This window comes from Paenibacillus sp. ACRSA, assembly GCF_022346845.1.
Classification (GTDB): domain Bacteria; phylum Bacillota; class Bacilli; order Paenibacillales; family Paenibacillaceae; genus Paenibacillus.
Map to the genome: position 1 here is coordinate 57672 of NZ_JAKRNP010000008.1, position 115343 is coordinate 173014.

Annotated in this window: 89 protein-coding genes and 1 riboswitch (1 of these 90 only partly in view); of the genes, 87 read left to right on the plus strand and 2 right to left on the minus strand. The window is 44.4% G+C overall.

Going from position 1 to position 115343, the window contains the following annotated elements; translation table 11 throughout:
* Positions 1-35: 35 nt before the first annotated feature.
* Positions 36-1553 carry a phospholipase D family protein gene (locus tag MH215_RS21035; protein ID WP_481857466.1) on the minus strand — a complete coding sequence of 506 codons (1518 nt, stop codon included), beginning with the start codon at positions 1551-1553 and terminating at the stop codon, positions 36-38.
* Positions 1554-1824: 271 nt separating this feature from the next.
* Between MH215_RS21035 and MH215_RS21040 the strand changes: the two genes are divergently transcribed.
* The 9 genes from MH215_RS21040 (at position 1825) to fni (ending at position 12662) form a co-directional block, all read left to right on the plus strand.
* Positions 1825-2757 carry a MerR family transcriptional regulator gene (locus MH215_RS21040; protein ID WP_239293166.1) on the plus strand — a complete coding sequence of 311 codons (933 nt, stop codon included), beginning with the start codon at positions 1825-1827 and terminating at the stop codon, positions 2755-2757.
* Between the two features lie 337 nt (positions 2758-3094).
* Positions 3095-4645 carry a phytoene desaturase family protein gene (locus MH215_RS21045; RefSeq protein ID WP_239293167.1) on the plus strand — a complete coding sequence of 517 codons (1551 nt, stop codon included), beginning with the start codon at positions 3095-3097 and terminating at the stop codon, positions 4643-4645.
* The gene (locus MH215_RS21050; RefSeq protein WP_239293168.1) at positions 4642-6105 is read left to right on the plus strand and encodes a phytoene desaturase family protein; all 1464 of its coding nucleotides are present in this window, start codon (positions 4642-4644) and stop codon (positions 6103-6105) included. Before MH215_RS21045 ends, MH215_RS21050 begins: the two co-directional genes overlap by 4 nt.
* Positions 6102-6974 (plus strand): phytoene/squalene synthase family protein, encoded by an 873-nt coding sequence (locus tag MH215_RS21055; RefSeq protein WP_239293169.1) that lies wholly within the window; start codon positions 6102-6104, stop codon positions 6972-6974. The genes MH215_RS21050 and MH215_RS21055 overlap by 4 nt, the downstream gene beginning before the upstream one ends.
* Positions 6974-7741, plus strand: coding sequence for a carotenoid biosynthesis protein (locus MH215_RS21060; protein WP_239293170.1), 768 nt, complete (start codon positions 6974-6976; stop codon positions 7739-7741). Before MH215_RS21055 ends, MH215_RS21060 begins: the two co-directional genes overlap by 1 nt.
* On the plus strand, positions 7710-8477 hold the full coding sequence (locus MH215_RS21065) for a lysophospholipid acyltransferase family protein (RefSeq protein WP_239293171.1): 768 nt from the start codon (positions 7710-7712) through the stop codon (positions 8475-8477). The genes MH215_RS21060 and MH215_RS21065 overlap by 32 nt, the downstream gene beginning before the upstream one ends.
* On the plus strand, positions 8474-9634 hold the full coding sequence (locus MH215_RS21070; RefSeq protein WP_239293172.1) for a glycosyltransferase family 2 protein: 1161 nt from the start codon (positions 8474-8476) through the stop codon (positions 9632-9634). The genes MH215_RS21065 and MH215_RS21070 overlap by 4 nt, the downstream gene beginning before the upstream one ends.
* Entirely contained in the window at positions 9631-11115 is a 1485-nt protein-coding gene (locus tag MH215_RS21075; RefSeq protein WP_239293173.1) for a phytoene desaturase family protein, read from the plus strand. Before MH215_RS21070 ends, MH215_RS21075 begins: the two co-directional genes overlap by 4 nt.
* Before the next feature lie 479 nt (positions 11116-11594).
* On the plus strand, positions 11595-12662 hold the full coding sequence (gene fni, locus MH215_RS21080; RefSeq protein WP_239293174.1) for a type 2 isopentenyl-diphosphate Delta-isomerase: 1068 nt from the start codon (positions 11595-11597) through the stop codon (positions 12660-12662).
* Between the two features lie 426 nt (positions 12663-13088).
* Here fni and MH215_RS21085 read toward each other — a convergent pair whose 3' ends face one another.
* Positions 13089-14471 (minus strand): transcriptional regulator, encoded by a 1383-nt coding sequence (locus MH215_RS21085; RefSeq protein WP_239293175.1) that lies wholly within the window; start codon positions 14469-14471, stop codon positions 13089-13091.
* Positions 14472-14837: 366 nt separating this feature from the next.
* Between MH215_RS21085 and MH215_RS21090 the strand changes: the two genes are divergently transcribed.
* The 78 genes from MH215_RS21090 to fliD form a co-directional block, all read left to right on the plus strand.
* Positions 14838-15053, plus strand: a complete 216-nt coding sequence (locus MH215_RS21090) for a hypothetical protein (RefSeq protein ID WP_239293176.1) — start codon at positions 14838-14840, stop codon at positions 15051-15053.
* A 383-nt stretch (positions 15054-15436) separates the two neighbouring features.
* Positions 15437-16780 (plus strand): transcriptional regulator, encoded by a 1344-nt coding sequence (locus MH215_RS21095; RefSeq protein ID WP_239293177.1) that lies wholly within the window; start codon positions 15437-15439, stop codon positions 16778-16780.
* Between the two features lie 384 nt (positions 16781-17164).
* Positions 17165-18529 (plus strand): transcriptional regulator, encoded by a 1365-nt coding sequence (locus MH215_RS21100; protein ID WP_239293178.1) that lies wholly within the window; start codon positions 17165-17167, stop codon positions 18527-18529.
* Between the two features lie 237 nt (positions 18530-18766).
* Complete coding sequence (locus MH215_RS21105; protein ID WP_082560566.1) at positions 18767-18937, plus strand: aspartyl-phosphate phosphatase Spo0E family protein; 171 nt, start codon at positions 18767-18769, stop codon at positions 18935-18937.
* A 364-nt stretch (positions 18938-19301) separates the two neighbouring features.
* On the plus strand, positions 19302-19772 hold the full coding sequence (locus MH215_RS21110) for a GNAT family N-acetyltransferase (RefSeq protein ID WP_239293179.1): 471 nt from the start codon (positions 19302-19304) through the stop codon (positions 19770-19772).
* Between the two features lie 223 nt (positions 19773-19995).
* On the plus strand, positions 19996-21096 hold the full coding sequence (ychF, locus tag MH215_RS21115) for a redox-regulated ATPase YchF (RefSeq protein ID WP_056702168.1): 1101 nt from the start codon (positions 19996-19998) through the stop codon (positions 21094-21096).
* Between the two features lie 184 nt (positions 21097-21280).
* Positions 21281-21880, plus strand: coding sequence for an SUKH-4 family immunity protein (locus MH215_RS21120; RefSeq protein WP_239293180.1), 600 nt, complete (start codon positions 21281-21283; stop codon positions 21878-21880).
* Between the two features lie 218 nt (positions 21881-22098).
* Positions 22099-22506 carry a hypothetical protein gene (locus tag MH215_RS21125; RefSeq protein WP_239293181.1) on the plus strand — a complete coding sequence of 136 codons (408 nt, stop codon included), beginning with the start codon at positions 22099-22101 and terminating at the stop codon, positions 22504-22506.
* A gap of 74 nt (positions 22507-22580) precedes the next feature.
* The gene (locus MH215_RS21130; protein WP_239293182.1) at positions 22581-22985 is read left to right on the plus strand and encodes a VOC family protein; all 405 of its coding nucleotides are present in this window, start codon (positions 22581-22583) and stop codon (positions 22983-22985) included.
* A gap of 472 nt (positions 22986-23457) precedes the next feature.
* Positions 23458-24525 carry a peptide chain release factor 1 gene (prfA, locus tag MH215_RS21135; RefSeq protein ID WP_056702174.1) on the plus strand — a complete coding sequence of 356 codons (1068 nt, stop codon included), beginning with the start codon at positions 23458-23460 and terminating at the stop codon, positions 24523-24525.
* 24 nt (positions 24526-24549) lie between these two features.
* Positions 24550-25431: a peptide chain release factor N(5)-glutamine methyltransferase gene (gene prmC / locus MH215_RS21140; protein WP_239293278.1), complete on the plus strand. Its 882-nt coding sequence runs from the start codon at positions 24550-24552 to the stop codon at positions 25429-25431.
* A gap of 91 nt (positions 25432-25522) precedes the next feature.
* Positions 25523-26746 (plus strand): FtsW/RodA/SpoVE family cell cycle protein, encoded by a 1224-nt coding sequence (locus tag MH215_RS21145; protein ID WP_239293183.1) that lies wholly within the window; start codon positions 25523-25525, stop codon positions 26744-26746.
* Positions 26747-26907: 161 nt separating this feature from the next.
* Positions 26908-28176 (plus strand): FtsW/RodA/SpoVE family cell cycle protein, encoded by a 1269-nt coding sequence (locus MH215_RS21150; RefSeq protein ID WP_239293184.1) that lies wholly within the window; start codon positions 26908-26910, stop codon positions 28174-28176.
* Positions 28177-29058: 882 nt separating this feature from the next.
* Positions 29059-29715: a stage II sporulation protein R gene (gene spoIIR, locus MH215_RS21155; protein WP_239293185.1), complete on the plus strand. Its 657-nt coding sequence runs from the start codon at positions 29059-29061 to the stop codon at positions 29713-29715.
* A gap of 558 nt (positions 29716-30273) precedes the next feature.
* Positions 30274-31545, plus strand: coding sequence for an L-threonylcarbamoyladenylate synthase (locus MH215_RS21160; RefSeq protein ID WP_481857469.1), 1272 nt, complete (start codon positions 30274-30276; stop codon positions 31543-31545).
* A 219-nt stretch (positions 31546-31764) separates the two neighbouring features.
* On the plus strand, positions 31765-32325 hold the full coding sequence (locus MH215_RS21165) for a manganese efflux pump MntP (protein WP_056693881.1): 561 nt from the start codon (positions 31765-31767) through the stop codon (positions 32323-32325).
* A 354-nt stretch (positions 32326-32679) separates the two neighbouring features.
* Positions 32680-33252 (plus strand): low molecular weight protein arginine phosphatase, encoded by a 573-nt coding sequence (locus MH215_RS21170; protein ID WP_056693878.1) that lies wholly within the window; start codon positions 32680-32682, stop codon positions 33250-33252.
* A 239-nt stretch (positions 33253-33491) separates the two neighbouring features.
* Positions 33492-33573, plus strand: a riboswitch (ZMP/ZTP riboswitch).
* Between the two features lie 139 nt (positions 33574-33712).
* Positions 33713-34306 carry a TIGR01440 family protein gene (locus MH215_RS21175; RefSeq protein ID WP_239293186.1) on the plus strand — a complete coding sequence of 198 codons (594 nt, stop codon included), beginning with the start codon at positions 33713-33715 and terminating at the stop codon, positions 34304-34306.
* A gap of 214 nt (positions 34307-34520) precedes the next feature.
* On the plus strand, positions 34521-35771 hold the full coding sequence (locus tag MH215_RS21180) for a serine hydroxymethyltransferase (RefSeq protein WP_310138220.1): 1251 nt from the start codon (positions 34521-34523) through the stop codon (positions 35769-35771).
* A gap of 431 nt (positions 35772-36202) precedes the next feature.
* Entirely contained in the window at positions 36203-36832 is a 630-nt protein-coding gene (upp, locus tag MH215_RS21185; RefSeq protein WP_239293188.1) for a uracil phosphoribosyltransferase, read from the plus strand.
* A gap of 54 nt (positions 36833-36886) precedes the next feature.
* A complete protein-coding gene (gene wecB, locus MH215_RS21190) occupies positions 36887-38044 on the plus strand; it encodes a non-hydrolyzing UDP-N-acetylglucosamine 2-epimerase (protein WP_056693870.1) in 1158 nt (385 codons plus the stop codon).
* Between the two features lie 187 nt (positions 38045-38231).
* Positions 38232-38486: an AtpZ/AtpI family protein gene (locus MH215_RS21195; protein WP_056693868.1), complete on the plus strand. Its 255-nt coding sequence runs from the start codon at positions 38232-38234 to the stop codon at positions 38484-38486.
* Positions 38479-38856: an ATP synthase subunit I gene (locus MH215_RS21200; RefSeq protein ID WP_056693864.1), complete on the plus strand. Its 378-nt coding sequence runs from the start codon at positions 38479-38481 to the stop codon at positions 38854-38856. The genes MH215_RS21195 and MH215_RS21200 overlap by 8 nt, the downstream gene beginning before the upstream one ends.
* Positions 38857-38903: 47 nt before the next feature.
* Positions 38904-39722, plus strand: a complete 819-nt coding sequence (gene atpB, locus MH215_RS21205) for a F0F1 ATP synthase subunit A (RefSeq protein ID WP_056693861.1) — start codon at positions 38904-38906, stop codon at positions 39720-39722.
* Positions 39723-39799: 77 nt separating this feature from the next.
* Positions 39800-40024 carry a F0F1 ATP synthase subunit C gene (gene atpE, locus MH215_RS21210; protein ID WP_056693857.1) on the plus strand — a complete coding sequence of 75 codons (225 nt, stop codon included), beginning with the start codon at positions 39800-39802 and terminating at the stop codon, positions 40022-40024.
* Positions 40025-40144: 120 nt separating this feature from the next.
* Positions 40145-40633, plus strand: a complete 489-nt coding sequence (gene atpF / locus MH215_RS21215; RefSeq protein ID WP_239293189.1) for a F0F1 ATP synthase subunit B — start codon at positions 40145-40147, stop codon at positions 40631-40633.
* On the plus strand, positions 40630-41178 hold the full coding sequence (locus MH215_RS21220) for a F0F1 ATP synthase subunit delta (protein WP_239293190.1): 549 nt from the start codon (positions 40630-40632) through the stop codon (positions 41176-41178). Before atpF ends, MH215_RS21220 begins: the two co-directional genes overlap by 4 nt.
* Positions 41179-41194: 16 nt before the next feature.
* Positions 41195-42709, plus strand: a complete 1515-nt coding sequence (atpA, locus tag MH215_RS21225; RefSeq protein ID WP_239293191.1) for a F0F1 ATP synthase subunit alpha — start codon at positions 41195-41197, stop codon at positions 42707-42709.
* Between the two features lie 285 nt (positions 42710-42994).
* Positions 42995-43867, plus strand: a complete 873-nt coding sequence (gene atpG / locus MH215_RS21230) for an ATP synthase F1 subunit gamma (RefSeq protein ID WP_239293192.1) — start codon at positions 42995-42997, stop codon at positions 43865-43867.
* Positions 43868-44018: 151 nt separating this feature from the next.
* On the plus strand, positions 44019-45422 hold the full coding sequence (gene atpD, locus MH215_RS21235) for a F0F1 ATP synthase subunit beta (protein ID WP_239293193.1): 1404 nt from the start codon (positions 44019-44021) through the stop codon (positions 45420-45422).
* Positions 45423-45486: 64 nt separating this feature from the next.
* Positions 45487-45891, plus strand: a complete 405-nt coding sequence (locus MH215_RS21240; RefSeq protein WP_239293194.1) for a F0F1 ATP synthase subunit epsilon — start codon at positions 45487-45489, stop codon at positions 45889-45891.
* A gap of 630 nt (positions 45892-46521) precedes the next feature.
* On the plus strand, positions 46522-46779 hold the full coding sequence (locus MH215_RS21245; protein WP_056693844.1) for a DUF1146 family protein: 258 nt from the start codon (positions 46522-46524) through the stop codon (positions 46777-46779).
* A gap of 521 nt (positions 46780-47300) precedes the next feature.
* Positions 47301-48647, plus strand: coding sequence for a UDP-N-acetylglucosamine 1-carboxyvinyltransferase (murA, locus tag MH215_RS21250; protein WP_239293280.1), 1347 nt, complete (start codon positions 47301-47303; stop codon positions 48645-48647).
* Between the two features lie 447 nt (positions 48648-49094).
* Positions 49095-50450 (plus strand): stage II sporulation protein D, encoded by a 1356-nt coding sequence (gene spoIID / locus MH215_RS21255; RefSeq protein WP_239293195.1) that lies wholly within the window; start codon positions 49095-49097, stop codon positions 50448-50450.
* A gap of 939 nt (positions 50451-51389) precedes the next feature.
* Entirely contained in the window at positions 51390-52127 is a 738-nt protein-coding gene (gene spoIIQ / locus MH215_RS21260; RefSeq protein WP_239293196.1) for a stage II sporulation protein SpoIIQ, read from the plus strand.
* A gap of 171 nt (positions 52128-52298) precedes the next feature.
* Complete coding sequence (gene spoIIID / locus MH215_RS21265) at positions 52299-52586, plus strand: sporulation transcriptional regulator SpoIIID (RefSeq protein WP_024632710.1); 288 nt, start codon at positions 52299-52301, stop codon at positions 52584-52586.
* Positions 52587-52805: 219 nt separating this feature from the next.
* On the plus strand, positions 52806-53804 hold the full coding sequence (gene mreB, locus MH215_RS21270; protein ID WP_056693831.1) for a rod shape-determining protein: 999 nt from the start codon (positions 52806-52808) through the stop codon (positions 53802-53804).
* A gap of 102 nt (positions 53805-53906) precedes the next feature.
* Positions 53907-54791: a flagellar hook-basal body protein gene (locus MH215_RS21275; protein ID WP_239293197.1), complete on the plus strand. Its 885-nt coding sequence runs from the start codon at positions 53907-53909 to the stop codon at positions 54789-54791.
* Between the two features lie 44 nt (positions 54792-54835).
* A complete protein-coding gene (locus MH215_RS21280) occupies positions 54836-55675 on the plus strand; it encodes a flagellar hook-basal body protein (RefSeq protein ID WP_239293198.1) in 840 nt (279 codons plus the stop codon).
* Positions 55676-55687: 12 nt separating this feature from the next.
* Positions 55688-55912 carry a DNA-directed RNA polymerase subunit beta gene (locus tag MH215_RS21285; protein WP_239293199.1) on the plus strand — a complete coding sequence of 75 codons (225 nt, stop codon included), beginning with the start codon at positions 55688-55690 and terminating at the stop codon, positions 55910-55912.
* A 487-nt stretch (positions 55913-56399) separates the two neighbouring features.
* Positions 56400-56831: a 3-hydroxyacyl-ACP dehydratase FabZ gene (fabZ, locus tag MH215_RS21290; protein ID WP_128103780.1), complete on the plus strand. Its 432-nt coding sequence runs from the start codon at positions 56400-56402 to the stop codon at positions 56829-56831.
* Between the two features lie 146 nt (positions 56832-56977).
* Entirely contained in the window at positions 56978-58696 is a 1719-nt protein-coding gene (locus tag MH215_RS21295) for a phospho-sugar mutase (RefSeq protein ID WP_239293200.1), read from the plus strand.
* A gap of 369 nt (positions 58697-59065) precedes the next feature.
* Positions 59066-61087: a DUF5693 family protein gene (locus MH215_RS21300; protein ID WP_239293201.1), complete on the plus strand. Its 2022-nt coding sequence runs from the start codon at positions 59066-59068 to the stop codon at positions 61085-61087.
* Positions 61063-62253, plus strand: a complete 1191-nt coding sequence (gene csaB, locus MH215_RS21305) for a polysaccharide pyruvyl transferase CsaB (RefSeq protein WP_239293202.1) — start codon at positions 61063-61065, stop codon at positions 62251-62253. Before MH215_RS21300 ends, csaB begins: the two co-directional genes overlap by 25 nt.
* 7 nt (positions 62254-62260) lie before the next feature.
* Entirely contained in the window at positions 62261-63019 is a 759-nt protein-coding gene (locus tag MH215_RS21310; protein ID WP_239293203.1) for a WecB/TagA/CpsF family glycosyltransferase, read from the plus strand.
* Between the two features lie 395 nt (positions 63020-63414).
* Positions 63415-64542, plus strand: a complete 1128-nt coding sequence (locus MH215_RS21315) for a glycosyltransferase family 4 protein (protein WP_145051510.1) — start codon at positions 63415-63417, stop codon at positions 64540-64542.
* A gap of 166 nt (positions 64543-64708) precedes the next feature.
* The gene (locus tag MH215_RS21320; protein WP_239293204.1) at positions 64709-68671 is read left to right on the plus strand and encodes an S-layer homology domain-containing protein; all 3963 of its coding nucleotides are present in this window, start codon (positions 64709-64711) and stop codon (positions 68669-68671) included.
* Between the two features lie 204 nt (positions 68672-68875).
* A complete protein-coding gene (locus MH215_RS21325) occupies positions 68876-69217 on the plus strand; it encodes a hypothetical protein (RefSeq protein ID WP_239293205.1) in 342 nt (113 codons plus the stop codon).
* Between the two features lie 516 nt (positions 69218-69733).
* Positions 69734-73546, plus strand: a complete 3813-nt coding sequence (locus MH215_RS21330) for an S-layer homology domain-containing protein (protein WP_239293206.1) — start codon at positions 69734-69736, stop codon at positions 73544-73546.
* A gap of 331 nt (positions 73547-73877) precedes the next feature.
* Positions 73878-76493, plus strand: a complete 2616-nt coding sequence (locus MH215_RS21335; protein WP_239293207.1) for a hypothetical protein — start codon at positions 73878-73880, stop codon at positions 76491-76493.
* A gap of 168 nt (positions 76494-76661) precedes the next feature.
* Positions 76662-77258 carry a hypothetical protein gene (locus tag MH215_RS21340; RefSeq protein ID WP_239293208.1) on the plus strand — a complete coding sequence of 199 codons (597 nt, stop codon included), beginning with the start codon at positions 76662-76664 and terminating at the stop codon, positions 77256-77258.
* A gap of 148 nt (positions 77259-77406) precedes the next feature.
* Positions 77407-77682 (plus strand): alpha/beta-type small acid-soluble spore protein, encoded by a 276-nt coding sequence (locus MH215_RS21345; RefSeq protein ID WP_239293209.1) that lies wholly within the window; start codon positions 77407-77409, stop codon positions 77680-77682.
* 257 nt (positions 77683-77939) lie between these two features.
* Positions 77940-79142: a methionine adenosyltransferase gene (metK, locus tag MH215_RS21350; RefSeq protein WP_239293210.1), complete on the plus strand. Its 1203-nt coding sequence runs from the start codon at positions 77940-77942 to the stop codon at positions 79140-79142.
* A 204-nt stretch (positions 79143-79346) separates the two neighbouring features.
* Positions 79347-83147 carry an Ig-like domain-containing protein gene (locus MH215_RS21355; protein WP_239293211.1) on the plus strand — a complete coding sequence of 1267 codons (3801 nt, stop codon included), beginning with the start codon at positions 79347-79349 and terminating at the stop codon, positions 83145-83147.
* Between the two features lie 357 nt (positions 83148-83504).
* The gene (locus tag MH215_RS21360; RefSeq protein WP_239293212.1) at positions 83505-86864 is read left to right on the plus strand and encodes an RHS repeat domain-containing protein; all 3360 of its coding nucleotides are present in this window, start codon (positions 83505-83507) and stop codon (positions 86862-86864) included.
* Between the two features lie 32 nt (positions 86865-86896).
* Entirely contained in the window at positions 86897-91663 is a 4767-nt protein-coding gene (locus MH215_RS21365) for an RHS repeat-associated core domain-containing protein (protein WP_239293213.1), read from the plus strand.
* A 36-nt stretch (positions 91664-91699) separates the two neighbouring features.
* Entirely contained in the window at positions 91700-92461 is a 762-nt protein-coding gene (locus MH215_RS21370; RefSeq protein ID WP_239293214.1) for a DUF4163 domain-containing protein, read from the plus strand.
* Positions 92462-92654: 193 nt separating this feature from the next.
* Positions 92655-92900: a DUF7674 family protein gene (locus MH215_RS29350; protein WP_481857470.1), complete on the plus strand. Its 246-nt coding sequence runs from the start codon at positions 92655-92657 to the stop codon at positions 92898-92900.
* A 285-nt stretch (positions 92901-93185) separates the two neighbouring features.
* Entirely contained in the window at positions 93186-93647 is a 462-nt protein-coding gene (locus MH215_RS21375) for a hypothetical protein (RefSeq protein ID WP_239293215.1), read from the plus strand.
* Positions 93648-94116: 469 nt separating this feature from the next.
* A complete protein-coding gene (locus MH215_RS21380) occupies positions 94117-96840 on the plus strand; it encodes a stalk domain-containing protein (protein ID WP_239293216.1) in 2724 nt (907 codons plus the stop codon).
* A gap of 47 nt (positions 96841-96887) precedes the next feature.
* Positions 96888-98048: a sensor histidine kinase gene (locus MH215_RS21385; protein ID WP_239293217.1), complete on the plus strand. Its 1161-nt coding sequence runs from the start codon at positions 96888-96890 to the stop codon at positions 98046-98048.
* 4 nt (positions 98049-98052) lie between these two features.
* Positions 98053-98775 carry a response regulator transcription factor gene (locus tag MH215_RS21390; RefSeq protein WP_056693769.1) on the plus strand — a complete coding sequence of 241 codons (723 nt, stop codon included), beginning with the start codon at positions 98053-98055 and terminating at the stop codon, positions 98773-98775.
* Positions 98776-99152: 377 nt separating this feature from the next.
* The gene (locus tag MH215_RS21395; RefSeq protein ID WP_239293218.1) at positions 99153-99533 is read left to right on the plus strand and encodes a hypothetical protein; all 381 of its coding nucleotides are present in this window, start codon (positions 99153-99155) and stop codon (positions 99531-99533) included.
* Between the two features lie 570 nt (positions 99534-100103).
* The gene (locus MH215_RS21400; RefSeq protein WP_239293219.1) at positions 100104-100445 is read left to right on the plus strand and encodes a hypothetical protein; all 342 of its coding nucleotides are present in this window, start codon (positions 100104-100106) and stop codon (positions 100443-100445) included.
* Positions 100446-100653: 208 nt separating this feature from the next.
* Positions 100654-102054, plus strand: coding sequence for a helix-turn-helix domain-containing protein (locus MH215_RS21405; RefSeq protein WP_239293220.1), 1401 nt, complete (start codon positions 100654-100656; stop codon positions 102052-102054).
* Positions 102055-102311: 257 nt separating this feature from the next.
* Positions 102312-104219: a helicase-related protein gene (locus tag MH215_RS21410; protein ID WP_239293221.1), complete on the plus strand. Its 1908-nt coding sequence runs from the start codon at positions 102312-102314 to the stop codon at positions 104217-104219.
* A gap of 278 nt (positions 104220-104497) precedes the next feature.
* Positions 104498-105391: a ComF family protein gene (locus MH215_RS21415; RefSeq protein ID WP_239293222.1), complete on the plus strand. Its 894-nt coding sequence runs from the start codon at positions 104498-104500 to the stop codon at positions 105389-105391.
* Between the two features lie 261 nt (positions 105392-105652).
* Positions 105653-106060: a TIGR03826 family flagellar region protein gene (locus MH215_RS21420; RefSeq protein ID WP_239293223.1), complete on the plus strand. Its 408-nt coding sequence runs from the start codon at positions 105653-105655 to the stop codon at positions 106058-106060.
* Between the two features lie 264 nt (positions 106061-106324).
* Positions 106325-106609, plus strand: coding sequence for a flagellar biosynthesis anti-sigma factor FlgM (gene flgM, locus MH215_RS21425; RefSeq protein ID WP_128103754.1), 285 nt, complete (start codon positions 106325-106327; stop codon positions 106607-106609).
* An 11-nt stretch (positions 106610-106620) separates the two neighbouring features.
* Positions 106621-107124, plus strand: a complete 504-nt coding sequence (locus tag MH215_RS21430) for a flagellar protein FlgN (protein ID WP_128103753.1) — start codon at positions 106621-106623, stop codon at positions 107122-107124.
* An 18-nt stretch (positions 107125-107142) separates the two neighbouring features.
* A complete protein-coding gene (flgK, locus tag MH215_RS21435) occupies positions 107143-108681 on the plus strand; it encodes a flagellar hook-associated protein FlgK (protein WP_239293224.1) in 1539 nt (512 codons plus the stop codon).
* A 25-nt stretch (positions 108682-108706) separates the two neighbouring features.
* Positions 108707-109627, plus strand: coding sequence for a flagellar hook-associated protein FlgL (gene flgL / locus MH215_RS21440; protein WP_239293225.1), 921 nt, complete (start codon positions 108707-108709; stop codon positions 109625-109627).
* Positions 109628-109643: 16 nt separating this feature from the next.
* Positions 109644-110213, plus strand: a complete 570-nt coding sequence (locus MH215_RS21445; RefSeq protein WP_239293226.1) for a DUF6470 family protein — start codon at positions 109644-109646, stop codon at positions 110211-110213.
* A gap of 51 nt (positions 110214-110264) precedes the next feature.
* Positions 110265-110744, plus strand: coding sequence for a flagellar assembly protein FliW (gene fliW / locus MH215_RS21450; RefSeq protein ID WP_239293227.1), 480 nt, complete (start codon positions 110265-110267; stop codon positions 110742-110744).
* 1 nt (position 110745) lies between these two features.
* On the plus strand, positions 110746-110991 hold the full coding sequence (csrA, locus tag MH215_RS21455) for a carbon storage regulator CsrA (protein WP_239293228.1): 246 nt from the start codon (positions 110746-110748) through the stop codon (positions 110989-110991).
* A 144-nt stretch (positions 110992-111135) separates the two neighbouring features.
* Entirely contained in the window at positions 111136-112884 is a 1749-nt protein-coding gene (locus MH215_RS21460; RefSeq protein WP_239293229.1) for a flagellin N-terminal helical domain-containing protein, read from the plus strand.
* 135 nt (positions 112885-113019) lie between these two features.
* On the plus strand, positions 113020-113406 hold the full coding sequence (locus MH215_RS21465; RefSeq protein ID WP_239293230.1) for a flagellar protein FlaG: 387 nt from the start codon (positions 113020-113022) through the stop codon (positions 113404-113406).
* 17 nt (positions 113407-113423) lie between these two features.
* Positions 113424-115343, plus strand: the 5' portion of a protein-coding gene (fliD, locus tag MH215_RS21470) for a flagellar filament capping protein FliD (protein ID WP_239293231.1). Its footprint extends 36 nt past the window's final position; the window shows 1920 of its 1956 coding nt (coding positions 1-1920); it begins with the start codon at positions 113424-113426; its stop codon lies beyond the right edge, outside the window.

The following is a 115343-nucleotide window of genomic DNA, read 5'->3' on the forward strand; positions in this document are numbered from 1 at the left end:
ATTAGATTAAACTCACTATCCCTCTGGGAAAGGAATCAAAAGGTCGTAAAGCCCAAGATGAGTTGAAGCTTATACAAAATTCCTTTCAAGAACGTTGTTTTCTCCTGAAATTCATCGAGATTCAATGTAAACTCAGCATCATCATTATTCCAAATACGATCAAAATAATTCGCAACATTTTGAGTGAATTCATTATCTGGAGGGGCAGCAACCCAGAGGTCGTTTTCCAAATTGTAATCATTCAAGTTTCGCGGTGTGAAATTGGTCGACCCGCCAATAACGATGTGATCACCGCTTGCTTTGGCGATGTACATCATCTTGGTATGGTATTGTTCCTTGGTTGTGTTATACCAACGAATCTGGATTTTGCCGTCTGACTTGCCATGTAGCTCAGCAGCTACTGGCCGATTCGGAATGCCGATCTTCTCCTGACCAAACGCATTCTCGTTTGGATCGAGTATAAGCCGAATCTCTGTTCCGCGCTCTGCCGCTGCGAGAAGTGCATCCAGCACTTTAGGTGAGGCAATGTAGAACATGCCCATCCATAACACGTCACCCTTTTCGGCTGCGTTAATCTCATGCAAGGTTGCATCATTTACTTTGCCTTCGGTCAAATAGCGGATACGCAGGTCACCCTCGTTCGAGTTAGTGCTCGAATCCACGGACGAATCGTTGGCAGTGGGAGAATATACGGGCACAGTTCCACCCCCAGAAATGTCTAATACCGCCTGTTCTGAGCGAAGGATATCCTCAATGATGGGGCCAGAGACTTCAAAGGCAATGTTGGAGTGATAGGCGCTCGCGTCATGGATATTGCCCGAAGATACAATCGCTATCTTCTCACTGACGACGACTTTGCGATGATTGGCTTTTACATTTAATAGTTTTAGGTAAGACCGCAAGGTAACATCCGGGCCGTCGCTTGCCATTAGGTTAGGAATCCATCCTTTGCCGGACTGTCCGAACCATTGGAAGAAGGTACGCCACACTGCCGAGTATACCGGCGTAGAGTCGCGGAGTGGATCGACATTGGTGATGACCACGTGAATTCCCGCTTGTTTCATTTGTTGAAATAGCGGGTTCGGCGCTGAATTATAGTTCGTATTTACTTCGTCAGTAATAAACCAGATGTCTATATCTGGATGTTGGTTCTTTTTGGCTATCATCGCATCTGTGAATTCTGCACTGATCGGTGGGAATCGTTGCCCTTCGTGCTGATAATCATTAAATAAGAACATATCCACGAGAACGAATTGTTCAGCATCTTCAACGACCTGCAGCATACGTTGGTAAATCTGCTGTTCATGTTCCATAAGTCCATCTTCGGATGGGTACGTCAGATCATGAAGAAACTGTACTTGATCCGTACGATACTCCGGACTTTCATAGGAGATGCCTGATGGCAGCGGTTTATAAGTCTGATAGAGCATGACTGCGATGAGCCATAGAATAAGCAGACCTAGAGCTGCGCGTATGTATGGGAAGCGGCGTCCGGATGCCTTGGATTTGGTTGATGTGTGGCGAGAAGAAAACAAGCAATGACCCCCTTTCATAAGTTAGCTGACTACTATTACCACGCTGCAATGAATGTTGACGCACAGGACTGGGTATAGGAGAGAAATTGGACAAGCCAGGTGCTACTAAATTGTCTTGATGAATCGACAGGGGTGTAGCTGTTGTGTATAATGAGTGTATTATTTTTGTAGAATGTTTTAAATTTCATATAATCTCGAAATGTGAACCTGGCGGAGACGGAAAAGGCCACGGCAAGCATTTCAGAGCGTGTTTTATTTGGATATTTTAAGAAAGAGAGTGGGGACTAAAGTGTATTCCATCAAACAGGTCGCTGCCATGCTGGACATTCCAACGGTAACGCTCCGAGCTTGGGAAAATCGTTACAGCGCGGTCACTCCTGAACGAACGGAATCGGGTTATCGGTTATATACAGATGAAAATGTTGAAGATCTGCGCTGGTTGAAACAGCAGGTTGAGCAACATCAGACCAATATTTCAGAAGCAGTGCGGATGTTGAAGGCGAACAAAGCCAAGCCAGCGGAACCATTCATTCCCACCCCGAGTACGACTCCTGTTCCCACCATGGAAGAATCGTACCAACGGATTGCGGATCAAATTTACGACTCCCTATATCAATTCCAGGGTGAACGAGCCAACGGTCTGATTGATTTTGGCTTTACGATGTATGGTTACGACTCGATGTTCTATCATGTACTTGTGCCCATTCTAGTTCGGGTTGGTGATGCTTGGGAGCAGGGAAGAGCCTCTGTAGCGCAAGAGCATTTCATGACCCAACTGATTTCACAACGGTTTTATCAGTTTTTCCATCTGTTCCCGATCTATCCGCACTTACCCAAAGTCCTAGCATTGTGTCCAGAAGGGGAGCATCATCAGGTGGGGTTGCTGCTATTCTCCCTGTTTATGCGTAAAAATGGAGCTGAGGTGCTGTACCTTGGAGCCAACACGCCGGAAGAGGGCATCTTTCCAATTATTCGTGAGCAGAAGATCAAGCTGGTCTGTCTCTCCATTACGAGCCCAGGATTGATGGAGCGTTGTGATCAGTTGGTGAGTCGGATTAAAGATGAATTCCCGCACATGCGCTTTGTCCTTGGAGGAAAAGGATATGAGCGTGCCGAACAAGCAACCTATCCAGATTGGATTATGCCGGAGCATTCGTCAGAATGGCAAGGTTGGTTAGAGCGGGAGTACTTGGTTGATATGCCACCAGGATTACAGTATTAACTTAGTAGAGCGACATGTTGTAATGGACAGGTTTAATGTATGGCTCAAACGATCAAGTTATGTGAATTTGCGTCATATGTATCGATATTCCATAAATAAGCTTGATCATAAGCATCCTTGAACGCAGCTGCGGTAAGGGTGTTTTTTTGCATTCAATGCGATGTTATGTGCATTAAACAGGAAGTGTAGAATGTACAGTTTACAAGGTCGTATAATATTTGTATTATATTTGTATAATGTTTGGTGTTTTATCCGCTTAGAATGTTGTTGAATGGTTTAATAGTAGGTTAGAAGCTATAAGAATAGAGTAGCGAGATGAAGAAAGGTGAGTGGCTTAATGCCCAATCAGCAACGTAAACGTGCCGCTGTCATTGGCGCAGGCCCAGGGGGGCTTGCAGCAGCCATGTTGTTATCCGGTCAAGGATACGAAGTGGATGTTTATGAGAAACAACCCGTAATTGGTGGACGTTCTTCCAGACTCGAACTCGGCGAATATAAGTTTGACCGAGGTGCAACGTTTCTGATGATGCCTCAATTGCTTGAAGAAATGTTCGATGTCGTTGGACGCAAGCTATCCGATTATGTAGACATGAAGGAACTGACACCGCTATATGCACTAAACTTTGGTGATAAGGTATTCACGCCTTCTCGGGATCGCGAGCAAACAGCCGCGCAGATTAAGGAACTTTTTCCCGGTAATGAAGATAATTATCATCGGTTCATGCAAGATGAAGAAGTGAAATTCGGTAAAGTGATGCCATTACTTCGTAGACCCTTTGGTAAGTTGACGGACTATCTGCGCAAGGATGCGATAACAGCTCTTCCTAAGCTGGATATCAACAATACCGTGTACGGGATTTTATCACGTTACTTTACAGATGAGCGACTGCGTTGGGCATTTACTTTTCAATCCAAATACTTGGGTATGTCTGCCTGGGATTGTCCTGGCACATTCACCATTTTATCGTTTATAGAGCATCAGTATGGACTGTATCATCCAATTGGTGGTGTGAACCGTGTGTTCCATGCAATGGCTGATGTGATCACAGAGTTCGGCGGAAGAATACATACATCCTGCCCCGTAGATCAGGTCATTGTCCGCAATGGTCGTGCAGAAGGTGTATTGCTTGAGAACGGTGAACGCATTGAAGCAGATCATGTTGTTGTGAATGCAGACTTCGCACATGCTGTAACGAATCTGTTCGAGCCAGGGGTCCTTAAGAAATATACACCTGAGAAGATGAAACAGAAAAAGTACTCCTGTTCCACAGCTATGCTGTATCTCGGTGTAGATGGCGACATCGATCTGCCGCATCATTCCGTGTACTTCCCTGACGATTACCGAGTTAACGTAGACGAGATTACGAAGCACAAAGTGTTGTCCGCTGATCCATCTCTATATATTCATAACCCCTCCAAGCTCGATTCGACGCTAGCTCCTGCAGGAAAATCTGCAATTTATGTTCTTATGCCCACTCCGAACCTTACAGGAGACATTGATTGGGAGAAGGAACGGGAGAACGTTCGCGAAGCGATGATGAAGCGGATGGAGGCGATTCCTCAGCTGGCAGACATTCGTAGTCGCATTGAAGAATCGTTGATGTTTACGCCGCTTGATTGGGCAAATGAACTGGATGTATACAACGGAGCAACGTTTAATATGGCTCACAATCTGGGTCAAATGATGTATCTGCGACCACATAATCAATTCGAAGAGCTGAAGCAAGTGTGGCTCGTCGGTGGTGGAACGCATCCGGGTAGCGGATTGCCTACGATTTTTGAATCCGCACGAATTAGCGTGAGACTTATTCAAGAAGAAGATGCACGCAGACAGTCCCGCCCAACCCCTTATGTACAACAGTCGGCAGAAGCTGGAGGTCATTCATGAAGCGAGCGGCGATTATAGGTGCAGGCATTGGAGGATTAACGTCAGCGTTATTGCTGAATCGCCAAGGTTGGGATGTTACGGTTTATGAGCGCGGTTCACGCGTTGGTGGACGTATAGGATTTGAACAAGAGGGAGAATATCGGATTGATCAAGGGCCAACCATTGTACTTCTACCAGAGATGTTATTAGGCATTTTGGAAGAAGCGGGTGTAGATCGTTCCAAGATAGAGTTATTACGCTGTGACCCCCTGTACAGGGTTCATTACAGCAGTGGTCGAGTCATGACCAAAATGACCAGCCGTTCACTTCAGGCAGAAGAGATTGAGCGTCTGTTCCCTGGTGAGAGTAAAGGGTTTAACCGATTCATGACGGATATGGATACACTCTTTCCGGCAGGACGTGCAGCATTTCTAGAGCGAGCTTTTCCTCGAAAAAGAGATTTCTTCACTCCGTCCCTCATGTCGTTGATGGGCAGACTGCGTGCACACAAAAGTGTGCGGAAGGCTGTAGGCGATTATTTTGAACACGAGGAACTACTTGACGCGTATTCGCTACAAAGCCTATACATTGGTGGGTCACCGTTCGGGACACCTGGCATCTATTCGTTGTTACCTTATGCGGAGCACGAATATGGAATATGGATGGTCAAAGGCGGTTATGCCGCACTGCCAGGTATATTGGAAAAGGAACTGATTGCGCGCGGTGGACGCATTGTATTGAACACCGAAGTGACCGGACTCCAGATTAACCAAGGAAAATGTGAAGGAATTGAAACTGCAGACGGCTTCGAGCCTATGGACGCTGTGATCTACAATGGTGACTTTCCTCACTTATCCAGATTACTTGGAGAGATTCCTGAAGCACCACGCAAACGCAAGTCATATCGTCCTTCTTCTGGATGTGTGTTAATCTATCTAGGAGTAGACAAAAAATGGGAGGATGCTACGACACATCAATTCTTCTTACCTCCAAGCCTTGATGGGAGTTTACGTGAAGTGTTCGAGCGACGCCGAATTCCAGATAAGTCCTCATTCTACGTGTTTAACCCGGCTGCATTAGATGAGACAGCTGCACCTCCAGGTCAGAGCGTATTATATTTCCTCATTCCAGTACCGGATGCGGAAGGCGTGGATTGGTCACAGGAAGGTGAACTACTCGTAGAGCGTGTGCTTGAAGAAGCAGAACAACGTGGGTTCCCGGGACTGCGTGCTGCCATCCAATGGAAAAAAGTAAGAACGCCAGCAGATGCAGAGCGCGATGGACTATATGGCGGTGGAAGCTTCGGTATTGCGCCGGTTCTGTTCCAATCCGGGGTATATCGACCACAACCTAAGCCGTTTCCTGCAATTAAGGGGCTATATGCTGCGGGAGCATCAGTACATCCAGGTGGCGGAGTGCCGATCGTGATGCAGGGTGCGCGTATGGCTGTAAATCAACTCATGAAGGAGATGGGAACATGAACGAAGCAATTTTGAGCAGGTGCGAAGAGTTGATGAAGAAAGGTTCGACTTCTTTTTATCAAGCCTTTAAAGGCCTTCCCAGTCCGCGTCGTGAAGCAGTGTATGTCATTTATGCGTTCTGTCGCATGATTGATGATAGCGTGGATGAGCCGGAACAATCGGCATATACCATCCATGAGATTCATGATTTGTTTACACAACTGGATGAAGCGGAAGGACATTTCATATGGCCAGCGCTGAGATGGTTATTTGCAAGCTTTCCACATCTGGATAAAGGACCGTTTTTCCGTCAAATGGAAGGACAGCTCACGGATCTGGAAGTTACGCATTACACAACCATGAAGGAATTGGAGCATTATTGTTATCTTGTTGCCGGAACGGTAGGCGAGATGTTGCTGCCTGTACTACGTGATGATAATGGTGCAGAAGTGGCTGTCAACGGAATTGCTCTGGGCAAAGGCATGCAGATCGTCAATATTATTCGGGATGTGGGCGAAGATCGGGCAAGAGCACGACGTTATGTTCCGCTCGAAGTGATGGAGAAGCATGGATATACGGAGCTTGATTGGCAAAATGGTGTGATTGACGAACGCTGGATCGCGATCGTTCATGAATTGAAGGTCGCAGCACTGGACTGGTTCCGCGTAGGGATGGATCGTCTTGATACGTATCCGGTAGATAGTGCATTTGCGATTGAACTGGCTGCTGCATTTTATTCAACGATCTTACATGCGGTGGAGCGTAATGACTATGATGTATATTCAAAACGTGCTTATGTTACCGATGAACTGAAACTGGAGATGCTGGGTGCGATTGTGAAGCGATATCCAATGCTGGCATTTCAAGCTTCCCGAACGGCGGTTTCCTAATGATTCAAGGTTTATATTGGGTGTGGTATGCGATCGGCGCTGTACTGATGCTTACGATTGGTGTGCCTGATGTTCTATCCTTTTCGAATGGATTATTCTTAATCTTCTATGCGCTATATGTGCTAGATCTAATCTACAAGGGACGGTACCGAACTGGAATGTCCGACCGGTCAGTCATTTGGAAAGAACCAAGTCTCTGGCTGGCCTCATTCATCATTTGGCTTGGAGGAATGGGCATTGAATGGCTGGGCGTTCACACCGAGTGGCCATTTGGAGCGTATTCTTACTCTGACTTTTTTGGTATTCATTTATTTAGCGTACCTGTTACACTCGGTTTTGCGTGGATTGCTGTCGTCGGCAACTCGGCGTTGCTGAGTGGAGGTGGTTCAACTTGGAGAAGCAAGTGGGTGCGTGCAATTAAAACGGGCTTTTGGGCCGTATTAATGGACTTTGTGCTAGATCCTGTTGCTCATGCTCGTGGCTTCTGGCATTGGGAGGCACCCGGTGGTCTCTATGGGGTTCCGTGGACGAATTTTGTCAGTTGGTTTATCATGGGCGCATTTCTTTCTCTATTTCTTCCGGCTATGCCTAGCGACCGAAGCTCACTGCTACGTGCCAAGTGGTTATATCAATTGTTCATCCTTCTGTTCGGTGTGCTCGCACTGAAAGAAGGTATTACAGGTAGCTTCGTGATTGCACTTGCTGGCGTGCTTCTGGCAGAAGGGAGCTGGCTGTATGATTCGCGCCGCAAAGTCCAAATCGTTTAACCACGTGTTCTCACGGTATAACCACTATTATTTACTGCGACGGCGTTTTCGTTCGTTTACACTCTCAGGCTCGCTTGAACCGCACCGGGTTCCCGGCTATGAGATGAAGATCGAGCCGAAGAGACCCGTGATCTATTTTATGAATCACAGTTCCTGGTGGGATGGTCTGCTGCTCTATCATGCAACGCAGCAGACCTCGGTAGGCGATCACTACGTTATGATGGAAGAACAGCAATTACAGCGGTTTGCTTTTTTTCGGAAGCTAGGTGCTTATTCCATCAACAGGGAGAGTGCATCGGCGATCCGTGAGTCTATGCAATACACGTCAGAACTTCTGAACGCAGGCAAAAGAGTATGGATCTTTCCGCAAGGTGAGATTCTGCATCAAGACATAAGACCGATCCAATTCCGTCCGGGAATTGGGTTGCTGCTTCGGCGCTCGCCAGAGGCCATTGCTGTACCCGTGACTCTGTGTCATGGCATGGTTCAGCATGATTTACCGGAAATCTCTATGCGTGCAGGTCTGCCAATCTTTGAAAACTGGCATGCTTGGAAAAGTGAAGAGATTGCTGCCAAACTTCGATCGGTGTTAGAACAGCAGTTAGATGATCACAAAACAGAACTGATGAACAGCGCCCTAGGTCAATTGCAGGAAGCGATTCCGCTGATTCGTCATCGTTCTTCCACGAGTGAAAAATACGATGCCGCACGGAAGCAGGTGAGCCGTAAGCGATGACTGCATCTGAAATAGGTTGGATTGTTCTCAATGGGGTATTAGGCGTGCAATTGCTGTTTGCGATATGGAATCTATCCTGCCTGCCTAAGGTTCGTTCATTGGATGCCCAGCGTATCCTGCGTTCCGCCCCAGACAATGAACTTCTCGTCTCTGTGCTGATTCCAGCACGTAATGAAACACTGCATATTCAAGGCTGTCTGGAAAGTGTGCTTGCGAGTGATACGTCTGGCTTCCGCATGGAAGTGTTGGTTCTAGATGACCGCTCTGAAGATGATACGGCTGAGATCATTCAGCGGATAGCAAGTCAAGATTCACGTGTGCGTCTATTACAGGGCGTTGATCTGCCTCCAGGTTGGATGGGGAAATCTCATGCTTGTCACCGGCTGGTTCAAGAGGCGGCGGGGCAGTGGTATATGTTTGTCGATGCGGATGTACGACTGAAGCCTACTGCCATTCGGCAGACACTTGCCGCAGGAGTAGAGCAAGATGGAGGTTTAGTGACAGGTTTCCCTTACCAGGTCACTCAGACATGGATGGAGAAGCTTGTCGTACCAATGATGGTGTTCACCATTGTTAGTCATCTGCCTATTTTTATGATACGCAGGTCTTCCAGCCCGCTCTTCGTTGCTGCTACAGGAGCCTTCCTGCTGATCCATCGTTCCAGCTATGAGGCATCCGGAGGACATGCTGCCATTCAAGCGCATCTGGTAGATGATATGAGCCTCGCTAAGGCGGTAAAACGTGCAGGTCATCCGGTTACACTGGCTGATGTGCATGAGTTGACCACAACCCGAATGTATCAGAATGGCTCAGAAGTGTGGAATGGGTATAAGAAAAATATGTATGAAGGCTTAGGGCGCAAGGATGCACTCCTACTGGGTACGTTGTTGATGTATACGCTCATGTATCTGTTACCGCCGCTCGGAGTAATCTTTGGTGTGTTCACTGGCGATATGACCACTCTTATGTATGGGCTCACAGGAATTCTGCTGGGCATGGCGGTAAAAAGAGTTGCGGACTATGCCGGGGGACAGCCTTGGTGGCTTGCACTCCTGCAACCGATTAGCATGGCCTGCGTTATAGCAATTGGCGTTGCTTCGTGGCGGGCAGGGCGCTCCGGCAAAGGGTATGTATGGAAAGGCAGGCGGTATAATTGAAGAGAAGCATCATCATTATTGGCGCAGGGTTCGGTGGCTTATCCTGTGCTATTCGACTGGCTTCCCAAGGCGTGCAGGTGACCATTCTGGAACGCCAACAGCAGGCCGGAGGGAAGCTGCAGCAGATTGAGAAGGACGGATACCATTTTGACCGCGGCCCAAGTACGATTACGATGCCATCTTCATTTCGCTCGGTCTTTGAGCATGCAGGTGTTGAGATGGAGAATTATGTGCGACTGTATGAGTTAGAGCCGCGTACACGTAATGTTTTTGCAGATGGTACGGTGGTGGATCTGTCTCGGGATCGGCAGTGGATGAAGGAGCAGATTGCGGTATATAGTCCAGAAGATGCACTCCGGTATGATGCTTTTATGAATGAGTCGGCTGCACTCTATGCGGAAGCGAATCAACATTTTCTCGGTAAACTGCTCATCTCGCCCAAAGAGAAATATAACTTGCAGATGCTGCGCAGTCTGCTAAGGGTACGTCCAACGGTTAAGCTGGATACGCTGCTTCGAACCTACTTCAAGCATCCACATACGTTAGCGATGATTGGTCGTTACGCGACCTATGTTGGATCATCACCTTATCAAGCACCCTCAATCTTTGCGATGATGGGTCATGTCGAAGCAGATGTGGGGATCTACGGCGTCGAAGGTGGAACCTATCAATTAATTGCAGGTATGGTGAAGCTGGCACAGGAAAAAGGCGTTCAGATCGTTACCGGGACTCAGGTTCGGCAGATTGTTGTTCGGAATGGACAGGTGGTCGGGGTAGATACGGATCAAGGCTTCCGGGAAGCAGATCAGGTGGTTGCTAATGGAGATGTGCTAAGCGTTAATCGGTTACTGGTCGAACCTAAATATCGTAAACAAATGACGGATGCCCGTATTGCAAAATATGAGCCTTCCATTTCCGGTTTTGTTACACTGGCAGGTGTACGCAGGCAGTATGATGCATTACTGCATCATACGGTATTTTTCCCAGAGCAGTATGAACCGGAGTTTAAGGACATTTTCCATAATCGCCAAATGCCAACCGATCCAACGATTTATATCTGTTATTCCGGTTATTCGGAAGCGAGCAGAGCACCTGTAGGTGCAAGCAATCTGTTCATTCTCGTGAATGCTCCCTATTTATCGGATGCGTGGAACTGGGATGAGCAGATGGATCGGTATGGCGAGTTTGTGTTAGATCAATTGAATGCTCGGGGTATTACGGGACTGAGGCAATCGGACGTTCTCATTCGTTATACGCCTAAGCAGATTGAACAGGACACGCTTGCGCATCAAGGCTCTATCTATGGCATTTCGTCCAACTCGGTGAAGCAGACCTTTGCAAGACCAGGTAATCGGAGCAAGGATGTACGTGGACTGTGGTATGTTGGCGGAACAACACATCCGGGTGGTGGAACACCCATCGTAACGTTGTCTGGTCAGTTGGTTGGAGAACAGATTGCCTCTGAGATGAGCAGAAGATAAAGACGGAAGAACTCCCCGGAATTCAAACGTACAATTCATTGTGTTTCGGGGCAACCTTTCATTCGTAAGTATGGAACGGTATACTGGTAGAGTTGATGCCAAATAGCGTCTACAACGGCTGAACCGATACGTTTCAAACGAGAGCGTTTGTACGATACATATAAATGCAATGGAACAATGAGTTTATAGATTGAACTAGACATTTACACAAGAGCGGAGAGGACAGAAATAACGTGAAGAAGCGAAGCGTTCGCCTGAAAGCTTTCTGCAAGAAAGCTACATCGGAAGCATATGCCTTTATCCCCGGATTTTCCCTTTGGAAAAAGGAATCAGAAAAATCTGGGGATAACAGCGATCGGAGGGTTGTTCTGTCATCGGAGTGGTCAGTGTAAATAACGATAGTTTAATTTATATAGAAGTAGGAAAGTGGGCAGGTTATCCTGTCGATCAACGCAATTCTCACATAAGGGGGTCTCATCATGAACGAACAAGAGCGAGCTGGCAAAAGACTTCTTCCTGAAGTAGCTACAGGCGAACGGAAGCTGGAACATGTGCGCCTCTGTCTTGAGGAGAATGTGGCAGGGGAAGGGATAACCAGTGGGATGGAGCGGTATGCGTTTCGTCATAATCCACTGCCTGAATTGAACTTTGACGAGGTAAGTCTAGAGACAGCCTTTATTGGAAAAAAAGTACGTACACCCTTGCTCATCAGTTCGATGACGGGCGGAAGCGAAACAACCGGCGCCATCAATGAGCGGCTGGCGCGTGTAGCGAACGCCAGAGGCTGGGCGCTCGGTGTAGGTTCAATTCGGGCTGCCGTGGAACAGCCCGAACTAGCACATACCTTCGAAGTACGGCGCTGGGCACCAGATATCCCGGTCATCGCCAACCTAGGCGCAGTGCAACTGAATTATGGTTTCACCACCGCTGACTTCCAGCGTGCTGTGGACATTGCGGGTGCCGACATGCTTGTGCTGCATCTGAACAGCTTGCAGGAGATTTTCCAGCCTGAGGGCAACACCGACTTCAGTGGACTGTTACATCGAATCGAGGAGCTGTGCGCGAAGCTGGGTGTGCCCGTCGGTGTGAAGGAAGTAGGCTTCGGCATGGATGGCGAGATGGCACAGAGGTTATATGCAGCAGGTGCAGCCTTCGTGGATGTAGCAGGTGCGGGCGGTACGAGCTGGGTGCAGGTCGAGAAATATCGGAATACCAATCCGGTACGACGTGCGGCAGCAGAAGCCTTCGCAGACTGGGGCATTCCAACAGCGGATTGCATCCGCGAGGTGCGTACGCTGAATCCAGCCGGCGCGCTCATCGGCAGCGGTGGGCTGCATAGCGGAGTCGATGCGGCTAAAGCAATCGCACTTGGTGCTGACCTAGCCGGATTTGGTCGCTCGCTGCTTGAATCAGCGGTGGCTTCTGATGAAGCGCTAAGCCAGCGGTTAGAGCAGGTTGAGTTCGAGTTACGCACCGTGATGTTCGGCATTGGTGCTGGGACTGTTGATGAGTTGCGTGGTACCTCGAGGCTTATTCAGAGGCGATAGGATGTTAGTGAGGTATGGGGTTCTGTCTTAATGGGATTTGGCTTTATGTCCTGAAGGGGCTGAGCCCCAAGCTCAAAGATGTGATTTAGCCGGAGTAACCGACTCTATAATGTGGGACAATTAATACACCTTCAAGATAATGCAGCCATGTCGTAAGATATGAGGCAAGCCTTGGAGGTGTTTTTGTATAGGCGATCAGATTGAGTTATTGGCTAGATTCGTCCCTTTTTTACCAGAATATAATAAAAGAAAAGAGACATTGCCATAAGCGTAACCCGTAAAGGTACGCCTACTGACAATGCCTCAATGGCTTTTATACGTTGTTAACTTCCGAATCCGTGACTATTTGTAGTCATGTTTACTGCAGGTGGCGGCGTTTCTCCACATGCTTGGATTGTAGCAGGAGCAGTAATTACAGTAGCAATACTAAATGTCGCTATAAGCAAAATTAATTTTTTTCTCATTGAGATTTTGCACCTCACCGATTAAATTTTGGTATTGCGAAATGACTGTGTCAGATGCATATTTTCGATAAGTTTCAAATATGCCCACACATTTAAGTAAACAAAAACCATTACTAATTTCGAGGGAAGATGTGATGCTCCCCAGTAAGAATGAAAATCCTTTTTCGTAATCACCTTTTTTCAGGTAATATGCTCCTATTCCCATGAGTAAACGCCCATAGCGATCACCTGTAAGCTGACTGCTGATTTTTCCGATTCGACTAATCTGTTCTTGGTAAAATAGGAGGTGTTCGTAATCTACAAGAATGTGATCAATATCTAACAGAAACTCATTAGCCGCAACAACTATCTCACATAAAGCCGGGAATACTTCATTTTGCCTGGTCGAAATGTACTCAACGTATTTTGGTAGCACATGCACTTGCCCATCCCGTAGGAGATACATATAACGGTTAGCCTCTGCCCACTCCTGAAACTGTTGCATAACCTTTTCTTCCGCTTTGTTAGGAGAAACCACCCAACCGTGTTCGCTGTACTTTGCGACATACTCCAAAGCTTGTTTGTAATTCTCAAGATAAAAATGTGCAGTGCCCATCGCTAGATAAGAGTATAGGATGTAGAATATACTTTCCTTTGTTACGCCTACAGGTTTCGAGCTACCATGTAATTCATAATGTATCGTTGCTCTTAATTTTAACTTTTCGCTCAATTTCAACACATGATCCCATTGACGTAATGAACCAAAAACATTAATCAAGTCGTTTAATCCGTCGAGCTGATAAGACTCGTCCATTCGGTCAACAAAGACTTCAAATTGCGTTGCCAGAGATAGATTTTTCGTTTGATCTTTAGAAAGACTAATGGTAAATATGCGATATTGGCTTAATGCTAAGCGTTCCGAATGTTGCATTTTCTCGCTTTCTACTATGCAACAATAAATAGGTAAAGCTGCTTTGAACTTTTCAGCAGTGTACAGTTGTTCAGCAGTCTCGAATAAAAGCGGAATGTAGGAAAGGTTATCCATTAATAGCATAGTAGCTGCTTCTATACAGTCGACTCTACCGAGTTCGGCACAACGATACAGAAATGGCTTAAGACGTCGCCAATCGGGATTTGAATGTATAATACACTCATTTATGTATAAGTCGTAAAAATGGCCCTCAGGTAGTCCCATCCCAATAGTTATTTGATCTAACTGCCGCATACCGATGGGACGTAGCCCGTTTATTGTACTGCTCAATGTTCCTGAATTAACTCCTGATAACTCTGAAAAATGATTGAGCGTCATCTGTTCTTTCTTTAAGTAGTTATCTAGATGTTCGCGTATTGTCGTTATTGGATTCAAGGAAACACCACCTTTTTGAATAAACCATATATTTCCTGTTTAAATGAATGATATGTTATAAATAAACAACGGTCAATAAAATCGCACAAAAATTTTACAAATAATATGGATTTTTCTTGGATGAGTAAGGATTTTAGAATTTTGTTCTTAATGACTATGATAATGGGAAATAACTCACATTTCAGAAGTACATTGGAACGGTAAATACCCTACTTGGGAGTGATAAAATTTGTAAGATAGATTAACATGTAAAACAGTTTGGGCTAACATACTGATCCTGAAGTCGATCAAGCATTCTAATGTTGATGTATGAAATGCCCTGTTTAGTTTATCGCAAATGATAACATTATCTTTGAGGAAGATTACATGAAAGATGCTTTAAGGCTGTTTGTTGAAAAGGGAAACGTTGACATTGTAGACTGCTATCTTAGTGCAAAATCAAAAAGAATTAAACGTAGATTTTCCTTCATTATTGATCCAGTAGCGGAGCTTTTAGAGCAGCAAGGCGTTGAGCGGATTAGTTATCTGTTTGCGATGCTTGATCTTAATTACGAGGGCAAGCTCATTCAAACGGTTCATTAGTATTCTTAGGCAATGTTGAATGTGAGCAAGAGATCAGTGATTGGATGGCTGAACTATTACGTGATATATAACCTTGGTCTAGGTTGCTACTTGCGGTAATTAAAGAATTAAACTACATAGTAAATGAAAAAAAGATGTGATTAAGCCTGAGGCTTGATTGCATTTTTTTATGTGCAAATTTTAAATGAGATTCCATTACTCTGATCTATGAGATAGACAGTGACAGGTCAAGTCAACGTAATTTTGATCTCAAGGAAGTCAGAGTATATTCATACTTCTGAATAAAGGTAATAATTTACAAGTAAATATTGATATTAAATGTAAAAATAATGTATAATTTTTATTGACCGTTGCCTAATTTCTTATTGAAAGGTGGTGTTCTCTTGAACTCAATTACCACAATCCGCGACCATTTCGAAGATTATCTTAAGAGTAAACATATGACACTGAACTCTTTTTCCGAATTATCAGGTATTAATTCAGGCACACTCAGTAGTACGTTGAGCGGGCAACGTCCCATAGGAGTTCAGCAATTAGATCGACTCACTGCAGGGATGGGATTACCTGAGGGATATTTCTACGATTTATACATAAATGAGTGTTTTGTTAATACGAATCCTGATTGGCGGAGAATAGGCCCTTTTCTTAAACGTTGTGCCGAACTCGGTAGAGTGGAGTGTATCGAAGCGACCGTTAAACTATTAATGGATAATATTTCCTACGCCCCTCTCTTATTCGAGTTGGCTGAACAACTATATGCAGAAGGGAGGCTAGAAGCGGCTAAACCCCTTTATTTCTGTGTGGCCGAGAGTGAGAAGATGCAGCACTCCGAACGATTGGCTCTGAGTCAGTATCGTTTGTTCTCTATCGGACTTGGTAAAGATCAGCAAAAAAACTTGTCACTAGCTACCCAATTCGAATTTTTTGTGGATCGTCTCGACGAACCCTATCAGTTGGATGGGTTGAATGACTTGATTAATGTTTATGCTTCATTACGACGTTGGGACAAGGTGGAGATCCTGGCTGAACAATTGAAAGTAAAGGCAACTATTCAGTATGAATTCAAGAAGATATCTAGAGCGACAGAGACTAGAACTAAAAAGCAGGTTATATTTTATGTTCTATACGCCTATTTGGCGCTTGGTGAAGTTTGTTTCAATAAAAAAGAGTATGAAGAGGGACTGGAGTATATCCTTTTATACAAGGATCATAGTTGGGTTAATGACCCGAGTGATGAAGAAATAAGAATCATTCGTCAGTTTGAGGAATGGGCTGAGGGTAACTACTATTTGTATGAGTTAATGTCTGGTAAGACAGAAGTGTTACCAAGCTATTTAAACTACATTTCAGCAAGAGAGAATGAAGTTTTCCCTGCTTTGTGTGCAATGGTCTCCGCAGCTAATCAATTTGAGATGAATATTCATTCCATTCTTGATCAATTCGAGTCTTATTTTATGTACCGAGAGCAAGTCAGTGACATTGGGAAAATTAGCGAACAATATACGAGTGACCAGTATGTCAATTTACTAGCAGATGTAGGGACGTATTATCTGACTCATCGAGACTTTAGTAGAGGAATTCATTTTATCCTTCGAGGTCTAGAGCTCGCTATTACAATTAAGAATAAAGACGGCATGTTGAGTTGCATCAAAACGTTCGAGGAATTTCGATATTGTGCATCTGAAGAGGATAAAGTGAAATACAAAAATTTGATTTGCGAGGTGTGATGAAAATGAAATCAAAATTAGCTTTAATAGCAATTACATGTAGTGTGGCGGTGTCTATATTAATCCCGACTACTCAACCAGTACCTCCTGAAACAACACCTCCTGTGATCATGACACCGAATGGTCATGGAATGGGAAGCTAAAAGTTAATATGACTTGAAGAGTTATACTATTAAGGTTTAATTAATACAGCAAAGAAGCCCTATGCGGATGAGCATAGGGCTATTATAAATTTGGTGCAACGAAGACCAGAGTTGGGGATAACCCTAAAGTTCAAAGACCTGGTTACCAAATAAAATATAAAATTGATATAAATTGAAGGGGTACTGTATAATTCTTATTTATTACTATTCAGTCGTATACCTCAGATAAGGTGGTGTTTTCTTGAACTCAGCAGCGACCATTCGTGATTATTTCGAGGATTATTTAAAAAGCAAACGCATGACACTTCACCAGTTTTCAGAGGTATCCGGTATTAATTCAGGCACATTAAGCAGTACCCTAAGTGGGCAGCGTCCTATAGGTGTGCAACAGTTAGATCGACTCACCGCGGGGATGAGCTTACCTGAAGGGTACTTTTATGGACTATACATAAATGAAAGCTTTGTAAATGCTAATCCAGATTGGCGCAGACTAGGTCCTTTTTTGTACCGCTGTGCGGAATTAAATCAAATTGAGAATATAAAAGAAACGATCAATCTAGTGATGGATAATCTCACGTATGCACCCCATCTGTTTGATTTAGCTGAACAGTTGTTTTCAGAAGGAAAGTTGGAAGCAGCTCGCCCACTGTATTACAGTGTTGCTGAGAGTGAGAAGATGCAACATTCGGAACGACTGGCTCTAAGTCAGTATCGTCTATTTACCATCGGACTTTCTAACAATCAACAAAATAATCTGTCTCTTGCAACTCAATTTGAGTTGTTTGTAGATCGTCTGGATGAGATGTATCAGCTTGATGGATTGAACGATCTAATTAATGTATATAGTTCATTACGAAATTGGAGTAAGTTGTTAGAACTGAGCGACAAATTGAGGATGAGAGCAGAAATTCACTATAAATTATATGGAAGACGTAAAGATGAATGGGTGAAAAAGGAGATTGTTTTTTATGTGCTGTATGCCCACCTAGCAAAAGGGAGTGCGTACTCTTATCTTGGTGATTACGAGAACGCCCTGAAGTATGTTGAACAATATAGCAATTATACGTGGATAAAGTCGCCTAATGAAGCAGAAATGATAGTTATTCAACAATTTAATGAATGGGCAGAAGCTAATCGGTATTTGTATGAACTGAAGTCAGGGAATGTTGAGGTTCTCGAGTCTTATCTTAAATATATATCTGAAAGAAAGAATGAAATCTTCCCAGCTCTATGTGCAATTGTAAGTGCAGCGAATCGGCATAATATGAATATTGATTCGGTATTGGAACAATATGAATCCTATTTCACTTACCAAGAACAAGAGAATAAAATCGGGAAAGTTAGTAAGCATTTAACCAGTGACCAGTACGGTTCATTATTGGCTGGCCTAGGAACATATTATTTAACGAATAGAAACTATGATAAAGGCATGGAATATCTTCAACGGGGCTTGGAATTTGCTATGAATAACGGGAATAAGGACGCGATGCTGGACTGTCTTGGGTTATTTGGTGAACTCCGTGATTCTCCTAATGGGGAAGGTAATAGCACCAAAGCAGCAATTCTTTTGGAGAAGATTAGTGAACGATTCTCGCACCCTAGTTAATTCCTTGAAAGCTAGTATCTAGAACAGATATATGAGGTGTTCCCTATGTGGATGACTTTCTTTAGTGAGGAAGCTAGATCATACGGAATACCTCTTTGTGTTGATTTTTACAAATAAGCATGTAAGGTTTTACGGGGTGGTGCAGAACGAAATGTAAAATAAAATCAAGTTGGAGTATATATCCTTTCCCACTAAATAGCAGAATGCTCTAGAATATCACATCAGGGGAGGATGAATATGGAACGTAGTGACTTGATAAGACAGATTGAATTAGCGAGGCAGAAGCTGTATCAGACGAAGCTGAAATATGTAGATCTTCTGCATCCTGATGTCATTAAGCAATCGATGATTCTGGATGAGTTAATCAATGAATATAACCAGGCCAAAACAGAAAAGCCGATCAAGTAATCCATCGACTGTGGCTGAGCTCTTGGCGAGTCGCTCTTCCTATAATTTAATCTCAGCATGAGTACAGTGTGGACAGGCTATTCATCCGTTGGATGAATGTTACGTCGTACTCGCTCAGGAGCATTCTTCTTTAACAGACATCGTATCGTGAGTTACCGTTACACGTGTATGACCAGCTAAGTGTTCGGTATAGCCGCAGACGGTTTCAGTGTAGTTTTTCCCGCGGCTGTCCGGTTGTGCCACGTTTTACATGAAGATAGATATACATAGCTAAGATAAACAGCTTGTGAATTATAGAGCATCTACGTATGCTGTGAGATAGGAAGTTATAGCACGATGATGAAGTAGAAAGAAGGAGAATCGAATGAAACTTGTACCTATGAGTGACGAAGAGTTCGCGAGTTTTCGCGTTCGCTCCATTCAAGATTTTGCACGAGAGAAGGTAGAGGCAGGTACGTGGGCGCCAGAAGAAGCGCAACAACTTGCAGAAGCATCGTATGACAGATATTTACCAGAAGGATTGAATACCCCTGGTGCTTATGTGTATAACCTAGTTCATGAGGTAGACGGAAACGTAGGTTATATCTGGTTCAATATTACGGATAACCGTCGAGGCAGGGAGGCATTCCTGTTGGATATTTTGGTTGAAGAAGCACATCAAGGCAAAGGTTATGGTACGGAGACCATGAAGGCACTGGAACAGACGGCTATAGATCTGGGGGTAGATCGAATCGGTCTGCATGTGTTTGGACATAATGGTCGTGCAAGCAACTTGTATAAGAAGATGGGATATGAGGTCACAGATCTAACGATGTACAAGGAATTACGGAAATAAATTGGGAAAATGAAATTGAGTTTAGCTTACGTTATCACTCTAGACTGTTCGAATCCTGAGATGAAACGATGCATATATGAGATTTTGACGTAAACGATAGAATGGGTATGTAAATTCCGTTCATATCGAATTAGCGAACTTCCTTGATGCACTGGGGGTTGTCATATATAATGAATAGGATTATTCGAACCGAACAAGTAATGAATGAGGAGTTGTCATATACATGGCTTTGAAAGCTGGAATCGTGGGCTTGCCTAACGTTGGTAAATCTACATTGTTTAATGCAATTACACAAGCTGGTGCGGAGTCTGCTAACTATCCGTTCTGTACAATTGACCCTAACGTAGGGATTGTTGAAGTACCTGATGAGCGTTTGGACAAATTGACAGAACTGGTTGTTCCGAAAAAGACAGTACCAACGGCGTTTGAATTCGTAGATATCGCGGGTCTGGTTCGTGGTGCAAGTAAAGGTGAAGGTCTTGGTAACAAGTTCCTTGCACACATTCGTGAAGTAGACGCTATTGTACACGTGGTACGTTGCTTTGTCGATGAAAACATCACTCACGTGGATGGTAAAATTGATCCGGTAAGCGACATCCAGACGATTAATCTGGAGCTGATCCTGGCTGATATCGAGAGTGTTGAGAAAAAAATCGACCGTTCTAAGAAAAACATGAAGGGCGGTAACAAAACAGCCGCTCAAGAAGTGGAAGTACTGGAGAAAGTGAAGGCTGTTCTGTATGAAGACAAGCCAGCACGCAGTATGGAGCTTACCGATGAAGAGCGTCTGATTGTGCGCGATCTGCACTTGCTTACCCTCAAGCCTGTTCTGTATGCAGCTAACGTAGCTGAGGACGAAATCGGCGATGTAGCGAACAATGCTTATGTGCAAAAAGTAAGAGAATTCGCTGCTGCTGAGAATGCAGAAGTGGTGCCAATCAGTGCGAAGGTCGAAGAAGAGATCTCCGAGCTGGAAGGCGAAGATAAACAAATGTTCTTGGAAGAACTCGGCATCGAGGATTCCGGTCTGAACCTGCTTATTAAAGCAGCTTACAAATTGCTTGGATTGTACACGTACTTCACAGCAGGGGTACAGGAAGTTCGTGCATGGACGATCCGTAAAGGTACTAAAGCGCCTGGCGCAGCTGGTGTAATCCATACTGACTTTGAGCGCGGATTCATCCGTGCAGAGGTTGTTTCCTATGAAGATCTAGTTGCAGCTGGTTCCATGAATGGTGCCAAAGAACGCGGACAGCTTCGTCTGGAAGGTAAAGAGTATGTTGTTAACGACGGTGATGTTATGCACTTCCGTTTCAATGTATAAACATATAAACCGCTGAACCACGTATAATTGGACTGAACCTACCCACGTAGGTTTGTTGAAGATGGCTCTGTTACCTTCTTAGGAAGGTGGCAGGGCTTTTTTTAACGATGATAAACACTGGAACTTACTGGATTGTTCAGAAGGGGTAGATATAATGAAAGAAAGAACGTTCTGGAGGTGGCCTATGGAACAACAGCTAACTAATGTTAGATACGATAAAGCTCTAGTTGAAGCTGCTCAATTACCAAAGGAGATTCAGGAACTGTTGCTGCACTCGGGATTGCCGCAATTTCGTTTGGCAGGTGAGTATATGCTCGGCGTTCATTTTACACCCCTCACTGATCAAGGACTGGTTCGGACTCTAGATGAACTCGTAACGTTGTTCCCAATCGGGTATGAGTGGGAGGATAATTCGATCATATTTGCTCTGGAAACGGTGATCGGCACACTCTACAGGCTGGATGGGCAGACGGGTGAATATAGCGTCATTAACACCAATCTAAGCCTATTTCTAGAGTTCCTACATCAATACATTTCGTTCATCCATGAGCATTCCAGAACCTCTGAGCCGAGTGTAATGACACTGGAACAAGTACAGGCGAAACTAGAAGCTTTCAGGCGAGGTGAGATTAAGCCTGCAGCACAACCATCTTCTGATTCAGTAAGAAAAAATGCTCTGCACCAGCTCCGACAGTTCTGTACGGAGAAAGACCCGGTGAGTGTCTCAGATGAGGAAAGTTGGTGGAGTGTTGTACTCGAACAATTGGAGGATGATCTCTTGTAATTCGCTTCCGTTTCCAATTCATTCATGAACACTTACAATTTCTCGGAATGTGCAACTCTTATGTATTGAATAACGTTCAGGTAGTAACGTTACAATAACCATAAGGGGAGATCATCATTTTAACAAAACTGAAATTGGTGTATGTTGCATTCAGTGTGGCACTTGTTTTCCTAACATCGGCTTGTGCAAATGATACAACTGACGAGAGCTCTCAGAATATGCGCACTGAACCTTACCGTGTTGCGCTAGAGGACTTGATATCGATAGATACGGCTCTTAATGCGAATATGGAGTACATTTCTCTGGTGTTGAACGAAGCAATTCCTCTGGAAGATTCCGAGCTAGAAGTGATTGAATCCTACCTACAACATCAATATAATGTTCCCATCTATAACTATACTCATGAACAATTATTAGAGCAGAAATACGCTGACCAGGGTGGAACCAAGCTTAAAGGCATTCTCCTAACCATTGAAAAGTACAAACAGTCAGTCGATCCAAATGAAATGACGCTTGAGGTCAGCAAGTATCGTGCGAATGAAGGTGCGATTGCTTTGGAAATGATATTAACGTATCAAGAAGGACAGTGGGGAATTTCTGATTATGTTTCGGAGAGAGAAAGTTAGGAGAAAACTCGTTTCTGGTGTCAGAAATAGAGTATATTGTGCATAGTTGAATTAATTTATAGGAGGCTACGACCATGTCACAGGATATTTGGATTAACCTGCCGGTCAAAGATGTTGAGGAGTCGACACGCTTTTTCAACGAGATTGGATTCCATGCAGTGAATGTTGGTCACAAGAGAGCCAAGCTTACCATAGGTCAAACGACAATTTTGTTGTTTCCGAATGCAGCGTTTGAGAAATTTACAGGTTCCAACGTTGCAGATACTTCCCATAGTGCAGAGGTGATTTTCTCTATAGGTGCGGAGAGCCGGGAAGAAGTAGATGCCTTTATTCAAAAAGTAGAGAGCGCCGGAGGCAGCGTCTTTGGTAAGCCCAGTGAAACCGACGGCTGGATGTACGGTGCGGGCTTTGCCGATCTGGATGGTCACCGTTGGAACTTGCTGTATATGGACGAGAGCCAAATGCCAAAAGGCCAATAGAGGTCGTTCCATCCCAAAAGTAAGCACGTAGACATGTATGAATATGAAACGCCGGTTGCCTAATGAAGGTCATCGGCGTTTTTCCTACTCCGTTTAGACAGGCTTGTTATATGCAATGATATTCATTCCTACACAGTGGAAAATTTAGTTCATCCAGCAGCAGATTGGTTGCTATTCAGAATCATAAGAATATGCTATAATTAAGAGTCGTATACCTAGGTTAAAGATGTTACTTAACTCGATGAGTTGAAGCGGGTTCTGTAGCAAGGTACGCGATTTATTTATATCACTTTAAAAGTAAAGGATTTGATGACGTTGTAGCGATGTTATACGTCGATCATATATGAATATTTAATCCATGCTAAGGTCGAGGATTTCACGGAAATCCTGTGCGACTGAGAATTATATATTGTACGAATGCCGGTATGCAAGAAACGACATGAATGAAAATAATACGTGAGGTGACGATATAATGTTGGATAAATTACAGGCTTTGGCCGACCGTTACGACAAGCTCAGCGAGCTGTTGTGTGACCCGGATGTAGCAAGTGATAACAAGAAGCTGCGCGAGTATTCTAAGGAACAATCCGATCTGCAACCCACTTACGATGCGTACAATGAATACAAACAGGTAAGTGAAGATCTCGATGCTGCGAAGGAAATGCAAGGCGAGAAGTTAGATGATGAGATGCGTGAAATGGTCAAAATGGAAATTGAAGAGCTGAGCACTCGTCAGAAGGAATTGGAAGAACTGATTCGTGTGCTTATGCTGCCAAAGGATCCAAATGACGACAAAAACGTTATTGTAGAGATTCGCGGAGCGGCTGGTGGAGATGAAGCAGCATTGTTTGCAGCAGATCTATATCGGATGTATACGCGCTATGCAGACGCACAAGGCTGGCGTGTTGAGCTGATGGACGTGAACACGAACGATCTCGGCGGATTCAAAGAGGTTGTCTTCATGATTAACGGCCGCGGCGCTTACAGCAAAATGAAATACGAGAGCGGTGCACACCGTGTGCAACGTATTCCAACAACAGAATCTGGCGGACGTATTCATACATCCACATCAACGGTTGCGGTTATGCCGGAAGCGGAAGATTTTGATATTGAAATTCATGACAAAGACATCCGTGTAGATACGTTCTGTTCCAGTGGTGCCGGTGGACAATCGGTTAATACAACGAAATCCGCTGTACGTGTAACACACGTGCCAACGGGTATTGTTGCAACGTGTCAGGATGGTAAATCCCAGAACTCCAACAAAGAAAAAGCGTTGCAGGTTCTGCGTACACGGATCTTCGATATGAAACGTATGGAAGAAGAAGCAAAGATTTCGGTTGAACGGAAGAGCAAAGTGGGAACAGGTGACCGTAGTGAACGGATTCGTACGTACAACTTCCCGCAAAGCCGTGTAACGGATCACCGTATTGGTCTGACTATGCATAAGCTGGATCAGATCATGAACGGAGAGATTGAAGATATCTTGTCTGCACTGACGATTGCTCAGCAGACTGAGATGATGGATAGAGGAGAATAATCTGTGACCCGCGCCCAGTTTGTGATGACGCAGGGACAGAGCTGTCGGGAAGCCTTCGTAGAGGCTTCCTCTTTTTTGGAGAAGTGCGGCGTGTACGAGCCGCATAATAACGCCCGGCTGCTGCTGGAACATGTACTTGGCGTCTATGGCGCCCAGTACTATATGATGCAGCCGGAGCCCTTCCCAAGCGAGCTTCGCAGCCGCTGGGAGGACGCCGTCACGCGCAAGGCTGCGGGTGAGCCGGCGCAATACATTATCGGCAGCCAGGAGTTCTACGGGCTGCCGTTCGAGGTCACGCCGGCCGTGCTAATCCCGCGGCCGGAGACCGAGCTGTTGGTCGAGGCTGTGCTGCGCGAAGCGGGCCGCGTGTTTGCGAGCGGCGGTGCAGTGCACGCCGTCGACATTGGCACGGGCAGCGGTGCCATCGCGGTGACGATGGCTACGCTTCGCCCGCAGTGGCAGGTGGGCGCCGGGGACATCTCGGCGGCCGCCCTGCAAGTAGCCGCGCGGAACGCGGCTGCGAACGGCGTACAGATCGACTTCCGTGAAGGCGATCTGCTCGCTCCGTTCGCTGGGGCACGGGTGGACATCCTGGTGTCCAACCCGCCCTATATCCCGGCGGCAGATATCGCCGGGTTACAGCCTGAGGTGCGCGATCATGAGCCGCGCACTGCCCTTGACGGCGGCCCGGATGGGCTTGCGCCGTACCGGGTGATGCTGGAGCAGCTTACGCTCTTGCCAGCGCCGCCGCAGATTGTTGCTTTTGAACTGGGGCAAGGCCAGGCTCGGGACATTGCTGCCTTGCTGGAATCTGCCGGACATTGGCCGGAGATTATCATCGTGCCAGACCTTGCAGGCATCGAGCGGCATGTACTAGGTGTTCGCACTTCGGAACAGGTGACATAAATGTAAGATTGCGGAGGTTTTCTTTTTGCCGTGAAATCCTCTACAATGAGATATACCGAAGATTGCTGAATGCTTGGAGGAACATAATTACATGCTGCATAAATTCAAAAAAATTGACTACAACATCGTATTTATATTAGTTATCTTAATGGTTATCAGTATTTTATCTATTTATAGCACCACGTTTGGTCGTCCGAGGTGGGAATCCTATCCCCAGCGGGCTGGGATATTCTATATTATAGGATTCATCGTATTCTTCGGAATGTCCATGATTAACTATAAAGTGATTATCAAAAACTATTTATACATTTACGGTGGCGGTCTACTGCTGCTCGTTATCGTTAACTTTTTTGGTGTGACCTATTACGGAGCACAGGGCTGGTTGTCCATCTTCGGTCTAAGTTTGCAACCGGCAGAGCTATTTAAGCTGTGTTTGATTGTCTTTTTGTCTGCCTTACTGGCACGAAAGAAGAACAGACCTTTGTTATTTGGACGAGATGTCATCCCGATTGCTCTCTGTGTACTGCCGCCATTGTTACTCGTTTTGTTGCAAAACGACTTAGGGAATGCGCTCAGTTACGTCGTGATTCTTGTTGGATTACTGTGGATTGGTAATGTGAAGTTCAGCCACGCCTTGATTGGTTTTATCATCGCTGTTGCTGCTTTTATCGCGGGTACGCAGGCATACGTTCATTATCACGATCAGATCACCAAATTCCTTCAGGATATCGGGCGTGCCCACTGGGCAGATCGTTTCGATCCTTGGCTTGTACCGGATCAGACCTCCCGAGACGTCCTATGGCAGACGTATAACGCTAAGCTGGCGATTGGCTCTGGAGGTATTAGTGGTAAAGGATATATGGAAGGTACGACGATTCAATCCAACCGGGTACCGCTGGCGTATGCCGACTCCATCTTTGTTCAAATCGGGGAAGAGTTCGGTTTCGTAGGCGCCTCGGTGCTACTACTGCTCTACTTTATTCTGATTCATCGGCTGGTGTTGATCGCGCTGGAATGTAAGGATCGAGCCGGGCCGTATCTGATTGTTGGTATCATATCGATGTTACTCTATCAGATTTTTGTTAACATTGGTCCGTTTATTGGTCTGATGCCACTGACGGGGATTACGCTGCCGTTTATCAGTTTCGGGGGTACCTCTCTTGTGCTCAACATGCTGAGTATGGGGGTTGTCATGAGTATCAAGGTACACACGGAGGAGAACGAAGATATCCTGGGCTCGTCAGAACAACTTAGCATTACGGAACTGATCATGAGGTTGTTTAAACGCAAACCTTCACAGCAAGAACAATCCTAATTGTGGTTCATGGGATATAAAACAAAACCTGAAAGCCATAGATTCGAGCAACTTGGATCTAAGGTTTTCAGGTTTTTTTGTGATTTCCATTTTTCATTCCAATTCTATACAATAAAGGGAGGAGAGATGGGCAAGAGCATCTTAGGGGGAAGAGTGAGCACATGCTGAGAATGTTGAAGAAGATGGATGGAATCATATTGTTTGTACTGCTGTTGCTTATGGGAATAAGCATAGCTGCTGTATATAGCGGGACGCAGACCGATTCTACATTGAGCAACCATCATATCAAAACCTTACAATTTTATATTGCCGGATTCTTTGTCGTGATTGGAATGGGGCTTATCAATTATAAGCTCATTGTAAAATATGCTTTCTATTTATATGTGATCGGAAATATTTTGCTTCTCCTCGCCAATTTCGTGGGTGGCTCAGTCAACAATGCCAATGGCTGGCTGAAGCTGGGGGATACTTTCTCATTTCAACCTGCGGAACTGTTTAAAATGATCTTAATTCTATTTCTCGCCCATTTGCTTATGAAGCGAAAAGGAAGAGAACTCGGTTTTTGGAGAGACATCGTGCCGATTGGGTGCTGGACCTTTATTCCCTTTGCACTTGTTATGATACAGAATGACTTGGGGAATGCCTTGGGATATGTTGTTATTTTGGCAGCGGTGCTCTGGATCGGTAATATTAAGCTGAAACATGCCTTGATTGGTATTGCCATTATTGGTTTGGCTTTTTTTGGCTTCGTTAAATCGTATGTCACGTATCACGAAGAAATTTTCACTTTTCTAGAGAAGGTGGATCGAGAGCATTGGGCAGAACGGATCGATCCTTGGCTTGTACCAGAGAAAGCCACTGCCAAAGCAACCTGGCATACCAAAAATGCGGGTCTTGCTATAGGATCAGGTGGCATCATTGGGAAAGGGTACTTGCAAGGCACATCGGTGCAAAGCGGGCGTGTGCCTTATACGTATTCGGATTCTATTTTCGTCGTGATTGCCGAAGAATTTGGTTTTGTAGGCGGTGCAGTGCTGCTATTGCTTTATTTTGTCCTAATCCATCGGATGGTGCTTATTGCACTGGAATGTAAAGACCGAGCCGGACCAGTGATTATTATTGGAATTATAGGGATGTTGCTGTATCAGGTGTTTGAGAACATTGGGGCTTTTCTGGGGTTGATGCCGCTGACAGGAATTACTCTGCCGTTTATTAGCTACGGGGGAACGTCACTGCTGATCAATATGGCCTGCATCGCAATTGCCATGAGCATCAAACTGTATGGCCCTGAGGATGAAGATGTTATCGTGTCAGAGGAGCAGCCGCCGAGTTTGTCAGCAAGAGTATGGAGTTGGGTGAGTGGGCTGGATGTGCTGAACAAAATCAAGAACAAGAACAAGGAAAAGGAACAGGATCAAGTAGGGATGTAATTTGAGCGTGGAACAGACAGGATAGCAGAATAGATTAGACATGAATGAGAGCACGAACATCAACAGGAGCACTGGCATTAACGAAGGACAGACATAAACAGGATCACAGGCATAAACGTAGGCATAGCTATAAGCATGGGTGTGGACATAAGGGTGGAAAGAGAAGGGGGAGTATGATCGTGTAAATGTGCCCCGCGTTCCGAGTAGGTGTCCCACTTCGTTATAACGGCATTAAAATTAGGGTCGGTTATCACCATTAAAGGTGGGGTCGGCTCTTTTTAGTCTGAGTGTGTCTGAGAACTCTTTGAAGGAAAGCAGAGCTTGAAATTTTCGTTTCAAGCAAGGTCGTTTTCCGCAGGTACCGGATCGTCAAGAGAAAGTGACACAGTAGGCGCGAAAAGACGGTGGCAGTGGACGATGCCCCCTAAGTGAGCGTGAGATTTGAAGTCAGACAGTTGATCATGTGTCATCTTTAACGAACTCAGTTGGCCTTATTGGCGGGAAAATGGCACTCAGGAAATGTTAACGAATCGTTGACACGCTAATACTCCATTGGGGCGCGAGTTTTAGACTCATTCAGTGTTATTTTGTAATATGACGTTTCTCAGATTCGTTACCCGTTCCATTCGCCGTGATATGACCAAATAAGGCCTCTCAGATTCGTTTTATTTCTAACGTTTTACTCAAATCACACGACATGATTTATTTGGTTTGAGACACAACCTAGCATATGTTGAATAAAAAAATTGAGAGGTATGGAATTTGATAGGTTTAACTCTACTTCCTCTGGGCATACTGATAGACATGAGAGAGTTATAGTGAGAGTTCATAGCGAAAGCACTTATACAAATCATGATTACGGGAGCCAAGGGGGAGAACGGCATGAGTAGACGAATTGTGAAACAAATTGGACTTATTCTGGTATGTCTTATGATGATTATTATGATGTGGGAAGGTCAGAAAACGGATGCGGCTGTAGCTGCTACAGCAATTCCAGAACAATCGATACGTTTGCGTATTCTAGCTAATTCAGACTCGGCTGGAGATCAGTTGGTGAAACGCGAGATTCGTGATGCGGTGGTTGCCCAGATGGATCAATGGGTGACGGAGCTGGCGAATCCTCAAGACCTGGACGAAGCCCGTGGGGTGATTCGCCAACATTTGTCTGAGATTGAAGAGCGAGTTGGAGAGGAGCTTGCCAGTCGTGGACTGGATTATGACTACCAGGTGGAGCTGGGTGTGGTTCCTTTTCCGACCAAACTATATGGAGGTACTGTATATCCGGCTGGAGAATATGAGGCAGTGCGTATAACACTGGGAGAAGGTAATGGTCAGAACTGGTGGTGTGTATTGTTTCCTCCATTATGCTTCATTGATGCGGGTACAGGAGATGCAGTTACGAAGACGAATGCAGCTACAGCAGCTGCTTCTGCGGGAGATGTGGAGGCGTCCGTACAAGTGGGAACACCGGAAACACGTTTCTTCCTCTGGGATATGGTTTTGAAGTTTTGTGGCTGGGTAACAGGATTGTTTGCTTAATCGGAAAATGAATAGATGGATTGGCGTAAGGGCGACTTCAGTAAATGGAGTTGCCCTTTGTTGGAGTGAGCTCTGCTGTGAATGGCGGGGTTTGGAGTTTCATCTTTGGAACAAAGAGATATGTTATAATTGTAGGTATTCAAAACCAAAATCAAACACGGACGTCGTTTAATCAGGCGTCAAAGGCATGTCTTACAACTTCGTAAAGAGAAGGTATTGCTTAATTTTCGTTTAAGGGAAAGAAGTTTTCGCGGGCGTACCAGGGTGCGTCAAGAGAAAGTGACCCAGCAGGAGCGAGGAGACGGCGAAAGATGCTCTTAAGTTAGATGTAAGACACACCTAATGTTTACTACCTTATTGAAGCTTAGGAATGATGGATATATGAGAAATGAGCAAGAGGACAAACAGAATAAATTGCAGCAGAATGAACACACACCGTTAGATCGCGAGCAGATGGGGCGTAATGGACAGTCTGAAAGCCATGAGGTGCCTTCGGCGGCGAAGGTTCAAGGTGAGTCGCATACAGATGGACTTGACCCGCAGGCATCCCTTCAGGGCATGGAAGGTGAATTGGGTCTGGGTGTACAGGTGCAGGGATCGGTGAATGAGATGGTTACTCGTATGTGGGATGTTCATGTGCTGCTTCATACCGCTGGGACGGACATGCATAATGCCAACGCTGATGGCAATCAAGTGGAGCATGAGCAACAGGAGAGTTTATCTGCTGGACACGGGTCTGTGCAGGCGGCTACATTGAATGATGAGTCTGATGTAAAAAGGGTGAGCGCCTATGAACAGGCGCTCGCTGATTTGCAGGCTGCCGCTGCCTGCATTCGTCAAGGTCAAACGGTAGCCTTTCCGACTGAGACGGTCTATGGTTTAGGGGCAGATGCCCGAAGCACAGCAGCGGTAGAAGCTGTGTTTGTAGCTAAAGGTCGCCCATCGGATAATCCGCTGATCGTGCATATCGCGCACCGAGACCAGTTGGATGCACTGGTCACCGAAGTGAATGCAACGGCGGAAGCGCTGATGACGGCCTTCTGGCCGGGGCCACTGACGCTGGTGTTGCCGGTTAGACCGGGAGCGGTGTCTCCACGGGTCACCGCTGGGCTAGACACGGTGGCCGTGCGCATGCCGGATCACCCTGTGGCCTTGCAGTTGATAGCCGCGGCAGCATGCCCTGTGGCTGCGCCGAGCGCTAACCGCTCCGGGCGACCAAGCCCAACCCTCGCAGCACATGTGCGCGAGGACTTGGCTGGCCGCATCGGCGGTATCGTGGACGGCGGCCCCACCGGGGTGGGCGTCGAGTCCACGGTTGTGCAGGTCGGTGACGACGGTACCGTCACCATCCTGCGCCCTGGCGGCATCACAGCGGAACAACTGTCCGCTGTGGCCGCCCGTGTCGCCACGGACCCGGCGATCCTCGCCGAGGGGTCCGCTGGCGAAGCTAGCCCGGCGCCTCGCTCGCCGGGCATGAAGTACACGCACTATGCGCCCGAAGGTGCGCTGTGCGTGGTGGATGGGCCGCCCGCAGCGGTGGCGGCCTGGGTTAGCGCCGCCCTCGAAGAGGCGGCGCAGCGCGGAGAGCGCACCGCGGTGCTGGCGTTCGCCGAGCACGCGGAGCAGTACCGCGCCGATGCCGTATTCTCGCTGGGCGATGCCAGCGAGCTGGAGGAAGCAGCGCGCCGGCTATACGCCGCGCTGCGGAGCTGCGATGAGCAAGGCGCCACATATATTGTGGCTGAGGCTTGCTCACGCGAAGGCCTAGGTGCAGCCGTCATGAATCGGCTGCTCAAAGCGGCGGGTCACCGACTCATCCAGGTCGGTTAGCCCGCAACATATACATGTCCAGTCGCCCAGTGTTGCCCTTATATCAAGGCGAGTAGAACTCGCTATATAAAGGGTCAAGCTAGGGTGTCTGGACGAACTAAGGTGTCCCACAGTACTTGAAATATCTGTGGTCCAGTTGTTCAATCATATCCTCTGGTCATGTTTAGGTCCTTGTCCGCATATCGTGTACAAGAACCTTTACGTGATGGGGGTATGGGAATGTGGGATATATCTGCCCATGTAGGGCAGTTAGTAACCATTTTGATTATGGCTGTGGCTCTTGGATTCGACGCCTTCTCGCTGGGAATCGGGATGGGGATGAAAGGCATTCGTCTACGGGATGTACTGCGGATCAGTACAATCACCGCCCTGTTCCATATCATCATGCCACTGATCGGTATGTACACAGGTAAGTATGTCAGCTCATTGCTCGGCAACATTACCACGTATGCGGCAGGTGGTTTGCTTGTTCTTTTGGGTGCGCATATGATTCTGAATGCCTTCCGTGAAGGAGAGACGAAGCTGGTGAATCACCGCTCACTGCTGGGTGTGACTTTATTTTCACTCAGTGTCAGCATAGATTCATTTTCCGTAGGGGTCTCCCTAGGAATGTTCAGTAGTGATCTGATCTTGACTGTGCTTGCTTTTGGCGTGTGCGGAGGCTTGATGTCGATGATGGGTCTGTTGCTTGGACGACGGGTGAGTCATAACCTGGGGGACTATGGTGAAGCTGTAGGTGGAGCGATTCTGCTCGCCTTTGGATTATTGTTTATCTTTTGAGTTGTAACCCATGATTGCACTGACTAGACTGAATGGTTATAAGCCGAGTGGTTGTATATCGTTCTGGTGTGAGTATAATCGAAGGAAAGAGACTTTGCAGAAGGTTCGCTTTTGATTACGATGGATGACTTGAGTAACTTCTCAGCTGAATAAGTTGATGCTTACGAAGTTTGTTTCCTTCAGGGAAAATGTAGTTGTCCACGTCATTTAGCCTATGTACCGTTAATCCATTTCTAGCTTAATCCCTTTTTTGAACACGCACTTAAAGCAACTAATATTGTTGCAATCGTAATTCAATTTCTTAAACGATGATGTATACATTTGATAACATATATAAATGGGGAGGCTACCACAATGAAACATATTTTGTTTGTATGTACAGGTAATACGTGCCGCAGCCCCATGGCAGAGGGGCTTTTGCGTAAGCTTGCTTCGGAGCGTGGCATTCAAGTCGAGGTGCGTTCAGCGGGTGTTGCTGCCACACAGGGAATGCCGATTTCACGTCATGCCGAGGCGGTACTGAAGGATCATCGTGTAGAAGGGCCGCCACACTCCACACAACTGAGTGCAGGGCTTGTTGGTTGGGCTGATCTGATTCTTACACTGACTCGCAGTCATAAGCAGCATGTGCTACAAGTTTTCCCGGACTCCGTCCACAAAACCTATACACTTAAAGAATACGTGGAAGATGACGGTCAAGTGATGAATGATCTGCAGGAACTAGATAGCTTGTTCGCGACATTGGAGATGAAGCGTGCACTTGGTCAAGAAATACTAGCATCGGAGCGGGAACGTGTCATTGAGATCCGACAACGAATTCCAAGCTTCGACATCTCCGATCCATTTGGCGGCAATCGAGATGATTACAACGTGACAGCTGCTGAGATTCGAACCGCGCTTGATCGACTTCTGGACAAGTTGGAATAAGGCAGAGTGTGCAGGGGCAATGTAAACAGCGTATTGGTAGTAACGAAACCTTGGACGCTGACATATGTAATCGGCTTGATAATAAAAATGTTGCATAGCTTAGCCATCTAAGGTTAATCCTCAATATGATTGCTATAACAAAGCTCCATGTACTTGAAATTTCATATAAAAACAGAACATGGGATGTAAATTACCCGTTGATTTTAAACGCAGGTTGTTTTATGATGAAGGGGAAAACAGGGATCCGGTGTAACTGGCGACGAAGTGGGCACAACCACAATGGAGCACCGGAACAAACGGCCGGTCGCCTGGGCAAAAGAGCAATTCTGCGATACCCGCAGACTGCTCTTTTTTTCGTCTTTCATCTGTTTATTCGCTATAATAGTACCTGAAATGCCATGTTGGAATACGAAAGGCTGTCATTTGGAAGTCGGGCATGATGATATCGGGAGGCGATAGGATGACTATTGAGTTAGATTCGGAACAACCCGGATTGCAGGAACAGACCGCATCCATTTTGCGTGAGCTGGCCACTGCAGGGAAGCTTGGATCAGGGCATATCGTTGTCATTGGTACGAGCACTAGTGAGGTGGCAGGTAAACGGATTGGTACGAGCGGTGCGATTGAAGTGGCACAGCAGCTTCTTGCGGGGATCCGTGAGGTGCAACAGGAATTCGGTTTTGAATCCGTCTTTCAATGCTGTGAGCATTTGAATCGTGCGCTGGTAATGGAGCGTTCTGTGTTAGTGCGTCTGGGATTGACCGAGGTAGGTGCGGTACCTGTACCTACAGCGGGTGGTTCAATGGCATCTGCAGCTTATCGATCACTTACCGATCCTTGTCTGGCAGAACATGTGCAAGCACACGCAGGGCTGGATATTGGAGAGACGATGATTGGTATGCATTTGCGGCATGTGGCGGTTCCTTTTCGGACATCACTTCGTTACATTGGAGATGCCCGTGTGACGACAGCGTTGACACGTCCGAAGTTGATTGGTGGGGAACGTGCAGTGTATCGTATGGAAGAGCAGCCTGATTCGACATTTTGTGACTAACGTATAAAGTGAAACAATGGGGTTACACTTCTGACTTCGATTGCATCACCATCTTTCGATCGCTGTTATCCCCAGATTTCTTTGAATCCCTTTTACAAAGGGGAAATCCGGTGATAAACGCGAACGCTCTGCTTCTCCAGATTGGTGTTGCACTCTTCGTTTACGTGTAAACATAATTTCACTTTATAACTTCACTTATATTAGGAGGAATTTAATCATGGAACAATTGCGTAAGAATGACCCGGCGGTATTGGAAGCGATGAATCTGGAGTTGAAACGTCAGCAGAACAACATTGAGTTGATTGCATCTGAGAACATTGTAAGCGAAGCGGTTATTGAAGCGCTTGGTTCCGTTCTGACGAACAAATATGCTGAAGGATATCCAGGCAAACGTTACTATGGCGGTTGTGAGCACGTAGATATCGTGGAAGATATCGCACGTGATCGCGCTAAAGAATTGTTTGGAGCAGAGCATGTTAACGTTCAACCACACTCTGGTGCACAAGCGAACATGGCAGTTTATCTTGCGGCACTCAAGCCTGGAGATACGGTACTGGGTATGAACCTTGCACATGGTGGTCACCTTACGCATGGTAGCCCGGTGAATGCATCTGGTTTGCTCTACAACTTTGTAGCATATGGCGTACAAGAAGATACATTCTTGATCGATTATGATGAAGTTCGCAAAGCAGCGTTCAAGCACCGTCCTCGTATGATCGTGGCAGGCGCAAGTGCATATCCACGTACAATTGATTTCGAAAAATTGGCTTCCATTGCTAATGACGTAGGCGCATTGTTCATGGTAGACATGGCACACATCGCTGGATTGGTTGCCGCTGGTTTGCATCCAAACCCGGTTCCACATGCACATTTCGTAACAACGACAACTCACAAAACATTGCGTGGACCACGTGGTGGTATGATCCTGTGTACCAAAGCATGGGCTGCTGCAATTGATAAAGCGGTATTCCCTGGTTCCCAAGGTGGACCATTGATGCACGTTATTGCTTCCAAAGCAGTAGCATTGGGTGAAGCGTTGCAACCATCATTCAAAGAGTACGCGCAAAATGTAGTGAAAAATGCACAGGTTCTGGCTGAGACGTTGATCTCTGAAGGTTTGAACATCGTATCTGGTGGTACAGATAACCACTTGATGCTGATCGATACACGCAGTGTGAACATCACAGGTAAAGAAGCTGAGCATGTCCTTGATTCCATCGGAATCACGGTTAACAAAAATGCAATTCCATTTGACCCAACAAGCCCGTTCATCACTAGTGGGATCCGTATTGGTACACCTGCGGCGACTTCCCGCGGTATGAACGAAGAGGCTATGGTATCGATCGGTAAAATCATTGCGAAAACGCTCAAAAACCCTAAAGATACAGCAACACTTGATCAAGCACGTGCAGAGGTAACAGCGCTGACGGATCAATTCCCGCTCTACACTGACCTTAAATACTAAAAAACTTGCTCATGCTGTTTGTATTTGAGTGTTCTTAGAATGGGATACAAAAAAGCGCAGCAGACAGAATGAAGCCGGAGAAGCGTAGCGTTCGCCTTTATCACGGGATTTTCCCCTTATTATGTAGAGGAGAATCAAAAAAATCTCGGGATAACAGCGATCGAAGGATCATTCTGTTAGCGGAGTGCTAATGTATCAATCATTTTTATCTTCTCAACGACATAACAGCAAGAGTCAAAAGGACCGGAAGACACCATGTTTCCGGTCCTGTTTTTGTAGTATTCGGTATTCTGTAATGATTAGGTGCCCTTTAATGGTGTAATTCGGTGTTGGTGATGATATAATATACAGGATTTATCGAGCCTATGAATGATGATTAGGCATATATGGAAATGCTGTAACATGATGAACTTACCGGAGGGACAAATTAGATGGGAAAATTAGTAATATGTGATCACCCTTTGATCCAACACAAACTGACGTTTATACGCGACATGCGTACGAATACGAAAGATTTTCGTGAATTAGTGGATGAAGTAGCAACGTTGATGGCTTATGAAATCACAAGAGATGTTGAGCTGGAGACGATTGATGTACAGACGCCTGTGGCAGCGACACAAGGTAAAGTTATTTCTGGACGTATGCTCGGACTGGTGCCAATTCTGCGTGCAGGACTTGGAATGCTGGACGGCGTTGTGAAATTGTTGCCGGCGGCAAAAGTAGGACATGTTGGTCTGTTCCGTGACCCGGAAACACTTCAACCTGTTGAATACTACACCAAGCTGCCTACGGATGTAACAGAACGCCAATTGATTGTGATTGATCCGATGCTCGCAACGGGTGGTTCGGCAATCGCGGCAATTGACGTGCTCAAAAAACGTGGATGCACACAGATCAAAATGATGAACCTCGTAGCCGCTCCAGAAGGCGTAAAAGCCGTGCAAGATGCTCACCCAGATATAGATATCTATGTAGCGGCTCTGGACGATCGTCTGGATGATCATGGTTACATCGTTCCAGGACTTGGAGATGCAGGAGACCGTCTATACGGCACTAAATAAGCAAACGACATGCTTGTAGAGGTTCGGAACTTATAGAAAAGGGGCTTTGCTCGAATGTCTAACAAAATTAAAGTGATGACGATCTTCGGGGTGCGTCCAGAAGCAATCAAGATGGCTCCGCTTATTTTGGAGTTGCAGAAACATCCCGAGTCTATCGAATCTATTGTTTGCGTAACTGCGCAACATCGACAGATGTTGGATCAGGTACTTGAAGTATTCGACATCCATCCGGATTATGATCTGGATGTGATGAAGGATCGTCAGACATTGAATGAAATCACGATTCGTGTCCTTGGAGGGCTGGAACCTGTACTACGTGAAGCGAAACCAGACATTGTGCTCGTTCACGGAGATACCCTGACTACATTTGTAGCCAGCTATGCAGCGTTCTTGCAGCAGATCCAGGTAGGGCATGTCGAGGCAGGGCTTCGGACGTGGAACAAGCTGTCTCCATATCCGGAAGAGATGAACCGTCAATTGACAGGCGTACTGGCTGATTTACACTTTGCGCCAACAGATAGGTCCTTTGATAATCTTGCCAAAGAAAATAAACCGGAGTCTAGTACGTACGTCACAGGCAACACGGTGACTGATGTGTTTCAATATACAGTACAGGAGGGCTACAAACATCCGGTACTTGATTGGGCAGAAGGCAAACGCCTTGTATTGCTGACAGCTCATCGCCGTGAATCTCAAGGCGAGCCTCACCGTAACATTTTCCAGGCCGTCAAACGAATTGCCGATGAGTTCGAAGATATCGCCATCGTGTATCCGGTACATCCAAGTCCTGCTGTGAAGGAGCCGGCTCACGCGATTTTGGGGAATCACCCACGTATTCAATTAATAGATCCACTAGACGTAGTGGATTTGCATAATTTTTACCCGCATACACACTTGATTTTGACTGATTCAGGCGGTTTGCAGGAAGAAGCGCCTTCGTTTGGTGTGCCTGTTCTTGTCCTACGTGATACGACAGAGCGCCCAGAAGGGATCGAGGCTGGAACGCTTGAACTTGTAGGTACGGATGAGGAACGTGTGTATGAACGGACAAAAGCGTTGCTTACAGATGAAACGTTGTATGCAAGCATGAGTCAAGCAGCCAATCCATATGGAGATGGACATGCTTCGGAAAGAATTGTCAATGCGATTTTGCACCATTTTGGTGTAAATAGCGAACGTCCGGAACCATTTCACAGAAAGTTCAAAAAATAATTCGATTTTTTAGACAGTTTCCCAAAGGGTACAGCATACAGTTAAACTGTACGGTTTACGCGGGTTTATGGGCTCTTAAGGGCCTGTTTACCTGTCGTTTTACCCTTTAAAACGCTAAAATCATTCAATTGACAAAGGCTCTCATCATTCAGTAAAATTAACTGGGATTGCAAGGGTGGCGTGGAAAATGGCCGATTCGAACAAACCAAATTCATCCCGTAACCATGACGATAATGTATGGAAAGCAATGGGGCTCGTGACTGCTTTTGGGATCGAGATTGCAGTTCTTGCAGTTGCTGGATATTACGTAGGCTCCTGGTTGGACAAGACCATCGGAGGTAACGGAATATGGATCGCCGTAAGCGTTCTCTTTTTTATGGCGGCAGGCGGTGTAAGTATTTACTTTATCGCGAAAAAAATCATGGGGGAAAGTGATGAGTGAACTAACCAGATACCGCAGAGGAATGATTGCTACTGTCATGTATGTCATGATGATTTGTTTCCTCACTGCAGCTTTCGTACCCAGCTTGGAGGCTATTGCTCTAGGACTCGCACTTGGTGCGGCGATCAGCTTGATCAACGCGCTATATCTTGGCCACAAGGTGAAGAAGGTGGCTGATGGTGCAGCAGAAGGTAACTTGAAGCGTGTGAACCTGGGATTCTTGACAAGAGCGGCACTTGCAGTACTAGGTATCTTCATATCTATGAGATATCCGCAGTATTTTAATACATATGCGGTTGCAGGTGGTCTGGTCATTGCGCAATTTTCCTTATTGATTATAGGGATTGTTATGTCCCGCAAAGAAATCTGATTTTCAGGTGCTGTAGCTTTCAAGTCGAGAAAGGGGTGAAAAAAAGTATGCATGAAGCTCCAGTCATTATGCTCGGGAATTTTCATCTTGATTTATCCGTTTTGCTAATGTTGATTGTAACGAGTGCTATCGTTTTCATCTTTGCTATCGTGGCTACACGGAATCTATCAGTTGAAAACCCGGGCAAGCTGCAAAACTTTATGGAGTGGGCTGTTGAATTTGTACTTAACATCATTTCAAGTACAATGGATCTAAAAAAAGGAAAACATTTTATCTCTCTTGCACTCACAATGATTATGTTCATATTCATTGGAAATATGTTAGGGCTTCCGTTCCAAGCAGTAACGGATGTTAAGGATATCAATGCGGCAACCGTATTTGGTAAACCTATTGTCTCAGTGGTAGAAGCCTATGAAAAAGCACAGGTTAGACACCCTGATGCTCACCCTCATATTGAGATTGCATGGTTTAAATCACCAACAGCTGATTTGTCCGTTACCATGGGACTGGCTCTAGTAGCCTTCTTAGTAGCTCACGGTCTAGGATTGTTCCGTAACACACGCGGATATCTCAAACACTATTTCCAACCTTACCCGTTCTTTGTTCCGATCAATATTATTGAGACGGTCTCGAAACTGGTAACACACGGTATGCGTTTGTTCGCAAATATTTTTGCGGGTGAAGTGTTGATTGCAACGATTCTCAAATTGACCACATTTAAGGTTTTTGGTGCGATAGCAGCTATTCCGTTGCTAATGGTGTGGCAAGGCTTTAGTATCTTTATCGGTGCGATCCAATCATTTGTTTTTGTTATTTTGATGATGGTTTACATTTCACAGACAATTGAGACGCACGAAGAACATTAAGTTTAAGTCCTACGGGATTTCTCCCCAGGCTGAACCAATAAAAAAATATGATTTATACTTTTAAGGAGGATATACAAATGGGAGCAATGGCATTAATCGCAGCAGCAATTGTTGCAGGACTAGGCGCTTTGGGCGCAAGTATCGCTAACGGTATGGTAATTAGCAGAACGGTGGATGGTATTGCCCGTCAACCAGAAGCAAAATCTACTCTTCAAACAACAATGTTTATCGGGGTAGGTCTGATCGAGGTATTGCCGATCATCGGTGTGGTACTCGCGTTCATGTTCTACGGAGCAGCTTAAATTATACACTTGGAATGGCGGGGAAGGCTTGAGCCCTCCGCGCCTTCTTTATTAGCTAAATGCTATACATCCTGCAGAGGATGATAGGCTACAGGATACCTCCAGGAAGGAGTGAACAGATTGAAATTCTTATTGGAAAACACGATACTTGCGATGGTAGCATTTGCAATTCTCTATTGGTTGCTGAGTCGTTACGCTTTTGGGCCATTGTTCTCTATTATGGAAAAACGTCGTGAACTCGTGATGTCGCAGATGAACGAGGCTGCCGAGACTCGTCAACAGGCTGTTACTTATGTTGAAGAGCAGAAGAAGGCTCTGGAGCAAGCGCGTAAAGAGGCTCAGGATATTATTGAACAATCCCGTCAAAATGGCGGTAAACAAGCGGAAGCCATTCTCGCTGATGCCAATGCGGAAGCGAATCGTCTCAAAAACGACGCAGTACGTGAGATTGAGAGCGAGAAGAACAAAGCTGTTGCAGCACTTCGTAGTGAACTTGGCACAGCTTCCGTTCGGATTGCTTCCAAATTGATTAAAAAAGAAGTTGAGAACGGTCCTGCACAAGAAGAGCTTGTGAACCAATACCTCAATGAGGTAGGAGGCCGACAATGAGCCGCGACACGATTGTTGCCAAACGTTATGCGAGAGCATTGTTCGAAGTTGCTCTTCAGCAGCAGCAGGTACTTGAAGTTGAAGAAGAGCTGCGTGTAGTTGTTAGTGCTTTAGCTGGAGATGCAGATATTAAGAAGTTTATCGTGTCTCCGAACATCTCGGATGAAGCCAAACAAAACGTTCTTCATTCCAGCCTGGATGGCAAGGTATCCGAACCTGTCCTTCGTACCATTCTGCTGTTGATTGAACGCGGACGTGTTGAATTGCTGGAAGATTTACTGAATGATTATCGGAAGATTCAAGGTGAGTCGCTTGGTATCGCGGATGCGCGCGTTTACTCGACTTATGAATTGAATGATGAAGAAAAAGAAGCGGTAGCCCGTGAATTTGGTGGCCGTGTAAATAAAAAGATTCGTATCGAGAATATTGTTGATCCGACTCTGCTGGGCGGATTGAAAGTCGCCATTGGCGATACGATCTATGACGGCAGCTTGGCTGGCAAGCTCGAACGTCTTGAGCAGTCTTTTAACAGACGAGTACAGTAGATTGGGGTGAGGACACTTGAGTATCAAGCCAGAAGAAATCAGTACATTAATTAAGAGCCAAATCGAACAATACAAGACCGATATCGATGTAGTCGAAGTCGGAACGGTTATCGAGGTTGGTGATGGTATCGCTCGTGTATACGGACTTGAGAATGTTATGTCCAACGAGTTGGTTGAATTCCCAAGCGGTGTTATGGGACTCGCCATGAACGTAGAAGAAAGCAATGTCGGTGTCGTTATCCTAGGACCTTACTATGATATTCGTGAAGGCGACCAAGTGAAACGTACTGGTCAAATCATGCAAGTGCCTGTAGGCGAAGCATTGATTGGACGCGTTGTGAACCCGCTCGGTATTCCAGTGGATGGCAAAGGGCCAATCGCTACAACGGAATTCCGTCCGGTTGAAGGTAAAGCACCTGGCGTAATGGATCGTAAATCGGTTCATGAGCCAATGCAAACAGGGATCAAAGCAATTGATGCGATGGTACCAATTGGTCGTGGACAACGTGAGTTGATCATCGGTGACCGTCAAACAGGTAAAACATCCATTGCAATTGATGCAATCCTGAACCAAAAGGGCAGTGGAATGAAGTGTATCTACGTTGCCATTGGTCAAAAACAATCTACGGTTGCACAGGTTGTAGAAACTCTTCGTCGTAAAGGCGCAATGGAGTACACAATCGTTGTAACTGCAGCAGCATCTGATCCGTCACCACTCTTGTACATCGCACCGTATGCCGGTTGCTCGATGGGTGAGTACTTCATGTACAAAGGCGAGCATGTACTCGTTATCTATGATGACTTGACGAAACAAGCTTCTGCTTATCGTGAGCTTTCCTTGTTGCTTCGTCGTCCACCAGGTCGTGAGGCATATCCAGGTGATGTCTTCTACCTGCATTCCCGTTTGCTAGAGCGTGCTGCGAAGCTGAATGATGAACTGGGTGGTGGTTCTTTAACCGCACTTCCATTTATTGAAACACAAGCTTCGGACGTATCTGCTTACATCCCAACGAACGTAATCTCCATCACGGATGGTCAAATCTTCTTGGAAGCTGACTTGTTCAATGCTGGACAACGTCCGGCGATCAACGTAGGTATTTCCGTATCCCGTGTTGGTGGTTCTGCTCAGATCAAAGCGATGAAAAAGGTTGCAGGTTCCCTGCGTCTCGACCTCGCTCAATATCGTGAGCTTCAAGCGTTCTCCCAGTTCGGTTCCGATCTGGACAAAGCGACTCAGGCTCGTCTGAATCGCGGTGCACGCATGATGGAAATCCTGAAGCAAGGTGTTAACCAGCCGTTGCCTGTAGAACAACAGGTTGTCAGCTTGTACACTGCTGTAAAAGGATTCTTGGATGAAATTCCAACAGGTGATGTTACTCGTTTTGAGCAAGAGTTCCTCGCGTTCATGGAGAGCAGCCACCCGGAAATTCTCGGATCCATCCGTGATACAAAAGAATTGACTTCAGACAACGAAAACGCTCTGAAGGGCGCTATCGAGAAATTCAGAAAGAGCTTTTCTGTCTCTGTCTAAATAAATGATGCAACTGCGGAGTTGTTGATCAATTCCGCATGTCGGCATGGAAAACTATCGACTAGTCAAAGGGAGATTGTGCTTACAATGTACTTTTGGCTCTGTCAGAGTGGACTATGCTTACGAAGTAGTTTTGACTACGTCAAAACTCTGTTAATGCTTACGAAGTAACTTTGGCTTCGCCAAAGTAGGATTATGCTTACGATGTAGTTTTGACTTTGTCAAAACTTTGTTAATGCTTACGAAGTAACTTTGGCTTTGCCAAAGTTTTGAGGTGGTGAAATCATGGCAAAAGGCATGCGCGAAATTAAGCGGCAAATTAAAAGCGTACAAAGCACCAAGCAGATCACCAAAGCAATGGAGATGGTTGCAGCTGCAAAACTGCGTAAAGCACAGGAAAAAGCAGAAGCTGCACGTCCGTATTCGGAGAAGCTGAAAGAAGTTGTGGCTAGTATTGCATCAAGCACGCAAGATATTAAACATCCCATGTTGGAGAGTCGTCCGGTAAAAAAGACTGCTTATCTCATCATTACATCGGATCGTGGTCTTGCGGGTGGATACAATGCAAACATTTTGCGTCAGGTCAATCAGACAATCAAGGAACGACACAATTCTAAGGATGACTACGAATTGTTCGTTATTGGACGTAAAGGCCGCGATTATTTCAGACGGCGTGAAATTGCGATGGCATCCACTACAACGGATCTGTCCGATTCGCCTTCATTTGCAGATATCAAATCCATTGCACACGAAGCTGTTCAAGGATTTGAACTGGCTCAATTTGATGAATTGTACATTTGCTATAACCGCTTTGTGAATGCGTTGACCCAGATTCCTACGGTAGAGAAGCTTCTTCCAATGGAGACACCTGAGGTAACTGCTGCAGAAGGATCAATGTTAAGCTACGAGTACGAACCTTCAGCTGAGGCTGTCCTAGAAGCGTTGCTTCCGCGTTATGCGGAAACGTTAATCTATGGTGCACTTCTGAACGGTAAGGCGAGTGAGCTAGGCGCGAAAATGACGGCAATGGGTAATGCAACGAAAAATGCATCCAAGCTCATTAACGATTTGTCATTAACGTATAACCGTGCCCGTCAAGCAGCGATTACGCAGGAGATTACGGAAATTGTGGCTGGTGCAAACGCAGCACAAGGCTAACCAAAAGACAAATTTCCATCTCATTCATTCCTACGGTAGGACTGAGATGGAAATGAGGTCGGTTTTTATAATGAAGGCTTGCAGTGCAAAGATAAGCGAACGGTGTATTGTTTTTGCAAAAGTAGCAGGCTTGTAGGAGGGGAACGTTAAGATGAACAAAGGACGCGTTGTGAGCATCATGGGTCCGGTTGTTGACGTCGAGTTTGATCGCGGCGGTCTGCCGGAAATCCTCAATGCCATCACGATCACTACAGTAAATGAGAGCGGCGTAAGTGTAAACCTTACACTCGAAGCTTCGAAACATCTGGGTGACAACCGGGTACGTTGTATCGCGATGTCCTCCACGGACGGTCTCGTACGTGGTCTGGAAGCCGTAGATACAGGAGCTCCAATCTCTGTACCTGTTGGGGAAGCTACACTGGGTCGTGTATTTAACGTACTCGGCGAAGCGATTGATACTGGCGGCACTGTAGCTGCTGAACACAAGAACCCGATTCACCGCTCGGCTCCTGCATTCGATGAATTGACTACACAAGCAGAAATGCTTGAGACAGGTATCAAAGTTATCGACTTGCTGGCTCCTTATGCTAAAGGTGGTAAAATCGGTCTGTTCGGTGGTGCCGGTGTAGGTAAAACCGTAACGATTCAAGAATTGATCAACAACATTGCACAAGAGCACGGTGGTATCTCCGTATTCGCCGGTGTTGGTGAGCGTACACGTGAAGGTAACGACTTGTATCACGAGATGAGTGACTCCGGCGTTATCAACAAAACAGCAATGGTCTTCGGACAAATGAACGAGCCTCCAGGCGCACGTCTTCGTGTAGCCCTCACAGGTCTGACGATGGCGGAATATTTCCGTGATGAAGAAGGCCGTGACGTGTTGCTCTTTATCGACAATATCTTCCGTTTCACTCAAGCGGGTTCAGAAGTATCTGCCTTGCTTGGACGTATGCCTTCCGCAGTAGGTTACCAGCCTACGCTGGCAACAGAAATGGGTCAATTGCAAGAGCGTATCACATCTACGAAAAAAGGTTCTGTAACATCCATCCAGGCGATCTACGTTCCTGCGGATGACTATACTGACCCGGCTCCTGCAACAACATTTGCTCACTTGGATGCAACAACGAACTTGGAACGTAAAATCTCCGAGATGGGTATCTACCCTGCGGTTGATCCATTGGCTTCGAGTTCACGGATCTTGTCCCCTGAAGTTGTAGGTGAAGAACACTACAGCGTGGCTCAAGGTGTTAAGCGTATCTTGGCACGTTATAACGAACTGCAAGATATCATTGCGATCTTGGGTATGGACGAGCTGAGTGAAGAAGACAGAGCGCTCGTTTACCGTGCGCGTAAGATTCAACGTTTCTTGTCCCAGCCTTTCCACGTTGCTGAAGCATTTAACGGTATTCCGGGTAAATACGTTCCGGTTAAAGAAACGGTGCGCAGCTTTAAAGAAATTCTCGAAGGCAAGCATGACGATCTTCCGGAAGCAGCATTCCTCTTCGTGGGTACAATTGAAGAGGCAGTGGAGAAAGCGAAAACACTGGTATAGTCTGAATCCAGGATTGTCCTTATGAAGCGAGCTATCCTTCGGATAGTTTTCAGGAGGGATGGAAATGAGCACCTTTTTGTTGGAGATTGTAACACCTGAGCGTCTGGTCTACTCTGAACAGGTAGATCGTATCAGCGTTCGTGGTATTGAAGGGGAGCTGGGGATTTTGCCTGGTCACATCCCTATGGTTACACCGCTGCAAATCGCACCAATCATGATCAAAAGCGGAAAAGAAATGAAACAAGCTGCTATCGGTGGCGGTTTTATCGAAGTCCGCAAAGATAAGGTTGTTGTACTCGCAGAAAGTGCCGAGTTCCCGGATAATATTGATGTCGATCGTGCGCGTGCAGCGAAAGAGCGGGCTGAACGTAGGCTTGCTAGTCAAAGCAACCAGGATCACTTTGATCACCGTCGTGCAGAGATTGCTCTGCAAAAAGCGGTTAACCGGATTAACGTATACGGCAAATAAACGATTCAATCAGTCTGGCGGCTTGTTCCGCCAGGCTTTTTTGACGTGTACAGATGAGATATAAGCCGATTATATTGAAGGGAATTAGGTTTTATGTCTATTGTAGATTTTGAAAAGTAAGAAACATGAATTTGAATTTTTAATAGTTTAAATTGTTGAGATGACAATCACCGATTGGGCGGGCATGAATAGGATATAGGACTAAAGTAATGACGATAATGAAGCGATAAGAACCATTTTTGTAAACTAAAAACCAAATTATTTCCGAGGAAATGACAAGCTCGATATCAAAATAGCGCTCTTTTATGTCGTTTTAGTACCAAAATCCTGAATAATTTCATTTAGAATATTTCCGAAGTGGAAATCAATGTAATTGACAATGTATGATGAAAGAGCCTATATTCCTTAGAGTCAGCAGAAGACGCAGCTGCAGTGATGAAATTCATAGTCATTCATAGCCAGTTTGTTGTTACTCAGTGATTGGGCAGTGGAGAATCCTTTTAGGAGCTCTCCAACATAGTAGGCTCAGTGTATACCGTGTTAATTGCCAGATATCCTCACAAGGCTACTTCTAAGGATGACAATTAAAATTGCGCGGATCGCTGCAACAAATGTGGAGGTAATGAATATATGGATACTGATCTGACGAATCAGGTAAACCAGGCTCTAAGTACAAATGGTCTCGTTTCGATTATCGTCTCGCTTATGTGTATAGCGTTGTCTTGGTGGGCTCTGCAGAACCTGAAGCTTGATCTTATAATCAGACAGCCTAGAGGAGCTCAGGGAAGATTGCTGCACTTATTACTCGCCATCATTCTAGGTCATGCCGTTGCAGGTTTCGTTATCGATTACCTGTCATGGACACAAATGTTGCGTCATTTGTTTTAATCTTGAGATGGTTGGTTAATTTTCTCTTAGGCTCTTTCAAGTAGGGTCATTGTCGAATAACATCGATTAATTGTGTTAACAATTAGAGTATGGATTGTCGACGTGCTAATTACGAAAAAAATGTGACGTGAAATTGGATGATTTTGAGATGTTTTATGTAAAAATGCTTGTATCGAACAATTCAACAATGTTATGATGGAAGTTAGGGAAATCACAAATGTTCACTATTTATAAGGTTATAAACGGGATCTCCGGTTAAAATCCGGCTGAAAATTATCCCAACCGTCAGTTTTTATTCTTCGCCGATCCATATGTCTTGTTTAACAAGGCTTTATGCAGTTGATTCGGCTGTGTCATCATCAAATTTTTGAACTATAAACCAATTCTTTTCTGAGCAGACATCGATGGTATATTTTGCCATGACATGTCGGAATTCCACACACAGCAACAGTCCTTCTGCAAGAAGGGCTACACGTATTCCGGAATGAAGAAAAGGGAATAAACGCGCGGAGGGAACCATGATGAGCAAATTTATCGTCCGCGGTGGCAAAAGGTTGACCGGAAGTGTCAAAGTTAGCGGCGCTAAAAATTCTGTTCTTCCGATCATCGCTGCCTCTCTCTTAGGGGAAGAAGGACAAAGCGTTATTATTGACGCACCTCCTCTAGACGATGTGATGACGATTAACAAGGTGTTGGAATCGCTGGGAGCGGGTGTTACATACCGGGACGAAGTGATTACCGTAAATGCGGAAAAACTTACTTCCTGTGAGGCTCCGTATGAGTGGGTAAGTAAAATGCGGGCGTCATTTTTGGTGATGGGACCTCTACTTACACGTATGGGTCACACGCGAATTTCGCTTCCTGGTGGATGTGCCATCGGTACACGACCTATTGATCAACATCTGAAAGGCTTTGAAGCCATGGGTGCGGAGATCAGTTTGGGTCAAGGTTATATAGAAGCACGCAGTCAAGGTCGACTACGTGGTGCTAAAATTTATCTAGATGTGGCATCTGTGGGTGCTACTCAAAATATTATGATGGCTGCAACATTGGCTGAAGGCGTGACTGTTCTGGAGAACGCCGCTAAAGAGCCAGAAATCGTGGATCTTGCTAACTTCCTGAATGGAATGGGAGCCAAAGTACGCGGTGCTGGAACTGGTGTAATTCGGATCGAGGGTGTAGAGAAACTTTCTGGTGTTAGACATACGGTTATTCCGGATCGGGTTGAAGCAGGAACTTATATGGCTGCTGCTGCAATTTCCGGTGGCGACGTCTACATTGAAGGTGCAATCTCTGACCACTTGGGATCGGTTATTGCGAAAATGGAAGAGATGGGTGTAACGATTCAGCCTGACGAGAACGGAGTTCGAGTTATTGCAGATCGTCCACTCAAGGCGGTAGATGTGAAAACATTACCATACCCTGGCTTCCCAACGGATATGCAATCTCAGATGATGGCACTATTGCTGGCTTCCGAAGGAACTAGCGTAGTAACAGAGACGGTATTTGAGAACCGCTTCATGCATGTGGATGAATTCCAATTGATGAATGCGGAGATCAAAGTAGAAGGTCGTTCTTCTATTATTACCGGTAACGCCAAACTGAAGGGTGCTAAAGTAACAGCTACCGATTTGCGTGCGGGTGCCGCACTGATTATCGCAGGTCTTGTTGCTGAAGGGACTACAGAAGTGGGCGGTGTTCATCACATCGATCGTGGTTATGTTCATTTGGCTGAGAAGCTGAATGGTCTTGGAGCCGATATTTATCGGATTTCCGTTGAAGAGCCTAAGCTCGATGCAACGAAAGTATCCAATGATAAAGTTGAAGAAGAAGTGCCGTTGTTCAAGGTACAACCAACTTTGGCTTAACATTGAAGTATGCATAGTCGTTCGCTGTGCTGAACTGTAAACATGAACCAACCAAGCTAAGCCATCTGGCTTGGCTTTTTTTTGTCCTTTTTTGGAGTGATGTGCCATGCGTGGGAGATGGTATAAGTACCTGATTCTATTAATAGCTGATCCTAATCTATGTGTAGCATAACATTGAATTCTGAACTGATTCTAAGCGAGAGAGAAGAACTGGAGGCGCTGGGGACGGAGTAAGTAAATAGGGAGCTAGGAAGTGGAACATCGCGTCAGATCAATATTTATCGGTGCTCCATACGCATCTAGATGCCCAAATGAAAGATTAGAAGAGAAGTGTGTTTCTCTTAAATGTTGTTCTATCAGATCGATTCATCTCATACCCTAAACTATGGAATTGAACAAAATAGGCCGGTGCATGGTCACTCGTGGACAACGGAGGGTTATGTCGAAATGAAAGAAGCGCGTGTTCAGGTTAAGGTACCTCTTGTTCCTCGCCCAGGTACTACAGATCCAGAGGAGCCAACTTCTAATTCAGCCATGGAAAAAGACAAACTAGCCTCGGTGACACCTATTCGGTTAGCATCAGTAGGCTCAGCAACAGCATCTGCCCCACGCAAAGCGAGGGTAGATACATCAGATGATGCAACAACAGGCCAGATGCACGTGCCTGTTATTGAACTGGATCATTTCCGCCCTGTGAAGCGGCGGCGAATGCGGACATTTGTACGTGGGCATCGCTGGGGCAGACGCAGACCTCCACGCTGGCAACCTGTTGCAGCGGCAACTACACTACTCACGCTCGCCTTGCTGATCCCTGTTATTTTGGTCTGGCCGCGATCAGATGACCCGGTTAAGTCGGTTCCGGCATCCCCCACGGCCAATAGTACAACTACGCCAGCACCTACTCCTGCTGTACCTGTCACGTATCCAGAGCCTAATGTACGGGTATATCTGTCAGCAACAGGTACAACGATGGAGCTTCCGCTGGAGAAGTACGTATCTGGCGTGGTCGCCGCTGAGATGCCAGCTGAGTTCAGACTGGAAGCGTTGAAGGCTCAAGCAATTGCAGCTCGCACGTTTATCGTCAGAAGATTGGCGGCGAATGATACAAGTGGCGTGCCCTCGGGTGATGCGGACGTTACCGATACGGTAAGTCACCAAGTATTTATCCCACCCGATCAAGCGAAGGCTGAATGGACGCGGCTCGGCAAAGCGGAAGATTGGGAGAAGCTAGAGCAAGCCATTCGTGAGAGCCGCGATGCGGTCATGACGTATCAGGGTAAAGCGATCACGGCTTCCTTTTTCTCAACCAGTAACGGGTATACCGAGAATGCAGAAGACGTATGGGGAAATGTTGTGCCTTATCTTAAAAGTGTAGACAGCCCGTGGGACAAGAAGATCGCCCCGAGATTTGAGGAGACCGTTACGATGAAGCGTAGTGAAGTGTTGCAAAAGTTAAATCTGAGTGCTAGTGCGATACCCGTATCAGCTCAAAAGGGAAGTGCCTGGATGGAAGTGCTGTCCACAACAAAGGGACACCGGATTAAAGAAATGCAGATTGCCGGTCAGACGTTCAGCGGCCCTGAGGTTAGGAATTTACTTGGATTGAGATCGAGTCAATTCAGTTGGAAGAGTGACGGAGACAAGATTGAGTTCACAACCTATGGATACGGCCATGGTGTAGGCATGAGTCAGTGGGGAGCCAATGGGATGGCGCAAGAGGGGCACACGGCAACGCAAATCCTCAAACACTACTATACTGGCATATCCTTCGGACAGGCATCCAAGATGCTGGCATCGAAGTAGGGGAGATGAACTTGGATAGCTTTAGATGAATTGATATTATTTTGATTGATTTTTCAATGCGAATTGATATGGGGACTTAATGAATCTGAGAGAGCTTATTAGGCTCTATTACCGCGATTTGAAATTCTAACAAACCTCAGAAGCGTTATATTACGATACAACACGAAATGGATGCGATTATAGTGTCCAAAAGAGTAAATAGCGAGTCTCGGGTTCGTTAGAATTCTATCAAGGCCTATATTGTTCATATAGAGTTACCTGTGTTCGTTAGAGATACTTCACTATCCAGAGCCTATTTGAGTTCGTTAGAAATACTTCACTATTTAGGGTGTACCTATCATGCCTCCTTCTTAATCTTACCCAGGGCACCTTTCAATATCCAATGCAGCCGTGTGTAGTCCAGCATAAGCTGAAGCTTGGGCTACTACTTGACAATGACGGTCTTTTCGCCTCTTGATGCTTCACTTACTCCTGAGGAACTAAAATTGGATATTCTACTCTCAACCTGCGGCCGATCAAAAGCCCAGCCAATACCAGTAGCCATACGCCGAGCCAGCAAGTTACCATTTCAGTCACTTCAGTCAATACAGCATCACGATCCACCTACTATCTTCTTTACTACCTACCACACCCATCCTTAAAACTTTCAGGCTTTGACTATATTGGTTGGTGCGCATTGTTACACCTGAACGGAGCGGGCAGAGATAATCTGGAGAAATGGAGTGCCCGCCTTTATCCCGGGATTTCAACCTTTGAAAAAAAGGTATAAAAGAAATCTGGGGATAACAGCGGTCAGAAGATTGCTCTGGCTGTGGAGTGGTCTAGGGTAACCGTCATTCCCCCTTATATAGCACTCTCTGAAAGTTTTATGAAAATAATTAGAGTCGCGCGTGTATAAAAGAGTTGCACCCGGTAACACTTGTTACTGAGGTGATCAAGATGAATGAACAAAACAAAAAAACAGTCCAAGAAGAAACTCCTAAAACAACACAAGGAGTACCGGCTAGCCAGCCCTCTTCATGGAAAAGAGCAATGTCCAAACGTTGGGTGTTCCCAGCAGCCTACATCGCAGCAGCAGGTATTATACTAACCTTAGTGTGGGTCTATCAGGGAACAAGCGAACAAGCGCTTAACTCGGATCCAGCAGGTGTAGTAGAAACCGGCACCAAGGGTACAGAAGAAACAGCAGTGGTTGATGGTGAACAGGAAAGTGTGGAAGTTGTTGCGAAGTCGGAAAGTTTTGTATGGCCAGTAGCGAGTCCTTCGGAAGTATCCATTGTGAAGCCTTTCTATGAAAGCGAAGGTTCGACGGAAGAGCATGAAGCTGCGATGGTACAGTATAACGATACGTTTATCCCGAATACGGGTGTAGACCTGGCAAGAGGAGATAACAAATCGTTCGAAGTAAAAGCAGCACTTAGCGGAACAGTAACCCGGGTTGAGCAAAATCCGCTGACAGGTCAAGTTGTGGAAATTACGCACGACGAGAACCTCAAGACGGTATACCAGAGCTTGTCCGATGTGAAAGTAAAAGAAAATGACGAAGTGAAGCAAGGGGATGCGATTGCATCAGCTGGCGTGAATGAGTTGGGTAAAACGCTTGGCAACCATCTGCACTTCGAAGTTTATGAAGACGGACAGCCGGTTAACCCCAAAGGATTTCTCCCGGAAAAATAATTGATTTTTTACCGCAGTACGCCGAAGGCAGAGGGAATGATCCCTCTGCTTTTTTTACGTTTTCTGAAAATTATGGGACCTTCGAAGCTTGTCACACCTCTAAACCGCGAATATATAGGCATGCTCCTCATATAATGTACCAAACTATCCACACAGTAGGGAGGCGGGAGCGTGCACGATTACATCAAGGAACGGACCATCAAAATTGGTCGCTGCATTGTTGAGACAAGAAATACGGTCCGTACCATAGCCAAGGAATTCGGCGTGTCAAAGAGTACTGTGCATAAGGATTTGACGGAGCGTTTGCCGGAAATCAACCCTGATCTTGCTGACCAGGTGAAACACATCTTGGAGTACCACAAGTCGATCCGTCATTTGCGGGGCGGGGAAGCGACCAAGATCAAATACAAAAAAACGAGTGGAAAAAAGCGTGAAGTGTTGGCTTCTGCAAAATCGTAATCATCTTTGACAAGACATAGGCCAAAAAGCTCAAACTTGGATTGAATCCCTCCCCTGAAGTATGATATGTTAAAAGCTGGTACAGGATCGAATTATGACATCTTATCAGCCCGATTTTTACATATATATGTTGCACTTTGTCGAACGAGCGGTGACGTGATAAGGGACTCTTTTTCACAGGATACGCTGACCAAATAATATCACTTTGGGGGCTCTTTTATGTTAAGCAAGGATATCGGTATTGATCTTGGCACGGCGAACGTGCTAATTCACGTGAAAGGAAGCGGGGTTGTCCTCGATGAACCTTCCGTTGTGACCATTGAAAGCGATACGAAGCGGGTCCTTGCTGTTGGGGAAGAAGCGCGTCGTATGGTGGGGCGTACTCCAGGTAACATTGTTGCCATTAGACCGCTGCGTGATGGTGTTATTGCGGACTTCGAGATTACGGAAGCGATGCTCAGACATTTCATTAACCGTGTGGGGGCGAGAAGTTGGTACAGCCACCCACGGATTTTGATCTGCGCACCGACCAACATTACTTCCGTAGAGCAGAAGGCAATCCGTGAAGCTGCTGAACGCAGCGGTGCCAAAGAAGTATTCCTAGAAGAAGAGCCGAAAGCGGCAGCGATCGGTGCAGGCATGGATATTTTTCAGCCGAGCGGCAATATGGTCGTGGATATCGGCGGCGGAACGACTGACGTTGCAGTCCTGTCTATGGGCGACGTAGTCACCGCCTCTTCTATTAAAGTTGCAGGGGACAAGTTCGACGAAGCAATAATCAAGTTTATCAAAGCCAAATATAAACTCATGATCGGTGAACGTACAGCCGAGGATCTGAAGATTGCGATTGGTTCTGTACATCCAGGCGGACGTCAAACGGAGATGGATATTCGTGGTCGTGATATGGTGACGGGTCTGCCGATTACCGTAACGGTTTCTGGCCATGAAGTGCAAGAAGCCCTGTGGGATTCGGTACAATCCATCATTGTGGCAGCGAAGTCTGTATTGGAGCGGACACCACCTGAATTATCAGCGGACATCATTGACCGTGGTGTTGTGTTGACAGGCGGGGGAGCACTATTGAACGGATTGGACGAGCTGTTATCGAATGAATTGCATGTACCGGTATGGGTAGCAGAGGATCCAATGCATTGTGTTGTAAAAGGAACAGGCATTATGTTGAATAATTTGGATCAAGTGGTTAAGAAAAAATTCTAATCTGCCGATATAATCAACAAAGGTTCGCCCATGCTCGGGTTAAGAACGGACAAGCCGTAAGCCTGCCATGCAGGACAAGCGCTTGAGGAGAGGGGATCAACCATGTTAAGAGGTCTATATACGGCCACCGCGGGAATGCTTACGCAACAACGTCGCCATGACACAGCAACTCAGAATATCGTGAATATGAACACAACGGGATACAAACAGGTCAGCAGTGTTAGCCGTTCCTTCCCGGAAATGCTCATTACCTTGGTGGGCGGAGATGCCAATGCTCCGACGAAGCGGTTGGGTAGATTGAACTCAGGTGTATTTGCCGAAGAGAGCTTGTCTATGAATGTGCAAGGTGCGATTAGAGAGAGCGGGCAGAAGAGTGATTTTGCCATTTCATCTAATTTGGTGGTAAACGATCCACAGACGGGACAACCTGTACCATTTGATGCATCAGGCAAGTTTGTGAGAGAAGATGGTACGGTTACGTACCAACCACAGGCATATTTTACGGTGCAGGATGCCGATGGTAATACAAGATATACGCGTGATGGACATTTTACAGTTACAGGAACAGGGCAATTGCTGAGCTCGACGGGCTCACAAGTGTTGGATAATAATGGACAACCTGTTGTGTTGACAGGTTCAGTGGAGCAATTTAAAGTGGATGAGCAAGGTCGTCTCGTGAATGCAGCTACAGGTGCACCAACAGGTGTTACACTTGGAATTAGCGTGGTTGATCTGCCGAATCAGTTGGTACGTCAAGGCGACGGTAACTTCAGTTTGGACGAACAGGGCGGTGCAACGGCTAGAATGATGGCTGCTGGAGATAACGTTCAGATCCGCCAAGGATACTTAGAGGGCTCCAATGTGGATGCTTCTCAAGCGACAGTAGATCTGAATGCTGCGTTCCGTGCGTACGAAGCCAATCAGAAGATCGTGCAATTCTATGACCGAAGTTTAGACAAAGCCGTTAATGAAGTTGGACGTGTATAACGTCAACCGTAGATATAACCACGTAGTGGGGAGGGTAACCACCGATGAATAATTCCATGATTAGTGCCAAGGTCTCCATGACTGGCATTCAGCAACGTTTGGAAGTCATTGCCGATAATATTGCCAACGTGAACACGGCAGGCTATAAGAGCAAGCAGGCAGCGTTTGAAGATGTTTTGACTCGTGTACAACAACAACCTGAGAAGTATCAACTAGACGGTCGTTCTACACCGATGGGTTTTAACTTGGGGTTTGGCGTACGTTTGTCAGATGTTACGAAGGATATGACGCAAGGATCGCTGAATGAGACGGGTAACCCAACGGATTTAGCGATTGAAGGCAATGCCATGTTTGCTGTGGAAGCGAATGGACAGAAAATGTGGACACGTCAAGGTGCATTCCATTTTGTACCTGATGAAAGACCGAATCCGAACCCGAATGCACCTCAGATGATGGTACTCGTTAACGGTGAAGGACATTTTGCCCTTGATCGTCAAGGCAATCGGATTACTGCACAGGTGAATAGCAAAGTCGCATTTGATGAGAACGGGAATTTGCTAATTCGCCGAGGTAATGCGGCTAACGCAACCATCGGCGCTCAGTTGCAACTCGTTGATATCGAGCGTCCGGAAGGTCTGGTGCAGTTTGCTGATAACTTGTTTGGTTTGGACGTTGGTCTAACGGAAGATGATGTATTTGGAGCTAATGCGGCGACGCGTCAAGCGGCGGCTTCGATTCGTGCGGGTTACTTGGAGCAGTCGAATGTGGATCTGACTTCGGAGATGGCTTTGCTGATGCAAGGACAGCGTACGTATCAGTTGGCAGCTCGCGCACTGACATCCAGTGATTCGATGGCGGGTCTAGCCAACAATTTGAGAGCATAAAAGGTGAATGTGATGACAGATACAGAGCAGCAGAACAGTAAGCCGGATAAGACGAAAGTCAAGAAGAAGAAGAGTGGATGGCGTATTGCCAGATGGTTTCTGGTTCCGTTTCTGCTTGTTCTTGCCCTCGCTGGTGGTATGGTCGCTGGCTATGTAGTACTGGGTAAACAGGATATCGGCTCCGTATTCGAGTGGAGCACTTGGGAGCATGTGTATAATCTGGTGTTCGCTCCATAGGACGTGTAATGAGGAAAACTCCTGCGTAGGCAGGAGTTTTCTTTTTGGCGTTGAAAACAGTATAATGATGGATGACGTTTGACTTCTGACGTCTAACGCAAAAGAGGCCTCCCCTGCGAATGATATGCATCATCGCCAAGAGAGACCCCTTATCTCAACCTTCACTACTGCAGTCATGAAGGATATTTCTAGTGTTAACCGAAAATGCGCTTTTTAAACAAAATAAAATAACTATATTTTATATGAGCCCTGTTTTTAAATATTTGCCTATCGCATACGTAGTGTAGGGGAAGGAATCGATTCTGAAGAAGCGAAAGCGTTCGCCTTTGTTTTCTAATTTTAACCTTTTATAAAGTATATTCATATAAAATTAGAAAACAACAGCGATCGGAAGAACGATCCGCCCCCGGAGCGTCTAAGATGCAGATAACGTAAATTATTTAATCACGAGTCTCATATAAAATGCGACACGAAAGGAGAATACAACGTGCTCGATAGCAAACAGATTCAAGCGATCATTCCGCACCGTCCCCCGTTCCTACTGGTGGACAAGATTGTAGAGATGGAGGAGGGCAAGCGTGCGGTTGGTTTGAAGAATGTAACAATCAACGAACCGCACTTCCTGGGTCATTTTCCAGAGTATCCGGTAATGCCGGGTGTCTTGATTACAGAAGCGCTGGCTCAAGTTGGCGCAGTAGCTATGCTTAGCATCGAGAGCAATAAAGGCAAAATTGGTTTTTTAGCGGGACTGGACAATTTCCGATTCCGTGGACAAGTTGTGCCTGGAGATACCTTGATGTTGGAAGTAGAGATCACTCGACTGAAGGGCTCAATTGGTAAAGGTAAAGCTACAGCTAGAGTGGAAGACAAAATTGTCGCTGAAGGCGAGATCATGTTTGCATTGTCTGACCCAAGCTAAGAGATAAGCTGAGTACATACGTGAGCATATGGCACCTGAGAGAAGATGTTCGATCTGCTATGCATAAGACAATCTGGAATCAAGGGCAACATGCTGATGGAGTCAGCCATTATTTTGAATGGACATAGAGGAAGGGGTTTGCAGGAATGGAACAGTTAAGCGAAACAGCAGCATTGACGCTGCAGCAATGGTTGGAGGATGCTTCGATTGATGAAGCGACGAAACAGGAGCTTCGTGACTTGCAGGATCAGCCGAAAGAGCTGGAAGATCGTTTCTACCGTAATCTGGAGTTCGGTACGGGTGGATTGCGTGGGGTAATCGGCGCCGGAAGCAACAGGATGAACCGATACACAGTGGGTCGTGCAACACAAGGATTCGCTCGTTATTTGCTGGAACAGCATAGTGACAAGGAAGGTAGACCTTCTGTAGTCATTGCGCATGATTCCCGTCACTATTCACCAGAGTTCACATTGGACGCTGCACTTGTTCTAGCAGGTAATGGCATTGTAGCTAAGCTGTTCCCATCTCTGCGTTCAACACCACAGTTGTCATTTGCGGTACGTAATCAGCAGGCAACAGGTGGAATCGTTGTGACAGCGAGTCATAACCCTCCTGAATATAACGGATATAAAGTGTACAACCACCAAGGCGGTCAACTCGTACCAGGTGAAGCTGAAAAAGTAATTCAGTACATCCAGGAGGTTCCTTCTCTTGCCGATGTCAAAAAGCTGACTCAAGAAGAAGCCGAAGCACAGGGATTGCTCGTATGGCTTGGGGAAGAAGAGGATCAAGCATTCTTCGATACTGTAGCGAGCCAGAGCTTGAGTCGTGAATTGATTCAAGACGGTGTGGGCCGTGATTTCAAAATCGTCTTCACGCCACTGCACGGAACAGGAAACGTACCTGTACGTCGTGTATTGGAACAGATTGGATTCGAACAACTGCATATCGTAGTAGAGCAAGAGCAGCCAGATGCGGAGTTCTCTACAGTGAAGTCGCCTAACCCGGAAGAGCGCGAAGCGTTCACACTTGCGATGAAGCTGGGCGAAGCAGTAGGTGCAGACATTTTAATCGGTACAGACCCAGATGCAGACCGGATGGGTGCTGTTGTTAAAGACAACGATGGCAAATATTTCGTCTTGTCCGGTAACCAGTCTGGTGCCATCATGATTCATTATGTACTCAGCCGCCTGCAAGAGACAGGTAAGCTGCCGAGCAACGGTGCAGTAGTTAAAACCATTGTAACAAGCGAGATGGGGGCTGTAATCGCGAAGCATTACGGTGCAGAAGTGATGAATACCCTAACAGGCTTCAAATATATCGGTGAGAAAATGGATCAATTCCAAGAGAGCGGTAGTCATACGTTCTTGTTTGGTTACGAAGAGAGCTATGGTTACCTGGCAGGCAATTATGCACGTGATAAGGATGCAGTTCTGGCGTCCATGTTGATCGCTGAAGCTGCTGCCTATTACAAGAGCCAAGGCAAAACATTGTACGATGTCCTGCAAGAACTCTACAAACAGTTCGGAACGTTCTTGGAGAAGCTGGAGTCCCGTACACTGAAAGGCAAGGATGGAGTAGCTCAAATTCAAGGCAAAATGACAGACTGGCGCTCTAACCCACCGCAAGAAGTAGCAGGGATTGCAGTACAAGATGTCCTGGACTACTCTCTCGGCCTAGATGGCTTGCCAAAAGAAAATGTACTCAAGTTTATTTTGGCTGACGGATCATGGTTCTGCCTGCGTCCATCAGGAACAGAGCCTAAGATCAAAATCTACTTTGCCGTACGTGGTGAGAGCACAGACGATGCTCAAAGCCGGATCGAGCGCTTGTCTGAAGCAGTAATGACACGTGTAGACGCGTAATTCAGTTACAGGTTTTAAAGGTTGTAGCTAGAACATGAGAAAGCCTCTCCGCACCGAAAGGTTGGTTGGCGGAGGGGCTTTTATGTTAGAGTGAAGAGTTAAACTTAACGTTTACATGAGAACGGAGAGGACAGAAATAACATGAAGAAGCGAAACGTTCGCCTGAAAGCTTTCTGTAAGAAAGCTACATCGGAAGCATAAGCTATCCGGATTTTCCCTTTAGATAAAGGGATCAAAAAAATCTGGGGATAACAGCGATCGGAAGGTTATTCTGTCATCGGAGTGGATATTGTAAAAGTGGAATGAATGATGGAATTACTTGAGCTGAACGTGGATTTTGGTTCCAACACTTGAGGAGGTACACGTATAGTGCGTCAAAAATGGCTTTATTGGAATACCGCTTCCCGGAAGTGGCTGTGGCTTGTTGTCATCATTGGATTGGTAGCCTCCATTCCCGTGATTAGTGATCGAGTGCAGACAGAGTCTTCTGCCAAGAAGGTAGAACTGGTCTTCAATTATCGGGGTCTGCTGGATATCTCAGCATATCAGGCCCATCCGCAAGATTTTATGAATGAACAATTAACACGACTGAAAGACGCTGGCGTAACGACCATGGCAGTGTTCGAAAGTACACTGGATGAGTTGAGAAAGACACGCCGTATTATGGTATATAACGGTCAGGATCTCGCGAATCTGACGAAGAATGTGATTCCTTCGAATGAGAACTTCACCTATGTGCTGTTCACGAGCGGAGAGAATGCACAGACATATGCCCCTATCATTGAACAAACGTTCGCTGACCGCCAGATTCCTGTGGTTCCATGGGAATACGAAGGCCGTAGCGGCTTAATATTGCAGACTCCGCCGGAGAATGCCAACATGCAGCCATTGCAGCCTGACCCGGTTGCTGTGAAAATGCTGCGTGATCACGGCTTCCACATCTTGCCGCGGATCTCGGATAGCGTACCTTACAACCAAGCTTCGATGGAGCGCCTATTGTCGTTCTTCAAAGAGAATGGCGTTACACGCATCTTGTTTGATGGGGATGCTGTGAAAGGGTACAATGATAATGCGGAGATGAAGAGTATTGATCAATTCGCACAATTGCTCAATAAATACGATATCGGACTCGCAGCGATTGAGAATCTGAAGAAGCCACAATCAGGCTTCCAGACACTCGCATACAAAATTGATTATAATGTTGCACGCCTATATTCTTTGAGTGATGCCGATGCCAATCTGGACGTAGATACGATTGCAGACCGTTTCGTATTGGCTACGAAAGACCGTAACATTCGGATGCTCTACATGAATGCTTCACCAAGTCGGAATACGTCCAAAGCCATGATTACAGATCCAATTGAGAATCTGATCAACAGTCTAGGTGAACCAGGTCATGCGGTTGAACGTATGGGTAAATTCGGATTCGAGCTTGGACAAGCTGAAGCATTTACGGTGAAGGATTCGTCCATTCAGCGTTATGCCAAACTGGTTGCTCTAATTGGTGCGATTGCCTTGATTACGCTCATGGTATCGTACTTTGTACCACTGCTAACTCTGCTTGTGTTCGCGTTAAGCTTAGTGGGAAGCGCCGGATTGTTCTTGCTGAAACCGACACTGCTTGAGCAAGGGATCGCCTTGCTAGTAGCCATTGCGGCACCGACGATTGCCATGGTACTTGCCGTTCGCACGGTGAACTACCAACAGCAACGTCAGCCAGATGCGTCAGCAGGTCGTCGTTTAGGTCAGACCATCATTCTATATGTAAGAACATCGATTCTTTCATTTATGGCAGTGCCATTTGTCATCGCTTTGCTGAACAGCATTACGTACAGTCTGGTCATTAACCAGTTCCGAGGCGTGAGCCTGTTGCACTTTGCACCAATTGCACTGGTTGCGATTTATGTTGTATTCTATCGGGGTTCGGGCAGCTTCTCGATTAAGAAAATCAAGGAAATGCTCCGTATGCCAATTAACGTATTGATGGTTGTGCTGGCAGTCATTGCTGCAGCAGCTGGCTATTATTATTTGACACGTACAGGTAATTCAGGCTCGGTTACACCACTTGAAATGTTCCTGCGTACAGCGCTTGAAGATACGTTCGGCGTACGTCCAAGATTCAAAGAGTTCATGGGAGGACACCCACTGTTCATCGTTGGTGTGTTCGCTGCATTGAAATATCGTAAATTTGTTTTTGTTCTTATTCTTGCAACGATTGGACAGTTGTCCATGGTTGATACGTTTGCGCATATCCACACACCAGCTGTGTTGTCCCTCATTCGTGGTGTGATGGGATTGGGACTTGGCTTAATCTTCGGGATCATTGCTGTGGGTGTGTGGCAAGTCGCGGAAGGATGTTGGAAAAAATGGTCACCACTTCTCAAAAATTAGTCATCTCAGGATATTACGGTTTCCGTAACAGCGGAGACGAAGCGGTACTGAAGTCGATTCTAACCGCACTGGAAGAGGAGAGTCACAGATCGGGTGTCAACATTGAGCCCATTGTGCTCTCCGGTGATCCAGAATCGACCACTGCAATGTATGGCGTTCGTTCTGTTCATCGTATGAAGTTCAAGGAAGTTCGAGAAGCTATCAAGGAAAGTGATGGGTTAATTAGCGGCGGTGGAAGCCTGCTGCAGGATGCAACAGGGCTGAAGTCCATCCCGTATTACCTCGGCGTTATCAAGCTTGCCCAGTGGATGAAGAAACCAACGTTTATATATGCACAAGGGATCGGCCCGGTGAACCGGAAGATTTTTAATCCAATGATCCGTTCCGTTTTTAAAGCTTGTAAATATGTATCAGTTCGTGATGAGCAATCCGCCGAGCTGCTTCGTCAGCTTGGACTGCAGTGGAATCAGATTCACGTTGTACCAGATCCAGTGATGGGACTGCCATTACCGGAGAGTGCAGCAATAGGGAAGACTGCTGTGGCGGAATCAGGGGAAACGACTTCTGGCAAAGAGGGCTCCTCTAGTCATAACCATTACCCGGGGAATACTAAACTTCCCGTTATCGGAATCTCGGTTCGCTTCTGGGAATCCGATCGCAAAGAGCTCACGGCTATTGCTGCTGGATTGAAGAAGCTTTGTGTGCACAAAGCCGTTCATTTGCGCTTTATGCCATTCCATTTGCCTAAGGATGAAGAGGCATCACGATTCGTGATGGAACTACTGGGCGATGTGAGTAGCAAAGGGAGCGAGGTCAGCATAACGGACAATCTGACCGATCCACAGCTCATGCTGCAAGAGGTAAGTCAGTGTGATATCGTCATTGGGATGCGACTGCACAGTCTGATCTATGCGGCTTCGCAATATGTACCACCCGTGGGAATTTCCTACGATCCGAAGATCGATCAGTTCATGCTTCGCCTGGACAGCGATCCTGTAGGTAGCACAAGCACGCTTGATGCAGATCAACTGGCCAAGCATGTATCGAAGCTTCTCGATCAGCGGTCACAATGGCTGAAGGAGCATGAGGAGCTAATTACGGAATTGAAGCAGGAGGCCAGAGTGCCTGCACAGCAGATTATTAACTATTTAGGCCGCAAAGGGTGAGAAGATAATGAGTCAGACCGGCACTATACCTACCGTTTCCATCTATGGTATTCCTTTTTCCAAACTGCCGATGAGCGAGACGGTAGAGGTTCTAAGGGAAGCGGTGCTGTCGAAGCAGCCGCATCACGTAATTACAGCCAATCCAATCATGGTTATGGCGGCAATGGAAGATCCAGCCATTATGCGAGTGATGCAATCGGCTGAGATGGTCGTTCCTGACGGTACAGGCGTTGTATGGGCTGCAAATTATTGCGGAGATCCTGTCGCTGAGCGTGTTCCCGGATATGAACTTTTACATGAATTGCTGCGGGTTGGAGAAAACTATCGTTGGGGTGTATATTTACTCGGTTCTACACCTGAGGTGATTCAAGAAACGGCAGTTCGGTTACAACAGCAGTATCCGGCGATTCGTATTGTAGGTTATCGTGATGGCTTCTTCGGTTCAGATGAGGATGCACAGGTCGTTGCTGCAATTCGTGAAACTGCTCCGGATCTATTGTTTGTTGCACGGGGTGCAGACACACAAGATCCTTGGATTCACAAGTACAAGGACGCACTACAGGTTCCGGTGATGATGGGTGTTGGAGGAAGCTTCGATGTCATCTCAGGCAAAACGAAACGTGCGCCAAAACTGTTCCAGAAGTTAAGACTGGAATGGTTCTATCGCTTGCTTCGCGAGCCAAGTCGGGCTGGTCGCATGCTTGCGCTCCCGAAATTTGCACTTAAAGTCATAACGGACAAAGAAAACGTGACAAAAGCCCAATAAATATAGGCTAATACGAGAAAAATGCGTGTTTTTGCTAAAAATTGAGGTTGGCGTTTCGTTGGGGTTCAGCGTATAATTCGTTCTGGATTACATGTGTGCCACTGAAATGAGTAAAACGTTACACTTACCACTACAAGATCAAGGCAACCTTTCGATCGCCGTTATCCCCAGATTTCTTTTATTTCCCTTATATAAGGGAGAAATCCGGTGATAAATGCGAACGCTACGCTTCTCCAGGTTTTCCTTGCTCTTTCCGTTACCGTGTAACAGATATCCATCATTAAACATGTCTAACAAGTAATTTTTTATATATAGAAAAGAGGATTCAAACCTCAAACAGAGATCAGGGGATTTAACATTATGCACGGCATTATAATTGGGGGTCGAATGTTCAAATGGTAGCGATCTTTATCATTGGATTTATCGTGTCAATGGGACTGGCTCTTGCACTGACACCGCTTGTCAAAAAGTTCGCAGTGCGTATTGGCGCAATGGATACGCCGAATGCACGTAAAGTGCACACTCGGATTATGCCACGTTTAGGTGGACTCGGAATTTTCCTAGCTTTTGTTATTACAGTTGCAGCTTTGCTGCCTTTTGTGTCGGCATGGTTTACAACAAGAGATATGAGTTTTGTTAGTGCATTTCTGATCGGTGGTTCCATTATCGTACTGATTGGTGCACTGGATGATCGATTTGAATTGTCAGCCAAAGTGAAGCTGCTTGGACAGATTGTTGCTGCTTCTGTAGTTGTATTTGGCTTCAATATTCGGGTAGACTTCGTCAACATTCCATTTCAGGATGCGTATTCTTCACTGGAGGCTTGGGTAGCGATTCCGCTGACCATCTTCTGGATTGTTGGGGTAACGAATGCGATTAACCTGATTGATGGCCTAGACGGTCTGGCAGCCGGTGTGTCCGGTATTGCGATTGGTACAATCGCCGTGATGTCCTTCTTGATGGGGAACATGATGATTGCCTTGATGTGTCTTGTGTTGCTCGGAAGTATTATCGGTTTCTTGTTCTTCAACTTCCATCCGGCGAAGATCTTCATGGGAGATACCGGGTCACTATTTCTTGGTTTCTCACTGGCGATGCTGTCGATGCTCGGATTCAAGCAAATTGCAGTCGTGTCCTTTATTACACCGCTGATCATCATCGGTGTACCGCTCTCGGATACCTTCTTCGCGATCATTCGTCGTGCGGTACAACGGAAGCCGATTTTCTCACCGGATAAAGGCCACTTGCATCACTGCTTGCGTGAGCTTGGATTCAGTCACCGTCAGACGGTGCTGATCATCTACGGTATTGCTGCATTCTTCGGTGTGCTTGCGATTATCCAATCGTCTGCTGCCATGTTCGAAGCCAACTGGGTTACGTTCGTCGTGATCTGTATCATGATGTTCTTCCTACAAGTCGGCGCAGAAGTCATTGGCTTAGTCAGCAAAACGAGAAGGCCGGTTATTAATTTCCTGATGCGCATGCGCGTCAAATTAAGTCCAGAGACTCGCTCGAAATCATAACATAATAAACGATATGCATAACGCTATATATACCATTTTTCCGCCCCAAGCCTTATCCCTCGTGGATAAGGTTTTTTTGTTTTTTTTGCTGTTTTTACTAAATAATTGGAACCTTCTGACCGATATATAACTCTAACTGACTTAAAAGAAGGAGAGATGATACTTAATGCAACAGAAAAAACGGCCATTAGTATGGGTCATGTTGGTCGCCATGGTGTTCTCATTGTTCCCACAAGGACTGTTCGGTGGATTCGTTGCTTCCGCAGCGGATGATCCTGCTTCAACTGGGCCGAGTACAGCCTCTTATTTCATACCGGATTTGAAAACCTTGCGAGAGACATCTGATCTTTCAATTGATTCTACGATTACGGGCAAGACGTTCCTTACCAGAGATAAAGCCTATGTAACTAAAGATTCAAAAATTACGGTTACAGGTACATTCTCGGGAGTTAGCACGGACAACTTGAAAGCTTCTGTAGAACAGCTAACTTTATCTAGTAACAACACTAAATGGACAGTAGATGCAGGAAGAACGAGAACAGGGAGTATTTTAGCTGATGCGGGTTCTCAAGCGGCTCCTAAGTTTACAGCTACATTAGATCTATATCCAGGGTTTAACCGGGTTACCCTAACTGGAAGTGGATTAAATAATGTTGAGCGGTCTAATACATTTTATATTTTATATGAGGAAACCCCATTAATTGAAAAAATGACTGTAACGACAGATTTCACCACAGGGAATGGACAAGAATTCAACCTGAATGGTGTATCTGAGACAGTAGTGGACACAAAAGATGTTACTTTTGGTTTAACACTTCAAAATGCAAATAAGGTATCCCTTTCTATTAATGGTGGGGCAAAAGTGGATGCTTTTGCAACACAGAATAGTGAGGTTAGCCAGAAGTTCTTTACTCCACCACTACCACTTGCAAGTGGTAAAAACAGAGTTGTATTTGACATTGTTGGCCCGTCAAGTTCAATCACTGTCGAAAGAACGTTATATTACTTTGACAAGAACCAGTCATTTGCAGACCTACAGATTACTATTGGTGGAAGTGCTGGAGAGAAGAAGTCTGTTCTTAATAACAAAGCTAACTTCTCAACACCAGGAACAACAGCTAAACTGTCTGGTCAAATCATAGTGCCTTACTCTACAACACCATTTGATGGTAATACAGGTATTGAAGTTAATAATGAGACCTATCCTGTACAAGTTAAACCTAGTGAAGAGATCCTCATTACGGGTGCTAACGGGACTGACTATCAGTATCGGATGATAACTTTCGAGGGCACTGGGGAGTTTCTTCTTGCAGCTACAGGTGGCATAGTTAACAAGAGTCAGCCGATTAAAGTTGTTGGAAAATATGGATCATTCAATACGGGCTACACAGGTGAATTTACGTATTCACCAGATAGTAAAGACATTACGAATATTTACTATCTACCTGGTTACACAAGTGGACCAGTTGATTCAAAAGTTCTCTTGAACAAAACCGATTATACGAAAGTCTCGGATAATACTTTTTACATCTTGGTTGAGTCAACTCAAACAATCAAGGGTGTAGACATCAATGGTAAGTATCTGCCTTCATTGACGTCCGCTCTTGACATAGATACGGTGGACTCCAGTGATGCAGGGCTCGAAGATACTCAACAAATCTATAAGGTTAACAAGATGTCAGGTGGACAGCAGAAGATTAGTTTCTTTTATGGAGATGCAACTAAAGCACCTGAATTGCCCTTCGTAGGGTGGGTAAGTTTTGCATCAAGTAGCTCGATCTATATTGAAAATCTTCAAGACGGACAGACGTTTACATTCAATTCAGGTAATAACTCTGCCAAATTAGAGGTCATTGGTAAGTATCTTGATTTCAGAAATGTGCATAATGTTGATGGGCCGAAAACTGGTTTCAAATCAGAATTACAGGTAAACGGTAAGGTAGAAAAACCTACGACAGGGTTCCCATCTTCAGGTGGTAATAACTTTAAATTCGATCTAGGGATTACAAAAGATGGCCCTCTAGGCTATGGCCAGAATATCATTCGTATTACGGCTACAGATGAGGATGAGAAGGGTGCGCCAGTAATTATTACGAGAACAATTACGGTGTATATCATTGATGAGAATGTATCTACTATTGATTCATTTATGCCTACGGCAGTACCCAAATCTTCTAATGCACGTGCGCCATTTTATGAGAAGGAAATAACTAGCTATACTCCTGAAGAGATGAGTAACATCTTTGCAGTGACAACTGATTTTGCGTTCAAAGAGAATAAATACGTAACAAGTGAGGACACCTATGATCTCGTGTTCCGAGGTGGAGGCGCACAGATTGCGAATGTATATTTCGGATCTGAGTTGATTTTCCGTCATGATCAGACGAGCACAGTGACACTTGATTTAGATAAAGAAGGGCCAGCACCGCAATCGAAGAAGTATGATTTTGCGGGAACGGAGAAACAATTCATAGCTCGTATCAAAAACCTGAAATTTGATTCACCAGGAACTCAGGTATATACACTAGAGTTAATCAACAGCACTGGTGCAAGAACAACACAAAGGCTCGAAATTGTACGTGAACCATCTTCATTCCGTATTGTCGCTCCACAGCCGACAGTTGGGGATAAAATTGTTGTCAACAAAAACTATATCCGATTCGATATCGAAGCGGAGGGTGCATCCCGAGTATTAATTGACAAGAATGTGGCAACAAAACGTACAGATATGAACAATCGATATATCTATGATTACGTTGGCTTGAAACCAGATAAAGATAATAAGATCAAAATTTCGATTGAACGAGATGGTAGTACAATTAATGAAACCATCAATGTATTCTACACAGGCGCAGTAACCGTAGATAGTCAGTTTATGGCTCCTAAAGTAGCTAACAAGTACACCGTGTTTAATAAGGAATTAACATTATCTTTCCCTAAGGGCACAATCCTTCAAGCGAAAGTGGATGGAGGCACCAAGTTCTACCCTGATAATAAAATTCTATTTGGTATTGCTGATCCACTAAACGGTGTACTAGAGCGTAAGAATGACTACGGAAATGTAATGAATATTGACCGTGACATGAGAACCGTTCGTGGAGAGAGTGCTATTGCTCTGCGCGAAGATTTGATTAGTGCATTTAGTTCAACCAATAATACAGGAAACTTTACGTTGATCTCAGATGTATATTGGATTAATGGTGGTCTTGGTGAGATCAATAATCTACCTTATACAGATGGAATACCACCATACTCAATTTATGGTTATTATCCTGAATATCCAACTTCAAGAATTCTCACTCCATCACAGAGAGGGAGTCTGACGCTGAAATATGATCCTAGTATTGTTGATGAAGTTGGTTCAACGATTACAGTATTCCGCTATACAGATGTAACCGACCAGAAACAATGGATACCAATCGGTGGAGTTGTTGACACTAAAGCACACACGATTACTGTACCTTTTGATGAATTTGGTTATTATAAAGTCATGAAGCAAAGTAGAAGCTTCCAAGATGTAACTAACCACCCTTGGGCTCGTAATATGCTGAATGCACTGTATTCCAAAGGCATCATGAAAGCCCTACGTACAGGTGAGTTTGGTGCAGATGATCAAACCACACGTGGAGAATTTGCCACATTGCTGGTCAAAGGTCTGAACATCCCACTGAATTATGACGAAAATAAACAAACGTTTATTGATGTATCAAAAAGAGCAGAGAAGAACTCTTGGAGCTTTGCTGCCATTGAGACAGCGGCTCGTGCGGGTATTGTAACAGGATTAAGTGATGGATACTTTGGAGTGGAAGATCGGATTACACGCGAGCAGGCGGCTGTAATGATTGCGAGAGCGATGAGTAGCAAGCTTGCGACCAACGATAGCAAACTTGCATCTGCTCTTGCTAAGTCGTTCCAGGATTCCGGTTCTATTGAGTACTATGCTCGTCCAGCAGTACAAGCTGTAACCAAAGCTAAAATTATGGAGGGTAGTCCTGTAACAGTAACGGGTTCTACTAAGCAGCAATTCCAGTTCAATCCAAAGGGGAATCTGACACGTGCAGAGGCTGCCAAAATTGCAGTAGAATTACTGAAGAAGAGCACGAAGTTATTCCCTAAAAACTTGAGTTAATTCATTAAAGATATCGATGCATTTAGGAAGGACCTGTCCCTTACACTAAAAGGGCAGGTCCTTTCCTGACTGTTCATCATTCTGTAAAGAACACTTTTATAATAGAAGAAACTGATTTTTTACCAATAACTAATTTTGTAATTTGCTAGAGTTTAAGATACAATAACGGTAAATACACAATGATCTAGAGGGTGAAGTTAGCTAATGAAACCGATTTATTCAAAAGCTCAGTTGGGCTACATGAAGGCAAAGACACAGTTCGAGAAGCAGGCAGTCATTCTGGAGAAAAAGTTGGAAGATACACGTAAGACACAAGAGATCTCTCAGGAAGTCATGGAAGGACTTGTACAGTCTACTGGATTCCATGATGCATACAATAATTTGGTCTTGGCTGAGAACGACCTGATTGAATGGTCTCATACAACAATGAAGCATGAGAAAACATATCGTGAGAACAGACTTCCAATCGATGATATGTATCTGAGATTGAATAGTGATCCACAAATGCGTGCCCAAATTATTGAACTTGCGATGAAAATTCGCTAACCAATATAGCCAAGTTTATGCAAAAGCATCCTTTCGAGGGTGCTTTTTTTATTTATGGAATTGAGAAAAATGTCGATTCACGGATAAGGTTGGAGGGTAAATTTAAACGTTGGCATTCAAGTGGAAACAAATCCTAAGTGCTGGAAAAGCTGTTGTATCAATGGTTTACGAAGGTTTTGAATTCCTAGAAGACCCGCACCGAAACGGTACATAAATAAATTCAAAACTTTTTTTGTGGAATCCGCAACTTTTCGAAATCTACTGCGTTTAAGATGTAGAGTCAAAAACATTGGGGAACTTACCAAGAATGACCTTGTGAAGAATCTTGTCTATTTATTAGAAAAAATTGCTTTACGACTCGCAAGACCCATTGTATAATACGTAGGTAGGATTAGGAAACTACTCTATTTACGTGTGAATTTGATTCACGAACTAGTTTACAAGTTTCTGTGATTGCTCACAGACATCATTTATATTAACTTGCTCAGAACTCTGGAAAGGGGGTGCCACAATAGAATGAGAAATACGAGCAACCCTATTAAAGAAAATTCCAATGTTATGAACACCCAAGGAGGAGAAAAAAAGGTTATGAAGAAAATTTTATCCGTAGCGTTGTCTACAGCAATGGCATTCTCAATGTTTGCATCTGTAGCATTCGGTGATACTGCAGTTTCACCACAACAGAAGTTTGATGCATTGAAAGCAAAAGGTATCTTCAATGGTTATCCAGATGGTACAGCAGGTCTTGAAAAAGACATGACTCGTGCTGAGTTCGCTAAAGTCATCACTAAATTGCTCGGCCTGAAAGAAATCACTGGTCAATTGTCTTACACAGACAAAAACTACACAGCTAAGAACTGGGCTGTACCTTACATCGAAGCAGTAACTGCTGCAGGTATCATGGAAGGTAAAAACGTTGAGAAGAAAATCTTCGACTTCAACGGCAAAGTGACTGTGTCCGAGATGGCTACAATCCTTACTCGTGCACTTGATCTTGAAATCCCAGCTGAAACTAACAACAGCGCTCCTGAGTGGGCTAAAGGTTACGTTCAAGCAGCAATCAACGCTGGATTCTTGGATGCTAACGCTAACTTCGCAGGTAACGCTTCCCGTGAATTGCTTGTAGGCGCAGCTTACGTAATTGACGAAGCTCAAAACCTGAAAGTATCTTCTTACACAGTATCTGAAGCTGGTAAAGTAGTTGAGTTCAAAATCAGCGACGGCGAAACTGTAAAAGTAACTTTGGATAAAGCTCTTGAAGCTAACAAAGAAACTGAAGTGAAATTCACTTACAAAGATAAAGAATTCACTGAGAAAGTTACTTATGTAGTAACTACTGCTACTAAAGTAGAAAAAGTATCTGCAGCTAACCTGAAAGAAGTAACTGTTAACTTCGATGGTACTGTTGACGAAGATACTGCTACAGACATCTCTAACTACTCTTTGAAATCAGGCAAAGCGATCGAAAGTGCTACATTGTCTGAAGACAAGAAAACAGTTACAGTTGAATTGGTTGGTGCACTGAACAACAATAAAGTTGACTTCTTGAATGTATCCAACATTAAAGCTGGTAATGTTGTAGTGAGTGCAAAAGACGTTGAATTCTCAATTTCGGACAATGAGCTTCCTGAAGTGGAGTCAGTTAAATCTTTGGGCACTAAATCCGTTAAAGTAGTATTCAGTGAGCCAGTACAATTGCCAGCACAAAGCAACTTCGAGCTTGATGGCAAAGCATACTTCGGCAAAATCACTCAACCTACTTTGAGAACAGTTGTGTTGACACCTTACAACACTTCAGCTCTTACTGTTGGAGATCACAAACTGACTGTAGTTGGCGTTAAAGACTACGCTGGTTTTGTATCCCTGACTTCTTCACATGACATCACAGTTGTTGAAGATAAAGAAGCTCCAACAATTACTGCAGCAACAGCAACTTTGGAAAGTGTAACTCTTACTTTCTCTGAAGAAGTTGATCCAGAAACACTTGATTCAGGTAATGTATACTGGAAATCCGGTACTGACAAAATTAAAGCTACTGGAACTCCAAAAGCATTGGCTGACAACAAATACAAATTTACTTTTGACAAAGCAAATGCTCTGCCAACAGGTGCTGTATTGATCTATGTTGAAGGAGTGAAAGATTACTCTGGAAACCAAATTGCTAAGGACACTTCAGTTACAGTTAACGCTGAAATTGATCAAACTCGTCCTGAAGTAAGAAAAGCAGAAGCACTTAATGCTAGACAAATTCAAGTTACATTCTCAAAAACTCTTCTTCTTGATTCTGTTAAAGAGTTTAAGAACTACACTGTAACTGATAAAGACGGGAAAGTTGTTGCTGTTAAAGACGCTAATCTATCTGGAAAAGACAACAATGTGATTACAATTGATTTGTATACTGATTTGTCCACAGGTGATAACACAGTAACAATCAAAAACATCAAAGACAACACAAGACTTGGTAACACAATGCTTGATTACAGTGGTAAAGTGAACAAGGCTGATGTAACGACTCCTAAATTGGATTCTAAATTAGTTAACCGTGCTTCCCGTACTGTAATTGTTGGCTTTGATAAGAAAATGGATCCTGCAACACTTGCTGACTACTCAAACTATCATGTTCAACTTAATGGTGAAAGAGTTACATTGACTCCTGAATTGGCTGATATTACTGTATTGAATGACAGCAAAGCGGTTTCTATTAAATTCGTTGAAACTTACAAAAACCAAACTGTTGCATTCCGTGCCGATGACTCTACTACACAAAGAAATGTACAAAAATTGTTTGTTCTTGGTGTAAAAGATACTGCTGGAAACCTGTTGAAACAATTTGTTGATAACAGTGGTTTGAATGTAATTGATACAACTGCTGATATTACTGCTGGATTGGCTGATTTTGATAAAGACTATCCTTCTTATGAGGCCGCTCTGACAGCACAAAATACAATTCAAGTGAAATTGTCCTCTAGCGTTTCATCAGCTCCTAAAGATGCATTTACTGTAACTAAAGCTGGTGCACCGGTAGGAATTAAAGAAGTTGTACTTGATGGAACTTCAGTTGTTAAATTGGTATTGGATAAAGACTATGGTACTGATGCAGGAACATTGAAAGTATTTGTTAATATCGACAGACTTGGTACATTGGCTGGATTCTCTACAAGCGTAGGGGTAAAAGAAGCTAAAGTATTGGATAAAGTTGCACCGGTTGTTAAACCTAATGTGACTGGAGGTTTCCAAAACTTAACAGTTGTTGGCGAAACTTTCGATGTAGTATTCTCTGAAAATATTACATTAGATGCTGCTGCTAACAATGATCTGCTTACTAAAGATTTCGAAGTAGTTCGTTATTATGACGGTAAAACTTTGGTTCCAGGTGTTGACTTTAAAGTAACTACTGTTGGTGCTGATTTTGTTACTATCACCCTTCTAGATACTGCTAGTAGAACAACAACTACAAAATACACTGTTAACTTTACAGGATCTAAGTATCTCACAGATGTTACGAATGTGAAAAACCAAGCTGCTGCATTTAGTGGTAAAGAAACTAATGGTACTGTAACAGGTACTGCTGCACCGACTTTGACTACAGTAAACTCATCTTATGCTTCTAATAATGATGGTGTAATCAAAGGTCTGGATGCAACAAAGGTTTATCAGTATAGAAATACTGATGTTACTCCTGTAGCATGGTTGCCAGTAACAGCAGGTAAGACTGAAATTGATGGTCTAGCTGCAGGTACTTACAGTGTAAGAGTTGCTGCTTCTGGAACTACTCCAGCAGGCGCTGTAACTACAGTAACAGTTGCTAAGGCTACAAATACTGTTGCAGATACTGCTCTAGAAGCTGCTAAAGATGCGGTTGCTGCTTATGTCGCATTGCCTGTGACTACTAGCAATGAAATTACTATTGCTAAAGCTTCAGGTGTAATTGCTACTGGTAAGATCGCAGAAGCTGTAACTGCAGGTGCTCCAACAGCAGATACAAACGCTTTGACAACTCAAGTTACTAATAAAAACACTGCTATTGCTACCGCTGAAGCTACACTTGCTGATACAGCTGCAATCAACGCTGCTGCAACTGCACTTGTTACACCTACAGTCGCTGTTGATGGCTCTAACCTAGGTACTCTTCCTGCAACAGGTGCTGATGGAGTTGCTATCGCTTGGTCTTCAGAAGATACAGGTGTAATCACGAATGCTGGTGTTTACGCAGGTACAGGTACTGCAACATTAACTGCTACACTTACTAAAGGTACAGGTACTCCTGCTACAGTTACATTTGAGGTAACTGCTAATGCTACTGTTATCACTGAAATCACTAAAAACTAATTAAATTATGAGACAATGTTACTCTAATGAGTAGCATAGTCGAATGAGAAAGACCCTGTGGAGAATAATCTCTACAGGGTCTTTTTTAATAATATTCAGTATCTTATGAACATACTATAGCCTTTGAGATCTAACCCTCTCTGGAATGACAGTATTATTCATTATTAACGAGTTGGAAATAAAATGGCACAATGATCTAACTTTTGAGTACTTTACGAAGATAAACAATTTCTTCAACTTGTTATTTACTAAAACCAACAACATCGTAACTTTCTCACTCTCTCAAACGTTTATACTATAAAGCAACAAGCAACTTATGGGAGGTTTGGAAGTGGAGCAAAGGAAAGTTTTAGTGAGTCTTTTGACGAGCGCCTTGGTTTTGAGTTCAACTGCTGGAATTACAGCTGCAGCGAATACTGGTAATAATACGGATAAAACAACTACCAATAGTTCCAATACTACATCTAGTAAACCAGCATCAGAGAACAAGGTAGTACATACGTTAGGGAACTTGTCCCCTGTAAAGGTAACTGCACGTAGTTCAGTTAGATTAACTGACGTAAACATTCTCTCTCAAGATGATGGTAAAGTGGTTACGTACACACTGACATATAAGAATAATGATAGCAAACCATTAATGATGCTCGATTACTGGAGCAAAGTGAAAACAAAAGGTGGAACGAGCTTCTCCCCCAAATTAATAGCTAAGGATCAAGAAAAGAAAACTGTTGCTGCTGGATCAAGTGTAGATCTAACCTATACAATGAAGGTTGGACGCGAAGTAAAGCTTAGTGATCTGAACTTCCTGATCGTAAAGTGGGATTTCAGTAAGCCTAATTATGAAAGCACACTCGGGAAATTTAATGTTCCTGCATCCTATAGCATTACAACACCTGTAGGAAAAACAAAAACAGTTCGTCTGAGTGACTCATCAGTAAAAGTGAAGGTATCAGGTGTCAAGATTTTCCCTGGGGAAAACAAGAATCAATATGTTAAAGTCGGTGTAAACCTCAATAATATCAGTTATAAATTACTTGAAAACCCAAATATTAAATGGATTTTGCGCACCCCAAGCGGAACCAATTATCCTTTAACTCCAGATAAAGATAGTGCAAGTATCAGTATTCAAGCTCAAGCGAACAAGACGCTTAGTTTGATGGCATCCTTGCCTACCTCAGTAAAGTTATTAAAATCAGAACTACTGCTGGTAGAAGAACAAGGTGAAGAGAAGACAGCACTGCCTGTAGCAGCACTTCAACTACCAGAAGCAAGCACATCAAAAGTAGAAACCACAGAAAATGAACCTAACATCATCTCTGTTGAAGGTCAAAGACTGTCAACGTTGCTTGAATCCGCAAAGATACGTGTAAATGACAGCGACTATGATTTAAATATGCAATTTGTATTCAAAAACGAAGGTAAGAAGGCTATTAAAGTACCTACGTACACCTTCGAAATTCGTACTGAGGATGGTACCGTTTATCCTATTGATACGAAAGCATTAGATTCGTTGAAGTTGAATCCAGGAGATATCAAGACGATTAAATTGAACACGACGATTCAAGGTATTGGTGATGCAAGTCAGATTAAGTTGTACGCAATGAGTCCTGTAGATAAGAATGAGACTACTGAAAATGCGAGTCCATCTAATCCGATTGTATTTTCTTACCCTGTTGGAATCTATGCTATTCCAGAGTCTGTATCAAGTGGGGATGGTCTAACAACGGAAACCGTGATTAAGAACAATAAAGGGACATTTGGTGTATCCTTAGGTTCATTACAACGCTTACCTTGGCTAGATAGTGATATTGTGGCGGCCAAAGTTACAATTCGTAATGCAGGCACCAAAACGGTACAGCTTCCAGAGCTTGAAGCGATGTTTACGATTGATTCAGCTCAGATTGATGGAGACAAGAAACTGATCTACACTCAAAGTGGAAAACTCCTTGGTGCGGGTATGAGTACAGAAGCGTATCTATTGACGAAGATACCTTCAGAACTGCGTATGGGACGTCTTGAGGTGAGTCTGATTGAGAAGGTAAGTGAAGAAGAAACGAATGAGTGGATTACGCTTAACACATCTGGATTAATTCAACCTGTATCATACGTTGGAGCTGGTAAAACTTACACAACTGGGGCTGCGGATAAAGAGACTGAAATGAGTGTACGTAGAACGATTCGTTATCCTGGAACATCATCAGATACTGTATATACTGAGTTTGAGATGACCAATAAATCACTCCGTCAGAATGGAATTGGCAAATTAGTTGGTTACTTTAAAACGTCAGATGGTCAGTATTACAAAGCAACGTCTAAGCAATCCGAACGTTCTCCTGGGCCGGGTCAGAAGTCAACTGTTACGTTCTCGGCTAAACTGCCGAAGTCAGTTACATTCTCAGATTTGCGTCTGCTTGTAGGTGAAGGGATTGCGGATAGCAAGTTTGTTACTGGTGACGGAGAAGCTACCGCTTATGTAAATGCAATGGCATTCGAGGTACCGCCTACTACTATAAGTGTTCAAGGTAACTTTACTAATATTGATCTTTATCCATATGCATTAACTGCAAATAGCGTGCGTGCATATTTGGTAGGCAGCAATTCTGTACAAGTTGATATGAATTACACGCTTAATCGTAGTGAAGAGATCGAGATGGCAGAGTACGAACACAAATGGATTCTTACCTTTACTGCTCAGAATGGGAAAGTATTCGAGAAAGAACTGACTCCAGGAACAGATGTGAAAGTAGGAAACAATCAGACATTAAGTTGGAGTGTAGAGGATAGCTTTTTCGAAAAATTAAGAGGCGGCTCTTATCGCTTAGCTTTGTATGACCAATTCCAAGGACAACGTTTGCTTCTTGCTGAGCAAGCTTATGGATACGATGTGTCCAAGTTACCAAAAGAAGAGCCTGAAACTCCTGTGATCCCTGAGGGTGGGGTTGAATAAGGTAATAAAACAAAGTTACATGTATTAAGAGATTTTAGTTATCAATTTGCCAAGCAGGCATCCAAAACCTCGTCTCTAGTGTAACGGAGACGAGGTTTTGCTTGTCGCATGGCGCTTTTTTCACTATAGTAAATATTAGATAGATTACCAGAGGAGGAGCATAGACAGATGAAACCTTATATGAAAGTATCCCTGGCCGCGCTCGCGATTGGTGTAGGCGTGTGGGTTGGGTCGGTATACAGCAATACTGCAATTGGTGCAGGGACAAGTCAGCCAGGAACAGCAGATGATCCCGTGGTGACTAAAAGTTATGTAGATCAGCAGATTCAACAAGCCTTGGGTGGTAAAATTCCGACAGGTGAAAATGCAAATACGGGTAGTAACAGCAGTGCTGGAACAGGAAATACTGACACAGGTACAGGTTCGACTCCACCTTCTACAGGTAGCACAGGTGGAGATACGACGCTTCCTCCATTAGTATCCGGTGCTTCCGAATCGCTGGAGATTGTAATGGTGAAGCCAGGTCAACAGCTTATCGGTGCAACTGGGGCGGAGTTCATTGTACGTAGCGGTAAAGCTGTGATCGTCAGTGAGGGTACGAATGGAGTAGCCGATCTGACGGACGGGATAGACCTGACGAATGGTCAAGAGGCACCGACCAATCATCTTCTTTCTTTTCCAAAGGATGGCCGTGGCATTGCGGTTCTTGACGGTAACAAATACAGTCTAACTGTGATGGTACGCGGCGGATATACTCTGAAATAGAGTTTGCATAAGTAATAGAAATTATTCATGATTATGTATAAACGATTGCGCAGATTAACCAGTTCTAACAAACATTTATACGGCTAACCGGCCTGCTTCTGGATCAATCTATACCTGTAATCAACCAATAACCGGAGGTGCAGGAATAATGGCTAGAAGCAACCGCAAAGTGGTACCGGAAAGTCGGCAAATGCTGGATCAGATGAAATATGAGATTGCAGCGGAGTTTGGTCTGAATGTTGGATATGGCGGAAGAGGCAGTCTTGCTGGTGCAGATACCGAATTTGGCTCTGAGCTGGGCGAGATCAATCACTCTTATGGTCAATACAAAGGCTGGGGACATCTGACTTCCCGTGAGAACGGATCGGTTGGTGGAGAGATCACCAAAAGGCTGATTCGCCAGGCAGAGCAGCACTTATTATAGATATTCTTTCATATTGAGTGGTTTGACACTACTTGACAAATACGATAAGATGGCAGTTGAGGTATGCAACCTTTTCCATGGTAGGAGAAGGTTGATTTTTTATTAGGGCAATTACCTGAAAAATCCTTATCTTCGTAACTTAGGACTCCGGGTCCTTTATTCCGACTGGAAAGCTTCGAGGGTACAGTGAACGAACCACCGTAAATGTTTTGTTCGGGCAATCGCCATACTACTCGTTATGGGAGGTTGAAACTTCAATGTCTATTAAAGGCCGGCATCTATTCACATCGGAGTCTGTAACAGAAGGACATCCGGATAAAATTTGCGATCAGATCTCGGACGCCGTGTTGGACGCGTTCCTTGAGAACGATCCTAACGCTCGTGTGGCTTGCGAAGTTTCCGTAGCTACAGGTCTTGTGCTTGTCATTGGTGAGATCAGTTCAGCGTCTGAATACGTGGACATTCCGTCCATCGTTCGAAATACAATTAAGGAAATTGGGTACACCAATGCCCAGTACGGTTTTGACTACAACACTTGTGCAGTACTGACGTCTCTTAACGAGCAGTCTGCTGATATCGCACAGGGCGTAAACGCAGCTCTTGAGCACCGTGATCCAGAGCAAGTTGCGCGCGAAACAGAAAATATTGGTGCTGGTGACCAAGGGTTGATGTTCGGTTTTGCTACGAACGAAACACCTGAGCTCATGCCTTTACCGATTGCATTATCTCACCGTATTGCACGTCGTTTGGCAGAAGTGCGTAAGAACGGTACACTTGAATATCTTCGTCCAGATGGGAAAACTCAAGTAACGATTGAATACGACGGTGATAAGCCGGTACGTGTTGATACGATCGTTGTATCCACGCAACATGCGGAAGAAATCACACTTGAGCAGATTCAAAAGGACATCAAAGAACATGTACTTGTGCCTGTTGTTCCAGTGGAATTGCTGGATGAGCAGACTAAATATTTCATCAACCCAACAGGACGTTTCGTTATTGGCGGACCTCAGGGAGATGCAGGCTTGACTGGACGTAAAATCATCGTAGATACTTACGGAGGTTATGCACGTCACGGCGGCGGTGCGTTCTCTGGTAAAGATCCGACAAAAGTAGACCGTTCTGCTGCATATGCAGCTCGTTACGTAGCGAAAAACCTCGTAGCAGCAGGTCTTGCAGACAAAATAGAAATCCAGCTCGCTTACGCGATTGGTGTAGCCAATCCGGTATCGATCAACGTAGATACATACGGAACAGGCAAAGTCAGCGAAGAGAAATTGGTTGAGCTTGTACGTAACAACTTCGATCTTCGTCCGGCTGGCATCATCCGTATGCTGGATCTGCGTCGCCCAATCTACAAACAAACTGCTGCTTACGGTCACTTCGGCCGTACAGACTTGGATGTACCTTGGGAGCAAGTGGACAAAGCAGACCTTTTGAAATCTCAAGCGGGTCTGTAAGTAGTATTAGTTAGCTAATCAAAGAGCCTTAGTCCTCTAAAAGGATTAGGGCTCTTTTGGTTTAGAGAGTGCTCTAATCCTTTATCTTTACTTGCTTTATTTTCCATATCGCTAAAAGAAATCTCTGTTAAACCCGATATACAGAATAAGGTCTGTATAATGAAGATGTAGGTCAATTTGATTCGGATGAGGAGGAATAAGACGGTGAGCACAACAAGATTGGCTCGTAAAGGTATCATTTTTCTACTTGTTTTATTGTTGACTGTTCAAGGCAGTTTAGGGTTCTTAAGTAATAACAATAAGGCATACGCAGCAGAAGATGATCCACGTTGGGAAGAGATATTATTTGAATCAACCGTTCCAGCAGTGAACGCTGTGGACGTAGATGGTAAGGAACCTTTAGTGATTAACTTCAAAGAAGCGGTTCAAAAGGGGAATTCCGACTTAAAGCTGTACATTGATCGTTATCAAGATAGTGTACCAGAAGAGGTAATCGTCGTTAATAGTGAAAATATTCTAATTGGAGATCCTTCTACTGATCCGGCAGTACCTGCTAGTAGTACGGGAACCGGAACACAGGTAACAATTAAACACAAAGAATTACCCGGTGGTACATATTATGTAATGTATGATGCAGGTGCTTTTGTTACGGTAGCCAATAATCAAGGCATAGGATCTCCTTCATCGGGGCTATGGAAGTTTACGACTAAAGGGATAGGTACAGCAAAACCAACAGCATTTTCCCCTCTGAAAGGTGCCAGCTCCGTTCCTCTTGCTTCGAATATTCAACTTACCTACAGTGAAGCAATTAAGGCGGGCGCAGGTGAAATTCAGATTATGCTGGGAAATAGCGTATTCGAAAAATTTAATGTGAAAGATACGAATCGAGTTCGTATTAACGGTAGTTCTATCACCATTACACCATCCAATAATTTCGAGAATAAGGGTACATACTCAGTTGTTGTTCCAGAAGGTGCACTACGAGATGTTAGACAAGGTAATGACGTATCAGCCATTGCACAAGGCGAATGGAGCTTTACAGCGTTTCAATCTGATCCTACTGCATTGACAGTGACTACCTTGTCTCCAGCTAATGGAGCCAGTGGCGTTCCCTTAACCGGGGATTTGCTTGTAACCTTTAACAAGGACTTAGATCAGAGTCTGATTGGACGGATTACTTTAAAGAATGCAAATGGTTCTGTAGTAGCCACTACCCCGTCATTTGTAAGCTCGAACAAAAGACAATTGCGGATTACGCCAAGTACAAGTCTTACTAGTAATACTAGCTATTCAGTAGATATTGCGGGAGGAGCCTTGCAGGATTCAACGGGTAATATATTCGCTGGTTTGAATGGAGCGACATCATGGACATTCCGGACGCTCAGCCCAGATACCAAAGCTCCGGTCATTAAGACAGCTAAAATGCACGACAATTCAACCATTCGTTTAACGTATGACAAATGGCTTAGTAGCATTAGCCCGCTGAGCAACAGTTATACTGTTACCGTTAATGGTGAGAATCGGAATGTTAGCTCTACTTACATTTCAGGTGATAGCGTAAATGTTGTACTGGATACAGGTGTGGCCGTAGGACAGGTTGTACGGATTGCTTATGCTCCTAGCACGACAGGCAATCGCGTGACTGATCAGTCTTTTAATGCTGCGGCTGCATTTGGCGCACGAGATGTAGAAAATGGGTTAGATTCCGTTATGTCGAAGCCACGTGAAGGCAATGTGTACTACAACACACTTACGCTCTATTATCCTGAGACAGTCTATATTACTTCGAGTGATGCAGCGAGACAATTCAGTGTAACGGCAGATCAATCGAATGTAGGGATTAATAGCATTTCAATCAATAATAGTTCTGTCGTGACTTTGAATCTCAGTCGCTCCATTACGGATGGCGAAGTAGTTCGTGTGGCGTACACACCAGGCTCCTGGCCTGTAAAAGATACACGTGGACAAACACTTGCAGGATTCAGTGGTTTCTATGTTCGTAACGCAATTGATACCAAACCACCTGAGTTCAAGAGTGCAGAGGTCAGTGGTAACAAATTATGGGTTCGCTACAATGAACCACTGAAAACGACAAATAAACCAGCGAATAGCCAGTACTCTGTTCTAGTCGACGGCAAGCCGGTCTTTGTAAATGATTCTGAGATTGAAGACGATCTGATTACGTTAACACTTGCCTCAGCTGTGAAGGATACACAAAATATTTCATTATCATATGTTCCTGGCGCATTACGCTTGACGGATCTGAATAATAATCCTGCAGGATATCTCAATTTAACGCCAGTAACGTATACTTACGGTAACGGAAAAATCCTGTCAGCTACGATCCAAGGAGACACGGTTCAGATTAATTTCCGAGATGCCATCCAGTCTCAGACGGCATTAACGGTTGCTCAGTTCAGTGTTGCATTGAATAATTCAAATGCACCCGTATTGTCTGCTTCTGCTTCCAACTCGGTGGTGACACTGAAATTGGATATGTCAACTGTTGGGGTAGGATCTACCACAACGTCACAGACAGGAACGGTGAGTTATGTCCCTGGCGCTGTACCCATCCGTGATATGTCCAGTGTAACTGTACCAGCATTTGGGCCACTTACATTGCAGCAGACAACCAATAATAATGGTAGTAGTAATCAGACGGCAAACCGTCCTGCTTGGTTGGCAGAATTAGATGCATCAAACTATGGTCAGCCACTACTTGTGATGAACAATAATACTGCCTCAGCTGCCGAATCTACGATGTCACGTAATAACCGTTCGACTCGTCAATTCAATATGGATGCAGCGAAATTGATTCAGGCTTTTGAATATGCTTCAACCGTTGGTAAACTTAGTCAACCCGTGGTATTCGAGATTCCAGATAGCGAAGCCTCTGCGTTTGTTGGGTTCCCATTGAATGCATTGACCCAGCTGGCTGCAAACTATCGTACAGGCACGATTGGAATAAAATATGGTGATCGCCTCTGGACGGTGCCATTATCTAATCTAGATCTAGCAGCGATGAGCCGGAGCGTGGGGACAATTGGGGCATCTACTGCAATTACGCCAATTAATACAAGCATAACAACAGGATCGAGGGGACCATTTTTCTATGTTCAGCTTGAGACAGTACCGGTACTAGCGTCAGGAACAATGGATGGAATGCTTATAAACTCAGGAGCACAGAAATTAGGTAATAACACGGATGTGTTCATGTTTGCTTTTAATAGTAATAATAATCAACGTATGGAATTGAATACTAGAAGCAATTTGTCTATGAAATTACCTACTAATACGCCTACAGCTACATCAGGGTTTACGTATATCGATCCAATTACTTTAATTTTATCCAATGTGCCTAGTTCTTTTAAAAACACTGCTGGTGGACTAGTCATCTCAGGGCAACTGAATGGCAATCAGACAATAGTTCCTGTAAATCATATTGTTAGTTATCGGGATACAGCCTCACACTGGGCGAGCGAGGTTATTAAGGAGCTTTCGGCTAAATGGATCATTAGTGCACCGAATGGTTCCTACTACCGTCCAAATGAGAACATTTCACGTGCAGAGTTCGCTGAATTAATTGCTAGAGGACTAGGATTAAATGGAGAACCAACTGCTGCAAGTCGTTTCCCTGACGTTCGCAGTGGGAGTGTCACGAGCGCCTATATTGGTGCCGCTGCTGAAGCAGGAATCATTACAGGTAATACCGATGGTACGTTCAAACCAGACCGTCCTATTACTCGTGAACAGATGGCCATCATGATGGTTCGTGCCTTGAATTACGGAGGTAAGCAAACGGTGTTGAACTCTTCATCGACGTCCATTTTAGCGAAGTTCAATGACAACAAGAAAATCCAATCCAAGGATTCTGTTGCCAAAGCGGTGCAGGAGGGAATCATTCAAGGGATGACATCGAGAACATTCGAACCCCAAGGTAATGCGACCCGTGCACAAGCTGCAGTGATGTTAAAGCGTGTATTGGATAAGTTGGGGTATTTGTAAAGGGTATAGATTAACAAGTAGTAATACGATTCAATCAAAATTAAAGCATAGAGATTAATTGATAAGAACACCTCAAGAAATTATATTTCTTGAGGTGTTCTATTTTTTTAGGTGTAGGTCTGGCTTACGTCTTAAGTATTGCTTACAGATACCCTCATAGTCTGAATATTTTTTATGTCTATATGTATGATGAATTCTTGTTATCTGAATTAAAAAAAGGAGAATAATCCCAGAAAATAAGGACCATCTTACTATTACCTAAAATTAGGAGAATGCCGATATTAATTATTCACAATCCATTTTAATATCTCTTAAGGGATTCGATGGATAAAAAACATAAAGGAGGAATTTGATTTCATGAGTTTAAAAAAAGGTTTTATTGTTTTACTGATGGCTGTATTGTTGATTGGCACCATATATCCGACAACCGGTTATGCTCTATCTGATCAATCTGATGAGATCGTCACAATGGAGGATGACATCGAGAATGTCGATGTCCTTACAGAGGATCCAGCTCTAACAGACGAGGAAAATTTGGATGTTAGAGATCCGGATGCCCACGAAGAGCCAGAAGGTGTAGACGAAGATAATAATGAGTTTGAAGATGTAGAAGGAATTTACGAAGAACCAGAGGACGTAAACGAAATTATTGAGGAACCAGAAGGTGCATCAGAGGTAACTGATGATACATACGAAGCAGATGTTTTCGCTCCGCAAGCTATGGCTCTGGCAGCTGAGGATATTTTGATCATGAACCCCGGAGATTCCTATACGTTTACGAATAACGGAAGTGCTGCAAGATCGTTAAGTACGAATGCGTCGACCTCAAGAAGCAGTGCTTACGATTATGTTGTTTATAGACCGGATGGGAGTATTATGGGCGAAAATATGAACTCTATTAACAATTTGTCAGTAGGGTCAGGTTATACAGCTGTAATTACCTCAACGGGGCAAAATCCGTTTACAATGACAGTCCGTTCAGAGTTTTCTTATAGCGTCTCAGCCAACCCGGCCATGCTTAGGGTTACTCTATCCAATGGAGAGAGTTATCGCTATTTTAATAATGGCACACAGTCAAGAGTCTTAAGTGCCGATACTTCCACAGCTCAGGATAGGAGGATAGACTACGCTTCTTATAAAGAAGATGGTAGTCTAGTGACTTCAAATTTCCAAACGACCGGGAAACCTTCACTTGCAGCAGGAAACGAAATGATTATTACTGGTGCTGGTTCACAGCCTGTTAGTGTTGGATTTCCCTACGAAGTTTATAGCGGTGAGTGGACCGATGAGCCAGCGTATACTCGAGTGACACTTAGCCAAGGCGAAAGCTACCAATTCACCAATATTAGTGCTAAGTCCGATGCGCTTCAAAGCGATGGTTCCACCAGAGATAAGCATGATTATGTCGTTTATCTTCCAGATGGCACGGAAAGTTCCACTGGTACGAATACATCCACTAAGCCTACGGTAGCTGCTGGGAGAACCGCTATAGTGACCTTGGTAACAGCAACACCGGTAACATATGGTGTGCCGTATCGGACATTTGATGTTCAGAAAGCTGGTGGTGACGCCATTACTCGAATTACCGTTTATCCCGGTGAATCCGTGATTTTTCGGAATAACGGTTCCTTGGCCAATCCGATAAAAAACAATGCAAGCAGTTCCAATGGAGCCGTTTTTGATTATGTCCTGTATACAGCAGAAGATATTGTTCATTCAGATGGCTTCAACAAAACTACGAATCCGACCATTCGTTCTCAAGGTTATGCAGTCGTGACTGTAGCTGGTCAAGTTCCGATTGAGTTTAGTTACACGGATGATTTCTCCGTTGAAGAAAGCATGGAACCTGCCTACCATCGGGTAACACTGAATCAGGGAGAAAGTGTGACATTTTGGAATAACAGTACTGACCGAGAGTATCTCGACAGTGATGCGTCCGTCAGCCAAGGACGGTTATTTGATTACGTAACATATTACCCGGACGGTACTGAGCGGAGCACAAGAAAGGCAACGGCAGTTAGTCCTGTTGTCTTTTATGGAAATAAAGCTGTAGTTACGGGTGTATCTGCGAAGCCTGTAACCATAGGTGCAATTTATACGATTTTTGATGTAGAGGATCGACCGAATGAAGCGCTCAGTAAAATTACTGTGTCACCAGGCCAGTCGGTCAAATTCCATAATGGGGGTTCACTTAGCAACCCGATCCGCAGTAACGCCAAAAAAATAGGTGCAATGTTTGATATTGTCGTGTATAAGGCAGACGGCAGAGCACATAGCGACAAATTCAATAGCAATGTAAGTCTCGCTACCATTCCTTCTGGTGGTGAAGCCATCGTTACCGTAGGTGGAAGTACACCTGTGTTATTTGAATATACGGATGACTTCTCTGTAGTGGATAGCCAGGAACCGGCATATCTACGTGTAACGTTGAACAAAGGTGAAAGCTATGCTTATACCAACATAAGCTCTGATTCGAAGAGGCTACGAAACGATGCTTCCAGCAGTGCGGGGCGAGTGTATGATTACACGATTTACAACGTAGATGAAACAGTATCGAGCAGTAGATCAGCCACAGCAATCGAACCTCTTGTCCTGGGTGGCAAAAAAGTTGTTGTTACCAATGTCTCAGATCAACCCATCACGTATGGTGGCATTTACCGTGTTTTCCGTGGACAAGATGATCAAGTGCCTTCACCAGAAACGGAAATTACAATTAATCAAGGACAGAGCGCAGTATTTACGAATCCGAGTGCACAACCCGCACAGGTTAACCGAGTTGGAGTAACCGATTCTATTGTGGATTTCGTAGTCTACGAAGCAAACAATAAATATCAGTATTTAGTGGTAGGCTCAAGTCTTGATACATGGGAAATTCCAGCGGGTGGAACACTTGTCGTCACTGTAATATCTTCAGAACCGGTAACCATTCAATATACCGTTCCTGTGACAGCTAGCCCTAGTCAGGAGCCAGCGCTCATCAAACGAAGTTTGGAGCCAAATACCACAATGTTGTTCTCGAACTCATCAACTTATTCATCAGTGCTCTTTACATCTCATGTAGAAGCACTAGCCTATGATTACGTTATACGGGATCAGAACCAAGTGGTTGTAAGGGAAGGTAAGAATGCGGTAGGGTCACAACACATACCTGGAAAGTCTAATATTCAGGTGCATAATCAGTCGTCCCAATCGCTGAAATTTGTAGCTCCTTACCGTCATTTTACGGTCAAAGAACCAGAAGTCGAGTTTCTGACGTTGTATGAAGGTTTGGAAACAGCGCTGCCTGATAAGCAACAAGGAAACGTGTACTATCGCTTTAATCCTTACGGTACTGGTAAGTATCGAATAGCGATTAAAGAGTCAAAAGATTTTTCCGTTGAGCCTTGGCTTGAGTTATATACAGATAAGGAACTAAGCAGTCGATTAGCTGCTTCAGTCGAACAGGAGCAGGTGTATGGGGAACAGTATACCGTGCTGGAGTGGGAACTCGAAGGTGGACAGAACTATTATCTGAAGTTAGGCGAGAAGGATGGGAAACCAGTCCAAGGTGAAATTAAAGCAGCGGAAATGATCATGCGAAGTGATAACAGCTACGAATACGGCTATGGCAATCAACTGCTTAAAGTAGTTTTATTTACAGGAGATCAAATTGTATTTGAGTATGACCGTAATGGTAATTTGACGAAACGAACGAAGAAAATCTTCCCGTTTAACTAAACGATTCTCTATAACTAGGTTGAGGTGATGAAGTGTTTAAGAAAATAACGATTATTTGGTTATGTGCGACTTTGATTTTTAGTGGACTTGCTTCTTTTGGATACGGAGGACAAGCAGCAGCAGCAGAAGGTAGGGATTCCCTCCCTTCCGCTACCTACGTTACAATCCATAGTTTACAAGAGCAATTTGGAGTTAAAGAAGACTGGATTGAACAGAAACTAGATCAAGGGTACTCGTTGTATCAACTGTACAAAGCTTTACAGACAGACCGTACAGGCGGCGAGACTGCTGAGAAATGGCTGAGAATACAAGAAATCAACGAACCGATTCAAATGGAGGGACTGCTCCCTTCCAGATCAGCGCTGTCTGAGTCATCGCAGTTAAATACATTTTCAATGAATGCGGTTGAAGATGAAGAATCAGGTACCGGGACGACTATAGACCAAACAGGTCTGGATCATGTTGATCTTCGCGATGATGCATCGCTGTATATGGCGTCTTATGGAGCCGAATCAATCTCTGCTACTACAGGGGAGATGATGATTCAGAGCACTGACCTTTCTCTGCCTGGACTCATTCCGTTTAATCTAACACGTATCTATGATAGCGCTAGAGCAAGTGGACAACTTGGTGTTGAATATGATGAAACGACACAAACGTACTCCAATGTGGTTACGCCACGTAAGGAAGAACTTTCTGCTGGATTAGGGCAAGGCTGGCGTTGGGACATCCCTTATATGGAGACGCGCGGAGATAATCAGTATATTCTGATTCCTGGCGTGGGGTATTACCGCTTAAACGCAAACCTGGAACTGGAAGGTTACGTATGGAATGACTTAACCATTAAGCGAGATACGACCGTTACTGTTAATGGCGTATCTAGCAGTTACCGTCTATCCATCCGTAACGGCTACGATTATCTTCTTAATGAAGCCGGGGAACTGTTGCAAATTACAGACGGCTACCGGAATAATGTGAATTTTCACTATACGACTTTGAATGGAAATCAAGTGATTTCAAAAATTGTAAATAGTGAGGGTCAATCACTGACATTTGCTTATGACAATCTGAAGGTTACCGTACAACTAGCTGGAACAGATCGGAAAGTAACCTATACACAACGTGAAGACGATGGGATCCGTATTTTGCGAGAGTTTACGGATGCATTAGATCGGACAACCACGTATACGTACTATTATCCAGAATCCAAATTTAACTTTTTACCTGAATTGCAAAGCAACCAGAATGCTCAGGGTGTAATGCATACAGCATTGCTATCACGTATTACAAGCCCTTCATCAGCTATAACAGATTATGCATATATTCCTGCTTTGAAGCAGATCGGTGAAGCTTCCTCTCATTTCGTATTTAAAGTCAGAGAGAGAAAGAGTCATTTTAGTACAACAGATGGTGAAGGCTTCCTAGGCAAGGTTAACTTTGAGTACTCTGAGGAAGATCTTGAGAGCTATGGTCAATCTGCATCATGGACAACGAAAGTGAACGCAGAGAACACTGTAGATACTTGGATGTTTTCCAAAACGTTTAACGCTGCGGCGCATCCAGATTTGGTTTATGCAGATAAGCACATGTTAACTGGAGAGGACACAACTTTTTCCACGGAGTTCCAGTATGACAGTCAAACGAAGCGGAACCTTCCCATTCAAATGACAGAGTGGGTTAGTGAGGGTGGCCGTAATGGCGAAAAACTGAGCAAAACTTACACATATGATGAGAACGGAATGGTAACTTCCGAAAAGCTTAGTACGGGGCAAGAATCAACGTATGCGTATGAAACAGGAAGAATGCCGTACCATTGGATCAAGCCTATTCGATCGACAACCAAGATTAATAGTTCATTGGAGAGATACACCGAAACAACATATAACGGCCAAGGCACCGTCTTAAAAAGTACAACTAAAAATGGGTACGGTGGACAGCTACTCTCTGAATCGGAATTGAAGCTAGACAGTAAAGGAAGAGTGGTAAGTACCACAGATAAGGGCGGCTATCTGGCAAAAGACAGCGTTACAACACTAAGTTATGATACGAACGCGGGACATTTAGTCCAATCGGAAGCTATAGTTGTAAGTGATATTGCTGGGAAAGCTGAATCATACGTAAACTCCTATGAGTATAATGGTGCCAGTGAATTGACCAAAACAACAGATCCTTCAGGTGAAGAAGAAGTGTATCAGTATGATCAAGCAGGACGGATCCTTCAGTTTATACATGCCGATGGTACCAAATCAATGACATCCTATGATGATACCAAAAATATCATTATCAATACTGCACCAGACGGTATAATTACCAGAGAGCAGTACAATCCATTGGGTTTATTGGTTGAAGAACAAACAGCAGAAGCTACTTACAAGTATGCCTATGATCGTGAAGGTAATGTTACAGCTGTTGAAGATGCAGAAGGTAATGTTACAAGATTAGTAATTGATGCATTTGGACAAACGACCAAGACGCAGTACCCAGATGATTCCACCTCAACGACAGCCTATAATCTTGTCGATCAGATGGTAACCTATGAGGACGCGGCTGGTAACAAAACCCGAGAGAAGAAGGATTTATTAGGCCGCTTGACAGTGATGGAAGAATATAGAAATGGTGCATACGTTCCATTACAACAAAACGAGTACGATCTGGACGGAAACGTAATAGCATCCATTGATGGCAACGGAGAGCGGACGACTTATACGCACGATGCCATTGGACAGATAACAACTGCGACAACACCAAAAGAAGAAACAAGTCGCTATTTCTACAGCAATCAAGGTCAAGTAACGCAGGTGGTATCGCCGAACGGACAGACGGTAACCAAACAGTATGATGAATTGGGAAGATTGATCAAGCAGACACCTCCTGTTTTGGATGGTTCTGCAACCAGCTACTATTATGATAAACGAAGTAATCTGATCAAAAAGCAGGATCGACTGGGAAAAGTAACAGAATATACGTACAACAGTGACAACATGCTCACTAGCATGAAGGCACCGGATACGAGCGTATCCTATACGTATGATAATGTTGGACGCAGAACATCAATGACTGACGATCATGGCAAGACCACTTACAGTTATCAAGTATCAGATGGTATGTTAGATGGATTAACATTTCCAGATGGAACACAGCTGAGTTATGAAAGTAATACCCAGCAACGATTAGGGTATACCTTGACAGATGCAAAAGGACAAGCATTGCGTGTTCACGGTGAAGTAGATGCTATGAGCCGGGTAACTTCCATGGACATTACCTCAGGAACAACACTTATGGATCGTATGACGTTCAGTTATGCACCAAACAGCATGTTGGAAAAATTATCTTTTGGTAAAGGACTTAGTACAAGTTACCAGTTCAGTGGATATGATCTATCAGGAGTTACGATCTCTCAAGGTACATCCACAGTTCGGCAGTTTACCTATGAATATGACGGAAACAAAAATATCACATCCCGGACACAGAACGGAGAGGCCGATCAGTATACGTATGATGAACTGAGTCGGATTCAGACCGAAACCGGTACACAGCAGGAAACATACACATACGACTCTAATGGTAATCGGTACAGCACCGGAAGTGGTAAGGTATACGGGCTGAAAGATGCGCAGTACACATATGACAGCCAGAACCGCCTGATTAAAGCAACAGGTGAAGGCAAAACGGTGACCTATAGCTACAACGGAGATGGGTTGTTGTATGAACGTACTGAAGGCGAGCAGACGGCTCGGTATTATTATGATGAAGAAGCCAAACTGATGACTGAAGCAGTTGTAACATCCGGCAAGGCAGAGCTTACTTATGCTTATATCTATGATTTGTATGGACAGCTATGGGCACGACAAGACAAACAAACAGGTAAACTGGAATACTACCAGTTAAACGGGCATGGAGATGTCGTAGGTCTTGTTGACGATACAGGCAAGGTTCTGAATAGTTATACTTATGATATCTGGGGTGGACCGTTAACAACAGAAGAAAATGTGCCAAATATACTTCGCTATGCAGGGGAGTATTGGGATGAGACAGTTGGGCTACAATATCTGCGAGCTCGCTGGTATGACCCAGGCATGGCACGATTTATCGGTGAGGATACGTACGAAGGGGAACTAAATGATCCGCTGAGTTTGAATTTGTATTCGTATGTGCATAACAATCCGTTGAAGTTTGTAGATCCAAGTGGACATGCGCCGATTGTAGGTGATAGTCCATATGATACTGTCCCGCCAAATACTGCTAATGAGTATACAGTATATGTAACAAAAAAACAGTTAACTCAGCTGGGATTTCAAAATATAACAAATAACATGGTGAAAGACTTAAATGTTACGTTAGGGACATTCGATATAACAACTAAAGAGAGGATTAGTCATTTCCTATCACAGGTTATGCAAGAATCGGAATTGGGAAGATGGACTACTGAACTGGGTGGCAAAAAGTATTTTTCTAAATATGAACCTAGAACCAAATTAGGTAAACAACTTGGTAATACTGAAAAGGGCGATGGTTATAAATTTAGAGGCGCAGGATATATACAAATGACAGGTAGATATAACTACCAACGTTTTGCGGACGCTATGGGTGACTCCAAAATAATGAAAATAGGTGCTGAATACGTTGCTGAAAATTATGCATGGCGAGCAGCAGGATTTTGGTGGGATGATAACAATTTGAATAAGCTAGTGGATTCAGGTGCTTCAGTTACCCAAGTAACAAAGCGAGTTAACGGTGGAACAAATCATCTTGCCAATAGAAAAAAATATTATGCACTTGTTAAGAAAACTCTACGCTAGTGAGAGACTTATTACTTGAACTGGAGATGAAACGACATGAAACATTGGATGTTGATTATAATACCATTTTTACTACTAATGTCCTGTAATCAGAAAGCTGAGGTGCACTCGGAGCAAGCAAAAAATAGTAATGATACGAGTATAAAAAAAAGTTACAAAGTTGAAAGTAATAACTACTCTAAAAATAATATTAATATTAAATACCCAAAAATAATTAACATTACAAATGGTGACAAAATAAATGCACTGATTAAAGAGGAGGCGACGAGAATAATTAATTCCTATTCAGAAGAGAAAGATCATCTTGATATAAATTATCTGATTATGCTTAAAAGTAACGATTTAATAAGTATTCAATACACTGGGTCAGCATTTACTGAAGGAGCAGCCTATCCTTTAAATGTTTTTTACACATCTAATATTGATATAAATAAAGGATCGAGAGTTAAATTAATTGATTTAATTGAGGTTAATGAAGCATTCGTAGAAAAATTTAAAGAAGGAGATTACAAAAGTTATAATGAGGATTTGAATTTGTTAGATAATGGAGTCATAACAGAAGTCTTGAGTGGATCTAATAGTATAGATTTAATAAGTTATTTTAAACAATCAGATGAAGTAGGCCAAGTAAATGATTCAGGTACATTTAGTTATATCACTCAAGATGCCATTGGAGTAAGTATTTCAGTTCCGCATGCGCTAGGTGATCATCTAGAAATGGAAATTAGTTTTTCGAATTTATTAGATAACATTAAGAAGGGAAATAAAGCTTTATTGGGAATCATGGCAGAAAAATAAAAAGTATGATATGAGTTTGTCTAACTTGGGAGGAGGATACTATTGAATTGAGACCAACGGTAAATTAGGAAACGGTGGTACAGCAGATTTTGTTAGAAAACAATTAAAATATAGATTGAACCCTGGTAAATCAGATCTATTCAAAATGTTTCTAGATATGTTTCCTATATTTAAAGCGACCTATTAAGAATATATCTCAGATTATGACGAAGAGTTAGCGCACATTTTTCTTGGAGATAACATCAATGAAGAGATAATTAAGGAATTAGAAAAGGACTCGTCCAACAGTATAGTCGGAAAATATTTTGAATTTTTTGAGAAAATCGCAGAAGAAAGGGATCTTTACAGCAGGCAAGTTTTAACAACTACAATTTTGGCTAGAATTGGCGATGATCTAAATATTTATAAGGAAGCACAAAAATATATGGGTATGTGTTAGAAGTTTTGAATAGGAGAGTTGTATTTTCTCCTAGAACTATTCTATTTACTCTACTTTATTTAAGTATTATTCCAAAAATAGTAAGTATACACTTAAAGAAGATGCTCCCTGCACTGGAAAGGGAGCATCTTCGAATGGATGGGATTATCTCCAAAACAACGGTCATCTCAGAAAAATATAGGTATATACCAATATTCCTCCATAAACCCAAAATGTCGAAGTTGAAAATCTAAGAATGAGAGAGAAAACAGGCGAAAACATTACTTTTTAGTGGGAGGGATATATTTGAGCTTTATATATTTCAAAAACTTTCATAAAGTTGATTATGACGATGCTGCATCCATGATATTCAATTGTTGCACTGAAAATGATGAAGTTCTATTCGCGTATATTGAGAGTAATTTAGAAGAGGAATCAGAAGGAAATAAGCATTTCATTAATATGAATCAAATGATTGTGAGCGATGAATGGATTTTTCCTGGAGAAAATCTGGGCTATGTTAACAATATCGTTTGGTATAGAACTAAGACTGAAGTTGAAATTAAGCGTGCAATGCAGATTGACAATTTCTTTAGATGTATCATTCTATCCAAAGATGCGCCTTTGGCTCAGTTTGATTATTTAATGTATATGGTCGAAGATGATGATACACCAGTTCTATGTGTCTATGACCAAAAAACAGACTTTAAAGATAACGTGTTACCTAAGATAAAGTGCTATTTGAAGGAATCAAATATAGAGACATAACATTTTGATTTTTTGGATGAATTGAGCACAGTATAACGTTTCTGAACAAAGTCGCTATTGTAGCGGCTTTGTTTGAATTGAGAACAAATGCCCTTAATCAAAAGTAACTAAAGGTGGGATTAGGTGGATACTATAGAATTGAAATAATGGATTGTTGAGAGGATTTAGATGACTATTTAAGGATATTTAAGTAGAACAAAACATGCCTTAAGGTATATTTATTTGTGCTCGTATAAAGTACATTCTAAAAGAAACCTAAGCAATTCGTATAAGCTGCTGTCTGTAATTCACAGGCGGTAGCTTTTTTTGACTTCCAATACAACCTCAATCTTAGGGATGGGCGTAACTTTTTTCTGAAATAGAAGTCTATTAATAGAAGAGTATACTAGAGATCTAGCCTTTTTCTGCAATTTGGTAGAGAGGTGCAATCTCTAAGATTGATATACAAGATGGGAGAGACGTTTCGAACATGCTGGGGAAACGCGAGAAACAGCTGGTAGACGTTAAAGGTAGTAAGGCGAAGAAATGGATGATCGTGACGCTGGCAGGCGTAATCTGGATTGCACCGGTTATGGATGTAGGACAACAGGTCTTGTCTGGAACCTCATGGCAATCCGTGGCTGCAGCGGCATCTACAAATACAACGAAGCTGGGTGAGGAAATCCTCACTTCCGGTGCGAAGCTAATGAAATACAGATATACAACAACACGTTCAGGCTCCAAGGTGAACGTTCTGGCCGACGTTATCCAAGTGGATCTACAGAATCCGTATGTGAAGCTGGACGTGATGACAGGTAAAGGTGGCACGCTGAATACGAAACAGAGCACGGGCGGTATGGCGAAGGAAAATGAAGCAGTCGCTGCGGTAAACGGTGATTATTTCAACGTATCGGGTGAGCTTGCACCGATTGGTGGACAAGTATCGGATGGCGTTCTGATCTCTACACCTTCTGAGTTGTCAGGTATGTATGCTCTCACAGTAACCAAAGACGGCAAGCCGATGATTGATGAATATTCTTTTGATGGCTCGGTCAAGGCAAGTGATGGTTCAACCTTCGCTCTGCGTGGGATAAATAAAGAAGACTATACAGTTGAATCCGGCGCAGTGAAATACAGTCATGCGAACTCCATGTATATTTATACACCAGCCTGGATTTCGGATAAACGTCCAAACGACCCTTCCACCACACCAACTGAGGTGCTTGTACAGAATGGTGTGATCACTCAAATATCGGATAAAAAAGCACTGAGCATGAAGGTGCCAGCGGATGGATTTATTTTGCGTGCTCATGGAACCGCAGCAACTTGGATTATGAGTCATTTGTCGGTTGGACAGACGCTTACTGCGGACTACAAACTGAAAGCCAAAACGACAGGACAAACGGTTGATCCTAGTAATCTGGATATGATGATTGGTGGACACACCATTCTCGTGAATGGGGGCAAAGCGGCGGCATTTTCGCGTAATATCGCTTCATCTGGTATCGGTGGTATTCGTGCAAGAACAGCAGTGGGATACTCGCAGGATGGTCGTTACGTGTACATTATTGCTGCAGAGAAAAACAGTAACAGTAGCGGCATGTCGCTAAATGAACTGCAATCCTTCATGACCAGTATCGGCGTATGGAAAGGCATGAACCTGGACGGCGGCGGATCTACTACGATGGTTACCCGTCCACTGGGAGAACAATCTGCAGGTCTTACCTTCAACACGGAGTATGGTACGGAGCAACGTCAGGTTGTTAATACGCTGGGGGTATTCTCTACGGCTCCAGAAGGTAAACTGAAAGGTTTCGCCATTAGCGGCAGCAAAACATTGTTAGTGGGTCAGCAGGGAACGTATACGTCCAAAGGCTATGACACGTACTACAATCCAATTGCAACAGGAGATCTTAACTTCTCATGGAAGTCGAGCAACAATAGCATTGTTAATGTGAGTAATGGTGTGATCAAAGGCGTGAAGCCAGGAACAGCTACGCTGACCGCATCAAGCAATGGCGCTTCTTCTTCCATTAAAGTTACCGTACTCGGTGGAAACGAACTTGCTTCCTTGAAGGCAGGATCAGGGCTTGGCTCACTGAAAGCAGGATCAACGATATCGATCCCGGTTACCGCACAGACGAAAGATGGACAGAGCGTAACGGTTCCAGCAGATTCACTGACTTGGGAATTTGTCGGATTCAAAGGTAAGGTTGCAGGAGATCAGTTAACCGTATCTTCAGTCAATTCTGGTGCACAAGTCGGTTATGCGATTGGTCGTTATGATGGCTATAGCACAGTTGTTGTTCTTTCTGCTGCTGCAAGTGAGACGATGTGGGAGAATTTTGAGAACGTGAATTATCCAATTAACTTCACTACGAATGCAGCAGGTGTGATTGGTTCAGCGACCATTGTCAATGGAACAGGCGAGAAGTCAGGTTCCAAGGTGCTTGAACTGGGCTATGATATGACCGCAGGAACAGGTAAAATGTATGCTTATGCACAACTCAACGGTACAGTTGGTAGAGAAGTATCTGCGGCGGCAACCTCCATGTCCCTAGATGTGATGGGTGATAAGAGCTTGAACTGGCTTCGTGCAGAGTTCACCGATGCGAATGGCAAAACCGTCTATGCTGATCTGGCAAAGGCAATTGATTGGACAGGTTGGAAGAGAGTGAATGTCGATCTGAACGGTCTGAATATCGCTTACCCAGCGAAGCTGAAGCGAGTGTACGTGGTTAATGTGGAAGAAGGTCAGGACGAGCGTGCGATGACAGGTAAGGTTGCTTTTGACAACATCGCCTTCACAATGCCTTCTAAATCAAGCGAGGTTGGACTGCCGACGGGCACAGCTTCCTTAGTGCTTGGACAGAAGTCGATGACCGTTAACGGAACGAAGAAAGCGATCGATGCGGCACCTGTATTGAAAAATGGAACAACGTATGTGCCAATTAAGCATGTACTGGATGCATTTGGCGGACAGGCGAGCTGGGATAGCAAAAATCAACGCATTACTGTATTGCGTGGTGGAAAGTTGATTGATCTGGTGGTTGGTCAGAAAGAATTCATTATTAATGGCAAAAGACAGAGTGCAACTGTAGCTCCTTATGTATCAGGGGGTAGGACTTTAGTCCCTCTTCGTCTCGTTTCCGAGCAACTTGGATTGACTGTAAAATGGGAACAGAAAACGAAGACCGTTACCATCTCATCGTGATATGGTATGATATATACCGGAAACGATAGAAATGGAGTCGAACAAACGTGGATTTACAAGCCGATGCCATAGACCGCGTCATAAAAAACGCCATACAAGTCATGGAAAACAGCAAATATCAAATGTTCGAAATCATGGACTCGACGCGTGACGAGCTCAAGACCCTCAATGAAGAGCTGAAGTCTGTTCTGAAGGAGGCGGCGGAAACGATCGAGAAAGTAGATCAATTGGAGCTGAATTACCGCCGCTCCCGGATTCGGCTTACCGAGGTGAGCCGTGACTTCGTCCGCTATTCCGAGCATGATATCAAACAGGCGTATGAGAAAGCGACACAGTTGCAGCTGGATCTGATGATTTATCGTGAGAAGGAAATGTATCTCAAAGCCCGCCGGGATGATCTGCAGAAGCGCGCCAAAAATGTGGAGGCTTCCGTAGAGCGAGCCGAGACCATCGGTTCCCAAATGGGTGTTGTCTTGGAGTATCTGTCAGGTGAGCTGGGTCAAGTGACCCGGATTATCGAATCTGCCAAGAATCGACAAATGATAGGTTTGAAAATAATTTTGGCCCAGGAAGAAGAGCGGAAACGTATTGCACGTGAGATTCATGACGGGCCTGCGCAGATGCTTGCTAATCTAGTGCTTAGGACGGAAATTGTAGAAAGAATGCTCATTAAGCAGGATTTTAAGATGGTCCAGGCCGAAATAGTAGATTTGAAAGGCCAGGTTCGTTCCAGTCTTGAAGAAATGAGAAAAGTAATCTTCAATCTGCGTCCAATGGCACTGGATGACCTGGGATTAATTCCAACGCTTCGTAAGTATGTGCAGGATTTTGAAGTAAAAACAAAAATCCGCGCGCTTTTTGAAACCAGAGGCAAGGAACACCGTTTATCTTCTGCCATGGAGGCTGCGATCTATCGTCTCGTGCAGGAGGGGCTGTCCAATGCGGCCAAGCATGCTTATCCCACTTATGTTGTAGTGGAAATTACATACCAGGCTCAGCTCGTCAAAATTGTCGTTCAAGACAATGGGCTTGGGTTCAAACCGGAGCTTCTTGCGCAGAAAAGCAAGGATCATACCCACTTCGGTCTGATTGGGATGAGAGAGCGGGTTGAACTGTTAGAAGGAAGAATAGAGATCGAATCGGGCGAAAATCAAGGAACCAAAATCGTGATTCATATCCCGACAAACGTGGATAAGGGAAAGGAGTAGCAGGATGGAAAACCGTGATACTGGTAAAACATCAATTAAAGTTCTTTTGGCTGATGATCATCAGCTGTTCCGTGAAGGGCTTAAACGAATTTTGAATATGGAGGACGACATTGAGGTCATCGGTGAATGTGGCGATGGGATTCAAGTGCTCGAATTCTGCAATCAGGAGAAACCAGACATCGTCTTGATGGATATTAACATGCCAATCGAGAACGGGGTTGAAGCGACAGAGAAATTGCGTGAGCTGTTCCCGGATGTCAAAGTGATTATTTTGTCGATCCATGATGATGAGAGCTATGTATTTGAAACGCTTCGTAAGGGAGCTAACGGATACTTGCTGAAGGATATGGAGGCAGAGTCTCTAATTAATGCAATTCGTTCGGTTCATGAGGGACATGCATTTATCCACCCTAAAGTAACAGGGAAATTGATTATGCAATTGCGTCGTATGACGTATCTGAATGAAACCGGTGCGATGAGTGAGGGAACATCCAAAGAGGCAGGCGTGAAGTTTGTCGCTGGCGATAATAACCCATTGACTCGTCGTGAGGCTGAAGTATTGCGTCTGATGGCCGAAGGTAAGAGCAATAAAATGATTGGTGAGTTCTTGTTCATCAGTGAAAAAACCGTTAAAAACCATGTCAGCAGCATTCTGCAGAAGATGGAAGTGGATGACCGTACACAGGCTGTTATCAACTCGATCAAATATGGTTGGGTTACGCTCTAATCTTTATTAATGAAAAGAAGTATCTATGTACGATGAAATAAATGTTGAATATAGATTACTGTTCACTCGCGCCTCTTCCGAATATTGGATTAGTTCGCGGGTTAATAGACTTTATTGCTGCAAATGAGCAAAGAGTAAAGGTGCAAAGAACATCTGTTCAACGTTGAGCATGGATGAGTAACGATCTAGCCTGTCATTTGTCTCCAGCGTCGATCGGGGATAAGAGGTTGTTCAAGAAAGTATCTTGGAATACGCGAGATGAGCGATGTGAGTCTTCAGATATGCAATTGTAACCCTTCGTAGTGTGCGGCATATACTGCTGTATACAGGGATGTTCGCCATGGGTGAGCATAACCTTCCGAGGAGGTGCAGTTGCCATGGTTGCTCATTTGACTATGATTCTGCTCATATACTTCCTGGCGGCAGTGGCCGTTCATGCGATACACCAGCGCCATCTATCCCGTCCGGAAACCGAAGGCTTCGAGCAGATTCTGCTCATTCCTTCTAACCAGGAACATCGGATTGAAGGTATTGTAAGGGCACTTTGCCGGGAATTGGTCTACCGTGGAAAAAGCTTCACGATGACGGTTGTCGCTGAACGTAAGGAATCGGAGACGGTTCGTATTATTGAGAAGTTAATGCTCAGGCAAGGCATGGAGCTATCGTACCTGTCTGCTGTCCCCTCTGATGTGGAACGGGCTCTACAGACCGAGAAGCAAGGGGTTCGCTTAATTGACCTACGTGATTCTAAGATTTGAACAATGTTGTGACCTGAAGTAATCAGGTGTGTATAGATCCGCAGAAAAGATTACAGCCCTAGGCTGTAGTCTTTTTTGTAATTGTAGTAATTGTAGTCAAGGTTGCTATTAAAATGGAAATGGGTTTTTATGCAATCTATGGATATTGCGCTAAAGAATTGGATGTTGCAGAGCAAAAATACATCGGAATGATTCGATTTAGATCGGTTGTACAATGGACGCTCTAAGGACATGTGCTTTTTGACTTGCTGATATCCAATTGCTATAGACTCATTCGAACTCGGAATTCTTAACTTAAAAGTATAGACGATTTCTTCTGGAAAAAGTTTCGCATAATGATTAGAAAGATTCTCGTTATTAGAGGAATGCAAGGAAGTGTTGTATATGGTGAATTGACTCCAATGAATGAAGGATATTCATAGAGGCATCTTTGCCGAATATATGTTTTGCGAATATATGATCTACCTCTTAGTAGCTTGCTTCTTAGTAGTTGTCTTATTGTATAAGGATGTGAGAGTTGACCGGTGGTAGCAATGTCCATATAATTACTTATTATGGATATCAATTAGAATGTATACATATATGCGGAGTGGACGAATTACTGGGATGAAAGGGTTGAAGCAGTCTTTGATTAGTTTCTTGGTATTGCTCGGTATGATCATTGGTGGCTTAGGTGTTGATCCAAACACAACAATTGCCGACGTTGTTCATATGGATGAAGTTGCTACAGATGAGCAATTGTCCGTAGATGATTGGGAAGGGCAAGATGTTTCGGATATATATGGTACCTCACCTGAAACGACATTTAGGTTTATGTATAATGGACGTATGCTTGAGCCTGGAGAGTCTATTCTTGTATGTACTGCCGCACCAGGGTATACATGTCCTGATACGGATGTAGAACAGGAATAGAATAACGAGTGTTTAAAATAATGGACATGAAGCACATGTGCCGGCAAGTCGCCGGAGAGCATGTGCTTTTTTTGCGTTTTATTGAGATGTGAGAGCGATATCTGAATTTATGTTATTGACCTTCGTTTGATTTTTATTTATGATCATCTATATATAGGTTATAAACACTAAAATTTGGATTTTTTAGTTGCCCGGGAGGTGTTTTCTTTTGGATACTGCTAATTCTATTCGGCAGGAATTAATGCAGCATATGAAAAAAAACAACATGAATTTATCTCAATTTGCTGAGATGTCGGGTATCAATTCGGGTACATTAAGCCGCATATTACATGGAGATCGGGCTATATCGATGAACCAGCTTGTTGGAATAACAGCTGGAATGAGGCTTCCTGAAGACTATTTTTTTGATGATTACATAGAAGAATGTTTTGCATTCTCCGTCTCGATTAGACGGATTCGGCCTTTTATTTTTCGCTGTGCCGAGTTAGATCGACTAGATTGTATTGAACAGGCCGTGAATCGTTTAATAGATGACCTATCCTATGTTTCTATTCTTTTCGATATAGCAGAAGAATTGTTTAGAAGCCATAAAAGGTTAGCAGCTAGAATTTTATATCGTACTGTAAGTGAAGCTGAGAAGTATCAGCATTCGGAGCGACTTGCTCGTTGTCATTACAGATTGTTTGAAATTGAATTGGGATCGGACATGGAACAAAATTTGCTTGCGGCAACACAATTCGAATTATATGTGAATCGTTTAGATGAAGTGGATCAACTTGATGCGATGAAGAAGCTCATGCATGTTTTTGGTATGGTACACAAATGGGATAAGGTAGATTGCCTCGGTAGGGATATGCATCGTATTGCCACAGTTCAATATGAATTGAATCAACGATCTAAACGGAAAGAGGAAGTGGGGCGACGAACGGAGCGACCACTGTACTACTATATTCTATATAGTCTGCTGGCTCGTTCTACTGCTAGTGAAGAATGTGGGGACTACAGCAGAGCTCTGGAATTCACTCGTTTATATGCTAACGGGGAGAGCTGGGTACACGAAAAAGATGAAGAGGCACAACGTATAGTTGGACAATTCGCTGACTGGGCAGTTGCCAATGCCTATCTGTATCGTTTGATGTCGGGTGAAGTTCATATTATGGATGAGTACGTTGATTACATAACATCACGAGAAGATGAAATATTTGTTGGGGTACGTCACATTGTTCAAATAGCTAATCAATATGATTTGAATATAGACCATATCTTGGAACGTTTTGCGGCTTACATTCCAAATTCCAGTGAGAGGGCGGAGATTGGAGAATACCAACCAGCTATTATAGAAGAGGGATATGCTCAATTTCTCAGTGATCTTGCTGTATACCACTTCAAACAGAGTGAGGATCCATCCCCTGCAATAAAACATATTCTTGAAGGTTTGCAGGTATCTATTAGAATAAATAGTGGCAAGAATATAATTACCTGTATGACGTTGTTTGAGGAATGCAGAGCGTTTGCGAGTGTTGAAGAAAAAAATGAATTCAAAAAATTATCAGGTGAGGTGCATCTACTAAATGCGAAAAAAAATGTCGTTCTTCTTGCTTCTTTGTAGTGTCGCGATAGTTACATCAACCCCCTCCGTAGTTCATGTGTTGGGGCATGGTTGGGGCACATAAATATGGATAACGTGCAGTGTGTGGCAGCACATACGATACACCACACTATCTAACGGTCTTAGAATACATTTTAACAATGGACATGAAGCACATGCGCCGGGCAAATTGCCGGGATTGCATGTGCTTTTTTTGCGTCTTAATTTGGATGTAAGTTTGGTTGATTGGGTTGTGACGATAGAAAGGGGAGAACTTGGTGAGAGTGGCGTTGTATGTGTGTAGGGTAGAGCTCGGATGGAACATGATGTTGTCGTTGGACGTTCGTGTGGATGCGAGTTGGTGGTTGGAGGGGGCAAGCGGCCGACGTGTGTCTCGTTGGCTATTGCTGCATGAGGCGTTACCGTTAAGTCAGGCATCGTGGATGGTAGAACATTTTCTCGAAGAGCGAGTTATGGATCAGTGGCGGGAAGGACAGTGGCAGGCTTATGTGCGTGGCAAAATAGAAGCGTATGAGCGGGCTTCCGGGGAACACGAAGCCCGGCGTAGCGCAGGCGGCGGCAGGCATGATGCTGCCGCACTGCGGGGTGGGGGAGGCGGGATGTCAGAGCCTTATCCCGCCTGGGCATGGGCTCAGCTCGAACAGGGCGCTGCCCTGCTGGCTGAGCAATTACACGGCCGCCAATTGCTGGCGGCTGAGGCAGAGGCGCTGCTGGCGGACAACGCCCCGCCGCTTGCCTCTGCCTGGCGCGCGGCTGCGCAGCTCGCGCACCTACACGGGCGGCTAAGCATCGCTGCCGCCCTGGAGTGGCCTGCCACGCGGCGTCGCCGTGCGTGGCTGGGTAGCGCGCAGAGCGCGCCGCGCTGCCGCAGATGTGGCAGCGTAGCCGAGCAGCGCGTGCCCTGCGCTGCTTGCGGCCAAGCGGCGTGCGCCTACTGCGAGGCTTGCCTCGCGCTGGGGCGCAGCCGTGCCTGTGCGCTGCTGCTGCGTAGCGTAGCGCCTGAGGCCGTGCCCGTACGCAGCGAAGCATCGCGTGGCACGGCCGGTTTTTCCACCGGCGGCGATCTGAGTCGGTGGGGGCTTAGCCCTGCGCAGAGCGAGGCGGCTGCCGCAGCGCTGGCGTTTTTGGCTCAGCCACCCGCAGGGGGTGAGCCGGGAAGGTTTTTGCTGTGGGCTGTGACAGGAGCGGGTAAGACGGAAATGATCTTCCCACTGCTGAACCACATCTTGGAGTGTGGTGGTCGGGCACTCGTCGCTACACCGCGCAGGGACGTTGTATTGGAGCTAGCTCCGCGACTTGCCAAGGCATTTCCAGACATTTCGCTCGCGACACTCTATGGCGGCAGTACCGAACGTTGGAAAGACGCCCAGCTCACCTTGGCGACCACGCATCAACTCATGCGGTTTTACCGAGGATTTGATCTAGTGATTATCGACGAGCTCGATGCATTTCCTTACCATAACGATCCAATGCTCGCCCATGCAGCGACGTATTCATGTAAGCCTGATGGACATTTCGTATATTTATCTGCTACACCTCCAGCCAAGCTACAGAGAGAAGTTGTGCAAGGAAGATTGCTTCATGCGAGAGTACCTGTCCGTTTTCATCGTCATCCGCTACCTGTACCTCAACTGTTGAAGATGTCTACGGTGGCTCAGTGTATTCGGCAAGGTAGCATTCCAGCTGCTCTCAAGAAAGGCATCCAAATTTCATTGCAGAGAGATGCACAAACTTTTGTATTTGTTACCCGGATTGCGCAGATTGAGGCATTTGTAGAGCTGATGCGCCGGACGTTTCCACAGATTCATATTGAGGGCACGTCATCCCAAGATGCTGAGCGTGCAAGTAAAGTCATCGAATTTCGTGAACGCACCATCCGCCTACTTGTGACCACAACGATTCTAGAGCGGGGTGTCACTATTCCGCGGAGTGATGTGTTTATTCTGGATGCAGATAACGGACTTTTCGACGAGGCTTCCCTCGTGCAGATGGCAGGAAGAGCAGGGCGCTCTATGGATGATCCAGCAGGGAGAGTCGTCTTTGCATCGTCTCGCCGTACGCGATCTCAAGTGAAAGCCGTGAGCCAGATCAGGAAAATGAACACCATTGCCCGCCGCAAAGGCTACCTCCATCCACCATCTAAACAACCAATCCAACAACGTTAGTTCACGGCTGCTCAAATCAATCCAACGACTGGAGGCTACCCCTCATGCCCTTTTGGCTCGACGCAATTACCGAACACCTACAGCCACTGACCCGGCGATTACACCATCTGCTTGCCCCGCCAGGAGCGACTTGCCTAACCTGTAACACACGATCGCTCCTATCTTCGACGTATCCTGGAATATGCCTCAAGTGTGTGGAGCGAATTCCGTGGATTCGTTCCATCCGTTGTCCGCGGTGTGGTCGGGGAATGGGTTGCCCTGACTGTGCTAGACCGCATATGCAAAACCGCTCCTTCACCTGCAACCGCAGCGCCGTCCAATACAATGAATTAATGAAAGAATGGATTGGCATGTACAAATTCCGAGGACATCAGCGCTATGCACCGCTCCTTACTTCACTTCTCATACAGGCGTTTCATGCAATGAGCGAAGAGATGGCTGCGGCTTTGGCAAAAGAACCCCCTACTTCTGTGGCCCATGCCGCCACCTTTGCCCAGAACCAGGTGGATGCAGGTCAGCATCCACCCCGATCACGCGCGCCCCATGAAGAGCGCGCTCAGCAAAACCGCTCGCACATATCAACAGATGTGCGAGCCAACCCTCTCGCAGCGACCCGCTATTCGCAGTCGCTGCTCCAAAGCTCCAAGCCGCGATGGCGGCCTGACGCGGTAACTTACGTTCCCGTCAGCGCTGAGCGCCTGGCCGAGCGCGGCTTCAATCAGGCAGAGCGACTCGCTGCTGGACTAGCTGCAGCGACCCGCCTGCCCCTCGTTGATCTGTTGCAACGCCAGATCAACACCACGAAGCAGAGCTTCAAGACACGCGGGGAGCGTATTCAGACGATGCAGGATGCTTTCGCCATCCAGCCGAATGGTGTGGAACTTTTACGCTCACTGCAAGAAGCAGTTCATTTTCATCCACAAAGAGATTTACGTCAGAGCCCCGCAGCTTATTTTTGTGAGGATGTACAACATTTAACGAATCAACCAATACAGCATCAACCGTTAATGCCTCCCGCTACTACCCTAAGGCAGCCGCTACGCTTACTACTAGTTGACGACATTTATACAACGGGTAGCACCTTGGATGAATGTGGGAGGGTTATTTTAAGTACAGGATACTTCCTCAACATGCCGATCGATATATTTACCTTAACTCTAGCGAGATCTTAATCGAAACTTTACACATCGAGAGTAAGTATTCGGACTATTAGAGTTTGGTTCTATAGCAAAAATGCATGTATGCGAATGGAATTAAATTAAAGATAGATACAACTAAGGCATAGTAGTAAAAGAAGAAAGCTGATTTTGCGTAGATATGCACTATGTTCTTCTCTTTTATTTCGCGAAACCCTATGGACTTGATGTGAGAAAATAAGGTAATCTATAGATATTATCCAGTCGGAATGAAAGTGTGAGAGGGGCGTTTAAGCGATGAATTTGGGTAACTGTCCTCGCTGTGGTAGACTATATGCAATAAATATCCGGGAAGTTTGCACAAACTGTATTAAAGAAATAGAGGTAGAATACCAGACTTGTGTAGACTATCTACGTGAGAATAAAGGCGCTAATATTCAGGAGTTGTCTGATGCAACGGAAATTTCGATTAAACAGATTACCAAGTTCATCAGAGAGGGACGAATTTCCATCGAAAACGCCCCGAATATGATGTATCCTTGTGAAGTATGTGGAACCTTGATTCGTGAAGGTCATATGTGCGACTCTTGCCGTAACCGATTGACCAAAGACCTGGCTGGAGCAGCTCGCGAAGTAGGTCAGAAGGAGAACAATAATATAGGCGGACGAACCTATAATGCTGTCGACAAACTGCGCGATTCATAGGAATCAGGGCTTAATTACAAGTTTTGCTATAACAAATGTTTTGGAACGTACCGATAAACTTATTAAAGATTATCGGTTTTTTTTATTATCCTAATGATTTGATAACGTAAAGATAAAGTAAGAAAAACGAATATCGATGTAAACCAAGGAAGAAAGACCACATGTAGTAGTAGTTTTTCTGATGATTAGAGAATCTTCGGCATTGCTGATAACGTATCATTCTATAATCTAAAAAATTCTAAGGTGGAAGGAAGTGTAGTTCACATGAAGATCAATGAACCAAATCGAATTGGTGCTATCAATTCATATCAGAGGAACGTTGAATCCAATCAGCAGGCTGAGGCTAAAAAAAGCCGCCGTAAGGACGAGGTATCCATTTCTCCGGAGGCGATGAAGATGCTTGAGGAACAAGGTCGTACACAGGACGTAGGTCGTTTGGAGCGTATCCAACAGTTGAAAGAGCAAGTGAGCTCGGGGACATACCAGGTAGACAGCAGTAAACTTGCCGACAAGTTGCTGCCGTATTTTAAGTCTTTTGATAAGGAATAGGTGATCATGTAATGGCAGCACTGGACAGATTAATTGCAGTATTGCAGCAGATGGAACAAAGTCACCGCGACATGCTGGCACTTAGCGAGATCAAGAGACAGGTGATCGTCAAGAACGATGTGGATGAACTCATTGCCGTTCTGAACAAGGAATCTAGGTTTATGAAGCAGCAGGAGCCATTGGAGACTGAACGACAGCGTGCTGTGCACGAGCTGCTTCAGGAGCGGGGAATCAAATCCATGTTGAATCTGAACATTACCGAAATTTCCAAATTGATTTTTGATCCAGCTGACAAGCAGCGATTACTCGAGGTTCAGAAGAAGCTTGCGGGAACATTACAAGAGTTGAAGGAAATCAACCAATTGAATCAAAAGCTGATCGAGCAGTCCTTGATGTTTATCGACCTTTCGATGGACATCTTCGCTTCAAGACCAGAACAGGATGCCACATATCAGCATCCTGCCGATAAGAACGGCAATCCAGGGCGAATCGGTCTGTTTGACACGCGTGCCTGAACATTAGGGGGAAACTAAGTGGCATCTACATTTCATTCAATCGAAACGGCTAAACGCAGTTTGTTCACACAGACGACAGCTCTTAGCACAACAGGCCATAACGTAGCGAATGCGAATACAGAAGGGTACTCGCGTCAGAAGGTAAATATGCAGGCAGCTATTCCTATGGAGCCGTTTGCATTCCTGCACTCGACAACACCAGGACAGCTCGGTACAGGGGTAGAGTTCGATTCCATTACGCGTGTTAGAGAGAAATTCCTCGACGACCAATATCGCAATGAGAACACCAACTTCGGAAGCTGGTCCATCCAGCGTGATACTTTGGAGAAGCTCGAAGCGATTGTAAATGAACCATCCGACACAGGTTTCCGAACAGTTATGGATAACTTCTATAAATCATGGTCTGATCTGAGTAAAAATCCAGAAGATGTTACAGCACGTCGGATAGTAAAAGAAACGACGCTAGCTTTGACGGATGCAATGAATCAGATCAGTCGTCAATTGAATGCACTTAGTGAGGATTTGGATAGTAATATTGCAGTTAAAGCTAATGAAATCCAGGGCTACCTAGGGAATATAGCGAACCTGAATAGTGCCATTGTGAAAGTCGAGTCGCTAGGTGACAATGCCAACGACTTACGTGACCAACGTGACTTAATGGCAGATAAGCTATCCAAAATTATGAATATTACAGTTACAGATTCTCCACAAGGCTACCAGATTCAAATGAATGGACAGGCGCTTGTTACAGGTGGAGCTGTACAGGTTCCTGTAGACCCAGCCTTTTTAAACACGGCTTATACAGCGGGAACCTTAACTAATGGTGAAGTTCACGGCATGATCAAGTCTAGAGATACGTTGGTAAGTGATTATCAGAAGCAGATGGATGAACTTGCTAACACGCTTGCCAATGGCGATATTGAAATCACACTTCCAGCAGGATCAGTTATCCCTGCTACGAATGCCTTAGGACTTGCAGGAGGCGCGTTAGCGACAGATACTAAGGTAACTGTAAAGGGACTCAATGGTCTGCATCAGTTAGGGTATACGATGGACGGCACAACAAGCCCAGGTCTACCTTTCTTCACAGCAACAGATGGCGGAACTGTTATTACAGCTGGGAATATCTCATTGAATGCTGAGATTTTGGCGGATCCCAATAAAATTGCCACTTCAATGCGGACTGTAGATGCTTCTGGAACTGAGACAGTTATTAAAGGAAACAACACGCTTGCTATCTTAATTGCCAATTTGAAGGATACACCTATGAAGTCTGCCGACGGTCTGCGCAATGCAACCATTGGGGCACAATTCAGTGCAATTGTTGGACAGCTGGGGGTGCAGTCTCAGGAAGCAGCGCGCCAGACATCTAACTCGGAATTTTTGGTGGAACAAGTGGAGACACGTCGTCAGTCGGTGAGCGGGGTATCTTTGGATGAAGAGATGTCCAATATGATTAAATTCCAGCATGCGTACAATGCATCTGCTCGATTCATGACCACATATGATGAATTACTTGATAAGTTGATTAATTCTACTGGGACAGTAGGCAGATAATAGAAGGGAGTGTCATAAGTAGACCATGAGAATAACGAATAATATGCTCAGTTCACAATTGCTTTTAAACTTGAATCGCAATGCACAACAGATGAATAATACTCAGACTCAACTGGCGACAGGACGCAAAATTAACAAGCCTTCCGACGATCCGGTGGGAATAACATACTCCCTTCGTTATCGTGCGGAGTTATCTTCTAATGAGCAATATCAGAAAAATGTGGATAGTGCCATTTCTTGGTTAGAATTCAATGATACCGTTATGAACCAGGCAGGGAACGTTGTTCAAAGGTTGCGTGAACTGGTAGTTCAAGGTTCTACAGGTACGAATCCTCAATCTGCACTAGATAGCATCAATGAGGAAGTTAAACAGCTGAATGAACAACTTATTGATATTTCTAATAGTAAGTTGAACGGCAAGTATATATTCAACGGTGAGACTTATGATGTGAAGCCCTATGAGTTCCCTACTAATCCAGATGGTTCTTTTGATACTTCTAATGTCACTTCTATTGTAACGGATCAGGGCAAGATTAACTTTATTGTTGGAGAGAGTGTGCAATTACCGATCAACGTTAATGGTAATGAGGTCTTTGGTACTGGAACGGAAGAAGATAATCTGTTCGTAACAGTCAACAACATTATGAAAGCTCTAGCAGAAGGAGATACGAAGGAGTTATCCAACCAGCTGGATAACATAGATACTCGAATGAACAAGATGCTGGCAATTCGTTCCGAAATTGGTGCCAAAACGAACCGTGTTGATCTAATGATGGGACGTCTTGATGATCTCAATATTAATCTGACGGATTTGCAAGCTAAAGTTGAGGATGCAGACTATGCCGAACTGGCTATGAAGTCTAAAATACAGGAGAACATCTATAATGCCTCCTTGTCTGCAGGTGCCAAAATAATATCTCCATCTCTGGTAGACTTCTTGAGATAAAGAGGAGGGGCGACGCTTGAAGACTCTTCCTATCGTTCAGATTCAAACAACACCCTCCTTGTTAAGCATTGATGCTGATCCGGGACAATACTCGATTCGTCAGCCTAAAGCAGAAGTGCAGCTCAATACTAGACCTGCCAAGTTAACGGTAGAGAGTCATCCCATTACACTCCATGTAGACCAGAGCAAAGCTTTCTCGGCTTATAATGGTGGTAATATGGTTGACCTGAACGCACGGATCTATTCGGGGATACAGCAGCAGTTTTTACAAAATATTGCTAATCGAGTTCAGCAGGGAAATGACTTAGCGGCTATTCACAGACCCGGAAACACTGTTGCGAATATTGTAGGCATGGATTGGAAACCACAGCCGTTCCCTGAAACACGTACACCAGCATCAGTTGATAATGTAGATATACGTATTGATACAAGACCACCAAATATCAACTTTCAACCTGCTGTTTCTGAGTTGAATGTAATTGTCAACAAACCTGAGATTGAATATCAACGAGGTAAGCTTGATATCTATGTTAAGCAGTATGCATCAGTTCAATATACTCCACCTGCTATAGATATGGGGTTGTAAGTTATAATTAGAGCTATAGAGGGTCTCTGATACAGCCCGCTATGGCTCTTTTTGCATAAAATCACCGCCAAGGAGGCGTTTGTTATTCTTATTCAGACAAGCATGTTGGGAGAATTACAGATTGAAGAACAGGATGTATACCACTTTTCGAAGGGGTTACCAGGGTTTGAAGAAGAAACGTCCTTCGCCTTGATTCCGTGGGAGAATACACCATTTAGTTACTTGCAATCTACACGAGATAAAGACCTATCTTTTATGTTAGTAAGTCCATTCACGTTTGTGTCAGATTATAGTTTTGAACTAAATGAGGTCGATAAGGAAGAGTTAGAAATCAAGGAGCAAGTTTCAGTATACTCTATGGTGACGATCCATTCAGACACGACTAAATCTACTATGAATTTATTGGCTCCAGTTGTGCTCAACCCGGAACAACGTTTGGGCAAACAAGTGGTACTCCATCATACCAGTTACGAGACACGTCATCTTATTTGGGCGGAAGACGAAGCAAACTCAGTGAAGGGTGGAGTCTAACATGCTGGTATTATCACGGAAAAAAGGCGAGTCCATTGTCATTCAAGATCATATTGAGGTTACCGTACTGGCTGTCGAAGGGGATACTGTACGGATTGGGATCACTGCACCTAAACATATTGATATCTTTCGTCAGGAGATCTACGCATCCATTCAGGAGGCCAATCGTGAGTCAGCGACACCTCTTGCAGCCAATATAGAAGCTTTTATGGAACGACTTCGAAAAGCAGATCATAAAAAAGATTAAAAAAATTCCAATTTGCTATAAACAGTTGTTCACCTTCCGTCGATATATAATTTAGACGCTGCTTCGGCAGGGCGGCCGACCTTAATGTCGCGGCGTTTACCACAAGGATGTGGAACTAATTTATTTTCAGGGAGGAAACACTCAATGATTATCAACCACAATATCGCGGCGTTGAACACACACCGTCAACTGTCTGCAAACACTGCTAACACTAACAAAAACATCGAAAAATTGTCTTCCGGTCTTCGCATCAACCGTGCTGGTGACGATGCTGCTGGTTTGGCTATTTCCGAAAAAATGCGCGGTCAAATCCGCGGTTTGGATCAAGCTTCCCGTAATGCTCAAGATGGTATCTCTTTGATCCAAACAGCTGAGGGTGCTTTGAACGAAACTCACTCCATCCTGCAACGTCAACGCGAGATTGCTAACCAATCCGCTAACGGAACAAACACTGATTCTGACCGTCAAGCATTGCAAGACGAAATGAACCAATTGACTTCCGAAATCAACCGTATCGGTAACACGACTGAGTTCAATACTCAAAAGTTGTTACAAGGTGATGGCAAAACTAACCTTGTTGCATCTGGGATAGTTAATGGTGCGAAATTAACTAATGGAGATGACAAGATTACTGCTGAAGCAACACAGACTACAACATTAGAGTTAGCTGATCCAGCTACTGATGCTGTTGCTGCTGGAGATAAAATTGAGTTTACATTGAGTGGTCAAACACTTACTTTGAATTTCACCGCAAAAGATTCAAATGGAGTAGGTAATGATGGTCTAGCTTATAACGTTACAGATACAAGTGCTTCAGTTGCAGTTAATGAAGTTGTTGGTGATATTAACACTTCTGCAGCTGGTGCAAGAGAAGCTCTGCAAAAAATGATTGATTCTAATGATGTTTTAAAAGGAAATTATATTGTAAGTGGTGCTAATGGCGATATTACAGTTACTGCTGTTAAAGGTGGCGCATTTGAAGGTGCAGCTGGAAGCATTGATGCTTCTGCAGTAACTGGCACGAGCCTGGGCCAAGGCACCACAGGTGTTGCTGACACAGGTACTACTACCGCTGCTGAGAAGGCAACCGCTGACATTGATTTTGCTTCCGTTACTACTGATGCATCGCTCAAAGGGCTTGTTGGAAAAGGATTCACTATTGGCAACCAACAAGTAGAGTTCTACAATGCAAGTGAAGGTTCTTATACAGGTAAAGGTATTGGTGTTGCAATTGATACTGCTTTGGCAGCAACGGCAGACAAAGATCAGGCTTTGGCAAAAGCTATTGCTGATACAGTAGCTTCTAAAATTGAAGGAGTGACAGTTACTGCGGCTGCTGGAGCGAGTGCGATCACAGTAACTGCAGTTAAAGGTGGAAAAGACGGCAACAATATAGAATTCAAAGACGGCGGAGTTCAAAAGAACTTTGAAACTTCTTTCCAAATTGGTGCTAACACTGGTCAATCCATGAGCCTGTCCATTGGTGACATGCGTTCTTCAGCTCTGGGGATCACTGGTAAAGCTGGCGATGCTGGTTTCACTAAAGAAAACACAGTAACTGACGGAACAAACGATGTTAAAGGCGAAGCTGCTTTGAACATCTCTACTAAAGAAGGTGCAGCTGCTGCAATCGCAGTATTGGATAAAGCAACTGCAACTGTATCCAGCGAACGTTCTAAACTGGGTGCTGTTCAAAACCGTTTGGAGCACACAATCAACAACTTGGGAACAGCTTCTGAGAACTTGACTGCTGCTGAATCCCGTATCCGTGACGTTGATATGGCGAAAGAAATGATGCAACAAACGAAAAACAACATCTTGGCTCAAGCAGCTCAAGCAATGTTGGCGCAAGCAAATCAACAGCCGCAAGGCGTTCTGCAATTGCTTCGTTAATTTTAACTTGTTTTACATTAAACCTTGGATCTTTGATCCAAGGTTTTTTTATTGGAATTTACATATTTCCTAAAGCTGGAGAGTGTATACGCCGATATATACTATAAATGCGAAAAGGTTGGAGGTTGTTCAAGGGTGAATATTCAATTTTCCTTATCTGCTGCCTCATCTGTAACAAAAACTACACCTGAGGTGCAGCACCTGGGTGACGCTTCTCAAGCAGTAACCGACACAGCAAACATCAGGACAGCGAAGGAAGCCTATACGAAAGAAAGACAAGGTGTACACTTATCTGTAGGGGAAGAACTGCTAATCCGCAATATTGATCGAGCAGTGAAAGCCTTGCAAGGTCCGGAAACGACATTAGATATCAGTATTCATGAGAAGACACATGATATTATGGTCAAAGTGTTAAATAAGGAAACAGGGGAATTGCTGCGTGAGATCCCACCAGAGAAAACATTGGATTTGGTAGCCAAAATGATGGAGATCGCAGGCATTCTAATTGATGAAAAAATATAAATAACGGGGGTGGCATAATGGTTACACGTATTAATGGTTTTTCTGGTATGGATATTGAGAGTATGGTCAAAAGTATGATGGCGACCAAACGTGTACCTTTGGATAAGCTAAATCAGGAGAAGCAACTGTTACAATGGCAACGGGAAAGCTACCGGGAATTGAGCAGTAAATTGTATGATTTTAGATCTAATAAATTGATTACGAAATATGGTAGTTCTACGGCGTTGAACGCTAATAAAGCAATCGTTTCCGGAAACACTGATGCAGTTAAAGCGGAAGCTACTGCAACAGCTAATGGTGTTGAAATGAAGGTAAGTGTTACTCAACTTGCTAAAAGTGCAACGAAAACAACACCAGGTTTAGGTCAAGGTGTAAGTAGTTCTACATCGTTGGCTGCACTGGAAGGTGTAGACTTATCTAAGATGAGTTCAGCCGAAACGGCAGAATATCTTCAAAAGGGTTTTGATATCAAGATTAATGGCGTGAGTTTCACTGATAAAGATGGGAAATCTCTATTTAATGGAATGACGTCGATCTCTACAATGGTTTCGACCATTAACTCCAACTCGCAAGCTAACGTAATCGCAAGTTATGATGAAATCACGGGCAAGCTATCTTTTGCTTCTAGGACAGGTGGAGCGGGGAGCGAGGTTTTAATTGAAATCCCACCAGACTCTCCTAGCCCTACGGATCCTACGAAGACGATTAAACGAAACTCCTTACTTGCTCTATTCACTCCTAAAACAGTAATTGAAACGAATGCTCTAGGTTCAGGGGTTACGAACAATACAACACTTGCTGAACTTCACAAGTTGAATGGTGGCAAAGATCCGGAACCGGGTGCGCCTGCCAAAACGTACAGTTTCGTTCTTAACGGTAAAACCTTCACATTCAATGAGACTGATAAAATATCCGATGTTGTTAGTAAAATTAATACCGATGTTGAAGGTGCTGATCCATCAGGGCCTGATGGAAAACCTGATGCGAGGGCAATTGCGGACTTTGCAGGTGGGAAACTGACTATCAAAGCTCTACCGGGTGAAGAACTGAAAATAAGCGGTGGTTCCTATGAGTTTATGAGTTTATTTAAAGGGATGCAGTCTTACACTGGTGGTGTTGATACACTTGAAAAAACTGCTGGTCAGGATGCAAAGGTTAATATTAATGGTAAAGATCTAGACAATATCAAAAGTAATACATTCACGATTAATGGAGTTCAGTTGACTATTAATGATGTAACTACAAAAAATGGTGTAGACAACCCTACCATTATCAAGAACCAAAGTGATCCTGATAAAGCGCTGGAGACTATTAAAAGCTTTATTGAAGATTACAATAGTCTAATTAAAGCTCTGAATTCGAAGGTTGATGAGACGAAATACCGTGACTTTAAACCGTTGACAGATGACCAGAAGAAAGAATTGAAAGAAACGGAGATCAATACATGGACTGAAAAGGCCAAAAGCGGTCTGCTGAAAAATGATGACATTATCAAAAACGTATTGTCTGAAATGCGTCAAGCGATCACAGAAAAACTCGGCCCTCTAAGTACTCTTGGGATTACAACGGGTAACTATTCGGAGAATGGTAAGTTAGTCATTGAGAATGAGACAAAATTAAAGAATATGATCAGTACTAATCCTCAGCTTGCACTAGATCTATTCCAAGGGCCAGCAAGTGCTCCGAACGAGGGATTATTTGATAAGTTGGCTGATAAAGTAGGAAATGCAATAGAAAAAATCTATCAGCGTGCAGGTACGAATAGATATACAACGGATGTAACCAGTGCATTCCGAGATGAGAACATTATGGGACGCAAGATGAAAGATTATAACAATCGTATTCTAATGATGCAAACGAACTTACAACGTACAGAGGATAGATATTACAAGCAATTTGCTGCAATGGAAGCGGCAATGAACAAGATGCAAACACAG

What these genes read in the sequence shown, in the direction of transcription:
- MH215_RS21035 (WP_481857466.1), bottom strand. Translation starts at nt 1,553, where the DNA reads ATGAAAGGGGGTCATTGCTTGTTTTCTTCTCGCCACACATCAACCAAA.
- MH215_RS21045 (WP_239293167.1), top strand. Translation starts at nt 3,095, where the DNA reads ATGCCCAATCAGCAACGTAAACGTGCCGCTGTCATTGGCGCAGGCCCA.
- MH215_RS21050 (WP_239293168.1), top strand. Translation starts at nt 4,642, where the DNA reads ATGAAGCGAGCGGCGATTATAGGTGCAGGCATTGGAGGATTAACGTCA.
- MH215_RS21055 (WP_239293169.1), top strand. Translation starts at nt 6,102, where the DNA reads ATGAACGAAGCAATTTTGAGCAGGTGCGAAGAGTTGATGAAGAAAGGT.
- MH215_RS21060 (WP_239293170.1), top strand. Translation starts at nt 6,974, where the DNA reads ATGATTCAAGGTTTATATTGGGTGTGGTATGCGATCGGCGCTGTACTG.
- MH215_RS21065 (WP_239293171.1), top strand. Translation starts at nt 7,710, where the DNA reads ATGATTCGCGCCGCAAAGTCCAAATCGTTTAACCACGTGTTCTCACGG.
- MH215_RS21070 (WP_239293172.1), top strand. Translation starts at nt 8,474, where the DNA reads ATGACTGCATCTGAAATAGGTTGGATTGTTCTCAATGGGGTATTAGGC.
- fni (WP_239293174.1), top strand. Translation starts at nt 11,595, where the DNA reads ATGAACGAACAAGAGCGAGCTGGCAAAAGACTTCTTCCTGAAGTAGCT.
- MH215_RS21090 (WP_239293176.1), top strand. Translation starts at nt 14,838, where the DNA reads ATGAAAGATGCTTTAAGGCTGTTTGTTGAAAAGGGAAACGTTGACATT.
- MH215_RS21105 (WP_082560566.1), top strand. Translation starts at nt 18,767, where the DNA reads ATGGAACGTAGTGACTTGATAAGACAGATTGAATTAGCGAGGCAGAAG.
- MH215_RS21110 (WP_239293179.1), top strand. Translation starts at nt 19,302, where the DNA reads ATGAAACTTGTACCTATGAGTGACGAAGAGTTCGCGAGTTTTCGCGTT.
- ychF (WP_056702168.1), top strand. Translation starts at nt 19,996, where the DNA reads ATGGCTTTGAAAGCTGGAATCGTGGGCTTGCCTAACGTTGGTAAATCT.
- MH215_RS21120 (WP_239293180.1), top strand. Translation starts at nt 21,281, where the DNA reads ATGGAACAACAGCTAACTAATGTTAGATACGATAAAGCTCTAGTTGAA.
- MH215_RS21125 (WP_239293181.1), top strand. Translation starts at nt 22,099, where the DNA reads ATGCGCACTGAACCTTACCGTGTTGCGCTAGAGGACTTGATATCGATA.
- MH215_RS21130 (WP_239293182.1), top strand. Translation starts at nt 22,581, where the DNA reads ATGTCACAGGATATTTGGATTAACCTGCCGGTCAAAGATGTTGAGGAG.
- prfA (WP_056702174.1), top strand. Translation starts at nt 23,458, where the DNA reads ATGTTGGATAAATTACAGGCTTTGGCCGACCGTTACGACAAGCTCAGC.
- prmC (WP_239293278.1), top strand. Translation starts at nt 24,550, where the DNA reads ATGACGCAGGGACAGAGCTGTCGGGAAGCCTTCGTAGAGGCTTCCTCT.
- MH215_RS21145 (WP_239293183.1), top strand. Translation starts at nt 25,523, where the DNA reads ATGCTGCATAAATTCAAAAAAATTGACTACAACATCGTATTTATATTA.
- MH215_RS21150 (WP_239293184.1), top strand. Translation starts at nt 26,908, where the DNA reads ATGCTGAGAATGTTGAAGAAGATGGATGGAATCATATTGTTTGTACTG.
- spoIIR (WP_239293185.1), top strand. Translation starts at nt 29,059, where the DNA reads ATGAGTAGACGAATTGTGAAACAAATTGGACTTATTCTGGTATGTCTT.
- MH215_RS21160 (WP_481857469.1), top strand. Translation starts at nt 30,274, where the DNA reads ATGGAAGGTGAATTGGGTCTGGGTGTACAGGTGCAGGGATCGGTGAAT.
- MH215_RS21165 (WP_056693881.1), top strand. Translation starts at nt 31,765, where the DNA reads ATGTGGGATATATCTGCCCATGTAGGGCAGTTAGTAACCATTTTGATT.
- MH215_RS21170 (WP_056693878.1), top strand. Translation starts at nt 32,680, where the DNA reads ATGAAACATATTTTGTTTGTATGTACAGGTAATACGTGCCGCAGCCCC.
- MH215_RS21175 (WP_239293186.1), top strand. Translation starts at nt 33,713, where the DNA reads ATGACTATTGAGTTAGATTCGGAACAACCCGGATTGCAGGAACAGACC.
- upp (WP_239293188.1), top strand. Translation starts at nt 36,203, where the DNA reads ATGGGAAAATTAGTAATATGTGATCACCCTTTGATCCAACACAAACTG.
- wecB (WP_056693870.1), top strand. Translation starts at nt 36,887, where the DNA reads ATGTCTAACAAAATTAAAGTGATGACGATCTTCGGGGTGCGTCCAGAA.
- MH215_RS21195 (WP_056693868.1), top strand. Translation starts at nt 38,232, where the DNA reads ATGGCCGATTCGAACAAACCAAATTCATCCCGTAACCATGACGATAAT.
- MH215_RS21200 (WP_056693864.1), top strand. Translation starts at nt 38,479, where the DNA reads ATGAGTGAACTAACCAGATACCGCAGAGGAATGATTGCTACTGTCATG.
- atpB (WP_056693861.1), top strand. Translation starts at nt 38,904, where the DNA reads ATGCATGAAGCTCCAGTCATTATGCTCGGGAATTTTCATCTTGATTTA.
- atpE (WP_056693857.1), top strand. Translation starts at nt 39,800, where the DNA reads ATGGGAGCAATGGCATTAATCGCAGCAGCAATTGTTGCAGGACTAGGC.
- MH215_RS21220 (WP_239293190.1), top strand. Translation starts at nt 40,630, where the DNA reads ATGAGCCGCGACACGATTGTTGCCAAACGTTATGCGAGAGCATTGTTC.
- atpG (WP_239293192.1), top strand. Translation starts at nt 42,995, where the DNA reads ATGGCAAAAGGCATGCGCGAAATTAAGCGGCAAATTAAAAGCGTACAA.
- atpD (WP_239293193.1), top strand. Translation starts at nt 44,019, where the DNA reads ATGAACAAAGGACGCGTTGTGAGCATCATGGGTCCGGTTGTTGACGTC.
- MH215_RS21240 (WP_239293194.1), top strand. Translation starts at nt 45,487, where the DNA reads ATGAGCACCTTTTTGTTGGAGATTGTAACACCTGAGCGTCTGGTCTAC.
- MH215_RS21245 (WP_056693844.1), top strand. Translation starts at nt 46,522, where the DNA reads ATGGATACTGATCTGACGAATCAGGTAAACCAGGCTCTAAGTACAAAT.
- murA (WP_239293280.1), top strand. Translation starts at nt 47,301, where the DNA reads ATGAGCAAATTTATCGTCCGCGGTGGCAAAAGGTTGACCGGAAGTGTC.
- spoIID (WP_239293195.1), top strand. Translation starts at nt 49,095, where the DNA reads ATGAAAGAAGCGCGTGTTCAGGTTAAGGTACCTCTTGTTCCTCGCCCA.
- spoIIQ (WP_239293196.1), top strand. Translation starts at nt 51,390, where the DNA reads ATGAATGAACAAAACAAAAAAACAGTCCAAGAAGAAACTCCTAAAACA.
- mreB (WP_056693831.1), top strand. Translation starts at nt 52,806, where the DNA reads ATGTTAAGCAAGGATATCGGTATTGATCTTGGCACGGCGAACGTGCTA.
- MH215_RS21275 (WP_239293197.1), top strand. Translation starts at nt 53,907, where the DNA reads ATGTTAAGAGGTCTATATACGGCCACCGCGGGAATGCTTACGCAACAA.
- MH215_RS21280 (WP_239293198.1), top strand. Translation starts at nt 54,836, where the DNA reads ATGAATAATTCCATGATTAGTGCCAAGGTCTCCATGACTGGCATTCAG.
- MH215_RS21285 (WP_239293199.1), top strand. Translation starts at nt 55,688, where the DNA reads ATGACAGATACAGAGCAGCAGAACAGTAAGCCGGATAAGACGAAAGTC.
- MH215_RS21295 (WP_239293200.1), top strand. Translation starts at nt 56,978, where the DNA reads ATGGAACAGTTAAGCGAAACAGCAGCATTGACGCTGCAGCAATGGTTG.
- csaB (WP_239293202.1), top strand. Translation starts at nt 61,063, where the DNA reads ATGGTCACCACTTCTCAAAAATTAGTCATCTCAGGATATTACGGTTTC.
- MH215_RS21310 (WP_239293203.1), top strand. Translation starts at nt 62,261, where the DNA reads ATGAGTCAGACCGGCACTATACCTACCGTTTCCATCTATGGTATTCCT.
- MH215_RS21315 (WP_145051510.1), top strand. Translation starts at nt 63,415, where the DNA reads ATGGTAGCGATCTTTATCATTGGATTTATCGTGTCAATGGGACTGGCT.
- MH215_RS21320 (WP_239293204.1), top strand. Translation starts at nt 64,709, where the DNA reads ATGCAACAGAAAAAACGGCCATTAGTATGGGTCATGTTGGTCGCCATG.
- MH215_RS21325 (WP_239293205.1), top strand. Translation starts at nt 68,876, where the DNA reads ATGAAACCGATTTATTCAAAAGCTCAGTTGGGCTACATGAAGGCAAAG.
- MH215_RS21330 (WP_239293206.1), top strand. Translation starts at nt 69,734, where the DNA reads ATGAGAAATACGAGCAACCCTATTAAAGAAAATTCCAATGTTATGAAC.
- MH215_RS21340 (WP_239293208.1), top strand. Translation starts at nt 76,662, where the DNA reads ATGAAACCTTATATGAAAGTATCCCTGGCCGCGCTCGCGATTGGTGTA.
- MH215_RS21345 (WP_239293209.1), top strand. Translation starts at nt 77,407, where the DNA reads ATGGCTAGAAGCAACCGCAAAGTGGTACCGGAAAGTCGGCAAATGCTG.
- metK (WP_239293210.1), top strand. Translation starts at nt 77,940, where the DNA reads ATGTCTATTAAAGGCCGGCATCTATTCACATCGGAGTCTGTAACAGAA.
- MH215_RS21360 (WP_239293212.1), top strand. Translation starts at nt 83,505, where the DNA reads ATGAGTTTAAAAAAAGGTTTTATTGTTTTACTGATGGCTGTATTGTTG.
- MH215_RS21370 (WP_239293214.1), top strand. Translation starts at nt 91,700, where the DNA reads ATGAAACATTGGATGTTGATTATAATACCATTTTTACTACTAATGTCC.
- MH215_RS21380 (WP_239293216.1), top strand. Translation starts at nt 94,117, where the DNA reads ATGCTGGGGAAACGCGAGAAACAGCTGGTAGACGTTAAAGGTAGTAAG.
- MH215_RS21390 (WP_056693769.1), top strand. Translation starts at nt 98,053, where the DNA reads ATGGAAAACCGTGATACTGGTAAAACATCAATTAAAGTTCTTTTGGCT.
- MH215_RS21395 (WP_239293218.1), top strand. Translation starts at nt 99,153, where the DNA reads ATGGTTGCTCATTTGACTATGATTCTGCTCATATACTTCCTGGCGGCA.
- MH215_RS21400 (WP_239293219.1), top strand. Translation starts at nt 100,104, where the DNA reads ATGTATACATATATGCGGAGTGGACGAATTACTGGGATGAAAGGGTTG.
- MH215_RS21415 (WP_239293222.1), top strand. Translation starts at nt 104,498, where the DNA reads ATGCAAAACCGCTCCTTCACCTGCAACCGCAGCGCCGTCCAATACAAT.
- MH215_RS21420 (WP_239293223.1), top strand. Translation starts at nt 105,653, where the DNA reads ATGAATTTGGGTAACTGTCCTCGCTGTGGTAGACTATATGCAATAAAT.
- flgM (WP_128103754.1), top strand. Translation starts at nt 106,325, where the DNA reads ATGAAGATCAATGAACCAAATCGAATTGGTGCTATCAATTCATATCAG.
- MH215_RS21430 (WP_128103753.1), top strand. Translation starts at nt 106,621, where the DNA reads ATGGCAGCACTGGACAGATTAATTGCAGTATTGCAGCAGATGGAACAA.
- flgL (WP_239293225.1), top strand. Translation starts at nt 108,707, where the DNA reads ATGAGAATAACGAATAATATGCTCAGTTCACAATTGCTTTTAAACTTG.
- csrA (WP_239293228.1), top strand. Translation starts at nt 110,746, where the DNA reads ATGCTGGTATTATCACGGAAAAAAGGCGAGTCCATTGTCATTCAAGAT.
- MH215_RS21460 (WP_239293229.1), top strand. Translation starts at nt 111,136, where the DNA reads ATGATTATCAACCACAATATCGCGGCGTTGAACACACACCGTCAACTG.